This window comes from Rhodanobacter sp. sgz306013, from assembly GCF_057031145.1.
In genome coordinates this window covers 449,560-563,749 of the sequence record NZ_JBXCIJ010000001.1, presented here as the reverse complement: position 1 = coordinate 563,749, position 114,190 = coordinate 449,560, and the positions used below count along the sequence as shown (strand labels likewise).

97 protein-coding genes and 1 pseudogene (2 of these 98 running past the window's edge) are annotated in these 114,190 nt (G+C 68.4%); 47 read left to right on the top strand and 51 right to left on the bottom strand.

What is annotated here, in order from left to right:
- The 13 genes from AC2EWF_RS02625 to AC2EWF_RS02565 all read left to right on the top strand — a co-directional run.
- Window positions 1-494: the 3' end of a beta-ketoacyl-[acyl-carrier-protein] synthase family protein gene (locus AC2EWF_RS02625; protein ID WP_483637799.1), read on the top strand. The gene continues 754 nt to the left of window position 1, outside the view; 494 of the gene's 1,248 nt are visible here — the last part of the coding sequence; its start codon lies beyond the left edge, outside the window; it ends in the stop codon at window positions 492-494.
- The gene (locus AC2EWF_RS02620; RefSeq protein WP_483637798.1) at window positions 491-1,237 is read left to right on the top strand and encodes a beta-ketoacyl synthase chain length factor; all 747 of its coding nucleotides are present in this window, start codon (window positions 491-493) and stop codon (window positions 1,235-1,237) included. Before AC2EWF_RS02625 ends, AC2EWF_RS02620 begins: the two co-directional genes overlap by 4 nt.
- On the top strand, window positions 1,213-2,004 hold the full coding sequence (locus AC2EWF_RS02615; RefSeq protein ID WP_483637797.1) for a lysophospholipid acyltransferase family protein: 792 nt from the start codon (window positions 1,213-1,215) through the stop codon (window positions 2,002-2,004). The genes AC2EWF_RS02620 and AC2EWF_RS02615 overlap by 25 nt, the downstream gene beginning before the upstream one ends.
- On the top strand, window positions 2,001-2,300 hold the full coding sequence (locus AC2EWF_RS02610; protein WP_483637796.1) for a phosphopantetheine-binding protein: 300 nt from the start codon (window positions 2,001-2,003) through the stop codon (window positions 2,298-2,300). Before AC2EWF_RS02615 ends, AC2EWF_RS02610 begins: the two co-directional genes overlap by 4 nt.
- Window positions 2,301-2,496: 196 nt before the next feature.
- Complete coding sequence (locus AC2EWF_RS02605; RefSeq protein ID WP_483637795.1) at window positions 2,497-3,039, top strand: COG4648 family protein; 543 nt, start codon at window positions 2,497-2,499, stop codon at window positions 3,037-3,039.
- The gene (locus AC2EWF_RS02600; RefSeq protein WP_483637794.1) at window positions 3,036-3,395 is read left to right on the top strand and encodes an ApeI family dehydratase; all 360 of its coding nucleotides are present in this window, start codon (window positions 3,036-3,038) and stop codon (window positions 3,393-3,395) included. The genes AC2EWF_RS02605 and AC2EWF_RS02600 overlap by 4 nt, the downstream gene beginning before the upstream one ends.
- Window positions 3,392-4,345, top strand: coding sequence for an LpxL/LpxP family acyltransferase (locus tag AC2EWF_RS02595; RefSeq protein WP_483637793.1), 954 nt, complete (start codon window positions 3,392-3,394; stop codon window positions 4,343-4,345). The genes AC2EWF_RS02600 and AC2EWF_RS02595 overlap by 4 nt, the downstream gene beginning before the upstream one ends.
- A complete protein-coding gene (locus tag AC2EWF_RS02590) occupies window positions 4,338-4,775 on the top strand; it encodes an acyl-CoA thioesterase (protein ID WP_483637792.1) in 438 nt (145 codons plus the stop codon). Before AC2EWF_RS02595 ends, AC2EWF_RS02590 begins: the two co-directional genes overlap by 8 nt.
- A 53-nt stretch (window positions 4,776-4,828) precedes the next feature.
- Window positions 4,829-5,542, top strand: a complete 714-nt coding sequence (locus AC2EWF_RS02585; protein WP_483637791.1) for a class I SAM-dependent methyltransferase — start codon at window positions 4,829-4,831, stop codon at window positions 5,540-5,542.
- The gene (locus AC2EWF_RS02580) at window positions 5,539-6,720 is read left to right on the top strand and encodes a beta-ketoacyl-ACP synthase (RefSeq protein ID WP_483637790.1); all 1,182 of its coding nucleotides are present in this window, start codon (window positions 5,539-5,541) and stop codon (window positions 6,718-6,720) included. The genes AC2EWF_RS02585 and AC2EWF_RS02580 overlap by 4 nt, the downstream gene beginning before the upstream one ends.
- The gene (locus AC2EWF_RS02575) at window positions 6,717-7,184 is read left to right on the top strand and encodes a hotdog family protein (RefSeq protein ID WP_483637789.1); all 468 of its coding nucleotides are present in this window, start codon (window positions 6,717-6,719) and stop codon (window positions 7,182-7,184) included. Before AC2EWF_RS02580 ends, AC2EWF_RS02575 begins: the two co-directional genes overlap by 4 nt.
- Window positions 7,177-7,905: a 3-oxoacyl-ACP reductase FabG gene (fabG, locus tag AC2EWF_RS02570; RefSeq protein ID WP_483637788.1), complete on the top strand. Its 729-nt coding sequence runs from the start codon at window positions 7,177-7,179 to the stop codon at window positions 7,903-7,905. Before AC2EWF_RS02575 ends, fabG begins: the two co-directional genes overlap by 8 nt.
- Before the next feature lie 58 nt (window positions 7,906-7,963).
- Window positions 7,964-8,404 carry an excinuclease gene (locus AC2EWF_RS02565; protein WP_483637787.1) on the top strand — a complete coding sequence of 147 codons (441 nt, stop codon included), beginning with the start codon at window positions 7,964-7,966 and terminating at the stop codon, window positions 8,402-8,404.
- 141 nt (window positions 8,405-8,545) lie between these two features.
- Here AC2EWF_RS02565 and panE read toward each other — a convergent pair whose 3' ends face one another.
- Entirely contained in the window at window positions 8,546-9,508 is a 963-nt protein-coding gene (gene panE, locus AC2EWF_RS02560; RefSeq protein WP_483637786.1) for a 2-dehydropantoate 2-reductase, read from the bottom strand.
- A 286-nt stretch (window positions 9,509-9,794) separates the two neighbouring features.
- Here panE and AC2EWF_RS02555 point away from each other — a divergent pair, with 286 nt between their 5' ends.
- Together AC2EWF_RS02555 and AC2EWF_RS02550 are read left to right on the top strand one after the other, a co-directional pair.
- Window positions 9,795-12,152 (top strand): catecholate siderophore receptor Fiu, encoded by a 2,358-nt coding sequence (locus tag AC2EWF_RS02555; RefSeq protein WP_483637785.1) that lies wholly within the window; start codon window positions 9,795-9,797, stop codon window positions 12,150-12,152.
- A 119-nt stretch (window positions 12,153-12,271) separates the two neighbouring features.
- The gene (locus AC2EWF_RS02550; protein ID WP_483637784.1) at window positions 12,272-12,949 is read left to right on the top strand and encodes a Fe2+-dependent dioxygenase; all 678 of its coding nucleotides are present in this window, start codon (window positions 12,272-12,274) and stop codon (window positions 12,947-12,949) included.
- A 3-nt stretch (window positions 12,950-12,952) separates the two neighbouring features.
- Here AC2EWF_RS02550 and AC2EWF_RS02545 read toward each other — a convergent pair whose 3' ends face one another.
- From AC2EWF_RS02545 to AC2EWF_RS02520, 6 genes are all read right to left on the bottom strand, one after another.
- Entirely contained in the window at window positions 12,953-13,465 is a 513-nt protein-coding gene (locus tag AC2EWF_RS02545) for a type IV pilin protein (RefSeq protein WP_483637783.1), read from the bottom strand.
- Window positions 13,462-17,511, bottom strand: coding sequence for a pilus assembly protein (locus tag AC2EWF_RS02540; protein ID WP_483637782.1), 4,050 nt, complete (start codon window positions 17,509-17,511; stop codon window positions 13,462-13,464). The genes AC2EWF_RS02545 and AC2EWF_RS02540 overlap by 4 nt, the downstream gene beginning before the upstream one ends.
- A gap of 73 nt (window positions 17,512-17,584) precedes the next feature.
- Window positions 17,585-18,148 carry a pilus assembly PilX family protein gene (locus tag AC2EWF_RS02535; protein ID WP_483637781.1) on the bottom strand — a complete coding sequence of 188 codons (564 nt, stop codon included), beginning with the start codon at window positions 18,146-18,148 and terminating at the stop codon, window positions 17,585-17,587.
- 43 nt (window positions 18,149-18,191) lie between these two features.
- Window positions 18,192-19,265: a PilW family protein gene (locus tag AC2EWF_RS02530; RefSeq protein ID WP_483637780.1), complete on the bottom strand. Its 1,074-nt coding sequence runs from the start codon at window positions 19,263-19,265 to the stop codon at window positions 18,192-18,194.
- Window positions 19,262-19,786, bottom strand: coding sequence for a type IV pilus modification protein PilV (gene pilV, locus AC2EWF_RS02525; RefSeq protein ID WP_483637779.1), 525 nt, complete (start codon window positions 19,784-19,786; stop codon window positions 19,262-19,264). Before pilV ends, AC2EWF_RS02530 begins: the two co-directional genes overlap by 4 nt.
- The gene (locus AC2EWF_RS02520) at window positions 19,783-20,376 is read right to left on the bottom strand and encodes a GspH/FimT family pseudopilin (protein ID WP_483637778.1); all 594 of its coding nucleotides are present in this window, start codon (window positions 20,374-20,376) and stop codon (window positions 19,783-19,785) included. Before AC2EWF_RS02520 ends, pilV begins: the two co-directional genes overlap by 4 nt.
- Window positions 20,377-20,607: 231 nt before the next feature.
- Between AC2EWF_RS02520 and rapA the strand changes: the two genes are divergently transcribed.
- On the top strand, window positions 20,608-23,463 hold the full coding sequence (rapA, locus tag AC2EWF_RS02515; protein WP_483637777.1) for an RNA polymerase-associated protein RapA: 2,856 nt from the start codon (window positions 20,608-20,610) through the stop codon (window positions 23,461-23,463).
- A gap of 123 nt (window positions 23,464-23,586) precedes the next feature.
- Window positions 23,587-24,288, top strand: a complete 702-nt coding sequence (locus AC2EWF_RS02510) for an aspartate/glutamate racemase family protein (protein ID WP_483637776.1) — start codon at window positions 23,587-23,589, stop codon at window positions 24,286-24,288.
- A 75-nt stretch (window positions 24,289-24,363) separates the two neighbouring features.
- On the opposite strand, the gene fghA is transcribed toward AC2EWF_RS02510, so the two are convergent.
- The 7 genes from fghA to AC2EWF_RS02475 all read right to left on the bottom strand — a co-directional run bounded on the left by fghA (window position 24,364) and on the right by AC2EWF_RS02475 (window position 32,082).
- Window positions 24,364-25,200: an S-formylglutathione hydrolase gene (gene fghA, locus AC2EWF_RS02505; protein WP_483637775.1), complete on the bottom strand. Its 837-nt coding sequence runs from the start codon at window positions 25,198-25,200 to the stop codon at window positions 24,364-24,366.
- An 8-nt stretch (window positions 25,201-25,208) separates the two neighbouring features.
- The gene (locus AC2EWF_RS02500) at window positions 25,209-26,318 is read right to left on the bottom strand and encodes an S-(hydroxymethyl)glutathione dehydrogenase/class III alcohol dehydrogenase (RefSeq protein ID WP_483637774.1); all 1,110 of its coding nucleotides are present in this window, start codon (window positions 26,316-26,318) and stop codon (window positions 25,209-25,211) included.
- Between the two features lie 94 nt (window positions 26,319-26,412).
- Window positions 26,413-27,777 (bottom strand): amino acid permease, encoded by a 1,365-nt coding sequence (locus AC2EWF_RS02495; protein WP_483637773.1) that lies wholly within the window; start codon window positions 27,775-27,777, stop codon window positions 26,413-26,415.
- A gap of 24 nt (window positions 27,778-27,801) precedes the next feature.
- On the bottom strand, window positions 27,802-28,443 hold the full coding sequence (locus AC2EWF_RS02490) for a rhomboid family intramembrane serine protease (RefSeq protein ID WP_483637772.1): 642 nt from the start codon (window positions 28,441-28,443) through the stop codon (window positions 27,802-27,804).
- Window positions 28,444-28,640: 197 nt separating this feature from the next.
- On the bottom strand, window positions 28,641-29,507 hold the full coding sequence (locus AC2EWF_RS02485) for a C40 family peptidase (RefSeq protein WP_483637771.1): 867 nt from the start codon (window positions 29,505-29,507) through the stop codon (window positions 28,641-28,643).
- A 186-nt stretch (window positions 29,508-29,693) separates the two neighbouring features.
- The gene (locus AC2EWF_RS02480; RefSeq protein WP_483637770.1) at window positions 29,694-30,440 is read right to left on the bottom strand and encodes a YggS family pyridoxal phosphate-dependent enzyme; all 747 of its coding nucleotides are present in this window, start codon (window positions 30,438-30,440) and stop codon (window positions 29,694-29,696) included.
- A gap of 211 nt (window positions 30,441-30,651) precedes the next feature.
- Complete coding sequence (locus AC2EWF_RS02475) at window positions 30,652-32,082, bottom strand: M20 family metallopeptidase (protein ID WP_483637769.1); 1,431 nt, start codon at window positions 32,080-32,082, stop codon at window positions 30,652-30,654.
- A 112-nt stretch (window positions 32,083-32,194) separates the two neighbouring features.
- Here AC2EWF_RS02475 and AC2EWF_RS02470 point away from each other — a divergent pair.
- Window positions 32,195-32,512, top strand: a pseudogene (locus tag AC2EWF_RS02470) (SET domain-containing protein); the annotation flags it as partial.
- Window positions 32,513-32,520: 8 nt separating this feature from the next.
- Here the strand turns inward: AC2EWF_RS02470 and AC2EWF_RS02465 are convergent.
- Complete coding sequence (locus tag AC2EWF_RS02465; protein WP_483638247.1) at window positions 32,521-32,625, bottom strand: hypothetical protein; 105 nt, start codon at window positions 32,623-32,625, stop codon at window positions 32,521-32,523.
- Between the two features lie 52 nt (window positions 32,626-32,677).
- Here AC2EWF_RS02465 and AC2EWF_RS02460 point away from each other — a divergent pair, with 52 nt between their 5' ends.
- Both AC2EWF_RS02460 and AC2EWF_RS02455 read left to right on the top strand, forming a co-directional pair.
- The gene (locus tag AC2EWF_RS02460) at window positions 32,678-33,220 is read left to right on the top strand and encodes a GNAT family N-acetyltransferase (RefSeq protein WP_483637768.1); all 543 of its coding nucleotides are present in this window, start codon (window positions 32,678-32,680) and stop codon (window positions 33,218-33,220) included.
- 206 nt (window positions 33,221-33,426) lie between these two features.
- A complete protein-coding gene (locus AC2EWF_RS02455; protein WP_483637767.1) occupies window positions 33,427-34,584 on the top strand; it encodes an isovaleryl-CoA dehydrogenase in 1,158 nt (385 codons plus the stop codon).
- 113 nt (window positions 34,585-34,697) lie between these two features.
- On the opposite strand, the gene AC2EWF_RS02450 is transcribed toward AC2EWF_RS02455, so the two are convergent.
- Window positions 34,698-36,560 (bottom strand): beta-galactosidase, encoded by a 1,863-nt coding sequence (locus AC2EWF_RS02450; RefSeq protein WP_483637766.1) that lies wholly within the window; start codon window positions 36,558-36,560, stop codon window positions 34,698-34,700.
- Window positions 36,561-36,796: 236 nt separating this feature from the next.
- On the opposite strand from AC2EWF_RS02450, the gene AC2EWF_RS02445 reads away from it, so the two are divergent.
- Window positions 36,797-39,181, top strand: a complete 2,385-nt coding sequence (locus AC2EWF_RS02445) for a glycosyl hydrolase family 95 catalytic domain-containing protein (RefSeq protein WP_483637765.1) — start codon at window positions 36,797-36,799, stop codon at window positions 39,179-39,181.
- A gap of 77 nt (window positions 39,182-39,258) precedes the next feature.
- Here the strand turns inward: AC2EWF_RS02445 and AC2EWF_RS02440 are convergent, their stop codons facing one another.
- The 12 genes from AC2EWF_RS02440 to AC2EWF_RS02385 form a co-directional block, all read right to left on the bottom strand.
- Window positions 39,259-39,576 carry a DUF3175 domain-containing protein gene (locus AC2EWF_RS02440; protein WP_483637764.1) on the bottom strand — a complete coding sequence of 106 codons (318 nt, stop codon included), beginning with the start codon at window positions 39,574-39,576 and terminating at the stop codon, window positions 39,259-39,261.
- Window positions 39,577-39,667: 91 nt separating this feature from the next.
- On the bottom strand, window positions 39,668-41,500 hold the full coding sequence (locus AC2EWF_RS02435; RefSeq protein WP_483637763.1) for a right-handed parallel beta-helix repeat-containing protein: 1,833 nt from the start codon (window positions 41,498-41,500) through the stop codon (window positions 39,668-39,670).
- Between the two features lie 199 nt (window positions 41,501-41,699).
- On the bottom strand, window positions 41,700-43,883 hold the full coding sequence (locus AC2EWF_RS02430; protein ID WP_483637762.1) for an alpha-N-acetylglucosaminidase: 2,184 nt from the start codon (window positions 43,881-43,883) through the stop codon (window positions 41,700-41,702).
- An 8-nt stretch (window positions 43,884-43,891) separates the two neighbouring features.
- Window positions 43,892-44,140: a hypothetical protein gene (locus AC2EWF_RS02425; protein WP_483637761.1), complete on the bottom strand. Its 249-nt coding sequence runs from the start codon at window positions 44,138-44,140 to the stop codon at window positions 43,892-43,894.
- Entirely contained in the window at window positions 44,137-45,870 is a 1,734-nt protein-coding gene (locus tag AC2EWF_RS02420; RefSeq protein WP_483637760.1) for an alpha-L-fucosidase, read from the bottom strand. The genes AC2EWF_RS02425 and AC2EWF_RS02420 overlap by 4 nt, the downstream gene beginning before the upstream one ends.
- Window positions 45,871-45,973: 103 nt before the next feature.
- Window positions 45,974-47,422: a hypothetical protein gene (locus AC2EWF_RS02415; protein WP_483637759.1), complete on the bottom strand. Its 1,449-nt coding sequence runs from the start codon at window positions 47,420-47,422 to the stop codon at window positions 45,974-45,976.
- Between the two features lie 2 nt (window positions 47,423-47,424).
- Window positions 47,425-49,488, bottom strand: coding sequence for an alpha-galactosidase (locus AC2EWF_RS02410; protein ID WP_483637758.1), 2,064 nt, complete (start codon window positions 49,486-49,488; stop codon window positions 47,425-47,427).
- 298 nt (window positions 49,489-49,786) lie between these two features.
- Window positions 49,787-51,076 (bottom strand): DUF3472 domain-containing protein, encoded by a 1,290-nt coding sequence (locus tag AC2EWF_RS02405; RefSeq protein WP_483637757.1) that lies wholly within the window; start codon window positions 51,074-51,076, stop codon window positions 49,787-49,789.
- Between the two features lie 238 nt (window positions 51,077-51,314).
- Window positions 51,315-54,341 carry a TonB-dependent receptor gene (locus AC2EWF_RS02400; RefSeq protein ID WP_483637756.1) on the bottom strand — a complete coding sequence of 1,009 codons (3,027 nt, stop codon included), beginning with the start codon at window positions 54,339-54,341 and terminating at the stop codon, window positions 51,315-51,317.
- 123 nt (window positions 54,342-54,464) lie between these two features.
- Window positions 54,465-55,397: a 1-phosphofructokinase family hexose kinase gene (locus AC2EWF_RS02395; RefSeq protein ID WP_483637755.1), complete on the bottom strand. Its 933-nt coding sequence runs from the start codon at window positions 55,395-55,397 to the stop codon at window positions 54,465-54,467.
- Window positions 55,394-56,320: a carbohydrate kinase family protein gene (locus AC2EWF_RS02390; RefSeq protein ID WP_483637754.1), complete on the bottom strand. Its 927-nt coding sequence runs from the start codon at window positions 56,318-56,320 to the stop codon at window positions 55,394-55,396. Before AC2EWF_RS02390 ends, AC2EWF_RS02395 begins: the two co-directional genes overlap by 4 nt.
- Window positions 56,317-57,558: an SIS domain-containing protein gene (locus tag AC2EWF_RS02385; RefSeq protein WP_483637753.1), complete on the bottom strand. Its 1,242-nt coding sequence runs from the start codon at window positions 57,556-57,558 to the stop codon at window positions 56,317-56,319. Before AC2EWF_RS02385 ends, AC2EWF_RS02390 begins: the two co-directional genes overlap by 4 nt.
- Before the next feature lie 56 nt (window positions 57,559-57,614).
- Here AC2EWF_RS02385 and AC2EWF_RS02380 point away from each other — a divergent pair, with 56 nt between their 5' ends.
- The 4 genes from AC2EWF_RS02380 (at window position 57,615) to AC2EWF_RS02365 (ending at window position 61,691) form a co-directional block, all read left to right on the top strand.
- Window positions 57,615-58,532, top strand: coding sequence for a class I fructose-bisphosphate aldolase (locus tag AC2EWF_RS02380; RefSeq protein ID WP_483637752.1), 918 nt, complete (start codon window positions 57,615-57,617; stop codon window positions 58,530-58,532).
- A gap of 160 nt (window positions 58,533-58,692) precedes the next feature.
- Window positions 58,693-59,919, top strand: coding sequence for an amidohydrolase family protein (locus AC2EWF_RS02375; RefSeq protein WP_483637751.1), 1,227 nt, complete (start codon window positions 58,693-58,695; stop codon window positions 59,917-59,919).
- Window positions 59,916-60,731 (top strand): DeoR/GlpR family DNA-binding transcription regulator, encoded by an 816-nt coding sequence (locus tag AC2EWF_RS02370; protein ID WP_483637750.1) that lies wholly within the window; start codon window positions 59,916-59,918, stop codon window positions 60,729-60,731. The genes AC2EWF_RS02375 and AC2EWF_RS02370 overlap by 4 nt, the downstream gene beginning before the upstream one ends.
- A gap of 90 nt (window positions 60,732-60,821) precedes the next feature.
- The gene (locus tag AC2EWF_RS02365) at window positions 60,822-61,691 is read left to right on the top strand and encodes a hypothetical protein (RefSeq protein WP_483637749.1); all 870 of its coding nucleotides are present in this window, start codon (window positions 60,822-60,824) and stop codon (window positions 61,689-61,691) included.
- Window positions 61,692-61,752: 61 nt separating this feature from the next.
- Here the strand turns inward: AC2EWF_RS02365 and AC2EWF_RS02360 are convergent, their stop codons facing one another.
- Window positions 61,753-64,530 (bottom strand): S8 family serine peptidase, encoded by a 2,778-nt coding sequence (locus AC2EWF_RS02360; protein WP_483637748.1) that lies wholly within the window; start codon window positions 64,528-64,530, stop codon window positions 61,753-61,755.
- A gap of 237 nt (window positions 64,531-64,767) precedes the next feature.
- On the opposite strand from AC2EWF_RS02360, the gene AC2EWF_RS02355 reads away from it, so the two are divergent.
- The 3 genes from AC2EWF_RS02355 to AC2EWF_RS02345 all read left to right on the top strand — a co-directional run bounded on the left by AC2EWF_RS02355 (window position 64,768) and on the right by AC2EWF_RS02345 (window position 68,254).
- Window positions 64,768-65,952 (top strand): thiolase family protein, encoded by a 1,185-nt coding sequence (locus tag AC2EWF_RS02355; RefSeq protein ID WP_483637747.1) that lies wholly within the window; start codon window positions 64,768-64,770, stop codon window positions 65,950-65,952.
- Between the two features lie 164 nt (window positions 65,953-66,116).
- Window positions 66,117-66,494, top strand: coding sequence for a hypothetical protein (locus tag AC2EWF_RS02350; protein WP_483637746.1), 378 nt, complete (start codon window positions 66,117-66,119; stop codon window positions 66,492-66,494).
- Window positions 66,495-66,646: 152 nt separating this feature from the next.
- A complete protein-coding gene (locus tag AC2EWF_RS02345; protein ID WP_483637745.1) occupies window positions 66,647-68,254 on the top strand; it encodes a carboxyl transferase domain-containing protein in 1,608 nt (535 codons plus the stop codon).
- A gap of 63 nt (window positions 68,255-68,317) precedes the next feature.
- Here AC2EWF_RS02345 and AC2EWF_RS02340 read toward each other — a convergent pair whose 3' ends face one another.
- From AC2EWF_RS02340 to AC2EWF_RS02330, 3 genes are read right to left on the bottom strand one after another with little or no spacing between them, the layout of a single operon-like run.
- Window positions 68,318-68,671: a DUF6587 family protein gene (locus AC2EWF_RS02340; RefSeq protein ID WP_483637744.1), complete on the bottom strand. Its 354-nt coding sequence runs from the start codon at window positions 68,669-68,671 to the stop codon at window positions 68,318-68,320.
- Complete coding sequence (feoB, locus tag AC2EWF_RS02335) at window positions 68,668-70,509, bottom strand: ferrous iron transporter B (protein WP_483637743.1); 1,842 nt, start codon at window positions 70,507-70,509, stop codon at window positions 68,668-68,670. The genes AC2EWF_RS02340 and feoB overlap by 4 nt, the downstream gene beginning before the upstream one ends.
- Window positions 70,506-70,751, bottom strand: coding sequence for a FeoA family protein (locus tag AC2EWF_RS02330; protein WP_483637742.1), 246 nt, complete (start codon window positions 70,749-70,751; stop codon window positions 70,506-70,508). The genes feoB and AC2EWF_RS02330 overlap by 4 nt, the downstream gene beginning before the upstream one ends.
- Before the next feature lie 124 nt (window positions 70,752-70,875).
- Between AC2EWF_RS02330 and AC2EWF_RS02325 the strand changes: the two genes are divergently transcribed.
- The 4 genes from AC2EWF_RS02325 (at window position 70,876) to AC2EWF_RS02310 (ending at window position 75,397) form a co-directional block, all read left to right on the top strand.
- Window positions 70,876-71,667: an enoyl-CoA hydratase-related protein gene (locus AC2EWF_RS02325; protein ID WP_483637741.1), complete on the top strand. Its 792-nt coding sequence runs from the start codon at window positions 70,876-70,878 to the stop codon at window positions 71,665-71,667.
- Between the two features lie 99 nt (window positions 71,668-71,766).
- Window positions 71,767-73,755: an acetyl/propionyl/methylcrotonyl-CoA carboxylase subunit alpha gene (locus AC2EWF_RS02320; protein WP_483637740.1), complete on the top strand. Its 1,989-nt coding sequence runs from the start codon at window positions 71,767-71,769 to the stop codon at window positions 73,753-73,755.
- Between the two features lie 20 nt (window positions 73,756-73,775).
- On the top strand, window positions 73,776-74,489 hold the full coding sequence (locus AC2EWF_RS02315; protein ID WP_483637739.1) for an alanyl-tRNA editing protein: 714 nt from the start codon (window positions 73,776-73,778) through the stop codon (window positions 74,487-74,489).
- Between the two features lie 8 nt (window positions 74,490-74,497).
- Window positions 74,498-75,397, top strand: coding sequence for a hydroxymethylglutaryl-CoA lyase (locus AC2EWF_RS02310; protein WP_483637738.1), 900 nt, complete (start codon window positions 74,498-74,500; stop codon window positions 75,395-75,397).
- 15 nt (window positions 75,398-75,412) lie between these two features.
- On the opposite strand, the gene AC2EWF_RS02305 is transcribed toward AC2EWF_RS02310, so the two are convergent.
- From AC2EWF_RS02305 to AC2EWF_RS02290, 4 genes are all read right to left on the bottom strand, one after another.
- A complete protein-coding gene (locus AC2EWF_RS02305) occupies window positions 75,413-75,736 on the bottom strand; it encodes a hypothetical protein (RefSeq protein WP_483637737.1) in 324 nt (107 codons plus the stop codon).
- The gene (locus AC2EWF_RS02300) at window positions 75,733-76,260 is read right to left on the bottom strand and encodes an RNA polymerase sigma factor (RefSeq protein ID WP_483637736.1); all 528 of its coding nucleotides are present in this window, start codon (window positions 76,258-76,260) and stop codon (window positions 75,733-75,735) included. The genes AC2EWF_RS02305 and AC2EWF_RS02300 overlap by 4 nt, the downstream gene beginning before the upstream one ends.
- Window positions 76,261-76,297: 37 nt before the next feature.
- Window positions 76,298-76,666, bottom strand: a complete 369-nt coding sequence (locus AC2EWF_RS02295; RefSeq protein ID WP_483637735.1) for a DUF6249 domain-containing protein — start codon at window positions 76,664-76,666, stop codon at window positions 76,298-76,300.
- Between the two features lie 73 nt (window positions 76,667-76,739).
- Window positions 76,740-78,263, bottom strand: a complete 1,524-nt coding sequence (locus AC2EWF_RS02290; RefSeq protein WP_483637734.1) for a serine hydrolase domain-containing protein — start codon at window positions 78,261-78,263, stop codon at window positions 76,740-76,742.
- A gap of 142 nt (window positions 78,264-78,405) precedes the next feature.
- Here AC2EWF_RS02290 and AC2EWF_RS02285 point away from each other — a divergent pair, with 142 nt between their 5' ends.
- From AC2EWF_RS02285 to AC2EWF_RS02275, 3 genes are read left to right on the top strand one after another with little or no spacing between them, the layout of a single operon-like run.
- Window positions 78,406-78,891 (top strand): GNAT family N-acetyltransferase, encoded by a 486-nt coding sequence (locus tag AC2EWF_RS02285; RefSeq protein ID WP_483637733.1) that lies wholly within the window; start codon window positions 78,406-78,408, stop codon window positions 78,889-78,891.
- Window positions 78,892-78,899: 8 nt separating this feature from the next.
- Window positions 78,900-79,502: a YdeI/OmpD-associated family protein gene (locus tag AC2EWF_RS02280; RefSeq protein WP_483637732.1), complete on the top strand. Its 603-nt coding sequence runs from the start codon at window positions 78,900-78,902 to the stop codon at window positions 79,500-79,502.
- Between the two features lie 13 nt (window positions 79,503-79,515).
- Window positions 79,516-80,088, top strand: a complete 573-nt coding sequence (locus tag AC2EWF_RS02275) for an N-acetyltransferase family protein (RefSeq protein WP_483637731.1) — start codon at window positions 79,516-79,518, stop codon at window positions 80,086-80,088.
- Window positions 80,089-80,134: 46 nt separating this feature from the next.
- On the opposite strand, the gene AC2EWF_RS02270 is transcribed toward AC2EWF_RS02275, so the two are convergent.
- Complete coding sequence (locus tag AC2EWF_RS02270) at window positions 80,135-80,611, bottom strand: RcnB family protein (RefSeq protein ID WP_483637730.1); 477 nt, start codon at window positions 80,609-80,611, stop codon at window positions 80,135-80,137.
- A gap of 183 nt (window positions 80,612-80,794) precedes the next feature.
- On the opposite strand from AC2EWF_RS02270, the gene AC2EWF_RS02265 reads away from it, so the two are divergent.
- The 3 genes from AC2EWF_RS02265 to AC2EWF_RS02255 all read left to right on the top strand — a co-directional run bounded on the left by AC2EWF_RS02265 (window position 80,795) and on the right by AC2EWF_RS02255 (window position 84,328).
- Window positions 80,795-81,562: an SDR family NAD(P)-dependent oxidoreductase gene (locus AC2EWF_RS02265; RefSeq protein ID WP_483637729.1), complete on the top strand. Its 768-nt coding sequence runs from the start codon at window positions 80,795-80,797 to the stop codon at window positions 81,560-81,562.
- An 85-nt stretch (window positions 81,563-81,647) separates the two neighbouring features.
- Window positions 81,648-82,211 (top strand): elongation factor P-like protein EfpL, encoded by a 564-nt coding sequence (efpL, locus tag AC2EWF_RS02260; protein WP_483637728.1) that lies wholly within the window; start codon window positions 81,648-81,650, stop codon window positions 82,209-82,211.
- 68 nt (window positions 82,212-82,279) lie between these two features.
- Window positions 82,280-84,328 (top strand): FUSC family protein, encoded by a 2,049-nt coding sequence (locus tag AC2EWF_RS02255; RefSeq protein WP_483637727.1) that lies wholly within the window; start codon window positions 82,280-82,282, stop codon window positions 84,326-84,328.
- Here the strand turns inward: AC2EWF_RS02255 and AC2EWF_RS02250 are convergent, their stop codons facing one another.
- Together AC2EWF_RS02250 and AC2EWF_RS02245 are read right to left on the bottom strand one after the other, a co-directional pair.
- Window positions 84,329-84,889, bottom strand: coding sequence for an ECF-type sigma factor (locus AC2EWF_RS02250; RefSeq protein ID WP_077482102.1), 561 nt, complete (start codon window positions 84,887-84,889; stop codon window positions 84,329-84,331). It abuts the gene before it with no gap.
- Window positions 84,886-87,672 carry a serine/threonine-protein kinase gene (locus AC2EWF_RS02245; protein WP_483637726.1) on the bottom strand — a complete coding sequence of 929 codons (2,787 nt, stop codon included), beginning with the start codon at window positions 87,670-87,672 and terminating at the stop codon, window positions 84,886-84,888. The genes AC2EWF_RS02250 and AC2EWF_RS02245 overlap by 4 nt, the downstream gene beginning before the upstream one ends.
- A gap of 203 nt (window positions 87,673-87,875) precedes the next feature.
- On the opposite strand from AC2EWF_RS02245, the gene AC2EWF_RS02240 reads away from it, so the two are divergent.
- From AC2EWF_RS02240 to kynU, 3 genes are all read left to right on the top strand, one after another.
- Window positions 87,876-88,898 (top strand): amidohydrolase family protein, encoded by a 1,023-nt coding sequence (locus AC2EWF_RS02240; RefSeq protein ID WP_483637725.1) that lies wholly within the window; start codon window positions 87,876-87,878, stop codon window positions 88,896-88,898.
- A 9-nt stretch (window positions 88,899-88,907) separates the two neighbouring features.
- Complete coding sequence (locus AC2EWF_RS02235; RefSeq protein WP_483637724.1) at window positions 88,908-89,429, top strand: hypothetical protein; 522 nt, start codon at window positions 88,908-88,910, stop codon at window positions 89,427-89,429.
- A gap of 113 nt (window positions 89,430-89,542) precedes the next feature.
- The gene (kynU, locus tag AC2EWF_RS02230) at window positions 89,543-90,820 is read left to right on the top strand and encodes a kynureninase (RefSeq protein ID WP_483637723.1); all 1,278 of its coding nucleotides are present in this window, start codon (window positions 89,543-89,545) and stop codon (window positions 90,818-90,820) included.
- Here the strand turns inward: kynU and AC2EWF_RS02225 are convergent, their stop codons facing one another.
- A complete protein-coding gene (locus tag AC2EWF_RS02225) occupies window positions 90,821-91,291 on the bottom strand; it encodes an Lrp/AsnC family transcriptional regulator (protein ID WP_483637722.1) in 471 nt (156 codons plus the stop codon). It abuts the gene before it with no gap.
- Between the two features lie 161 nt (window positions 91,292-91,452).
- Between AC2EWF_RS02225 and AC2EWF_RS02220 the strand changes: the two genes are divergently transcribed.
- A complete protein-coding gene (locus tag AC2EWF_RS02220) occupies window positions 91,453-91,812 on the top strand; it encodes a VOC family protein (RefSeq protein ID WP_483637721.1) in 360 nt (119 codons plus the stop codon).
- Between the two features lie 44 nt (window positions 91,813-91,856).
- Here the strand turns inward: AC2EWF_RS02220 and AC2EWF_RS02215 are convergent, their stop codons facing one another.
- Window positions 91,857-91,982, bottom strand: coding sequence for a hypothetical protein (locus tag AC2EWF_RS02215; protein ID WP_483637720.1), 126 nt, complete (start codon window positions 91,980-91,982; stop codon window positions 91,857-91,859).
- A 118-nt stretch (window positions 91,983-92,100) separates the two neighbouring features.
- The gene (locus tag AC2EWF_RS02210) at window positions 92,101-93,006 is read right to left on the bottom strand and encodes a LysR family transcriptional regulator (RefSeq protein ID WP_483637719.1); all 906 of its coding nucleotides are present in this window, start codon (window positions 93,004-93,006) and stop codon (window positions 92,101-92,103) included.
- A 205-nt stretch (window positions 93,007-93,211) separates the two neighbouring features.
- Between AC2EWF_RS02210 and dgcN the strand changes: the two genes are divergently transcribed.
- Complete coding sequence (dgcN, locus tag AC2EWF_RS02205; RefSeq protein WP_483637718.1) at window positions 93,212-94,261, top strand: N-acetyltransferase DgcN; 1,050 nt, start codon at window positions 93,212-93,214, stop codon at window positions 94,259-94,261.
- A gap of 333 nt (window positions 94,262-94,594) precedes the next feature.
- Window positions 94,595-95,794: a sodium/glutamate symporter gene (gene gltS / locus AC2EWF_RS02200; RefSeq protein ID WP_483637717.1), complete on the top strand. Its 1,200-nt coding sequence runs from the start codon at window positions 94,595-94,597 to the stop codon at window positions 95,792-95,794.
- A gap of 630 nt (window positions 95,795-96,424) precedes the next feature.
- On the opposite strand, the gene AC2EWF_RS02195 is transcribed toward gltS, so the two are convergent.
- Entirely contained in the window at window positions 96,425-98,314 is a 1,890-nt protein-coding gene (locus AC2EWF_RS02195; RefSeq protein ID WP_483637716.1) for a M61 family metallopeptidase, read from the bottom strand.
- Between the two features lie 488 nt (window positions 98,315-98,802).
- Between AC2EWF_RS02195 and AC2EWF_RS02190 the strand changes: the two genes are divergently transcribed.
- From AC2EWF_RS02190 to ggt, 3 genes are all read left to right on the top strand, one after another.
- The gene (locus AC2EWF_RS02190) at window positions 98,803-101,922 is read left to right on the top strand and encodes a TonB-dependent receptor (protein WP_483637715.1); all 3,120 of its coding nucleotides are present in this window, start codon (window positions 98,803-98,805) and stop codon (window positions 101,920-101,922) included.
- A gap of 136 nt (window positions 101,923-102,058) precedes the next feature.
- Complete coding sequence (locus tag AC2EWF_RS02185; RefSeq protein WP_483637714.1) at window positions 102,059-103,654, top strand: tetratricopeptide repeat-containing sulfotransferase family protein; 1,596 nt, start codon at window positions 102,059-102,061, stop codon at window positions 103,652-103,654.
- A 241-nt stretch (window positions 103,655-103,895) separates the two neighbouring features.
- The gene (gene ggt / locus AC2EWF_RS02180) at window positions 103,896-105,719 is read left to right on the top strand and encodes a gamma-glutamyltransferase (protein ID WP_483637713.1); all 1,824 of its coding nucleotides are present in this window, start codon (window positions 103,896-103,898) and stop codon (window positions 105,717-105,719) included.
- 60 nt (window positions 105,720-105,779) lie between these two features.
- Here ggt and AC2EWF_RS02175 read toward each other — a convergent pair whose 3' ends face one another.
- From AC2EWF_RS02175 to AC2EWF_RS02140, 8 genes are all read right to left on the bottom strand, one after another.
- Entirely contained in the window at window positions 105,780-107,045 is a 1,266-nt protein-coding gene (locus tag AC2EWF_RS02175) for a glutamate-5-semialdehyde dehydrogenase (protein WP_483637712.1), read from the bottom strand.
- Window positions 107,042-108,223 (bottom strand): glutamate 5-kinase, encoded by a 1,182-nt coding sequence (proB, locus tag AC2EWF_RS02170; protein WP_483638246.1) that lies wholly within the window; start codon window positions 108,221-108,223, stop codon window positions 107,042-107,044. The genes AC2EWF_RS02175 and proB overlap by 4 nt, the downstream gene beginning before the upstream one ends.
- A gap of 17 nt (window positions 108,224-108,240) precedes the next feature.
- Entirely contained in the window at window positions 108,241-109,536 is a 1,296-nt protein-coding gene (locus tag AC2EWF_RS02165; protein WP_483637711.1) for an argininosuccinate lyase, read from the bottom strand.
- An 84-nt stretch (window positions 109,537-109,620) separates the two neighbouring features.
- Window positions 109,621-110,580, bottom strand: coding sequence for an N-acetyl-gamma-glutamyl-phosphate reductase (gene argC / locus AC2EWF_RS02160; protein ID WP_483637710.1), 960 nt, complete (start codon window positions 110,578-110,580; stop codon window positions 109,621-109,623).
- Window positions 110,581-110,585: 5 nt separating this feature from the next.
- A complete protein-coding gene (locus AC2EWF_RS02155) occupies window positions 110,586-111,854 on the bottom strand; it encodes an acetylglutamate kinase (protein ID WP_483638245.1) in 1,269 nt (422 codons plus the stop codon).
- Window positions 111,855-111,911: 57 nt separating this feature from the next.
- Entirely contained in the window at window positions 111,912-113,027 is a 1,116-nt protein-coding gene (locus AC2EWF_RS02150) for an acetylornithine deacetylase (RefSeq protein ID WP_483637709.1), read from the bottom strand.
- A complete protein-coding gene (locus tag AC2EWF_RS02145; RefSeq protein WP_483637708.1) occupies window positions 113,024-113,464 on the bottom strand; it encodes a GNAT family N-acetyltransferase in 441 nt (146 codons plus the stop codon). Before AC2EWF_RS02145 ends, AC2EWF_RS02150 begins: the two co-directional genes overlap by 4 nt.
- A gap of 9 nt (window positions 113,465-113,473) precedes the next feature.
- Window positions 113,474-114,190: the 3' portion of an argininosuccinate synthase gene (locus AC2EWF_RS02140; protein WP_483637707.1), read on the bottom strand. 489 nt of this gene lie beyond the right edge of the window; only the last 717 of its 1,206 coding nucleotides appear in the window; its start codon lies off the right edge, out of view — the gene reads right to left on this strand; its stop codon occupies window positions 113,474-113,476.

Genomic DNA, 114,190 nt, shown 5'->3' with positions numbered 1-114,190 from the left:
CGCGCGGCGCGCGCGTACTCGCGGAACTGGCCGGCTACGGCAGCGCCACCGATGCGGCCAGCATCGCCGGCCCCGGCACCGCTGGCATCGCCCGCGCGCTGCGGCAGGCGCTGGATCGTTCCGGCGTGCGCCCCGACTACGTCAATGCGCATGCCTGCGGCACTCCGGGCGACCTCGCCGAATGGCAGGCCATCGCCACCGTGTTCGCCGAATGCGGCATGCCGTTGCCGCCGATCTCCTCGATCAAGGGCCTGCTCGGCCATGCGCCCGGGGCCGCGGGCGCACTGGACGCGATCGCCTGCCTGCTGATGCTGGAACACGGCTTCCTTGCCGCCGGCGCGCCGCTGGACGATCCCGACCCGGCCTTCGCCGGCGCGCCCCTGCTGGCCGCGAACCGTGCGCAGCGCGTGGACGCCGCGCTCAGCAGCAGCTTCGGTTTCGGCGGCAGCTGCGCCGCCCTGCTGTTCAAGCGTCATGCCGGGGCCGGGGCATGATCGAGCTGCGCATCGAAGCGTGGCGCGCCTGGGCACCGGGCCTGGCAGGCGGCGCGGATTGGCAGGCCTGGGCCGAATCGCCACAAGCGGTGGCGGACGACGGCCTCGCGCAACCGGCCTGCACGTTCCTGCCCGTGCTGCAGCGCCGCCGGCTGAGCCGGCTGGCGCGGATGACAATGGAAACCGCATGGCCCCTGTGCGGCGACACCGAGCAGCTGCCTTTCGTGTTCGGCTCGCGCCACGGCGAAACGCCGCGCACCTGGCAACTGCTCGGCGAGGTGGCCGATGGTCAGCCGCTGTCGCCCACCGCCTTCGGGCTGTCGGTGCACAACGCGATCGCGGGCCAGTGGTCGATCCTGCGCGGCCAGCGCGGCGAATCGGTGGCGGTCGCGGGCGAGGCCGACACCTTCGAGCACGCCATGCTGGAAGGCGCGCTGCAACTGGCGGCCGGCGCACGCGCCGCCCTGGTGGTGGTGGCCGAGGAGCTGCCGCCACCCGTCTATGCCCAGTGGATCGCCGACGTGCCGTTCTCCTATGCTGTCGCGCTGCGGCTGGGGAAGATCGATACGGGCTCGGTGACGCCCGCCGGGGGTGACTGGCGGCTGGTGCAGTCCCGTGGCGACGGCGTGGCGGCCTGCGCCTGGCCGCACGCATTGGATTTCCTGCGCGCCCTGCATGCCGGCGAAACTTCGATCCGACACGACTGGAAGACACGCCGATGGAGCTGGCAACGTATCCGCTGAGCCAACGTCGCGACGCCTGGGCCTGGCGCCTGGTAGCCACCGGCGCGAGTTTCGCGCTGTTCGGCCTGGGCGGCCTGCTGCTGCGCGTGCTGGTGCTGCCGCTGCTGGCCTGCCTGCCCGGCGACGCGCTGGCGCGGCGCCGGCGCGCGCGCGCCGCGATTAGCCACGCCTTCCACCTGCATGTGCAGTTCATGTACCGCACCCGCGTGCTGGACTTCGCCATCGAGGGCGCGGAACGGCTGGGGCGGCCCGGCCAGCTGGTGGTGGCGAACCATCCCTCGCTGATCGACGTGGTCTTCCTTGCCTCGCAGATCCGCGACGCGAACTGCGTGGTGAAGCAGGGGCTGTTCGACAATCCGTGCACCCGCGGCCCGGTGCGCACCGCGCAGTACATCGGCAACGACGGCAGCATGGACATGCTCGAACGCGCCGCCGACGTGCTGCGCGAAGGTCAGTGCCTGATCGTGTTTCCCGAGGGCACGCGCACGGTGCCCGGCCAGCCGCCGCGCTTCCACCGCGGCGCGGCGGCCATCGCGTTGCGCGGTGCGCGCACGGTGACGCCCGTGTTCATCACCGTCGACCCGCCTACGCTGACCAAGGGCCGGCCGTGGCACCACATTCCGCCTTGCCGCTTCCGCGTGCGGCTGCGCGTGGGCGCGGACATCGACCTGGCTCCGTTCCGCGCCGACGCGGCACTGCCGATCGCCTCGCGCCGCCTCAACGACCACCTGCACCACCTCTTCCTCAGGGAGCTCGCCGCCACGTGAACGCATCAACCCATACCGCGCTGGCCCATACTGCGCTGGAGCAGGAGATCGCCCGGCTCATCATCGACACGCTGAACCTCGAAGACCTGCTGCCCGCCGACATACCGCCGCAACAGCCGCTGTTCGGCGAGGGGCTGGGGCTGGACTCGGTGGATGCGCTGGAACTGGCGCTTGCGCTGCAGAAGCGCTACGACATCCGCATCGCTTCGGACGACAAGGATGCGCGCCGTCATTTTGCGAGCGTGGCCAGTCTCGCCGCCTTCGTCGCCAGCCAGCGGACCGCATGCACAAACTGATTCCGGAGCCTGTCCATGGCCTCTCCCCTGCCCGCGCCGGGATCGGCTGGCGCCTGCCAACCGATCCGGCCCACAGGGTTGAGCCGCTGTGCCCACGCAGCGACCGCCCATGGCTTGGCCTGACCACCAGTCAGGCGCTGCGCCATGGACAGCCACTGCACGGGCACAACGACTCAACGCGAACCAGGGCGAAACCATGAACAGGCTCTCAATCCTGTTGCCGCTGATCGGGATCCTCTATCCGTTCCTGGTCTATTTCGGCATGGAAACCGTGGCGCCGCCGGTGTTCGCGCTGGCGCTGGCCGCGGCGTGGCTGCTGCGCGCGCCGTTCCTGTGGGGCGAGCCGGGCGGCCGCTGGATGCTGGGCGTGGCGCTCGCCTATTGCGCCTTGCTGGCGGTCAGCGGCGAATCCTCGCTGCTGCGCTGGTACCCCACCCTGATCAGCCTGTTCCTGCTGCTCACGTTCGGGCTGAGCCTGGTGTACGGGCCGCCGGTGGTGGAGCGCATCGCCCGCGTGCGCGAGCCGGACTTGCCCGCCGCGGCGATTCCCTACACGCGCAAGGTCACCTGGGTGTGGGTAAGCTTCTTCGTGTTCAATGCCGCCATGTCGGCCGCACTCACGCTGTGGGCGCCGCTGGCATGGTGGACGCTGTACAACGGCCTGATCGTGTACTTCATCATGGGGACGCTGTTCGTCGGCGAATGGCTGCTGCGCAAGCGGCTGCGGGCGAGCGCATGAGCACGCGACGCACCGGCCCCGTGGTCCTCGACGAACGATGCGGCGGCGACGAATGCACGCTGCAACTGCAGGTACCCGCGGACCTTGCCTATTTTCCCGGCCACTTTCCGCGGGCGGCCGTGCTGCCCGGCGCGGTCCAGGTCGCCTGGGCGCTGCAGCTGGCGGCCGCACGCCTGGGCACTTCGCCGCAGTGCCGCGAGATGGAGGCGCTGAAGTTCCAGCGCCTGCTGCGGCCGGACGACCGCGTGACGCTCACGCTGCGCATCGACCGCGCGCGCGGCAAGCTGCACTTCGCCTATCGCGAGGGCGAGGCCGCCTATTCCTCCGGCCGTCTCGTGCTGGAGCCGATCGCATGAACGAGGCGCAGCCAGCCGCTCCGTGGCACTGGTCCGAGCAGCGCGAGCGCGGCAACTTGCTGCTGATGCGCTTCACCGCCTTCGTGGCGCGGCGTTGCGGGCGCCGCCTGCTGTCGCCGCTGCTGCACCTGATCGTGCTGTATTTCTTCATCACCGGACGCCGCGCGCGACGCAGCATCCGCGGGTACCTGCAGCGCCTCGCCGACTGGAGCGGGCGCGACGAACTGCGCCCGACGCCGCGCCGCGTGTTCGCGCAGTTCATGGCCTTCGCCGACTGCCTGCTGGACCGCCTCGACGTGTGGCGCGGCAGGCTGCGACTGGAACAGGTGCAGCTGATCGATCCCGACGGCATCCGCGCGCAACTGCTGGCCAGCCGCGACAACCGCCGCGGCCAACTGCTGGTGGGTACCCACCTCGGCAACCTCGACGTCTGCCGCGCACTGGCCGAACTGGGCGAGCAGGTGCCGCTGAACGTGCTGGTGCACACGCACCACGTCGCGCATCTCAACCGGCTGCTCGGCGAGGCGGGCGAGCAGCGCATGCGGCTGATCCAGGTCAGCGAGCTGGACGCCGCGCTGATGCTCGACCTTTCGCAGCGGCTGGAGCGCGGCGAATGGCTGGCGATGGCTGGCGACCGCGTGCCGCTGCACGAGGGCCGCCGCGTGACGGTGGATTTCCTCGGCCATGCCGCTCCGTTCGCGCAGGGGCCGTGGCTGCTGGCCGGGCTGCTCGGTTGTCCGGTCAACCTGATGTGCTGCGTCAAGCGCGGGGACCGTTACGAGATCCGGCTGGAACGCTTCCTCGATGCGCCCGCGTGGGCGCGCGGCCAACGCGGCACCGCCATCGCCGAATGGGCGCAGCGCTACGCCGACCGTCTCGCCGAGTGGTGCCTGCTGGCGCCGCAGCAGTGGTTCAATTTCTATCCGTATTGGGGTGGCGCCGATGCGTAGCCGTGGCGTACTGCACGCGGAGGTCGAGGTCGTGGTGCCGTTCTTCGACGTCGACTCGATGGACGTGGTATGGCATGGCCACTACGTGAAGTACCTGGAAATCGCCCGCTGCGCCCTGCTCGATCGCATCGGCCACAACTACGCGCAGATGAAGGCCGCCGGCTATGCGTGGCCGGTGATCGACCTGCAGCTTCGCTATGCCCGCGCCGCGCGTTTCGGCCAACGCCTGCGGGTGCGCGCCGACCTGGTGGAATGGGAGAATCGCCTGAAGATCCATTACCTGATCACCGACGCCGCCAGCGGCGAACGCGTCACCCGCGCCAGTACCGTGCAGGTGGCGGTGCGACTGGCCGACGGCGCGATGCAGCTGGTCTCGCCGGCTGCGATGATCGAGGCTGTCGAACGTTGTATTTCCAGCGATCATCCATGATCGCGAAGATCAAACGGGCGGCCATCCGTGGCCGCACTCTTCAATGCGAGCCCATGACCTACGCCAGCCCTACCTACGTTGAGGAAACCCGTATCGGTTTCCGCTTCCTCGCCACGCGCACCTGGCAGCACCATGTGCTGCGGGTGGCGATCAACGATCTGAAACGCCTCGTCGGCGGGCCGCTGCCGCGCGGCGGCGTGCTGCTAGACGCCGGCTGTGGCCAGGGCAAGTCGTTCCGCCTGCTGCGCGATGCCTTCGCGCCGGACCGGCTGATCGGGCTGGACGCCGATCCGCACAGCCTGGCGCTGTCGCGCGCTGAGGCGCTGCGCGAAGGCATCGCGGTGGAACTGATCGCCGCCGACTGTGCGCACATCGACCTGGCCGACGCCAGCGTGGACGTGCTGTTCTGCCACCAGACTTTCCACCACCTGGTCGAGCAGGAACGCGCGCTGGCCGAATTCTGGCGCGTGCTGAAGCCCGGCGGCCGGCTGCTGTTCGCCGAGTCCACCAAGGCCTACATCGACAGCTGGGTGATCCGCTGGTTCTTCCGCCACCCGATGCACGTGCAGAAGAGCGCCGACGGCTACCTCGCGATGCTGCGCGCACAAGGCTTCCAGTTCGGCGACGCCAACGTCTCGCTGCCGTATCTCTGGTGGAGCCGCGCGAAAGACTTCGGGCTGCTCGAACGCTGGGGCCTGCGCGCGCCACCGCCGCCGGGCAGCCGCGAGGAAACCCTGGTGAACGTGGCCGCGTGCAAGCCCGCATGAGTGCCGCCTACCTCAATGCGCTGGGCGTGGTCTGCGCGCTGGGTGCGGGCAAGGCCGCGGTGGCCGAGGCGCTGTTCGCCGGCGGCACGCACGGGCTGCGCGCGGAACCCGGCTGGATCCCGGAGCGTGCGCCGCCGCTGGGCGCGGTACGCGCGCCGCTGCCTGCCATCACGGGAGCGCTCGCCTCCACGCGCGACAACCGCTGCAATCGCCTGCTGCTCGCCGCGGCGCAGGAAATCGAAGCGGACATCCGCGCGGCCATCGCGAGCCACGGCACCGCGCGGGTCGGTGTGGTGCTGGGCACCAGCACCGGCGGCATCGAGGACGCCACCCACGGCCTCGCCGCACAGCGCCGCGACAACGTGTGGCCCATGGAATACCGCTACTCGCACCAGGAGCTGGCCGGCCCCGCCGAGTTCCTTGCCGACTGGCTGGACCTCGCCGGCCCCTGCTACGCGATTTCCACCGCCTGCACCGCGGGTGCGCGCGCGATGGCGAGCGCGCAACGCCTGCTGGACAACGGCCTCTGCGATGCCGTGCTGTGCGGCGGCGTGGACACGCTGGCGCGATTGCCGCTGAACGGCTTCCATGCGCTGGGCGCGATGGATCCCGCGCGCTGCAACCCGTTCTCGCGCCAACGGCGCGGCATCAACATCGGCGAGGCAGCCGCGCTGTTCCTGATGACGCGCGAGCGTGGGCCCGTGCGGTTGCTCGGCACCGGCTCCAGCTCGGACGCGTACCACATGTCCTCGCCCGACCCGGCCGGCCTGGGTGCGCAGCAGGCCATGCGCGCCGCGCTCGCGCAGGCCGGGCTGGAACCCGTGCAGATCGACTACCTCAACCTGCACGGCACGGCCACCACGCACAACGATGCGATGGAGGCGCAGGCGGTGGCCGCGGTGTTCCCGCACGGCGTGCCGTGTTCCTCGACCAAGCCGCTCACCGGCCACACGCTGGCCGCCGCCGGTGCACTGGAAGCCGCGTTCTGCTGGCTCAGCCTGCGCGATGGCCGGTTGCCGCCGCAGCATTGGGATGGCGTGGCCGATCCTGAGCTTCCCGCGTTGCGCTTCGTCGAAGCGGGAGCGCGCCTGTCCGACGGCGAACCGCACCGGCTGATGAGCAGCTCCTTCGCCTTCGGCGGCAACAATGCCTGCCTGATCCTCGGGGACGCCGCATGACGCCGTGGCCGGTCGCCGAACTGTTGCCGCACGCAGGCGAGATGATCCTGCTCGATGCCGTGCTGGAACATGGCCCCGAGCACGCCGTTTGCAGCCGCCGCGTGCCCGCTGGCGGCCTGTTCCACGATGCCGATGGCTGCCTGCCCGCATGGATGGGCATGGAACTGATGGCCCAGGCCATCGCCGTCTGGGCCGGTTGCCGGGCGAAGCAGGCGGGCGAACCCGTGCGGCTGGGCTTCCTGCTCGGCACCCGCCACTACACCTGCAACGTGGCCGCGTTTGCACCCGGCAGCGAATTGCGCGTCGAGGCGCGGCGCGACTTCCACGATGACAGCGGCATGGGCGTGTTCGCCTGCCGCATCGAGGCGCCCGGCGTGCTGGCCGAGGCACGGCTCACCGTGTTCAGCCCGCCCGACGCCAGCGCCCTGTTCCAAGCTTCCGCCAAGGAGTCCCCGCATGGCTGACACCATCCTCGTCACCGGCTCCAGCCGCGGCATCGGCCGCGCGATCGCGCTGCGGCTGGCGCAGGCCGGCCACGACCTCATCCTGCATTGCCGCACGAAGCGCGACGAAGCCGAGGCGGTGCGCGCGGAGATCGAGCGCATGGGCTGCGCCGCGCGCGTGCTGCAGTTCGACATCGCCGACCGCGACGCCTGTCGCGCCGCACTGCAGGCCGACGTCGAGCAGCACGGCGCGCCCTACGGCGTGGTGTGCAACGCCGGGCTCACCCGCGATGGCGCGTTTCCCGCGCTCAGCGACGAGGACTGGGACCGCGTGCTGCGCACCAACCTCGATGGCTTCTACAACGTGCTGCATCCGCTGGTGATGCCGATGATCCGCCGCCGCACGCCGGGGCGCATCGTGTGCATCACCTCGGTGTCCGGCCTGGTCGGCAACCGTGGCCAGGTCAACTACAGCGCCTCGAAGGCCGGCGTGATCGGCGCGGCGAAGGCGCTGGCGGTGGAGCTGGCGAAACGGAAGATCACCGTGAACTGCGTCGCGCCAGGCCTGATCGACACCGACATGCTCGGTGCCGACGTGCCCGTGGAGGAAATCCTGAAAGCCATCCCCGCCCAGCGTGCCGGTACGCCGGAGGAAGTCGCCGCCGCGGTGGCCTTCCTGATGAGCCCGGAGGCGGGCTACATCACCCGCCAGGTGCTCGCCGTCAACGGCGGCCTGTGCTGACGCAGCCGCTCGATCCACCCCACCCGCAAGTCATCACGCAGCCAAGGAGTAGCACCGCATGCATGCCAAGACCCTCGTTTTCGCCGCCCTGTTCGCCACCGCACCGATGGCCAGCCACGCCGCCGACAAGGTGGTGCATCTTCCCTTCGACAACGCGGTGAAGGCCGCCACCGCCAGCGGCAAGCTGGACGGCAGCGTGAAGTTCTACCTGGCCGGCACCGCGCCCGTTGGCCAGGTCACCGTGGTGAACGAGAACGTGGACCTCACCCGCAAGACCAACGCGTTCGGCAAGAAGGACCAGGCGACCTGCGACTGGGCCCTGCAGTCTGTCCTGATCGCCTTGCAGGACGATGCCAAGAAGGTCGGCGCCAACGCGGTCACCGACATCGTCAGCAACTACAACGGCAGCGAATACCGCGACAGCCGGAACTACGAATGCCACGTGGGCTTCCTGATGTCGGGCGTGGAACTCAAGGCGAAGTTCGCCAAGGTGCAGTGAGGCTGCGCCGTGGCTGACGGGTTTTGACGTAGCCCCCGAGGCCGACGGCAAGGCAGCAGCAACTTTGCCTGATGCCCAAAAAGGCTGTCCTGCCTTTTTTGGCTCGATGAGTCCGAAACCGGGCGGACCCGGCTCCGCGGATCAAGCACGAGGTGCCTGATCCGCGGGCGATCCATCCGTGGATCGCGCCCGGCGCGCCTCGTAGGCTTTCAGATGTGCATAGGCCAGGCGCAACAGCGGCGTCTCCACGCCCAGCGCCGCACCGCGCGCCAGCAGGTCGCCGATCACGTGGTCGGCCTCGACCCGGTGGCCTTGTTCCAGGTCGCGCATCATCGAGGCCGTGAAGCCGGACCCGGCCTCGGTGAGCATCTGGCGCGCGCGCGCGATCACCGCCTCGCGCGGCTCGTGGTCGCAGGCCGCCGCGACGCGACGGCAGTCGTCGAGCAGGGCCAGTGCCGCATCGCGGCCGCCGGGCGCAGCCACGATGTCGCCCACCGGCGCGCGCATCAGGCAGGTGATGCCGGCGAGGCTGGCGAGGAACACCCATTTGTCCCACATGTCCTGCACGACATGGCTGCTCGCGCGGGATTCGAAGTTCGCGCCGGCCAGCGCCTGTGCGATGCGCTGTACGCGCTCCGACTCGCTGCCGTCGCGCTCGCCGTAGCCGAGGCTGTGCGAACGGTTGAGGTGGCGTACGGCGCCGTCGGCATCCAGCGTGGCGGCGATCACGCATTGCCCGCCCAGCACCCGGTCGGCGCCAAAGCGCGCATCGAGCAGGTCGAGCTGGCGCATGCCGTTGAGGATCGGCAGCACCGCGCTGCGCCCGCCCACGGCCGGCCCGATGTCCGCGATCGCCTGCGGCAGGTCCCAGGCCTTGCAGCTCAGCAGCACCAAGTCGAAGGGTTCGCGCAGCATGGCCGCGGTGACCGTGGGCGGCGCGGCGATGTCGGCATCGCCCAGCGGGCTGCGGATGCGCAATCCATGCTGCGCGAGCAGCCGTGCGCGTTCCTCGCGCACCAGGAAGGTCACATCCTGCCCCGCCTGCAGCAGGCGCCCGCCGAAATAGCCGCCGGTGGCGCCGGCTCCCACGACCAGAATACGCATTGCCCCGTTCTCCTCGCGACGACAAGTCTCCGAGGGTAACGCCGCGAAGCGCCGCTGCCGAGCCGACCATGGTCGGCGCCCGCGACATCGTGCCACCATTTTAATATTGCGAATCATTCGCGTTTGCTTTATCTTGCCGCCAGCTCGCCAAGGGCCCGCCGCGCCCTGCCATGCGCAAGGTTCGCCGACTGCCGCGACAACGCCGACGCCCGCCCGGGGCATCCGGCCGGTCGCCGCGCACAGGCTCCCAGCCCTCCCCTTCCCGACATGCCGTGGAGTTTTCCTGATGGACTTCGTCAAGAGCCGCAAGCACCCGGTGGTGCGGCGCGCATCCGCCCCCGCGCTCACTGCCGCCACGCTGGCGACCAGCCTCATGCTGGGGCTGCCGGCGATGGCGGCAACCGCCGATGCCACGACGCCCGCCACCGATGCCCAGGTCGCTGCGGCCAGGCGGCTGCCGGCCGTTACCGTGGAAGGCACGGCGGTGCCGTACAAGGTCGATCAGCTCTCCTCGCCGAAGTTCACCCAGCCGCTGGTCGACACGCCGCAGACCATCGTCGTGATCAGCAAGGAGCTGATCCACGAACAGGGCGCCACCACGCTCACCGAGGCAATGCGCAACACCCCCGGCGTAGGCACGTTCTACGTGGGCGAGAACGGCTCCACCAGCACCGGCGACGCCATCTACATGCGCGGCTTCGACACCTCCGGCAGCATCTTCGTGGACGGCGTGCGCGACCTCGGTTCGATCTCGCGCGACGTGTTCAACATCGAGCAGGTCGAGGTGACCAAAGGCCCGGACAGCACGGAATACGGCCGCACCGCACCCTCCGGCGCGGTCAACATGGTGAGCAAGCAGCCGCAATCCGGCAGCCGGGTTTCCGGCTCGGTGTCCTGGGGCAGCGACGACCAGAAGCGCGCCACCGCCGACTGGAACCGGCAGATCGCCGAGCACGCCGCCTTCCGCCTCAACGTGCTCGGCCAGGACAGTGGCGTGCCCGGCCGCGACGAGGTGAAGAACAAGCGCTGGGGCGTGGCGCCCTCGCTCGCCTTCGGGCTGGGCACGCCGACCCGCGTCTATCTCGACTACCTGCACGTGAGGCAGGACAACGTGCCCGACGGCGGCGTGCCCACGCTCGGCCTGCCCGGCTACTCGTCGCCCGATCCGACGCGCCCCTTCATCGGCCATGCGGCTATGGTCGATCCGGGCAACTTCTACGGCACCGACCAGGACCACGACCGCGTCGTCGAGGACATGTTCACCGCGATCCTGCAGCACGACTTGACGCCCGACCTGGCGCTGCACGACACCGTGCGCTGGGGCCGCACGCACGAGGATTACCTGCTCACTTCGTTCATGGGCAACGCCGCCAACCTGCTGACGCCGGACCCGGCCGATCCGCGCACCTGGACCCTGGCGCGCAGCAATCCGAACTTCAAGGACCAGACCAACCGCATCCTCACCAACCAGCTCAACCTCACCGCCAGCTTCCAGACCGGCCCGCTCACGCACAACCTGAGCACCGGCATCGAGCTGAGCCGGGAGAAGCTGGATACCGTCACGCTGGCCGCACTGCACGGCAGCACCTGGCCCGCGGCCGCGCTGTACGACCCGGATCCCGCCGTCTCCACCCCGCTGGCCTACGGCCCCAACGGCGGCTGGACGCACGGCAAGACCGACACGGCTGGCGCCTATGTGTTCGACACGCTGAAGTTCAACGCACAGTGGCAGGTCAATGCTGGCGCGCGTATCGACCACTACAGCACCGACTTCGGCAGCGCCGTCGCCTGCGGCGGCAGGAACGCGCCGGCCTGCGGCAACCTGGCAACCGGCGCCATCGTGCCCGGTCTTGACGCCGGCAAGTCCGGCAACCTGCCCAGCTGGCAGCTCGCCGTGATCTACAAACCGGCAGAGAACGGCAGCATCTACGCCAACCTCGCCACCGCTGCGCAGCCCCCGGGCGGCGCCACCTTGTCGTTCAGCCCGTCCGCAAACAGCGTGGACAACCCGGCGCTGGCCCCGCAGAAATCCCGCACCGCCGAAATGGGCACCAAGTGGAACCTGCTCGACGAACACCTGCTGCTGACCGCCGCGCTCTACCGCACCACGGTCAGCAACGAGCTGGAACAGGATCCCACCACGCTGCAGTGGTACCAGGTCGGCAACAAGCGCGTGCAGGGCGTGGAGCTCACCGCCATCGGCCAGATCAGCAGGAACTGGGCGATCAATGCCGGCTTCACCAGCATGCACACCAGCACCAGCCACGGCGCCCTCAGCGGCGCCACCAGCGGATCGGCGCCCGCCGCCGACGGCAGCAATGTGCTGGCCTACACGCCCAAGCGCGCGTTCACCAGCTGGACCACCTACCGCCTGCCGTTCGGCCTCGTCGTCGGTGGCGGCGCACGCTACTCCGGCGAAATGCAGCGCGGCGCCGACGGTGCCGTCGGCACGCCGCAATACGTCGAGGCCTACTGGGTGGTCGACGCCATGGCGACCTACCCGGTCAGCAAGCATTTCGACCTGCAGCTCAACCTCTACAACCTGTTCGACAAGCGCTACGCCGCGGCGATCAACAAGAGCGGCTACCGCTACATCCCGGGCACGCCGCGTTCGGGCATGCTGACGGCGAACTTCCGCTTCTGACGATGCCAAGCGGCAGGGCCTCCGTAGGAGCGCACCCTGTGCACGATTGCCCTTGGCATCGAACAGTCATCGAAGCATTCGCGCACAAGCTGCGCCTCCACCGCGGTACAAGGCCAACCATGCTGCTGCACATCCCCGACATCCTCGACCGCGAGCAACTGCGGCAACTGCGTGCCGCGCTCGACGCCGCCGACTGGACCGACGGCCGCGAGACCGTGGGCGCGCAGGGCGCGCAGGTGAAGCGCAACCGGCAGCTGCCCGACGCCTCGCCGCTACGCCGGCAACTCGGCGACGTGGTGCTGGCCGCGCTGGCGAAAAACCCGCTCTATCACGCCGCCACGCTGCCGCTGCGCACGCTGCCGCCGCGCTTCAACCGCTACGAGGGCGGCGGTGAATACGGCATGCACGTCGACGGTTCGGTGATGGCCCTGCCGAACGGCGAGCAGCTGCGCAGCGACATCTCCTGCACCCTCTTCCTCAGCGAGTCGGGCGATTACGACGGCGGCGAACTGATCGTCAGCGACACCTACGGCGAACACGAGGTGAAGCTGCCCGCCGGCGACGCCATCATCTATCCGTCCAGCAGCCTGCACCGCGTGCAGCCGGTGACCCGCGGCGCACGCGTGGCCGCGTTCTTCTGGGTGCAGAGCCTGGTGCGCGACGACGGCCGCCGCCGCCTGCTGTACGAACTCGACGCCTCGATCCAGCGCCTCGTTGCCACCGGCGCCGACCGCGACGCCGTGCTGCAGCTCACCGGCACCTACCACAACCTGCTGCGGCAATGGGCGGAGAGCTGAGGCTCAGCCGCCCCAGCACTGGGCTACGGTGCCCGTGCCACTGATGTTGCGGCTGCCTGTCTGGTCCAGTGTCAAGTTGGCGCATTGCGTGTCGCGCGTTGCCTGTGCGCTGCCAGCCACTGGCGCTGCTTGCACGGTATAGGCAGTCGCCGAAACCGCCGGCACGGTGTACTGATAGTTGCTGCCGGTCTGCGCCGTCGTGGCACAGTCTAGTGTAAGGGTCGGCGGACTGGTGGTGATCGGATTCGGCGTATTCGCCGCAGTTCCTGAACTGGCAGGAGCCGAGTCGTAGCGCAGATTGGTGGTGTAGTAGCGCTCCATGTAATTCGAGTATTCGGAAAGGCAGCCCTCGGCTGCCGCCCGATTGGTCTTGACCACGTAACGCGAATAGGACGGTATGGCGATCGCCGCGAGGATCGCGATGATCGCCACCACGACCGTCAGTTCCAGCAGCGTGAAGCCTGCCAGCGAATCACCACCGATCCGGTCGGCTCTGTTCAAAGGGATGTTGTTCATGGATTCACCAGTTCCTGCCAGGACACGCGGGTCAAGGCGCCGGTCGAGCCCGTGGTCTGCAGAGAGGCCGTGGTGCCGGGAGCGAAGCTCATCAGCATATCTCCGCCCACAAAGATCGGGTTGTTGGGCATCGAACTGTAGCCCACGCCTGCCGCCGGTACGACCTTGCCGTTCGGCAGCGTCACCGTGCCGCCACCGTTGCCCGCGAAGAAACTGCCGCTTGGGTTGGTGCCGGTGAACGGGTTGACTGCCATCACCCAGCCGCTGCCCGAGGGATTGCAGACATCGGTGACCACCGGGATGCGTGTGGTGGCCAGCAGCAAGTTGCCCTGGAACTGGTTGGGCGTGACCATCCGCTCTCCCTGTGCGTTATAGCCGGTCACATTGCCGTTGCTGCCCAGGGTGGGCTGCTCCAAGTTCATGTACCAGCCGAGCTTGCTACCGATGGCGGCATAACCAGAGTCGGTCGGTGTTGTCACCGTGCGCACGCCCAGGGTCGGAGGCGTGACATTGGGGCTGCCGTCCTGTTCGTAGGTGATATAGCGCTGCACCAGATTGCTCACCGTCGCATTGCTCGTCGTGGCGGACGGGCTGCCGGACTGCGCAATCACGCCGTACCAGCTTTCCACCTGCTTGTTGGCCAGATCGTTGCTGCTCAGGTATTGGCCGGTGCCGAAGAACAGCCACACGTTGCCGGTCGTGGGGTCGCGCCCGGCCAGCATGCCGGCCGTGATTGGCTGCGGATTGCCGCTGGAATCGACCGGCGTCGAGAAGATAAGGGTGCCGGTCGTGCTCACGCCACCCAAGGGGTTCGGATCAGGCACATAGCTGGTCGTGGAGCTCGAGCCGTGTCCGCTGGTCTGGGTCTGTCCCAACGGGAAGCTCCACACCTGCCCTTGCAGGTCGCCGGCATAGGCCTCGGTGCTGGTGCCGGTGGAGGCATCGTCCATCCAAGCAACCGGCGCGGCGAGGCCGTTACCGGTCGTGCTGATGCGGCTGGTCGTGGTGTGCACCGACAGTGCACCGGTGGCGAGGTTGAACTCCAGCAGCGCCGCCGTTCCGCTGGCACTGTTGTAACCGTTGCCGATCAACACCTGCCAGTCGGAGTTGGTAGTGCCATCCTGCACCTTGGCGATCACCGGCTTGCCCACCATCTGGCCGATGTAGTTGCTGTTGGTCTGACCGTCGCCAGCAGAACGCTCCCACAGCGGCGTGATGTTGGTAGGGTCGGTGATATCCAGCGCGTACACGGCCTCGGCTGGACCACGGCCGGTGGTACCCACGAGCACGGTATGCCAGGCCGAATTGAAGAAGGCATCTGCGATGGTCAGCTCACCGTCGTTGTAGTACTGATGCGGTACGGTGTCCGAACCGTAGGCAGTGTTCGCCAGATTGGCCAGGCCAGCCGTGATCACCGCACCGGGCAAGTAAGCGTATTTTTCCGCGCCGGTACCTGCATCGAATGCATGCAGCATGCCATCGTTGGCGGCCACGAACACCAGCGCCGCGCGCTGGGATACGGTACTCGTGTGGAACGTACCGCTGCTGTCGGTGTAGCCCACAGCCCATGTCTGGAACGAGTTGTCGGGGATCGTGCCCGCCGACGTCGTCGCGGTGATGCCAGTGAAGGTCTGGCCCTCGAACTCGTTGGGATTGGGTGCGCCGGAATAGACCGGCTGCGAATCCACGATGTCGCCAAGTGGGGTATTGCGGTTGCGGAAACTGCCTTTGTTCTTCTGTTCCTGCGAATTGTCGCCGCGCAGGTAGTTCACCATCGTTGCCTGGGCCGCGGCCGTACTGCCCAGCGCATTGAGCTCGGCAGTTGACAAGACCGGCGGCGTGGTGCTGTCACTGTCCTTGAAAGCCACGAAAGTTCCGGTGCCGCTGTTGGATGCGGGTGGCACATAGGTCACGATATTGCGGCTGCTGGCCGTGCTGGCCGTCAGGTAGGTTGTCGCCGCCCAGTTAAGCGTCGTACCGATGGCGCCCGTGCTGGAATCGATGGGCAGCGACAGCAGTTCGCCGTACCACTCGGCGGTATGATATTTCGCTTGGTAAGCCACTGTGCCATTGGTGAGCTGGGTGGAATTAGCCGCCAGGCTCGCACCGGTGCCCTGACGCTCGTCGGCGCGCTTCAAGGCATCACTAAGGCCACTGGCAAAGCTTTGCGGACTGCTCGCCGAATAGAAACCGCCGTGGCCATTCACGCCCGCATGCGCCAGATCGGAAATGTTGTAGATCGAGTTCGATGCCGGCGTGGGCCAGCCGAAATCGCTGCTGAGCGTTTCATTGCCGATGGCCGCGTTGAAGATGTCGTTGATGGTGGGCGGCGTATCGGTGATGGCCGGCGTACCGGTGCTCGTTGCCGACCCGGATATCCCCGTCGGCGTGAACCCCAGGCCCATGGTGAAGGTGGTCATGTGCTGCCAAAATGCAGGGTCTGCCGTGCTGGTCGGCACTTCGTTGGCAATGTTGTTGTTGCCTGCGGCCTGCAGGTCGGTTTTCCAGTAGTACATCGCCACGTCGGCCAGGGACGGACTGCCATCGGCAGTATCCCCTCCCGAATAAGGGGCCGCCGCGTTGTAGGTGTAACTTTCCCCGTTCGGCCCTGACACCGAAGGTCCAGAGGTATCGCTGGCACCTGTCGTGGTTGTCGAGGTGTAATTGCCGTTCCAGAAACCGTCCGTGGTCAGAATGGTGTAGGACTGCCGGCAAGCTATATACGTGCTCGAAGACACCGAGGATGGGTCGGAGGACATCGTCGTCCAGGGCTGGGACGTTTCATAGTATTGGCCGATGGCATCCAGTGCCGCACGTAACGGCGTACCACCACTCGGTGACAAGGCCGCCGCCCACGTCCAGAATCGATTCTTTTGGTCAGTGCTGACAGAACCGTCACCAAAGGGCTGCACGTTGGCGACGGTATTGGTCACGCCGTTGTAGGTGTCGTTATACGTGTACACGGACGAGGCAGATGCCGGCAGATTGTTGGCATCCGAGTTGGCACCGCCATCGATCGAGCCGAAACCGACGCGAAATGTCTTCTTGACCGTGGAGAACGCCGTCATCAGGCCGCTCTTGGCCATCTGGATACGTGTATGGTAATAGGCAAACCAGTTGGCGATGTTCTGCCCCGCGGCGATACCCGTGGGCGCAGCCGCGCCGCTCGTGTCCGTATCCAGCACGCAATTGCCCTGCGTGCCGCAGCCCTGGCTCGCCGGCGCCACGTAATGGACCGTATACGACCCGGCGGCCGGCCCGGTCGCGTACTGGAAATAGTAGTAAGTTACGGCATTCGTGTAAGTGAATACGCAAGTTCCGGTAAGCCAGTCACCCTGATTGTCATGCGTCTTTCCGGTAAATTGCGGACCGGTCCCGATGCCGTTGTATTGATTGAAATCGTTCTGGCAAACCGCATCGGCGTAGGTTGTCCAGTACCCGCTCCCCTGGCTGGTCACGGCCTGATTGAAGGTTGCCGTTACATTCTGCTGGTTGTTGGTCGAATAATTGATCCGGTAGGACTGGTTGTATGCCTCACCCCTGACATCGCTGCTCGAATACGTCGTCAGATTCCTTATTGCACTGGATGCAATGAACCCACTCTGCGGAACATTGGTGATGTCGCTGTAGCTTTGATACGTTCCACCATTGGCTGTCGGCGGTGGCGAATATGTCACTGCCGGGTTGTAATACAGGCCGTTGTTGCTGGCATCGATCATGGCGCTGTTGACGACCGCAGTTACCTTGTCGGTGCCATTGCCGCTGGACGTGGTTCCGTTGCTGGTGCCCGTGCACGTCACGCCATTCAGATAGCACGCGTCCGGCATGTAGTCCCAGGCCATTGATCCCGAGTCGTCCAGCATCAGCATGACGTTCGGCGGAATCGGTGGTTGCAGGGTCAGCGGTTGCTGGTCCACTGTCACGGCGCCGATGGCCGCCACGGCTGGCGTGTAGACAGCGCCCAGCAGCCAGACGCCGAACATAGCGCCCAGCAGCCGGCCGAAGGTGCTGGCATGACAGTGACGCGGTGGCGGTGTCGTTTTCATGGCGTTCCCACTTTGGAGGATTGCAACAGGCCGCACCGTGCGTCTGGCCTGCCTATGGCGATTTGGCTGCAGGTCAGCCTTGCTTGATGACGGCCTGCACGGTCACCACCGCGCGATCGCCTACAGAGGCGGGGTTGCCGCTGCGCGCAGTGATGCGGTAGTACACCGCAGTACCCGAACCGCCCTGCACACCGTAGTTGCGCACGTTGGCGGTACTGCCGAAACCGGTATTGGTGTTCTGATCCACCCAGTTGCCCATGTTCTCCACCACGTACTGCGGCGATCCGGAAGCCGCTGCGCTAGGGTTGTAGGCGCCCGCTGCGGTACCGGTGGCCACGGTATGGATGGCGGTGGCGGGCAGAGTCGGGTCGTTAAAGGGATTGGGCAGGCAGGTGACGCCACCCGCCTGGCAGTTGTGCCAGATATCCGATGGCGTGGTTGCCAAGCGCGCAGTGGCCGCGCGTATCGCCGCTTCGGCACTCTGGAACGCAACCTCGCGGTCATACAGGTTGGACGACATTTTCTGCTGGATGATGGTGCCGCGCATCGCTGCCAGTCCCACCAAGGTGATCAGCACCAGCAGGATCAGCGCCACCACCAGCGCGATGCCGCGCTGTGCGTGGGTGCCACGCGGCAAGGAACTAATCCGGAGGCGGGGGGTAACAGTCGACGCGTTCATCTCATTGCACCCGATTGCGCACAGTGGTGGTGGACGTAAAGATCCGCTTGAGTGCAGCACCGTTGTTGACGCTGGCACGCGGATTGGAACTCAGCACGGTGAGCTGGATCTGTGCGGCATCGACGGTGGCCCAGTTGGTCACACTGGCAGCGTTGCCGAAAGCGGTGCCGGGGCCGCTTGCCGTTGGTTGCAGATAACTGATCTGCATGTTGGTGACGTTGCGCACCATCTCTTGCGGCGTGCCGGGCGCTGCCCCATTGGCACTGTAGGCCACGCTCAGACGGTACAGCGACTTGGTTCCGACTGGATTGGTGCCGATGTACCAGTCGACGGCTGTAAGCACGGCTATGCGCCCATTGTTGGCAAAACTGTATGTAGTGCCGTTCTGCGTGCAGAGGGGTGGATAACCCACACCCTTCGTGCAGTTGCCGGGAGAAGGATTAGTGCCGCTGCTATTGGCGTTGTGCACGACCACCTGGTTGCCGGAATACCCGGTGATCTGCATGATCGTGGCGTGGTCGTAATCGCACACCATGATGATCTGGCCGGTGGACAGTTGCGTGGTCGGCGCACTGATCTTGAGGTTGGCGGGAGAGCCGCCTCCGCTGCTTGCGCTCCATGTCACAGCCACGTCGGTGGAGGCCGTGCTGAGCACGTGGACCGAACTGGTGCCTGGCACTGGCACGCCAGTGGTGAGACCGGTCAACGCAGGATCCGTGCTGGCGTCGTCGTAGCCGACCAGCGCATCATTCCAGTCGGTATACCAGAGGGTGGTGGTGTTGAGTACATTGGCGATGCGACCGCTACTGTTGTCGCAACCAGCCAAGCCAGCGTCGCGGATATCGCGTGCCAGCAGCTCGAACGCGATGCGCGAACCGCTGCCCACGTCGCCTAGTGCCTCGTTGGTGCGGTAGGTCTGCTGTCCGGCAAGGAATACGCTGGTAACGCCGCCGATCACAATCAGGCCCAGCAGCATCGCCACCATCAGCTCAATCAGGGTGAAGCCGTGCGCGTGACGTACACCGTACTCGGCGCGACGGCGGTATCGGCCACGGATCATCGGTTGCTCGCTCATAACATGGCCTGGGTGGCGATGGTCTGCGTCGTGCTGCCGCCCGAGCCGGCGCGGCTGTCGTCGAACTGGATGGTGACCGTGCAGTAGGCCGTGGTGGTGCCGGCGGCGGCGGTGCAAGTGATATTGCCGGTGGTGCTGGCGCTGGCCCCCAATAGCGAGAGGTCCGTGCTGCACCACTGATTGATCTGGGCGGCGGCCAGAGTGGCTCCCGTCGCTGGGCAGGCATTCGCGGCAATCGGAGCTGCGGTGTTGTAGGCGCCGCTAACGGCGTTGGCACGATCGGCGCGCATCGCGTCCAGGATCGAATAGCTCGCCACCGTGGCCATGCTGCGCGCGTAAGCGCTGTTGTTGGTGGACAGCGAGCGCGCCTGCATCGCAGCAATGCCGATGAAGCCGATGGACAGTACCAGCACGGCCACCAGCACCTCGATCAAGCCCACGCCAGCCTCGTTGGCCAGGACCGCTCTTCGGCGCTGGCTGCAGGGCCACACGAGCCCGCCAAGTCGTCGATGCTGGGTCATGGGCAGCTCCCTGCACTGGGTGTGGTGGTGATAATGGTGCCGGTAGTCATGCTGATGGTGAGACGGTTGTTGCCGCTCATGCCGGCAATGCACAGCGTCGCGACCGTGCTGTTGTAGGGCGCGCCAGTGAAGCTGGTGGTGCCAGCCTGATAGCCCATACCCTGCGCGTTGAAACGGATTGCAGTGATGCCTCCACTCAACTGGACCGGCATTGCGAGGCCCTGCGTGGCAGCGAGCACCGGTGTGGTGGTGGTGGCGCTGGTCTGCACGACTACCGCGCCGCTGCCCTGTGCACTGCAGGCCGAGCCCAGCGTGTCGCTGGTGTCGCTGCCGGTCGAGCCGCTGCAGAACTGGGTAGAGGCATTGCGCTTGATTGCCTCCATCCGGGCGGTGTTGAGCGCGCCCACCATGGTGTTCGCCGCCGTGGTAAGCCGGTTGGAGTTCATGATGTTGCGGAAGCTCGGCACGGCGATCATCAGCAGGACCGCCGCCACGGCGACCGTGACCATCAGCTCGACCAGGGTAAAGCCGCGTGCACGATGCGGCGCACCGGCAGCCGGAACACTTCGCGGTGGCAAGGAAACGCGCATGGACCTCCCCCTTTGCATGCATCGCGCAATCTACTCGTCGCCATCGCCATCGCCACCGGCCAGTCGATCAACGGAAGGATTTGGCCGACAAGCGGGGAACGGGTGCGGGGCGCCGGTGACGCGGATCACATGCCACGGGGCCCCTGGCCCCGGGCGCACAAGCATCCTTCGCTGTGCATTGACGCCCGCAACGCGGATAATTGGCGGCCCTTGAACCCAAGCGGCTGCGCAATGTTCGTACCTGGTCAACGCTGGATCTCCACCGCCGAGCCCGAGCTCGGCCTCGGCACCGTGCTGCGCGTCGAAGGACGCGGCGTGCAGGTACTGTTCGCCAAGGCCGGCGTGCTGCGGCCCTACGCGGCCGATTCCGCGCCGCTGGTGCGCGCCGAGTTCCGCGCCGGCCAGCGCGTGGCGGGCAAGGGCATCGCGTTCCTGGTCGAACGGGTGGAGATCAAGGAAGACCTGCTGATCTACCGCGGCGAGGGCCGCGAGCTGCACGAGGGCCAGCTCGACGACGAGCAGAGCGTGAGCCAGGCCGACGACCGCCTGATCGGTGGGCGTACCGACCCGGTGAGCCAGTTCGAGCTGCGCCTCGAAGGCCTGCGCCGCCGCGCCGAGGCGCGCCGCTCGCCCACCTGGGGCCTGGGCGCCGCACGCGTGGGCCTGGTGCCGCACCAGTTGCGCGTGGCCGGCATCGCCGCCGCGCGCCGGCCGCCGCGGGTGCTGCTGGCCGACGAGGTGGGCCTGGGCAAGACCATCGAGGCGGGCATGATCGTGGCGCGCCAGCTCGCCACCGGCCGCGCCTCGCGCGTGCTGCTGCTGTTGCCCGACACCCTGGTCTACCAGTGGTTCGTGGAATTGCTGCGCCGCTTCAATCTCAGCTTCGCGATCTACGACGAAGAGCGCTGCGAGGCGCTGACACCGCCAGACGAAGGCGCCGGCGCCAACGCGGGCAACCCGTTCGAGGACGAACAGCTGGTGATCGCCGACTTCGCCTTCCTCGAGGCGAATCCGAAGCGCGCGCAGCAGTTGCTGGACGCACCCTGGGACCTGCTGGTGGTGGACGAGGCGCACCACCTCGCCTGGACGCCGCAGGACGCCAGCCCGCGCTACACGCTGGTGGAGCAGCTGGCCGCGAAGACGCCCGGCGTGATCCTGCTCACCGCCACGCCCGAACAGCTGGGCCGCAGCGGCCACTTCGCCCGCCTGCGCCTGCTCGACCCGCAGCGCTACCACGACCTCGACATCTACCTCGCCGAGGCGGAGCGGTTCCAGCCGCTGTCGCGGATCGCCGACAAGCTGCTGGATGGCGAGGCGCTGGACCCCGCTGAACTCGCCATGCTGCGCACGGCCCTCGCCGGCGACGCGGCACTGGAGGCGCGCCTCGGCGACACCACCCGGCCCGAGCACGCGCGCGAGATCCTCGCCGCGCTGATCGACCGCCACGGCACCGGCCGCGCGATGTTCCGCAACCGTCGTGCCGGCATCGGCGGCTTCCCGCAGCGCATGCCGCAGTGGCATGTGCTGGATGCCGCCGGCCTCGATGACGCCACGCGCCAGGCTCTGCTCGCCGAATTCCACGCCGACATCCAGCAACCGTCGCCGGTGCTGGAACACGACTATGCGAACGATCCGCGCCTGGCCGCGCTGGTGGCCTTGCTCGACGCCCATCCGCAGGACAAGTTCCTGCTGATCTGCCGCAGCCAGGCCAAGGTACTGGCGCTGGAGGAAGCACTGCGCACACGCACCGGCGCCGGCATCGCACGCTTCCACGAGGGGCTGGGCATCGTGCAGCGCGACCGCAATGCGGCCTACTTCGCCCAGCCGGACGGGGCGCGCCTCTTGCTGTGCTCGGAAATCGGTTCGGAAGGCCGCAACTTCCAGTTCGCGCACCGGCTGGTGCTGTGGGACCTGCCGCTGGACCCTGACCTGCTGGAGCAGCGCATCGGCCGCCTCGACCGCATCGGCCAGGCCCACGACATCAGCATCCACATCCTGGCCGTGGCCGACAGCGCCCAGCATGTGCTGGCGCGCTGGTACGACGAGGGCGTGGATGCCTTCCGCCGCAGCCCGGCCGACGGCCGCGAGCTGCTGCGCCGCTACGGCGAAGCGCTGGCGCAACTGGCCGACCAGCACGCGCGCGGCGACGACGGCCGTGACCAGGAGCTGGATGTGCTGCTCGCCGAGACGCGCGCCGCCCACGAGCAGATGGCCGAACTGATCCGCGAGGGCCGCGACCATTTGCTGGAACTGGCCGCCAGCCGCGACCCGCACGCCGAGGCGCTGGGCCAGGCCTTCCGGCGCGAGGACGAGGACCCGGCCCGCGACGCCTTCGTGCAACGCCTGCTGGAAGCCTACGGCATCCACGCCGAGGAACTGGGCGGCAAGGTACTGCTGCTCGACCCGCAATACCTCTCCACCGACGCCCTGCCCGGCTTCGCCGAGGGGCCGCAGTCGGCCACCTTCAGCCGCGCGGTGGCGCTGGCGCGCGAGGAACTGCCGCTGCTCAGGCTCGACCACCCGATGATCGCCGGCGCGCTCGACCTCGCGCTCTCCGGCGAACAGGGCAATGCCGCCTTCATGGTGGACGACGCGCTGCCGCCGCGCAGCGCGCTGCTGCAGGCGGTGTTCGTGCTGGAGTGCGTGGCTGACCGCCGGCTGGATGCCGAGCGCTTCCTGCCCGCGCTGCCGATCACCGTCACCATCGACACCCGGCTCGCCGAGCGCGCCGACTTCGAGCCCAGCGAGGCCGCATTGCGCAAGGCCGCCGACCGCAACATCGAGGTGCCGCGCTATCGCAAGTTCCTCGCCAAGCTGGTGCCGCCGATGCTGGAGAAAGCCGAGCTGGCGGCGCGCACCCGCGGGCAGGCGATGATCGACACCGCCATGGCCGAGGCGGGCGCCGCGCTGGACGCCGAGCTGTCGCGCCTGGCGGCGCTGCGCGCGGTGAACCCGTCGATCAGCGCCGCGGAAATCGCCACCGTGACCGCCGAGCGCGACGCCCTGCTCGCCGCCCTGCCGCAGTCGCGGCTGCGCCTGGACGCGGTGCGCTTCGTGGTCAGCGCGGATTTTCTGGCGCTGCGCTGACGCTTGGCTTTACTCCCCTCTCCGCAAGCGGGCGAGGGCTAGGAGTCTGGGCGGCTTCTGCCGCCCAGACTCCTGGATAGCGGCATACTGGCCGCCGTCGAACGTGAAACGGGGTGAGGTGCCATGCACACGATAGGTGTGATCGGCGGCATGAGCTGGGAGTCGACGCTCATCTACTATCGTCTGATCAATCAGGGTGTGCGCGACAGGTTGGGGCCGCTGCATTCGGCCCGGCTGCTGCTGGACAGCCTGGACTTCGCCGTGGTCGAGGACTTGCAGCGTCGCGGCGACTGGGCTGGCGCCGGCGCCTTGCTGGCCGACGCCGCCCGGCGGCTGGAGGCCGGCGGCGCCGAATGCATCGTGCTGGCGACCAACACCATGCACATCGTGGCCGAGACGGTCGCGGACGCCACGTCCCTGCCCTTCCTGCACATCGCCGACGCCACTGGCCACGCCATCCGCAAGGCCGGCCTGGAGCGCGTGCTGCTGCTGGGCACCGCCTTCACCATGGAGCAACCGTTCTACCGCGGCCGGCTGGAGAGCGCCTATGCCGTGCACTGCCTGGTGCCTCCGCCCGCCCAGCGGGCGGAAATCCATCGGGTGATCTATGAGGAACTCTGCGCGGGCGTGATCGATCCGGTTTCGCGCCGCCGCCTCAAGCGCTTCATCGCCGAGGGTGTGCGCGGCGGAGCTCAGGGCGTGATCTTCGGTTGCACCGAGATCGGCCTGCTGCTCACCCAGGCCGACTGCCCGATACCGGTGTTCGACACCGCCGCGCTGCACGCCGCAGCCGCGGTGGACTTCGCGCTGGCGACGCCGGCCTGAAGCCGCGCCAATCACTCCGAGCTTGCGAGAGAAGACCCCGAATCACTCTCCTCTCCCACTTTGGGAGAGATGGGCTCAATGTCGCGCCTTCATCGCCCGCGCATGCCAGGCGATGTGCTCGCCGATGAAGCTGGCCACGAAGTAGTAGCTGTGGTCGTAACCCGGGTGCAGGCGCAGGGTCAGCGGATGGTTCGCCTTCGCGCAGGCTTCGCGCAGCAGCTCGGGCTTGAGCTGGGTGGTGAGGAATTCGTCGGCCTCGCCCTGGTCCACCAGCAGCGGCAGTCGCCCGGTCGCCGTCTTCAGCAGCTCGGTGGCGTCGTAGCGCGCCCAGGCCGCGCGGTCCGGCCCCAGGTAGGCGCTGAACGCCTTTTCGCCCCAGGGCACCCGCGCCGGCGCGGCAATGGGCGCGAACGCCGACACGCTGCGGTAGCGTCCGGGGTTGCGCAGTGCAACGACCAACGCGCCGTGGCCGCCCATCGAGTGCCCGCTGACGCCGCGCACACCATTGGCCGGAAACGAGGCTTCGACCAGCGCGGGCAACTCCGTCGCCACGTAGTCGTGCATGCGGTAGTGCGCGGCCCAGGGCGGTTCGGTGGCGTCGAGGTAGAAGCCCGCGCCCTGGCCCAGGTCGTAGGCCGGATCGTCCGCCACGCCCGCGCCGCGCGGGCTGGTGTCCGGCGCCACCACGATCACGCCGTGCTCGGCCGCATAGCGCTGCGCACCCGCCTTGGCGATGAAGTTCTGCTCGTTGCAGGTGAGGCCGGACAGCCAGTACAGCACCGGCAGCCGTTCCTTCTCCGCCTGTGGTGGCAGGAAGACGGCGAAATTCATCGCACAATCCAGCGCAGCCGAGTCGTGCCGGTACACGTCCTGCCAGCCACCGAAGCAGGCGCGGTGTTCGAGGCGTTCCATCGTGGGCCTCAGTAGTGGATCACCGAACGGATCGACTTGCCCTCGTGCATCAGCTCGAAGGCCTCGTTGATCCGGTCCAGCCCCATGGTGTGGGTGACGAACGGCGCCAGTTCGATCTCGCCGCGCATCGCCTGCTCGACCATGCCGGGCAGCTGGCTGCGGCCCTTCACCCCGCCGAACGCGGTGCCCATCCACTTGCGGCCGGTGACCAGCTGGAATGGCCGGGTGGAGATTTCCTGGCCCGCGCCGGCCACGCCGATGATCACCGACTGGCCCCAGCCGCGGTGCGCGCATTCCAGCGCCGCGCGCATCACGTGGACATTGCCGATGCACTCGAAGCTGTGGTCCACGCCCCAGCCGGTCATCTCCACGATCACCTGCTGGATCGGCTTGTCGTGGTCCTGCGGATTCACGCATTCGGTGGCGCCCATCGAGCGCGCCAGCTCGAACTTGGCCGGGTTGGTGTCGACCGCGATGATGCGGCCCGCCTTCGCCTGGCGCGCGCCCTGCACTACCGCCAGGCCGATGCCGCCCAGGCCGAACACCGCCACGCTGTCGCCTTGCTGCACCCTCGCCGTGTTGTGCACCGCGCCGATGCCGGTGGTGACGCCGCAGCCCAGCAGGCAGACCTGCTCGTGGTGCGCTTGCGGGTTGATCTTCGCCAGCGACACTTCCGCGACCACGGTGTATTCGCTGAAGGTGGAACAGCCCATGTAGTGGTAGAGCGGCTGGCCGTTGTATGAGAAGCGGCTGGTGCCGTCCGGCATCACGCCCTTGCCCTGGGTGGCGCGCACGGCCACGCACAGGTTGGTCTTGCCGCTCTTGCAGAACAGGCACTCACCGCACTCGGCGGTGTACAGCGGAATCACGTGGTCGCCCGGCTTCACCGACACGACGCCCTCGCCCACCTCGACCACCACGCCCGCGCCCTCGTGACCCAGCACGCAGGGAAACAGGCCCTCCGGATCGTCGCCGGACAGCGTAAACGCATCGGTGTGGCAGACACCGGTGTGGCTGATCTTCACCAGCACTTCGCCCCGCTTCGGCGGAGCCACGTCGATCTCGACGACCTGCAGCGGCTGGCCTGGGGCGAAGGCGACGGCGGCACGGGATTTCATGGCGGACCTCCTGCAAGAAAACATCGGACGCACGGCCAAGACGCAGGCCCGCGCCCAGGCGCGTCATGGGGAAGGCGACGGCGAGCCGCGGGACTCAGGCCTGCTGCGCGACCGCCTGCCGCATGCGCCGCTCGATACCGAACGCGTAGTAGGCCACGGTGAGCAGCGCGATCCACGCCACGCCCACGTACAGCGCCACACGGGTATCGGGACTGTAGCCCAGCATCACCCACACGAAGGCGAGGAAGCCCAGGCAGAGCACGCTGGACAGCGGCCACGCGCGCAGGCGGAACTTGAGCAGCTGTGCCTGCCGGCGGCGGAAGCTCCAGTGCGCCACCAGCACCATGCCCCAGGTCCACACCGTGTTGAACGCGAGGATGGACATGATCTTGCGGAAGATGCTTTCCGGAATCAGGTAGTTCAGCAACACGCCGAGCAGCAGGAAAGCCATGGTCACCAGCACGCCGCGCACCGGCACGCCGTGCGCGCTGGTGCGGCCCATCGCCACCGGCGCCTGGCCCTTGGCGGCGAGGCTGTGCAACATGCGGCTGCCGCTGAAAGTGGTGGAATTGAAGCTGGACAGCGCCGCGGTGATCACCACGAAGTTGATCAGCCCCGCCGCGCTGGGAATGCCCAGCCGCGCGAAAGTAGTGACGAACGGGCTGCTATTGGCGTCCATCGCGTCCCACGGATAGATCGCCATGATCACGAACAGCGACCCGATGTAGAAGATCAGGATGCGCCAGATCACCGAGTTCACCGCGCGCGGGATGGTGCGCTCCGGCTGCGCGGCCTCGGCCGCCGCCATGCCGATGGTCTCGATGCCGCCAAAGGAGAACACCAGCACCGGCAGCGCCAGCACCATGCCGGTGACGCCGTGCGGGAACCAGCCGCCGTGCGTCCACAGGTTGGACAGGCCCACCGGCGTGCCGCCATTGCCCCAGCCCAGCCAGATCATCGCGAAGCCGCCGGCGATCATCAGGATTACGGTGAGCACCTTGATCAGCGAGAACCAGAACTCCAGCTCGCCGTACACCTTCACCGCAAGCAGATTCAGGCCGCCGATCATCGCCACGCTGGCGAAGGCCCATATCCACTGCGGCGAACCGGGGAACCACGCCTTCATGTAGATGCCCACCGCCGTGCTCTCGGCGATGCCCACGCCCATCATCAGGATCCAGTAGTTCCAGCCGGTAAGGTAGCCGGCGAACGGTCCGAGGTACTTATGCGCATAGGCGCCGAACGAGCCGGCGATCGGCTCGTGCGCGGCCATCTCGCCCAGCGCACGCATGATGATGAAGATCATCGCGCCGCCAAACACGTAGGCGAACAGTACCGAGGGGCCGGCCAGCCTGATCGTGCTGGCCGAGCCGAGGAACAGCCCGGCGCCGATGCACATGCCCAGCGCCATGAAGGTGATGTGGCGCGGCGTGAGGCGGCGCTGCAGGTCGTGGCTCATGGAGTTACCGAGTGAGAGGAGAGGTCAGCGCAGCAGGCGGTACTTCGGTTTCAGCGGCAGCCGCCCGCGCCAGTACTGGATCATGACATAGCCGCCGACCATGCCCCCGAGATGCGCGAAATGCGCCACGCCGGCCTCGGTGCCGGTGACGCCCAGCACAAGCTCCACCGCCGCGTAGCCGATCACGAACAGCCACGCCGGCATCGGGATCGGCAGGAAGATCAGGAACATCTTCTCGTGCGGGTAGAACATGCCGAACGCCAGCAGCAGGCCGAAGATCGCGCCCGAGGCGCCGATGGTGGGATAGAAGCCGTGGGTGAAATACTTCACCACGAACAGCTGCGCCACCGCCGCCACGATCGCGCAGACGAAGTAGTAGATCGTGTAGTTGCGTGCGCCGAAGGTGCGCTCGATCACCCCGCCGAACATGTACAGCGCAAACATGTTGAACAGGATGTGGGTATAGCCGCCGTGCATGAACGCATAGGTGACCACCTGCCACGGCTCGAAGCCGGCGACGTTGGAGTACGGCGAGGGTCCCAGCGGCCACAGGGCGAAATGGGCGACGAGGGCCAGCGAACTCGCATCCGGCAACAGCTGCTGCAAGGCGAACACCAGCACGTTGGCGATCAGCAGGTAGCGGGTGACCGGCGGCAGATTCGGCATGAAGGATTCCGGTGGTGCCCGCGTGGCAAGGGCAATGCACTAGCGTAGCGGCTGCAGCGCCCTGCGGCCATGTACGTAAAGACACATTCGAGGAGTGCAGGCAGGCATGGCGGCCCGTATGCCTCTCGCGATCGGGGGTGGCCGCAAGAAGAAGGCCGCCCCAGGGGCGGCCTTCGGCATGCGCACTGATCTCCGGATCAGCCGTTGTGCGCCAGCGCCAGCATGCCCTCGGGGCGCTTGGCACCGACGAAGCGTTTCGCCCAGTAGGCCTCGTCGAGGCTGGAGATCTGCACCCGCTTGCCGTAGGTCGGTGCGTGGATGAACTGGCCGTTGGAGATGTAGATGCCTACGTGGGTGATGCGACGGTAGCGGCCGCTGGTGTGGAAGAACACCAGGTCGCCCGGCTTCATGTCGGCGCGCTTCACCTTCAGGCCGGCGAGGAACTGCGAGGCGGAGTTGGTGGGCAGCTGCACGCCGATCGCATGTGCGAACACATAGCGCACGAAGCCGCTGCAATCGAAACCGGTGGACGGGCTGTGGCCGCCGCGCACGTAGCGCACATCGCGCAGGTTCATCGCCAGCGCGATCAGTGCCTTGCGCAGGTCGGTGATCGTGTCGACGTCGGCGTCGGCCTGCGCGGCTGCCGGACTGGCGGCCCCGGCGGAGGCGATGGCGACCGGGGCAAGCAGGCTGTGCTGGATGCCGAAGACCGGGGGCGTGCTGCTGGCGAAACCCGTCACGCCGGACGAAGCCAGCGTCGGCATCGGGCTGAGCGCAGGCCGCGGGTTCAGCGACAACGGGGAGGAGAGGATGCCGCCCGTGACCAGGGAGTAATGGCTGTCGTCGGCAGCGCGGGCGACGGCACGGGATTGCGGATGGCTGGACCGGGCGTGATGCGAGGGGGTGTGACGCGAAGGAACGTGATGTGCCTGGGCGTGGTGTACCGGGGCGTGGCGGTGCTGGACGTGCTTCTTCGGGGTCTGTTGGGTCGCGGCATGCGAGGGTGCGGCCAGCAGCAACATCGAAACGAGTGCGGCAACACCGGTCAATCGCTGGATTGGCATGAGGCGGTGACCCCTGACGACGGTTCACGGAAGTGTCGCCTGGCGTGCAGGCGACGTGACGAAGGTTTGACCTTAGCAAGACAGTCCCGCCGGTTTGTTGGATCGGGGTTAACTGAACCCTGCCGTTCGCAAACGCCGATACGCCGATCACACTCTGGAAAACATCAGGCTTTTCCGAAACTTGTGTCAGCGGCTGGAATCGGCCTGCGCCATGCCCGGCCCGGAGCCGGCAACCCCGCCCGCGGCGGGGCGCCGCCCGAAGATCGCGGTGCCGATACGCACCTCGGTGGCGCCCTCGGCGATCGCCAGCGGGAAATCGCCGCTCATGCCCATCGACAAGCGGGGGATGTCGTGGCCGCGGGCGATGGAGGCGTCGCGCAACTCGCGCAGCTGACGGAAACACGCGCGCACCTCGGCCGGGTCGGCGGCGTGGACCGCCAGGGTCATCAGGCCGCGCACGCGCAAGGTGTCGTACCGGCGCAGGCGGTCGAGGAAGGGCGGCAGCTCGGCCGGCGGGAGGCCGTACTTGCTCTCCTCGCTGGACGTCTTCACCTGCACCAGCACGTCGAGACTGCGTCCCTCCAGTTGCAGGCGATGGTGCAGCGCCTCGGCCAGCTCCAGGCGGTCCAGCGACTGCACCTCGCTGGCCAGCCGCGCCACGTCCTTCGCCTTGTTGGTCTGCAGGTGGCCGATCACCACCCAGGCGATGCCGCAATCGGCCAGCGCGCCGGCCTTGTCGCGGATCTCCTGAACCTTGTTCTCGCCGAAGCGATGCAGGCCCAGCGCCACCGCCGCGCGCACCACATCGGGGCCGAAGGTCTTGCTGACCGGCAGGACGGAAACCTCGGCCGGATCGCGCCCGGCGGCACGGCAGGCCTCGTCCACCCGGTGGCGGACATCGGCCCAGTTGGCGGCGAGATGGGAATGATTCATGAGTACGGCTCTTTGCGTTCGCCTCCTCTCCCCTTGGGGAGAGGATTGAGGTGAGGGGTGGGTGCTTGCGGCGGACCAGCATCGAAGTGCCTAGGCTCTGCCAGGACCTTCCCAAGATCGGCCCCTCACCCCGCCCCTCTTCCTCGCTCCTCAAAGCAGGGCCATCCATGGCCCTGCTCCGCGTCCCAGCGGGGTGAGGGAGAAAATCGCGTCAGCCCCTGGCGCCCCGCGCGTAATGCTGCGCCACCACCTCGGCCACCACGCCCGTCACCTTCTTGCCGGTGGGGATGTGCAGGAACTCGTTGGGGCCGTGGGCGTTGGAGTGCGGGCCGAGCACGCCGGTGATGAGGAACTGCGCCTGGGGGAATTTCTCGCCCAGCATGCCCATGAACGGGATCGAGCCGCCCTCGCCCATATAAGTAGCCGGTGCGCCGAACTGGTGCTGCGAGGCCTCGGTCACCGCCTGCTCCAGCCAGGGCGACAACGCGGGCGCGTTCCAGCCGCTGCCGTCTTTCTCCAGGTCGAACGTGACGGTGGCGCCGTAGGGCGGATCCTTTTCCAGTAGCTGCTTGAGGAACTGGCCGGCCTGTTTCGCGTCCAGCGTGGGCGGCACGCGCAGGCTCAGCTTCACCGCGGTGAACGGGCGCAGCACGTTGCCGGCGCTGTCCAGCGGCGGGATGCCGCCGACACCGGTCACCGCCAGCTGGGGGCGCCAGGTGCGGTTGAGCACCAGCTCGGGGAGGTCCTTGGTCACCGGCTGCATGCCCCCGGCCCAGGGGAACTTGGTGTAGATGTCGTTGCCCAGCACGGTGGCCGCGTGCCTCGCCTGTTCCACGCGCTGGGCGGGAATGTCGACGTAGAGCTCCTTCGGCTTGATCCTGCCGGTTTCGGGGTCCTCCAACCGCGACAGGACATCGCGCAGGATGCGGAAGCTGGACGGCACCACGCCGGAAGCATCGCCCGAATGCACGCCCTCCTCCAGCACCTGCACGGTGAGGTTGCCGCCGGTCATGCCGCGCAGCGAGGTGGTGAGCCAGAGCTGGTCGTAATTGCCGCAGCCCGAATCCAGGCACACCACCAGCGAGGGATTGCCGATGCGCGAGGCGAGGTGGTCGACGTAATGCGGCAGGTCGTAGCTGCCCGACTCCTCGCAGGCCTCGATCAGCACCACGCAGCGCGCATGCGGCACGCCCTGCTCGCGCAGCGCCAGCAACGCGGCCAGCGAACCGAAGATGGCGTAGCCGTCGTCGGCGCCGCCGCGGCCGTAGAGCTTGTCGCCCTTCAGCACCGGCGTCCACGGCCCCAGGCCATCGGCCCAGCCGGTCATCTCCGGCTGCTTGTCCAGGTGGCCGTACAGCATCACGGTGTCGTCGCCGGCGCCGCTGGCCGGTACCTCGATATAGATGAGCGGCGTGCGGCCTTCGAGCTGGACCACCTCCAGCGTGGCGCCCGGCAGCGCGGCGAGCTTGGACTGCGCCCAGTTGCTCATCAGCTTCACCGCCGCGTCCATGTGACCGTGCGCCTTCCAGTCCTTGTCGAACATCGGCGACTTGTTGGGGATGCGGATGTACTCCACCAGCTTCGGCACGATCTCTTCGTCCCATAGGCCGCTGACAAAACGGGAAAGGCGGGCAGTATCCATGGGGGAAACTCCAAAGCGGGGAAATGGGCCATTCTAGCAAGCCGCCCCCGCGCCCTGGCCGCAGGCCGCGCGGCAGGCACTACACTGTCGCGCCCTTTCGCCGATCCTCGCCATGATCCTGCCGCGCTACCACATCGCCGCCTCGCGCATACCCGGCGCCGGCAAGGGCCTGTTCCTCGACGAAGCCGTGGCCGCGGGGCGCATCGTCAGCGCGCCCGATGCGATCGACCGCACCTTCCGCCACGACGAATTCGCCGCGCCGGAACTGGCCAAACTCAAATACGCCAGCGCGCGCTGGTTCGAGGACCGCTACACGGTGTCGCCGGACTGGCCCGACGAGTGCTACATCAACCACAGCTTCGCGCCGAACGGCCTGTGGCACCTGGGCTTCGTGTTCGCGCTGGCCGACCTGCCCGCCGGCACCGAGATCACGGTGGACTACCGCCACCTGCTCCCACCCGGCGAAACCGAGGATTTTGCGGATGCGGCCACTGGTGAGACAATCACCGGATTGTCCTGGACCGAAAGCCTTGCTTCGAGCACCCGCGCACTGGCGGCCTTGCTCGGTGGCACATGACTTGCTTGCTAATTTGGCATGATCGACATCCCTGTAATCGAGACGGCGCGCCTGCGCCTGACCGCGCTCACCGAGCGCCATTTCGACGACTACGCCGCGATGCTGGCCGATCCCGCCAGCACCCGCTGGATCGGTGACGGCCAGCCGCTGGACCGCACCAACGCCTGGCGCTCGCTGGCGATGCTGCTCGGCCACTGGCAGTTGCGCGGTTACGGCATGTGGGCGCTGGAGCTGAAGGGCAGCGGCGAGTTCGTGGGCCGTGCCGGGCTGTTCTGCCCCGAGGGCTGGCCCGACCTGGAGCTGGGCTGGATGCTCAAGCCCGAGCACCGCCATCACGGCTACGCCACCGAGGCGGGCATGGCGGTGCTGGACTTCGCCTGGCGCCAGCTGCATGCGCCGCGGGTGATCAGCCTCGTGCGCGTGGGCAACGAGGCCTCCGACCGCGTGGCCGAACGCCTCGGCGGCGAGCACATCGACGACATGGACTTCTACGGCAGCGACACCCACGTGTTCGCCTACTATCCGCCGCACCGCGAGAGCCGCCGCGCCGCCTGCGGCTGACGGCGTCGCCGGCCTGCCGGACGTGCAGGCACCGGAGCGGCAGCGGAAAATGCTCCGGCCGCGCAAGGCGGTCCTTTCCTCCGAGAGCGGGTGGAAGCCTGCAGGCCAGGTGGCGGCAAGGCCCGCCGCTGGTGCGCCGCGTCAGGGCGGATCCGCTCCGCTGCGCTACCATCCGCCGGCTGAATCCCCACGATCAGGAGTCCGTGATGCGCCCCTTCCCGCTAGGCGAGGAAATCGACCTGCTGCGCGACACCGTGCACGCCTTCGCCGAGAAGGAGATCGCACCGCGCGCCACCCAGATCGACCATGACAACCTGTTCCCAGCCGACCTTTGGCGCAAGTTCGGCGAGCTGGGCCTGCTCGGCATGACCATCCCCACCGAGTACGGCGGCACCGGCATGGGCTATCTCGCGCACATGGTGGCGATGGAGGAGATCTCGCGCGCATCGGGCTCGGTGGGCCTGTCCTACGGCGCGCACTCCAACCTGTGCGTCAACAACATCTTCCACAACGGCAACGAGGCGCAGCGCAAGAAGTACATTCCCAAGCTGTGCTCGGGCGAGTACGTCGGCGCGCTGGCGATGAGCGAGCCGGGCGCCGGTTCCGACGTGGTCGGCTCGATGAGCTGCAAGGCCGAGCTGAAGGGCGGCGTGTGGGTCGCCAACGGCTCGAAGATGTGGATCACCAACGGCCCCGACGCCGACGTGCTGCTGGTCTACATGCGCACCGCGCCACGCGCCGCCGGCAGCCGCTGCATGACCGCCTTCATCGTCGAGAAGGGCATGAAGGGCTTCTCCACCGCGCAGAAGCTGGACAAGCTCGGCATGCGCGGCTCCAACACCTGCGAGCTGGTGTTCGAGGACTGCGAGATCCCCGCCGAAAACATCGTTGGCGAGGTGAACGAGGGCGTGCGCGTGCTGATGAGCGGCCTCGACACCGAGCGGCTGGTGCTCTCGGGCGGCCCGATCGGCCTGATGCAGGCGGCGATGGACCTCACCCTGCCCTACGTGCGCGAGCGCAAGCAGTTCAACGCGCCGATCGGCACCTTCGGCATGATGCAGGCGAAGGTAGCCGACATGTACACCGCGCTGCAGTCCTCGCGCGGCTTCGCCTACATGGTGGCGCAGCATTTCGACGCCGGCGTGAAGTCGCGCGTCGATCCCGCCGCCTGCCTGCTCAACGCCTCGACCAATGCGGTACAGGTGGCGCTGGAGGCGATCCAGTCGCTGGGCGGCAACGGCTACATCAACGAGTTTCCCGCCGGCCGCCTGCTGCGCGACGCCAAGCTGTACGAGATCGGCGCCGGCACCAACGAGATCCGCCGCATGCTGATCGGCCGGGAGCTGTTCCACGGCAAGGCATGACGACACGCTTTCCGTAGCAGCGCACCCTGTCCGCGAAAGCGCTTGCCCTGATCAGGCATCAGGGCATTCGCGCACAGGGTGCGCTTCTACATAAAGACGCCCCGCGCAGCTCGTCAGCCACTCAACGATGCCGCACTGCGGATCGCCGCGGGCCCGGTGCGGTGCATGTCGAACACCAGCACCTCGTTGTCGCCCACGTGCAGCCACGGTGCGGGGCAATACAGCCGCTGCTGCGGCCCCAGGTTCCAGTAGCGCCCGAGCAGGTGGCCGTTGACCCACAGGTAGCCCTTGGCCCAGTCCGCCATGTCGAGGTAGCAGTCGCCCACCCGTGACAGCGACAGCCTGCCCCTGAAGAACACGCCTGGCCGCGCAGGCTTGCCGTGCAGCGGCTTCAACGACGCCAGCCACTTGCCGTCCAGCGGCAGGCTCACCGCCTCCCATCCCTCCAGCGGCCGGCCGTCCAGCTGCACCGTGCCGACGAGGCCCTTGCGGTCCGCCATGGCCTGGCCGAAACCAACGTGGCCGAAGCTGTCGACGAGGATTTCCAGCGGCGCCTCGTCGTGGCCCGCCGGCAACTGCACGCGGTCGCCCGCGCGCAGTTTCGGATGCTGCACGCGCGACAGGTAGTCGATGTAGCGGCCGCCGTGGAACACCGTGGCGTAGTCGCGCACGCCGTCGACCGTCAGTTCGCCGCCGCCCTGCACCCGGCGGCGATACAGCACCATGCCGTGGTCCTGGCCGAACAGCAGCTCGTTGGATTGTGGCTGCGGCACGGGCTTCGCGGCCGGCAGGTTGTCCCACAGCGAAGCATGCGGCTGCGGCGTGAAGGAGGCGAAGCCCGCCATCGGCGGCGTGGGCGGCACCGGGGACAAGGGCTGCTCCGCGTGTGCCGCGAGCAGCTTGCGGAAGCGGTGGTAGTCCGTCGTGGGCGCGCCATGCTCGTCGATGGGCGCACCGTAGTCGTAGCTGGTGATCACCGGCTGGAAATGCGAATAGTCGTTGCTGGCGTTGGCGCCCGCGCCGAAGCCGAAGTTGGTGCCGCCGTGCACCACGTACAGGTTGAACGAGCGGCCTTCGGCCAGCAGCTTGCCCAGCGTGCCGGCGAAATCGCCGCGCGCGAAGTCCTTGTCGCCCCAGTGGGTGATCCAGCCAGGATAGCCCTCGCCCATCCACACCGGCATTTCGCCCGCGATGGCCTGGGCGCCCGCGAAGTCGGTGTCGCCGTCCAGGCCCAGCGCGGTGCCCGCCAGGTAGGTCTTCGCCTCGCGCACCTGGCCCAGCCCGTCGGAGATCGAGAACGGCCCATGCAGGCCGTGTTCCTGCCACAGCGCGCGGATCGCTTCGAGATAGCCGAGATCCTTGCCGAACGAGGCGTACTCGTTCTCCACCTGCATCATCAGGATCGGGCCGCCGTTCGCCGCCAGCAGCGGCCGCAGCACCGGCGCCATGGTGGCGATGTAGCGACGCACCGCGGCCATGTAGTCCGCATCGTCCTTGTCGCGGACGCGGATGTGCGGGTGGCGCAGCAGGTACGGCGGCAGGCCGCCGAAGTCCCACTCGGCGCAGACGTAGGGGCCGGGGCGCAGGTACACCCACATGCCCTCTTCCTGGCACAGCCTGATAAAGCGGACGAAGTCGCGGTTGCCGCCCGTGAGGTCGAACACGCCCGGCTCCGATTCCAGCGCATTCCACATCAGGTAGACCGCGATGGTGTTGAGCCCCATCGCCTTGGCCATGCGGATGCGCTGGCGCCAGTACCCGGCGGGGATGCGGATCGGGTGCATCTCGCCGCTCATGATCCGGAACGGTTCGCCGTCCAGCAGGAACTGCTGCCTGGACAATTCGAAGCGGTGCGGGCGGCCGTCCGGCCTGGCGGTGTTCGCGGCCGCGGCGGCGAGGACGCCGCCCGCGCGCCAGCCCGCGCCCAGGGCCAGCGGGGTCAGCACGCTCAGGCGCAGGAAGGTTCGTCGTTGCATGCGGGCTCCTCGGTGGGCTGCGTCAGTGCCGCGCTGCCGGCCAGCGCGCCTGCTGGGGGTGACCAGCGCGTCGAATAATCGTACAAATAGTGCCCCGGTTGCGAAAGCCGGCATTGTCGCCCCGCGACCCGGCGGCATCGTCGAGCACGCACTGCATACAAGGCCTGCGCCTGCCGAGCGGCTGCCGGAGTACCGACCATGCTGCACGCCTGCGCCCCTATTCCAGCGAGCAAACCATGAGCAGCACCGCCATCGTCCGCCAGGGCGCGATCGCCACCCGCTTCCGGACGATGCTGCCCACCACGCTCATGCTCGCCGCCTGCCTCGGCGTACCGGCGCTGCATGCTGCCGACGCCACCACCGCGTGGCACGACCAGCACTTCAATGCCGACGTCGCTGGCGTGGTGGGCCGCTCCGATATCGTGCTGAAACGCCCGAACCGGCAACCCGACGAAGCCATGCCGCTGGGCAACGGTCGTCTCGGTCTCGCGGTGTGGTCGACGGACGGCCTGACCGTGCAGCTCAACCGCGCGGACACCTGGCCCGGCCGCCTGTCGCCGGGCCAGCTGGTGCTGCCCGGACTCAGGCGGCTGGTCGAAGCGCCCGACTACGCGGGCCGCCTCGATCTCTACCGCGGCGAATTCAGCGAACGCGGCGGCGGCATGCACGCGACGGTCTACGTGCAGCCCGATACGGACGCCGCCGTGATCGAAGTGCAGGGCGCCGACCCGGACAAGCAACAGTCGGTGCTGCTCAAGCTGTGGCAGCCACGCCGGCCAGCCGCCGCCGCGAGCGGCGGCACGGCCGTGCTCGCCGAAACCTGGCAGGACAAAGGCGAAGCCGGCGCCTCCGGCCAGACCTTCGGCTCGTTGGCCGCGGTCACCGCGCAGGCGAGGGACGTGCGTGCCGAGACGCAAGGGCCGCTGGCGGTGAAGCTGTCGTTCCGGCCGAGGGCAGACGGCTCGTTCCGCGTGCTGGTCGCCGCCCCGGAATGGAAAGGCGGCGACGCCATGCAGCGCGCGAAGCAACGGTTCGCTGTCGCCGGCACGATTTCCGGTGCCGCGCATCGCGCGTGGTGGAACGCGTTCTGGCACCGCGCAGGCCTGATGAAGCTGAGCTCCGCCGACGGCAGCGCCGACTACATGGAAAACCTGCGGGCCATCGACCTGTACGCCACCGCGGCGGAAAGCCGCGGCCCGCTGCCCGGTTCACAGGCCGGCATCGCGGACCTGTTCTCCTCCGCGCGCGACCGGCACCAGTGGGCGCCTTCCGCTTACTGGCACTGGAACCTGCGCATGCAGGTCGCCGCCAACCTGGGCGCCGGCCTGTACGAACTGAACGCACCGTACTTCAACCTCTATCGCAGCAACCTCGCCAACATCGAGGCATGGACGCGCGCGCAGATGGACGGCCGCCCCGGCGCCTGCGTGCCGGAAACCATGCGCTTCAACGGCCAGGGCTACGAGGACGAAGGCTGGCTGAAGCAGCCCGGCCTCAACTGCAGCGCGGAGTCCGGGCCGTATTACAACGCGCGCACGCTGACGACCGGCGCCGAAGTGTCGCTGTGGATCTGGCGGCAATACCTCGCCACGCAGGACCGCTCTTTCCTCGCCGCGAACTACCCGGTAATGGCGGCCTCGGCGGGCTTCCTGCTCGCGTACGCCAAACCTGGCGCGGACGGCCTGCTGCACACCTTCCCTTCCAACGCGCACGAAACCCAGTGGGACGTGCACGATCCCACCACCGACATCGCGGCGATGAGGACGCTGTTTCCTGCAGTCATCGCCGCCGCGCGCGAACTGCACACCGATGCGGCACTGGTCGCCCGGCTGCAGCGGGCGCTGCCGAAACTTCCGCCGTTCCCGCTGGAAAAATCAGGCGACCGCATGGTGATCGGCTTGTCGTCCGACCCGGGCGCGCAGATCAACAACAGCGAAAACATCGGCCTCGAACCCGTCTGGCCCTATGACCTGGTCGGCGACAGCGGCGCCTTGCATGCGACCGCAGTGCGCACTTACCTGCAGCGGCCGAACACCGTCGAGAACGACTGGAGTCTCGATCCCATCGATGCCGCCCGACTGGGGCTTGCCGACGACATGAAGACGGCGCTCGTCAAGCTCACCGAGAAATACCAGCAATACCCGTCCGGCTTCGCTCATTTCGTGGGTCCGGAGTTCTACGTGGAGCAGATCGGCGTGGTCGCGGCCGCGCTGCAGGATGCACTGGTGCAGGACCATGACGGCCTGATCCGCATCGCGCCCGCCTGGCCCGGGGACTGGAACGCCGACGCCACGGTCTATGTCAGCCGCCGCGGCAAGGTCGATCTGCAGGTGCGCGACGGCGTGCCGACCACGGTAGTGATCGAGGCCGGCGCCGACGGTGCCATGGCAGTGCGCAATCCCTGGCCCGGCGCCGCCGCGGAGGTGGTCGTATCCGGCCACGGCCGGCGTGTGGTCGAGGCAAGCGGCGACGCCGTGCTGCATTTCCGGGCCCATGCCGGCAAGGACTACGTAGTCCAGCGTGTCGGCAAACCCATGGCGAAGCTGCCGTTCGCCGCCGTCGCGGGAGTCGCGGCAAGCGGGCCGAAAACGCTGGGGACGCGGCATATCGGGTTGCCTTGAGGCCTCTTGCCGCATCACCGTCCGGGCCTGCACGCAAACCCGGGCGGGAAAAGAGCCGGAGACCGCATGCGGCGACGCTAGATGCCGCGGCGGGGCCGCCCGTACAGCGCGCGCAGTTCGTCCTTGGCGGCTTCCAGGCAAGCGCGCCGCTCTTCCGGCAGCGCGTCGCCGGCACGATTGAGATAGAAACTGAGCATGGACATCGCCGAGCGGAACGGCGTCGTCCTGCGCCGCCGGCTGGCCTCGGCGGAGGCCTTCAGCGAGGCCGCGATGCGGCGCGGATCGCCCCAGGTGAACACGCCCTCGTCCAGCTCCAGCGCGTGACTTTCCCGCGTCACCCGCTGCGACCAGTGTCCAGGCGCCTTCTCCGGCTGATGCGGTTTGCGTGGATCCATGTCCGTCGCCGCCCTGTGCGCCCGGCGGCTCACCCTGCGCCGAGGACACCGATGGCGGGGAATGGCCGGACTGCCGCCCATTCTTCTACCGTCAGACTGGACAGATCAAGGCATAAAGCCATCGCCCGGCGGTGCGAGGCCGTGGTGACCAGGTGCGCATCGCTTCGGAGTGGCCGGAAGAAAAGACGCGACGACCCGCATTTGGCCACCGAGGGTCGGCGAACCGGCGGCAGCGCACTGGCATCAAGGCGCCGGGCACGCCGCCGCCACCCGTATCGGCAAGGCCGGCGCAGCCCTTCCGTTCCGCACGCCTGCCGCGCGCTGCACGGCCAGCGCGGCGGCGGGCAGCGTCTTCAAATGGTTGAAGTTGGGCGACCAGACCTTGGTCGGGCCGGCGTTGTGCGGCCCCCCCCGCGCTGTCGGTCCAGTTGTCCACGATGCGCAGGTTTCCGCTCCACGACGCCCACGCGCTCACCCACGACCCCAGCACCACGTTGCGCTCCACGTCGAAATACGAGCTGTGTTCGTCGAGGTAGATGCCGTTGCCCACGCCGCTGTGGCGCATGTCGGTGACGTTGCGCACCACGCAGGAGGTGCCCGGGGTGGATTGCCCCTGCGTGTAGATCGCGCCACCGTCGGCCAGCTGCAGCATCACCCGCTCGATGCGGTTGCCGACGATGTGGATGGACGACTCCACCGCCGCCGTGCCTTCGTAGTTCCAGCCCCAGCCCACCGAGATGCCGCTGTACGGCAGGTCGCTGATGGTGTTGTGCACAATGTCGATGCCATTCACGAAGCCGGCCATGATCGCCACGTTGTCGCGCCAGGCCAGCGCCACGTGGTCGATGCGGTTGTCGGCGACCACGATGTCGGAGGTCTTGCCGGCCGGATCGGCGGGATGTCCTTCCGTATCGCCCGCAAACACGGCACCACCGCCGAGGTCGGTGAAACGCGAATTGGTCACTGCCGCGCCATGCGTGCCGCCCGCCAGCGCGATGCCGGCCGCGGCGAGGTGCTCGAAGCGGTCGCGGTCGAACACGATGTCGCGGGCCGCCTGCACGTCCACGGCGCTGACCATCCGCGTCATGCCTTCGCCGTTGTCCGGCAATCCGCCCTGGCGCGGTCCATCCACCAGATAGCCTGCCTGCAGGCTTACGTAGCCGTCATCCGAGGCCGGCTTGCGCCATTCGGTGCCGGCAAAGCCGATGCCGCTGAACAGCAGGTCGTGCACGGGCGCGCGGCGCGAGCCCTGCAGCACCAGCAGTTGCTCCAGCAGCGGCAGTTCGATGGAAGGCGTGCGCGACGCCTCGTCCGGCAATGGCCGGTAGCGCAGCGCCTGATGTGCCGCATCGACCGTGTAGCTGCCGGGCATGGCCGGATCGCCGGCGAGGTTCTCGAACCAGTCCACGCCGCCGTAGTACTTGCCCACCGGACTGGCCACCGCCCAGCCGTTGCCGGGCGAATCCAGCGTGGCGTTGCGCCAGCACGGCTGGGCGAGATCGACGCGGCCGGGGCCGAGTCTGACGACGCGGCAGCGGAAATCGCGCCAGCGTGCGTGCAGCACCGCCAGCGAGCCGGTCTGCAGCTGCTGCAGGATCGTGGACGGCACCTTCGACAGCCCTTTCGCATCGACCACGCAATGCGGGCAGGCGCCGGTGCGCGCCGGCCAGCGCCGCTGGCCACCGACGTAGATGCTGGACGGCACATCGCCCGGCGGCAACGCGAAACGCCACAGCGCACCGTCGCGCGCTCCCTGCACGCGTCGGCTTCCGGACAGCACCGGACGTGCGCCCGGTGCCGCCTGCCAGCGCACGGGATGGCCGCCGGCGCCGCTGTCCGACGCATCGAACTGCAGCGGCCCTAGCAATCGGTAGGTACCATCCTGCAACTGCACGGTGATGTCGTCATGCCCACGGCTGCGCAACGCGCGAACCTCCGCCTTTGCGGCCTGCAGCGTGCAAGGCGACGACGTGCCGCATGCGCCTCCGGTCGACCCCCCGGGTGCGACATGCAGGGTTTGCGCAAGGGATGCGCACGGCAGCAGCGACAGCGCCGCAAGCGTCCACGCCAGACGGGTGGATAGCGAAGGCGCGCTCATTGCCCGTCCCGCTTCGATAGCCGGCTCACGGCTTGCAGATCGCGAGCCGCCGCGCCACTTCGGTTGCCCGTTGCCAAGGATCGCCCTGCGGCAGGGTCTGCTCCAGCGCGCGCGAGGCCGCCCACGCGTGTTCCATCGCGTACCAGTCGATCCGTCCGGGTGGCTTGCCCGTCGCCAGCGACTGTTCCAGCGACGCGAAGAAGCGCCGCCAGCGCGGCGCGTACAGGCCGCCCACCAGGCCGGAGAGCTCGCGGTTCGCATAGTCGTGCAGGCCGCCTTCGTCGGCGCCCTGGCGTCCGCCCCAGACGGTGACGAGCGTGCGCTGGTCGTATTCGAACCGCGCCGCCTCGGCGTCGTCGGCCGCCGCGGTCCGTGCCGGTGCGAGCCAGTTGCCGAGCAGGAAATGGGGATCGCTGGCGAGCAGGCGGTCGAGCAGCGTCATGTCGTCCAGCCACGTGGCAGCCAGTGCGCGCAGGCGCGCAGCGTCTTTCGCATCGTAGGCCGCCTTGATCTGCGGCATCAGCACGCGGGCATGGTTGGCCAGCGTTTGCCGAGCCACGTCCACTACGTCGTAGCGGTAGGCGCTGCTGCCGCGCAGTGCCGGTGCCACCTGCAGCAATTCGCAGATGGCCTGTGAGAAATGCCCCGCGTCGTAGCGCATCGCCTTGGGTGACCAGCTCGCCGCCGTGGCCACGTCCTGCGAAGGGCGCGCGTCGAACAGGCTGTCCTGCGGCTCCGAATCGCCGTTCGAGGGCATGGCATAGGCGGTTTCGCCGAGGATGCGCCACGCCGCCTCGGCATGCGCGTCCGCGCCGCCGTAGCGGCCGTCGGCATAGGCCTTGAACCACGCAGCCTCGTCGTGCGGCACCGGCTCCCATGCCAGCGCGGTAAACAGCGCGAACGCTGCCGGGTCGAGGCCGCTGGCTTCGGGCATCCAGGCAATGCCGCGCAGCTTGCTGCCGGGCTTGTCGCGCCACGCGGCGAAACGCTTGAGCCACACGCCGGCGTTCGCGCCCAGCGTGCTGTGGCCGCCAAAGTTTGGGATGCTGCCGAAGGCATACGGCGCGCCGTGCCAGTCCTGCTCGCGGTCCAGCCCGTCGTAGCGGTCCGACAGGCCGTCGACGATCACCAGGCGCCGCTTGTCCACCGCATCGAGCACCGCCGGCAGCGGGTTGTGCTGCCATCCCAGCAGCACCCAGCGCGCGCCCGGGTGCGCGGTCTGCAATGCAGCCATCACGCCGCGCGCCGCTGCTCCTACCGGCACGTCGCCGGCGCGGCCGCCTTCGTGCAGCAGGTCCATCTTGTACATCGTGCCGTCGCCGAACAGCGTTCGCTGCTGGCGATAGAAATCCGCCGCGACCTTGGCGTAGAGCGGATCGCGCGGGTCGAGCCAGTCCGGTCGCTTGAAGCCCGCCCACTCGCCCTGCGGCACCACGTTCGCACCGGGGTGCCTCGCCGCGAAACCCGATGGCACCGTGCCGAAATAGCCCGGAAACACCGGTGCCATGCCCAGCGCACGCAGGCGCGCCACGATCTTCTGCGCCAGCGCCACGCGTCGCGCGTACTGCCGCGGCGGCGCCGGCGCGTCGAAACCGGACATGTTCTGCAGCAGCCACCACGGCTGGTGCGCTGTGGCGGGAATCCATGCGCGGATCTCCGCGTCGCTGTAGCCGAAATCCCGGAAGGTGCGGCGATACACCTCTTCCGTGCCGACCGGCACGAATACCTCGTTGATGCCGTGCAGGGCCAGCAGGTCGATCTTGTGCTCCCATGCCGGCCAGTCGAGGTAGGCGTTCGAGTAGCCGTCGTCGGTGTCGTTCAGCGCGTAGCGGTCGGTCACTACGGCGCGGCTGGCGATCGGCGCGGCGGGCGCCGGCAGCGTGGCAGGCAGGCGCGAGAGGCTGTCGCCCGGCCAGCCGATGTCGACGTGCGCCACTTCGTGCAGGTAGGTTTCCACCCCGACCAGCAGCACCGCCGGCGTGGTGCCCGCAATGACGATGTGCCCGGGTGTGCCGCGGATCACGAAGCGGTCCGGCCCTTTCCGGGGATCGAGCGTCTCCAGGGTGAACTGCGCCTGCCAGCGCGGCAGCAGTCGCTGCAACGCCGCGCGTACCGGCGCGGTATCGAACGCGGCCTTCGGCGGCGCGGCGGCGAATGCCGGGAGCATGCCGATGCATGCCAGCAGGCCGCAGGCCAACAGTCGTTGCATTCGTGACTTCACAAGGCGTTCCTCCCGGCCGCGTCGCGGCGGAGCTGCGAACCGGGCGTGGGCGTGCGCCGTTGCGAGGCGGGATCCACCCCGGTGACGCCGAAACCCCCGGTGTAGCCACGGCTCCGTTCGACGTTGCCCGGCAGGCTGCGCGGGAAGCCGCCCGGTACCGGTGCGCCATCCGCGATTTCGCGCCGCAGCGCGCCGAGGCCATCGACGGCCCTGGTGAATTGCCGGCGCGTCAGCAAGGAGTTCATCGGGAAGACCCCGCAATGGGGGTGAGCTGCACTGACTCGATGCCGGCCGGCAGGTGATCGCCCTTGTGGAATGGCGCCACCGGCGTCAGCTCCACCTGCATCGCCCAGGGTTCGGCGCCCGCGTCGCGACTCACGCGCAGTTGTGCCGCACCACCGGCCGCCGGAAGGCTCAGCGTGTGCGGATGCCCATCCACCCATACGTCCAGCTGCGAACCCAGCCTGGCGCCGTGGCAACGCAGGCTCAGCCGGTAATCTCCCGGCCCGGCCTGCACCTGCCAGCGCAGCTTGTAGACGGTAGGGGGATCGTCGTAGCCGTAGCCGTTGTAGTTGAGGAAATGCTCGGCCTGCGCTGCCGCGAGGTGCACGCGGCCGTCTGCGCTAGGCGCCACGGCATCGGGCCGCACGTGCAAGGCGCCATCGAGCGGGATCGCCACCACCGGCATGTAGCCAGCATCGGCCAGCCCTTCCACTTTCACGCGGACGCCCGACGCATCGGCCACGACGCGGCCGACCCGCGCCCGCGCGTCGCCCAGCACGCGGCCCTGCCCGAAGCGGCTGTCGACCACGCCGGGCAGATACAGCACGCCGTCCGCCGGCGGCTTCGCCACGAACAGGTATAAGGCCCGCGTACCCAGGGTGGCGTAGCCGAAATCCAGCTTCTGGAACGGCGCGGCACGCGTGCCGTAGACCGCCTCGCCACGCGGCCTCAGCCATGCGCCGATGCCGCGCAGCACGTCGGCCTCGTAGGGCACCACCGAGCCGTCGCCTTCCGGGCCGATGTTGAGGATGTAGTTGCCGCCGGCGCTCACCACGCGCACCAGCCGCGCGATGTTCTCGCGCACCTTGCCAGGCAGGTCGCCGCGCTTCTCCCAGGAGCGATAACCCCAGGTATCCGCGAACATCGATGCCGGCGACTGCCAGGGCTGCTCCATGCCCTCGTCCGGTTCGCGGTTGTCGCCCATCACGGTGAAATCGCCCTGGTGGTTCCACACCCGGCCGGACACCATCGCCTGCGGCTGCAGCTGGTGCACGGTGTGGGCGAAGCGCGCGCTCTGCGCCGGCGTGGGCTTGCCCATGTCGAACCAGACCTCGCTGATAGTGCCGTAGTGGCTCATCAGCTCGCGGATCTGTGCCACGTTGAAATCGGCTTGCGCCGGCGTGATCGGATTGTCGTTGTCGGGCCGGTACTGGCCGTGCATCCAGTGCCAGTCGATGGTGGAGTAATACACGCCGAAGGGCATGTGCGCCGTCGCGCAGGCGTCGGCCAGTGCCTTCACCACGTCGCGCTTGTACGGGGTGGCGTCGACGACGTCGTAACGGTTCTGCGCGGTGTGGAACATCGCGAAGCCGTCGTGGTGCTTGGCGGTGAGCACGATGAACTTCATGCCCGCGGCCTTGGCCAGGGCCACGATGGCATCAGGGTCGAACTTTTCCGGGTCGAAGTGCTTCGCCAGCGCCTCGTACTGGTCGATCGGCACCGGCGCGAAGGACTGGATCTGCTCGCTGTAGCCCTGCGTGATGCGCTTGCCGTCCCACACACCACCCAGCATCGAATACAGGCCGAAGTGGATGAACAGCCCGAACTTGCGCGCCTGCCAGGCCTGTACGGTGGCGGCGCTGGGGCGTGGGCCGCCCTGCGGCACCGGCAACTGCTGATCCGTGACCGCGCCGGTGGCGAACGAACCCGTGGACAGCAGGCACGCCAGCGCCAGGGTCAAGGCTGCTCTCATGAAGGTGTTCATCCGTCACTCCTCTTCTATGCCCACGTTCTACTGCGAGCAAGAGCCCTTCCCTCCCTCTCTGCCCGGGCTTTCGCCCCGGCCCGGGGAATCATCACGCCCAGCGTACCCAGACTGCACTGGCTTTCGGCACCGCGACGCGATATGTGCCACCGGCATCGGCGGCGGCATACCCGTCCGCCGCGAAGCTGACGTCACGGCGACTGTCCAACGCGGACGCACGCAAACGCATCAGCTCGCCTTTCGCGCCGTGCGGCAAACCGCTCACGACGACCGCGGCATCGCGCGCCTCCTCTTTGTTGATGAGCGCGACCAGCACTGCGTGGCCCTGCTTCGCCGCGTAGGCGGTGAGATTGACGCCGCTGGCATCGAGTCGCCCAGGCAGCATCCGCGCGCCGGCGAAGCGCTGCGCCAGCGCGATGCCATGGAACAGCGGGCGCGGCTGGAAGCCCAGCACTCGGCTGCCGGCGATAGCGGAATAGCGGGAGGCCAGCGCGTTGCGTTGCGCCACGATGTCGCCTCCCGTGGAGGTTTTCACCGTGCGTCCCAGCGAGCTCTCCACCGAGTGCAGCGTGCCGCCGTGGAAGTGCATGCCGCCCACGCCCCGCTGTGCCAGCGCCAGCATGAAGTCCGCGCCCCACAGCGCGGAGGCGAACACGTTGCTGGTGCCGTCGCGGCCGCCGTTGTAATAGGAATTGCCCTCGGTGATGCGAAACGGCAGCCCGTGCTGGTCCGCCACCCGCATGATCTCCTCGACCTCGCCGAGAAAGCCGGGGTCGCCGGCGAGCATGTCCGCGATCGAGCCGTTCTCCGCCGCCTCGCGGTAATAGTGCCGGCTGAGGAACACGTTCTCCTTCGCATGGCGCCGTGCGTACTCGATCACCCAGTCGGTGTTCGCGCCGGTATCCGGCCCGGCCAGCGGCATGCCGGCGGCATGCAGCGCCTCGGCATACGGTACCCAGGCCGCGTCGAACGTGGCGTAATCGTGGAAGTAGTTGTTCGCCTCGTTGCCGATCTGGATCGCCAGCAACTGCTCGCCCACCAGGCGTTGCACGGCCTGCGCCAGGTCCAGCGCCATCGCGGGCGAGCCGATGCGCAGGTTCACGCCGAACACCAGTTTCCAGCCGGTGGCGCGCAGGAAGCCGGCCAGCGCCTGCAGGCCCTCGGGCTGCAGCACGTAGGGTTGCGCGGGCCCGCGCTTCCGCGGGACGAGGGCCGGCGGCTGGCCGCGGTAGCCACCCCACACGGTGTCGTCGCTGGTGTTGCCGCCGATGCGCAGCACGCCGTGCGGATTCATCTCGCGAAACAGGTGCACCAGGCCGTGGTTGTCCGAGGCGAAGAACGTGGGATCGGACAGCTCCAGCGTTTCGTAGCTGAGGCTGGCGAGGCCGAGATCGGCGCGCCTCCCGGGGCGGCCCATGTCCAGTGTGAAGCTGGCCTGCGCTGCAGACGCATTCGCGCTCCATGCGCGTGCGCCGCAGGCGGTGGCCAGCGGCAGGAGTGCGGCGGCCTGCAGCAGGCGGCGGCGGGCCAGGTCGGTCATGCTCAGCCTCCGTTGGTCGGGGTCAGTTCCAGCGTCAGCACCTCGAACGGCGCCAGCTTGATCGTGCCCGCGTGCTCCGCATCCAGCGTCTTCGGCACATCGGCGCCGCCGTTCTTCCATACGTCGTGCACGCTGAAGCGGCGCGCTACGCCCGGCGGCAGCTGCAGCTGGCGCTGCAGGTCGATCACCGCGAGCTGCGGCTTGTCGTCCGGATTGCGGAAGGTGACGATGGCTTTCTTCGGCGACCACGCGGCCCAGCCGTAGACATCCAGCCGGCCGGGATCGCCGCCGATCCAGTGCGAGTCGCGCAGCACGTCGGCGTTCGCGCGCGACCACTTCGCCGTGTCGGCCAGCGTGTCCCAGTCCTGCGGCGTGAGCAGCGAAGGCGTGATGTACATCTCCTGAAGCTCGGTGCCGGTGGCGAAATAGGAGTGCACCTCGTTGGCGAAGTCATGGCCCGGATCGGTGTTGAGGCGCGGGTTCTTCTGCGCGTAGATGATGCCGTGGAGCATCAGCGAATCGATCGGAAACAGCGGCCCCTTCAGCACGATGTTCTGGTAGGTCTGCTGGTCGCGGTAGGTGATCCACCGCTCGCGCATCGTGCCTACCCCGGCATACCAGTCGTCCTCGCCGTCGCGCCAGATGGTGTCGGCGTAGCGCAGCCAGAACGGCGAGGCCCAGGTGCCGGTGGTGAGGTTGATGAAGGTGTCGGGCTTGTCCTTGCGGATGTCGCTGATCAGCTGGATCGCCGCGGCGAAATCGCTGTCGAAACGGCTGCCCGGGAACACGCTGCTGACGTTGCCGGTGCCGTCGAACTTGAACTGGTTGACGCCGTCCTTGTCGAGCAGATCCATCACCACCTGGTGGAAGCGCTGGTAGTACTTCGGCCCGGACAGCGCAAAGCCGCCGTCGTTGGTCTCGTAGCCGGCTGCCTTGCCGTTCTTCACGCGCTGCTGCCAAGGCTTGCCGTAGCCGCCCCACGGCGACAGCCAGATGCCCGGCGCGGCGCCGTACTTCGCGGCCGCCTCCCGCAGCGGCACGAAGCCGTGCGGAAAGTCCTTGCTGAAGTTCCAGCTGCCGCTGCGGTCGTCCCAGCCATCGTCGAACAGGAACGAATCCAGTTTCACGCCGCGCTTGACGGCGAGCTCCCGGCCGAAGGTGTTGATACGGTCCAGCGCCTCCGCCTCGGTGTACGGGGTGAAGTAGCCGATGTCGTACCAGGAGTTGTAATGCAGGAAGGTGCGGTAAGGATGCGCGCGTTCGCGCTCGACGTAGCTATTGAAGTCGCGGCGCAGCTGGCCGTCGCGCACCACGCCGATCACCGCCGAGTAGGCCACCGTCTTACCCTGCTCCAGCGGTAGCGTGCGGGCCATGGCGAGTTTCACCGTGTCGTGGTACGCGGTGCTCTCGGACAGCGGGTTCTCGAAGCCGAGATAGACGTCGCTGGCCACCACCGGCGAGCCGTTCACCGTGCCTTCCACTTCGGCACCGGCCACCTTCGTCTCCAGCAGCAAGACCTTGGCGATCTTCTCGGCCTGCCCGAGCGCGGTGATGCCCACCTCCTCGCGCAGGTAAGGCGAGCCGTCGCGCTGCACCAGCTTCCAGTCCACCCGGAAGCGGCCATTCGCGTCGCCGAAGCTGGCCTCGACCGCCTTGCCGGGAATCCGCCCGGCCAGTCGCGAGGACCTGGCATCCACCGGCAGCGCCGCCACGCGCGGCAGCGACAGCAGGTTCATGTCGGCGGCCCTGAGCGTGCTGCCGTCGGCCATGACCAGCGCGAACGGCGCGGGTACCTGCAGGGTGCGGCCGTGCACGCGGTCGGTCACCGTCAGATCGACGAGGTGCTTGCCGTCCAGCGTCCAGCGCGCCTCGACCGCGGCGTTGCCGAAGCGCTCCGCCCCCTGCCGGTCCGCGAACGCCGCGGCACCCGGCGCCAGCACCAGCTTGCCGGTGACGACGCTGTCCTCGGCGTGCGCCGGGCCGAGGCCCGCCAGCACGATCAGCAGCCAGGAGGCCAGCGCGCCCGCACGTGGCGAACGAAGGGAGTGCGGATGCGATGCTGCCATGGTGACCTCTTGTATTGACTGGTGGCACCGACCGGCCCTGCGTGTGGAGCCCTTGTCGATGCCTGTGTTGGAAGCGCCGTACGGCACAGCGGGACAGCGCGAGCTGGAGTGGCGCAGGCCAATCCGCAGGCAAGTGAGCACGCTCATCCCATCGTGAGTGAGAAAGGCGCCGACGGGCCCCTGCTCTGCAGCGCTGCCCCGGGATGCTGGAAAGCCATCGTGAACATGAAATCGCTTGTCCTATCACTGAGCCGAAAACAGCCGGCGCCCCTCCCTGCGCCGGCTGCATGCGTCGGGTCTACTGTTCCGGCAGTTTGCCTAGATCCACATCGGGCCGAATGCCATTCGGCTGGCGATAGAACCACTGGTGCGACGCGACCGAAGGCGTGAAGAAGCCGTCGTTGCGCAGATAGAACTGATTGCCGACGGCCCCGCCGGCGAAATCCGCGCGCTGGTTGTTGTAGCCCGTGGGGTCGACGTCGTACCAGGCCGAAGTCATCTCGGTCCATGCGCCGGTCGAGCTGACCGCCCACTCGTTGCCGAAACTCGCGCGGCGGCCAAGGTAGCCGGTGTCGGGATTGAACCCCTCGAGGAAGGAATACACGCCCTGCTGATACGTCGACGTACCGGGGTATTTCCACGTGGCAAGGAAATGCCATTTGACGCCCGCCTGTGCCTGGTTGCCGCCCTGGCCGTTGTCACCGCAGGCATTGTCGCCCTGGGGCGTGCCGAACCAGGCCGAGAACAAGGTGTTGCCCTGGCCGTCGGGCTGGGCGCGGGTGATGAAGCGGTAGGTGCTGCCCGCCCGCCAGTTGCAGATCATGTGACTTTGGCCGCCGGTCCCTTCGCCACCGAAACTGTCGACGATGGTCTGGTTGCCCTTGGCGACGAGCGTGGTGCTGCCGCCCGGCGGATCCCACACCGAGAACAGGATCCAGCGTTTGTTCGGAGCGTTCACCTGCATGCCGAAGTAGCCGACGTTGAACCCGTTCGCCATGTAGTACGTACCGACCGGATCCTGCCCGACCGGCACGGTGACTTCGCTGTAGAAATACTCGGTCGCGGCCGGAACACTGAAGCCCAGATGCACCGACGGACCGCGCCGCGACCAGTAGAAATTGCTCGGATCATTGGCGAAGAGCAAACCGCCAGCGGTCGCCGTGCCATCCAGTTGCAGCCCGGAGATGTCACCGAAGTAGCCGCCGTTGTTCGAGACGCCCTGCAGGTCGATCTTCACGTAACCCGGCTGGTTGATCCTGAACGTACCCACCGGGAACACGGTGTTCGCCACGCCCGCTGGCGCCAGCGCGATGGTCTGCGACTGGTCGCCAATGGATACCTTGACCGTGCTCTGGGTAGAGCCGGACAGGCTGCCGACCAGCGACACCTGCAGGTCACCCGGCTGCATCACGTCGACATACGTGCTGATCGTGGTGTACGGCGAATCCCAGTTGTGCAGTCCGGTGTCGTCGATCGTCTCGTCCGGCTTGTTCCTAGACTGTGTGATGTACGCGTTGCCGCCCAGCGGAACCGTCGCAGGCAACGCTTCGGCCGCAGGCGCCACGAACAGGCTGGAACCAAGCAACAAACCGCAAGCAAGCCATAGCCCGCCAATTCGATATCCGAGTTTCCGCACAAAGCCTCCGTAATCCCGAGTGAGAAAGAGAGCATGCGAGATCCGCGCCCGCGTCGCTCGTCCGTGGCTTGCTGCCGCGGACGAAACCGCAAGACCAGCCGGTGCGCGTGGCGAATCGGTTCGAAGCCGCCGCCCGGCAAGGCCGGGCGGTGGTTTGTTGCAAGGCGGCGCGGAACGCCACCGCCCACGATCAGTAGTCGTAGGTGACGCCGAGCCGCACGTAGCGCGGCGGCTGCAGCACCAGCGGAGTGCCGTAGAGCGGGTTCGGCGTGCCGCCGCTGTTGCCGTTGTAGTGGGGGTTCAGGTTCAGCGGCGCCTGCCCGTTGAACACGTTGAACACGTCCACGCTGAAGGCGAGCCTGTGGTCGGCGAAGGCCGGGCGGTAATGGACGCCCACGTCAAGCTGCCTCATCCACGGCAGCCGTCCCGTCGCCCCCGGCGGCGATGGCTGGCCGTTGCACCAGTGGTAGTTGGAACCGTAGCCGTCCGGGTCGCTCTGGCCCGGCCCGTAGTAGCCGAGGCAGTACTTCGGGCCGCCCGAAGTCAGGTTGAGGTTGGCCGACAGCATCCACTCGGGCGTGACCGCGTAGTAGCCGTACGCCTTGATCACGTTGGTATGGTCGTTGCCCTGCGGGCCGTTGGCGTAGACCATCAGCTCCGGGAAATCCCAGTCCTCGTTCTGCGTGCCGCCAGTAGCCTGGATGTTGGACTGGCCCTGGCCTTCGCTGTTGCCGTAGCTGCGCGAGAAGGTGTAGCTGATCTTGCCGTACCACTTGCCGTCGAACGGGTGCTCCAGGAAGCCTTCCAGTCCGTAGTAGCGGCGCACCGCATGCGGGAAATGCATCTCGGCATTGGACAAGGTCACGCTGTGGAACGCGCCGCTGGGATCCTGCACCGCGAAGGTGTTGGCCTGGCCCGGATTGATGTAGTAGCAGGTGGCGTCGTTGACGTCGGTGATGCCTTCCGCAGCCGCCTTGTCCACCACCGCCTGCGCATCGCAGTAATCGTCGATCACGTGCCGCAGGATGCGCCGGGTGACCTTGGCGCCGTAGACCCAGTGCGGGCCGGCGGTCTTGCTGAAGCCGAGCATGAACTCGTCCTGGTCCATCGCCTTGAGGCTGGTCACCGTCATGGTGCGCGGGTCGGGCGTCTGGCCATAGGCGCCGTTCGGCGACACCGGCGGCGACATCTGGGTCAGGCCGGTCGGCGTGCCGTCGGCCGCGATGCCGCTGTACGTGTAGTACTGGTTGGTGGCCACGTAGCCGTTGGCGGGGTCGCCCGGGGCGATCGGCGAGCCCAGGTAGTAGCGGCCCGCGTTGCCGAACACCTTGAACGTGCTGTCGCCGAACACGTCCCAGCTGAAGCCCAGCCGCGGCGCCCACTGCGGCTTGGTCTGGCGCATGTAGGCGCTGGCGCTGGCATTGGTGTTGACGAAGCTGTCGTCGCGCAGGCCAATGGAAAGCAGCAGGCGGTCGTTGACCTGCCACTGGTCCTCGATGTACTGGGCCTTCTCGCTGGAGAACAGATTGCCGCCCTGGCTGAAGATGTACTTGGAGGCGTAGTAGCCGGTCGCCCCGTTCGGATAACTGGCTGGCGCGCCTACGCCGAGCCCTGGGAACAACGCATCGCCCGGCGTGCTCGTGTGGCCGTATTGCCACAGGTAGCCCGGCCCGGAGGTCAGGTCGGCCTGGTCGCGCGCCGCGGTGCGCAGGTTGTCGATGCCCGCGGTGATCGTGTGGTCGCCCAGGGCATAGGACAGCGCAACCCGCAGGTTGGTGGTGACGAAGTTCTGGCCCGGGTTGCTGATCCTGCTGACGGTCTGGTTGTTGGTGATCGGCGTGCCGCCGTTCAGCGCCGGATTCTGGTTCGTGTAGCCGCTGAGATAGGTCAGGCTCGGGTCGTAGGCCGGGTTCTCGCTGTAGCTGCGCGTCTTCATGCTGCCGTACATGGCAGTCAGGGTCAGCTTGTCCGTGAGGTAGCCGGTGTACTTCGCCAGCCACAGGTCGCCGCCGTGCTTGGTGTTGTTGGCGTAGGACTTGAAGCCCGCGTCGGCGAGGTTGTTGTAGTCGTAGTTGTAGACGGTGCCGCTGGACAGGCTCTTCTCGGATGCGCCGGTCAGCTCCAGCAGGTTGTTGCTGGTGATGTTCCAGTTGACCTTGGCGTACCACTTGGGCAGCGTGTTCCGGTAGTGCGAATCGGTGCCGCTATCGACGCTGTTGACCGTGTTGCCCTGCGTGTGGGTCATTTCCGCCGAGGCGAAGAAGAACAGCTTGTCCTTGATGATCGGGCCTCCGACGTAAAGGTCGTAGACCGAGGACCAGCTGCTGTTCCGGTTGCGCGGGTCGTACAACCGGCCCGCCACCGGCGACGGGGGCAGGCCGTTCGCGTAATAGGTGCTGTCCTGGTTCGCACGCAGGGCCGACGGCTCGTAGAGGAACTGCCCGCCGAAATGCCACTCGTTGGTGCCGCTCTTGCCGATCATGTTCAGCACGCCGCCGTCGCTGCGTCCGTACTGCGCGCTGTAGCCGCCGGTGTAGACCTCTTCCTGCTCGATCGAGCCGTACGGCAAGGTGATGCCGCCTGCGGAGAGGTTCGGATCGGTGGTGTTGAAGCCGTTGAGGTAGTACGCGTTCTCGGTGGACGACGAACCGCCGAAGCTGACCAGCGACTCGCCGGTGGTGCTCCTCGCGCCGCCGGCGCCGATGTTCGCCGCCGGCGCCAGCAACGCAACCGCTTCCGCGGTATGGCCCAGCGGCAGCTTGGCCAGCTGGTCGGCGGTAAGCACCGTGCGCGAGTCCACCGAGCTGACGTCGATCGGCGGGATCGCGCTGGCGGTCACGCTCACGCCGGAAAGCTGCTGCGCATTCGCCGCGCTGGCCGGGGCGGCTTCCGCGTTGAACGAGACGTCCGCGCCCACGCCCACCTTGAGCACCACGTTGTCGCGCCGCTGCACTTCCCTGCCATCGCGCATCAGGCTCACCGAATAGGTGCCGATCGGCAGCTGGGTAGCGTTGTAGCGGCCCTGGCTGTCGACGCCGACGGTGCGGGTCAGGCCCGCGCCGTTGCTGACGGTGACGCTTTCGCCCGACTGCGCCGGCACGCGGCCGAAGATGCTGCTGGTGGTGGACTGGCCATGCGCGGCCGTGGACGCCAGCAACAGACCCAGAGCCGTGGCCAGGCCGGTCTGTCGCAGCGGGATGTTTCTGCTGGATTTCATGAATGCCCCTCGGAATGTAATGAACTGCTTCTGGATATCCGCAAGCCAAGCACCCCCGCAGCCCACGGATTGTTCGTACGCCGATGGCTCATCCTCATCGGCAGTGGCGGACTCCGCCGCCGCTCAGTGCTTCCATTCCCGCACCCGCACCCGGCCGAGCAAGGCCTCGACCTGGTCCGGACGCACGTAACCGGTTTCCACATCCATCGCGTTCGCTGCGCCGCAGGCCACCGCCAGTCGCAAGGCCTCGCGCAACGGCTCGCCGCGCTTGATGGCCACGGCCATGCCGGCGAGGAAGCAGTCGCCCGAGCCGACGGTGTTGCGCACCTGCTCCAGCTCGACCGCGGCGTGCCAGGTGCCGCTTTCGTCCATCGCCACCGCACCCAGCGCGCCCAGGCTCAGCACCGGCGTCGCCACGCCCTGGGCATGCAGCTCGCGCAACGCGGCGATGGCGGCATCGAGATCGCCGACAGCACGACCGAACAGTGCCTCGGCCTCGTCGCGGTTCGGCTTCAGCAGGAACGGCTGTGCTGCCACCGCCCTGCGCAGCACCTCGCCGCTGGCGTCGACCAGGCAGCGCTTGCCGGCGGCGCTCACCTGCTGCGCCAGTCCGGCATAGGTGTCGGCGGCCATTCCGCGCGGCAGGCTGCCGGACAGGATGGCCAGCCCGCTATCCGCCAGCGCGAGACGGAATGCGCGATGCAGCGCCGCGCCATCGCGTTCGCCCAGCTGCGGCCCCTGCCCCAGTATTTCGGTGATCTGGCCGGCCGCGTCCTGCAGCGCGATGCAGTGGCGCAGTGGCGCATCGATCTCCACGCCGTGGAACAGCACGCCGCGTTCGCTCATGCGCCGCGCGATGAGGTTGCGGTGTGCGGCGTCGACCAGGCCGATCAGCTGCACCGGCTCGCCCAGCGCGGCGATGGTCTGCGCCACATGCAGGCCCTTGCCGCCCGGCAGCACCTGCTCATGTACCGTGCGGTTGACCTCGCCGAGCTGCAGCGTGTCCACCCGTATCAGGTGATCGATCGCGGTGTTGAAGCCGGCTACGGTGATCATGGGGTGTGCCCCAGCAGCGCCTGCGCCTCGGCCGCGTCGGCCTGCCGTGCGGTGCCGCCCACGCCGCGCGTGGAGAGCGCGCCGCAGGCGTTGCCCCAGCGCATCGCCTCGGCGAGCGGCAGGCCGCGCAGCCACGCGTGCAGGAAGCCGGCGTCGAAAGAATCGCCGGCGCCGGTGCTGTCCACCGCGTCCACCGCGAACGCGGGCGCTTCGAGCAATTGGCCGGCGCCGTCCAGCGTGGCGCAGCCGTGTCGGCCGCGCTTCACCACGATGCGGGTATGGCCGTTGTCCAGCGCACGCAGGCCGTCACGCACGTCCTCGCAGCCGCTGATGCCGGCGAGCTCCACGTCGTTCGGCAGGAACAGGTCGACCCCGGCGAGCAGGTCGCGCCACTCGTCGCCCCAGCTTTCCGCAGGATCGAAGCCCGGGTCGAGCGAGGTACCGAGGCCCAGCGCAGTGGCGCGCGCGAACAGCGCCTTGAGCTCCGGGCGGAGCGCGTCCTGCAGGTAATACGAGGACACGTGCAGGTGGTCGGCCCCGGCCAGCACCCCGTCGTCGATGTCCGCGGCACGCAGCGCGCCGCTGGCGCCGGCGAAGGTGACCAGGGCGCGATCGGCACTGGTGGAAAACGAGGCGGTGATGCCCGTGCGCAGCGCGGGATCGCGCTGCACCGCGGCCACGTCGATGCCCGCACCCTGCAGCGCCGATACGCAGAAGCCGCCCCAGCCGTCCACGCCCACCTTGCCGGCGAAGACCACCGGATTGCCCAGCCGCGCCAAGCCCATCGCACAGATCATCGAGGAGCTGCCGGGCACGACCAGCGCATCCCCGGCGAGTACCTCGCGACCCGGCGCGGGAAACGCCTGGCAATCCCGGAACACCAGGTCGACGTTGAGTTCGCCGGCGACGAGGATGCGCTTCACGCCTTGCGCTCCCCATGCTGTGCGGGCTGCCCGGATGGGCCGCCCGCGGTGTGCAGCGCGAAGGACTCGACCACCCGGGTCAGCACGCCTTGCGCGGGCGCATCCGGCCTGCCGCCCTGCGCGAGGCAGCGGAAGAACGCCAGCACCTGGCCCACCGCCACGTCGGCCAGCAACGGCAACGCGTCGTCGCCGGCCGACAGGCCGGCGAGGTCCACCGCCAGGTCCTGCGTGCCGATCACGTCGGCGGCGATGCCCTCGCCCACCAGTACGCGCGCCAGGCCCAGCCGCTTGCGGCCGAGCTCGCGCAGCAGATCGTATTCGTAGGCGCGCACCGCCGGATCGGGCGAGAGATAGGCCACCACCAAAGTGTTTTCGTCGAGGCTGGACATCGGGCCATGGCGCAGGCCGAGGAAGGTCTCGGCCATCGTGTGCACGCGCCCGCCGGTCATCTCCAGCATCTTCAGCGCCGCCTCGCGCGCGGCGCCCAGGGCGCCGCCGCTTCCGAGGTAGACCGCCTGGTCGAAGTCGCGACAGGCGATCGTGGCCAGTGCATCGGACTGCTGCTCGAACACGCGCTGCACGCAACCGGCGAGGCGTTGCACGCCGTCCTGCCAGCCATCGGCATCGGCACGGCCGCCGAGACCGCTGCCGGCCAGCACCAGGCTGGTGAAGCTCGACGTCATCACCAGGCTGCGGTCGTTGGTGCGCCCGTCCAGCACCAGGGAGGCATAGCGCGGTTCGTCGCGGTATTGCGAGGCCAGCTTGCCGCTCGCGTTGCAGGTGATCGCGAGGTGGCGCCAGTCCGGTGCATGCGCCAGCAGCTGATCCACCACGCCGGCGCTTTCCGGGCTGTCGCCCGAGCGCGCGATCGAGATCAGCAAACCGCCGCCCGGTGGCAGCGCGCTGCGCCAGTGCGTGAGCAGGGTGCCCGCGGCGATCGCTTGCACCGGCACGCCCAGCGCCTGCTGCAGGTCGGGCGCGATGCATTCGCCCGCATAGATCGAGCTGCCCGAGCCGGTCAGTACGATCTGCGCCGGGCGTGGCGTCAGCACAGTCTGCAGGCGGGCCTGCACCGACGGCTCGCGCAGCAGGGCCGCGGTGGCCTGCCAGGTCGCCGGCTGCTGCAGGATCTCGCGCAAGGTGTCGGCGTAGCCGAGTTCACGCTGCTCGGCCGGCGCGGCCGCAGCCAGCGCGGGGAAACTGTCGAATTCTTTCGTTTTATTTCCAAGTATTGACATTTTTCTTGTTTCGTTCGAATGTGAAGCCATCCGCCCACCACTGCAGCGTATTCGAAATGAATCAGAACTTACAAGTCCCTTCGCAAGCTTCCGAAAAGTTTTCGAAGCTGTCGCTGTCGCAGGGCAAGCGCGCCCGCCTGTGGCGCCTGCTGTATGGCTCGGGTCCGAAGAACGGCAGCCTGCTCGTGCTGCCGCTGGACCAGGGCCTGGAGCACGGCCCCACCGACTTCTTTCCCCATCCGCCGGCCGTCGATCCGGGCTACCAGTTCGAACTCGCCGCGGCCGGCGGCTTTTCCGCCATCGCGCTGGGCATCGGCCTGGCCGAGAAGTACATGCGCGAGTACGCCGGCCGCGTGCCGCTGATCCTCAAGCTCAACGGCAAGACCAACATCCCCAGCGATGCCGAGGCCACCTCGCCGCTGTTCGCCTCGGTGGAGGACGCCGTGCGCCTCGGCGCCGACGCGGTGGGCTACACCATGTACGTGGGCTCGCCGCGCCAGCACGACGAGTTCCGCCAGTTCGAGCAGGTGCGCCGCGACTGCGAGCGCTACGGCATGCCGCTGGTACTGTGGTCCTACCCGCGTGGCAGCGCGGTCAATGCGAAGGGCGGCACCAATACGCTGTATGCACAGGACTACGCCGCCCGCGTGGCGCTGGAACTGGGTGCCGACATCGTCAAGCTGCACGAGCCGAACGACAGCGTGGCGAACGTGCCGGCGCCGTACGACAAGCTCGCGGAAGACTCCGCCGCCCGCTGCGCCCGCGTGGTTCGCTCGGCCGGCCGTACCATGGTGCTGTTCTCCGGCGGCGAGAAGAACGACGACGACGCGGCGGTGCTGCGCAAGGTCGAGCACTACATGCAGTCGGGAGCGAACGGCGTGATGTTCGGCCGCAACATGTGGCTGCGCCCGTTCGACCAGGCGGTGAACCTGGTGCGCCAGGTGCACGACATCATGGCCAAGCACCCGCGCTGAGCCGGCTACGGAGCGTAGCCTTGCTCCCCCTCCCTTCCGGGGAGAGGGTTGGGGTGAGGGGCCGATCTTGCGGCATGCTTCAACGAAGCAAGTTGCACTGGCCTCACCATCGCAAGCACCCGCCCCTCACCTCGCTCCTCTCCCTGGAGGGGAGAGGAAGATGAAAAGCATGACCCACCAGAAATCCTGCCTCTGCTGCGCCCCGCCGACCGGCGCCGGTACGGTACGCATCGAGGCCAGCAACAAGAACCCGCTGCAGACCGCCCCAGACACCAGCAAGGGCGAACTCAAGCTGAAGGATTTCAAGCCGCGCAGCATGCTGCGGGTGCCGCAGACGCATATCGAGCGGCCACGTTTCCCGGTGATCGACGTGCATGCCCACCTCACCTGGTCGAAGAGCGTGCGCAACGGCGTGTCGGTCGGCGAGGAGATCACCGTGTTCACCACGCCGGAAGCGCTGCTGCCGGTGATGGACCGCAAAGGCGTGCGCACCCTGGTGAACCTCACCGGCGGCGTCGGCAAGGGGCTCGAAGAAAGCATCCGGCTGTTCGACCAGGCTGCGCCGGGGCGCTTCCTCACCCTCACCGAGCCCTCGTTCGCGCTGTTCCCCGAGCCGGACTACCCGCAACGCCAGGCCGACGCGATCGAACACGCCAAACGCGCCGGCGCACGCGGGCTGAAGCTGCTGAAGACGCTGGGGCTGTACCTGCGGGAACGCATCGACGATGGCCCCCTGGTGGGTGTGGACGACCGCCGCTTCGATCCGATGTGGGAGGCCTGCGCCGCGCACGACATGCCGGTGTTCCTGCACGTGTCCGACCCGGAGGCGTTCTTCCTGCCCACCGATGGCGGGAACGAGCGCTATGAGGAACTGGCCAACCACCCGGACTGGTCGTTCTACGGCCCGGAATTCCCCAGCCACCAGGAACTCATCGAGGCGCGCAACCGCATGATCGCGCGCCACCCCAACACCACCTTCGTGCTGCTGCACGTGGGCAACAACGCCGAAAACCTGGCCGCAGTGGAGGATTGCCTGGCGCGCTTCCCGAACACCCTGGTGGACATCAGCGCGCGCATCGGCGAGCTGGGCCGCCAGCCGCGCATTGCCCAGCGCTTCTTCGACCGCCACCAGGACCGCATCCTGTTCGGCACCGACGCGGTGCCCTCGCCCTGGGGCGACGACGTGCCCCAGCAGCTGTTCGGCGACGAACTGTACGAGATCTACTACCGCTTCCTAGAAACCGAGGACGAATACTTCGACTATGCCCCCGCCCCGGTACCGCCGCAGGGGCGCTGGTCGATCTACGGGCTGAATCTGCCGGACGCCGTGCTGCGCAAGGTCTATCATGACAACGCCGCCCGACTCCTGCATATTCCGTCCGCATGAGCAAACCCCAGACCGCCAAGCCCGCCGCCCGCCCCCGTCATCGCCTGCTGCTCGGCGAACGCCGTCGCCTGATCGTGGAGCACGTGGAGGAACACGGCCGCGCCACGGTGGAGGAGCTGGCGAACAAGTTCGCCACCTCGGCAGTGACCATCCGCGCCGACCTCGAAGCCCTGGCGAACGCCTCGGCGATCGTGCGTTCGCACGGTGGCGCGTTGCCGGTGATCCCGGTCAGCAGCGACATCCCGCTCAACATCAAGGAAACCCGCCACCAGGCACAGAAGCTGCGCATCGGCCAGGCGGCGGCGGCGATGATCCGCGACGGTGAGACGATCATCCTCGACTCCGGTTCCACCACCGTGGAAATCGCCCGGCAGATCCGCCAGCGCAAGTTCGAGTCGCTGACGGTGATCACCAACGCGCTGAACATCGCGCTGGAGCTGTCCGGCCTGCCCCACGTGCGGGTGATGATGCTGGGCGGCCTGCTGCGCCAGACCTCCTATTCGCTGGTCGGTCCCGACGCGGAACACGCGCTGGCCAAGCTGTCGGCCGACCGGCTGTTCCTCGGCGTGGACGGCCTCGACCCCGAGGTGGGCGTGACCACGCCCGATCCGCTGGAGTCCGCGCTCAACGCGCTGATGATCCGCGTGTCGCGGCAGACCGTGGCCGTGCTGGACTCCAGCAAGCTGGGCCAGCGCAGCCTGTCGGTGATCGCGCCCGTGCGCCAGCTGCACAAGGTGATCAGCGACGGCAGCGCCCCGGCCGAGACCGTCGAGGCGCTGCGCAATGCCGGCGTGCAGGTCGAATTGGTCTGAAATTTCCACCCAAAGTGGTCGTTGTCCGGATGAACCGGCCCGACTACGCTCGACGCCCTGTGCTCGCGCAGCTCCGCAAGAGGGTGGGTGATGGACGCAGCATCCGTGGTGAACGACCGGCGCACAGGCGCGCCCGCATGGCTGGCGGCATGCCTCGCCGTCGGCACGAACGACCCGATCGCGCGCGGCATCGGACCCGGCCGGGTCCTGCTGGCGCTGGTGATGGTCGCGCTGGGCCTGCGCGGGCTGGCGTTCGGCGATTTCGCCGGCACCTGGCAGCGCATCCCGATCGCACACCTGCCGGCGCAAGGTTTGTTCATCCATCTCACGGCGCTGGTCGAACTGGCCACCGGCATCGGCATCCTGATCCCGCGCGTGGCGAAGACCGCGGCAGGGACGATGGCCGTGTTCGCGCTGCTGTGGATGGTGCTGCTGAAATTCCCGGCTATCGCCTACGCGCCATCGATGGAGGCGGTGTGGCTGGGCGCGGGCGAGATCGCGGTGATCCTTGCCGGCGCCTGGGTGGTGTTCGCCGCGCTGGCGAAGCCGGGTGGCCGTTTCCTCGCGGGCCGCAACGGCATCCGCAACGCCCGCCTGCTGTTCGTGCTGGCGCTGCCGACGATCGGCCTCTCGCACTTTGTCTATGCGGACATCACCGCCGGCTTCGTGCCGGCGTGGCTACCCTGGCGGCACGGCTGGGCCTACCTGACCGGCGCGGGCGACCTGGCGGCAGCCCTCGCCATCCTGTTCGGGTTTTGGCCGCGGCTGGCCGCCACGCTGGAAGCGGCGATGCTGGGCGTCATCACCGTGCTGGTCTGGCTGCCGCCGCTGCTCGCGCAGCCGCACGACAGCGGTGCCTGGTCGGCCTTCCTGATGTCCAGCGCAATCACCGCGGGTGCCGCGGCAGTGGCGGATTCGTACCGCGGCATCGGCTGGACGACGCGGGGCGCCGGCGGCTGAGGTCGCCTCCCCGCACAGCTCCGGCGACGATGCCGTGCGGCACCGTCGCCGGGCCGGTTCTTCAGAACGACCAGCGGTAGTTCAACGTGGCCATCGTCGCCTCGTTGTACTGGCCGAAGTAGTGGTCGTAGCCGAGCGTCAGGTCGCTGCGCGGGCTCATGCTCCAGTCCAGCGTGGCGCCGGCCACGCCGCCGTAGCGCGAGAGCCCGATGCCACCCAGCGGCGCCCACTGGTTCACGCCGCTGAAGCTGGCGTCGAACACGGCGCCGCGCAGGCCGAAGGACTGCTGCCACGCCAGCCGTCCCTGCAGGTCGAGGTTGCCGCCGTGCGGCAGCTGCCAGCCGCGGTCGGCACGCAGGCCCAGCCCCGCCTGCCAGCGCGCGGTGGTGAGTGCGCCGGACTTCAGGCCGAAGCCGTCGCCGCCCAGCTCGTCGAAGCCGTCGCGGTTGATCTGCGCATATTCCAGGTTCGCGTAAGGCGTGACGCGGGTATCGCCCAGCCACAACCGGTAGCCGCTCTCGCCGTAGACCACGCCATAGCGACCGCGGCTGTCGCTGCTCACGCCGCCGAACCGGTTGCCCAGCTGCAGCTGGCGGCGCATGGTTTCCTGGTAGCTGCCCACGCCGAGGCGCCCCATCGCGTACCAGGCGCCGCGCACCGTGCCGCCGTAGAGCATGCCTTCGATCGCATGGCTGTAGCCCTGGTCGGCGCTCTCGGTCAGGCGGCCCAGGCCCTGGCTGCGACTCAATGCGAAACCGGCCACGCCGCTGCCGTCCAGGCGGAAGTCCTGCCCCACCAGCCAGCCGCTGAGGTCGTAGCCCACGTTGCCGTAGCCGCTGCGCGACATGTCGCCGTGGTAGCCGAGCCCCTGCGTCCACGCGCCGGGTTGCGGGGTGTCGAGCAATTGCTCGAAACGGCTGGACAGCGCCCGCGTGCCGGCATCGATCGCCTCGAAAGTCATCGCCGCGCTGGCCGCGTGCAGCTGGCCGGAGAGGCTTTCCAGCGAGCTTTGCAGCTGGGCCAGCGTGGCCGTCTGCTGCAGGCTGGCCGCACCGGCGATGAAGCCGCTGGACGCCGGACTGCCCGATGCCGCTGCCGTGCCCACCTGTGTGTTGATTTGCCCGAAAGCCGCATCCACGCGCTGTGCCGCACCATACGAGGCGGCGGTGTAACTGGCGCCCTGCACAGCGGTCACGGTCACCTGGCTGACATTAAGCCAGGCACTGGTTGCGTCGTAACCAGGCGTGTCCATGAGCAGCACGTTCGAGGCCGGGTTCACCGCGGCAAACGTGCCGGTAAGCCCCTGCTGGGCGGTGAGCACGACGGTATGCGAATTCACCGTGTAGCCGGTGTTGGTACCGGTCACCAGCAGGTTGCCGGCGATGTTCGCCGTACCGGCCACGTTCAACGCCGAGCCCAGTGAAACCGCCAAAGTGCCGCCGGCAGCCTGCACATAGTTGCCGCCCACGGAGAGGTTGCTGTCTGCGGGGATCCCCAACGTGCCGCCACTGGCCACCGTGACCGCGCCGGCCAATGCCTTGGCGGTCAACGTGCCGGCCTGCACCTGGGTGAGGCCGGTATAAGTCGATGGCTGGGTAAGGTTGAGTGTGCCCGTGCCCTGCTTGATCAGGCCGCCCGCGCCGGAGATCGGGTTGTTCCAGTTCGAGGTGCCGCTGAAGCTGACGGTGACGTCGCCCCAGTTGAACTGCATCGGCCCGTTCACCGCCCGGCCCACATCCAGCTCGCCGTAGCCGAAGGTGGCGTTGGGCTGCGAACCGCCCAGCGGATCGGCGGTGCCGAGCAGGGTCTGCCGCACCAGGTCGTTGCTGAAGTACGGATAGGCCTGCCACACCAGCGCCGCCGCGCCCGACACCTGCGGCGCGGCGAACGAGGTGCCGCTGACCTGCCAGTACTTCTGGGTAGTGCTGGAAGCCGTGGTGTCCTTGTCCAGCACGATCACGTCGCCGGGTGCGGCCAGGCAGTAGCTCATCGCGCGGCCGCAGGCGTTGGAATAGCTCGCCAGCTGGGTGGGGCTGTTGCTGTTCACCGCCACCGCCACCAGCCAGCCCTTGTCCAGGCCCAGGCCCGGCGCCAGCGTGGGCAGGCTGGCAATGTCGCTGGGGTCGCTCTTCGAATCATTGCCTGCCGCGAACACAACCAGGCCGCCGTGCTGCTGCACGAACGGCTGGTAGGCCTGGCCGAAGGCCTGGTTGATCGAGGCGTTGGTGGTATCCCAGTAGATGCCGCCCCAGGAATTGTTCATCACGTTCACCCCGGCATTGATCAGCGCCGGATTGAGCGTTTGTGCAAAGAAAGCGGCGTCGGTCGCGGTCACCTGGTTGCCGTTGCCCGAGCCGTCGTCCTTCGGCGCCGTGTCGGCGATGATGCGCGCCGAGACCAGGCTGGCGCCCGGCGCGATGCCGCCGGGGAACTTGCCGAACGCCGTGCCGGCGGCGATCTCCGACACCCAGGTGCCGTGGCCGACCACGTCGTCGATGCTGGTGTTGTTGGCCGAGGGATCGACGTAGACCAGCTCCTGCGTGACCCGGCTGCCCACGGTCGGGTTGCTGCGCATGATGCCGCTGTCCACCACGCCTATGGTCACGCCGGCGCCGGTGTAGCCGGCGTTGTGGGCGTTGTAGGTGTTGGTGATCGACAACTGGGCGTCCAGCGGCGGCGGCGGCGGCGCGGTCGAGGCGGGTGGCGGTGCTGCGGGGGTCGGCTTGACGCCGCCGCCGCCGCCACCGCCGCAGGCCGCCAGGCCCAGTGCCATGCCGACGGCAACCGCCAGCCGGCGACAACGCAGGCCGCGCGCGGCCCATTCCCCTTGCGATTTCATGACCTCTCCCCTGCTCCCTGGACGACGCCCGCCACCTCGAAGAGTCACGGCCTCGGCTACGCCTGTCGGCACGGCTCCGGTGGAAGCGCAGTGTGGCACAACGCCGATCCGGGCAGAGGCGGTGACCAGCCCTGCGGGCGTGCCGCCAACCGGTTTGCCGCACTGCGCCATCGGCTGCGATAATCCACGGGCTGCTTCCCCGGCGCCATGCGCCATTCGTGTTCGCGGAGACCCCCCATGTCCGACGTCAGTGTTGTCATCGCCGGTGCCAAGCGCACCGCCATCGGCTCCTTCCTCGGCCAGTTCACCGGCGTGCCCACGCCGAAGCTGGGCGCCACGGCGATCAAGGCCGCGCTGGAACAGTCCGGCGTGGGCGCCGCCGACGTCGGCGAGGTCATCATGGGCTGCGTGCTGCCGGCCAACCTCGGCCAGGCGCCGGCGCGCCAGGCGTCGCTGGAAGCCGGCCTGCCGCCGGCTGCCGGCTGCACCACCATCAACAAGGTCTGCGGCTCGGGCATGAAGGCGATCATGCTGGGCCATGACCTGATCAAGGCCGGCTCGGCGGCCGTCGTGGTGGCCGGCGGCATGGAGTCGATGACCAACGCGCCGCACATGGTGCAGGCCCGCACCGGCATCCGCTACGGCGACGGCAAGCTGGTCGACCACATGGCCTGGGACGGCTTGACCAACCCCTACGACGGCAAGGCGATGGGGGTGTTCGGCGAGCTGTGCGCCGACAAGTACCACTTCAGCCGGGAAGAGCAGGATGCGTTCGCGACCGAATCGGTGAAGCGCGCCCTGGCCGCGCAGCAGTCCGGTGCGTTCGCCGGCGAGATCGTCCCGGTCACCGTGGCTGGCCGCAAGGGCGACGTGGTGGTGGACACCGACGAGCAGCCCGGCCGTTCCGACATCGCCAAGATCCCCTCGCTCAAGCCCGCCTTCCGCAAGGAGAACGGCACGATCACGGCGGCGAGCTCGTCCAGCATCTCCGACGGTGCCGCGGCGGTGGTACTGCTGTCGGCCGACGACGCCAAGGCGCGCGGCCTGAAGCCGCTGGCCCGCATCGTGGCCCACGCCACCCACTCGCAGGAGCCGGAATGGTTCACCACGGCGCCGGTGGGCGCGATCCAGCAGCTGCTGGAGAAAACCGGCTGGAAAATCAGCGATGTCGACCTGTTCGAGGTCAACGAGGCGTTCGCGGTGGTGGCGATGGCGCCGATCAGGGAACTCGGCATCCCGCACGACAAGCTCAACGTCAACGGCGGCGCCTGCGCCCTCGGCCACCCGATCGGCGCCAGCGGCGCCCGCCTGGTGGTGACCCTGCTCAATGCCCTGAAAACCCGCGGCCTCAGGCGCGGCATCGCCAGCCTGTGCATCGGCGGCGGGGAGGCCACGGCGATCGCGGTGGAGTGCCTGGCCTGAATCACGCAGCCATAACGACCGCGTTTCGATACTGTCCCGCTGAAAGCGCGTTGAATCCGCTTTCAACGGAGTCTGAAGCGACTCTGCGAAAGTTATGGCGCAGGACGCGGGAAAGCGCTATTAATAAACGGCCATTCGGCATTCCACGGCAAAGGAGATCCACCATGAAGTTTACGCGTACCCTACTCGCCTCCGCGCTCGTCGCGCTGCTGGCGGCTTGCAGCAACGGCGCGCAGGATTCCGCGCAGAACGCCCAGCAGTCTGCTGACCAGGCTCAGCAGTCCGCCGACCAGGCGCAGAAGGCTGCCGAGCAGGCTGCTCCGGCCGCCACCGCCGCCGCTCCGGCCTCCACCGCCGCCGCCCCGGCTTCCACCGCTGCTGCCCCGGCTGCTGCCGGTACCGCCGCCAACGCGATGGACAAGATGAAGAGCGCCGCCGACAACGCCTCCGATGCCGCCAGCAAGGCTGCCGACGCTGCGAAGGACGCCGCCGGTGCCGCGAAGGACGCCGCCGGCAAGGCCAAGGATGCGATGAAGCACTGATCCGCAGCTTTGAGGTTCGAAAGAACGGCCGCCTCGCGCGGCCGTTTTTTTGGATGCCCCTCTGCATTCGTCCGCCGGATTTTCTGGCGTGGCGATTTCGCCGCACGATGCAGCCGGTATCATCCACGGTTTCATCTCGACGGCCGCCGCGCATGAGTGTCATCGTCTCGCAGGTAGATCCCCGCTCTCCCGAGTTCCAGGCCAGCAGTGCGCGTCTGCGCGCGCTCACCGAGGAGCTGCGCCGGGAACTGGCGCGCAGCGCCGAAGGCGGCGGCGCCAAGGCCCGCGAAAAGCACGTCGCGCGCGGCAAGTTGCTGCCGCGCGAGCGCATCCGCGCCCTGCTCGACCCCGGCTCTCCCTTCCTCGAACTCTCGCCGCTCGCCGCGCATGGCATGTACGACGATGCCGCGCCCGCAGCCGGCCTCATCACCGGCATCGGCCGCGTCAACGGCATCGAGGTGGTGGTGGTGGCCAACGACGCCACGGTGAAGGGCGGCACCTACTTCCCGATGACAGTGAAAAAGCACCTGCGCGCGCAGGAAGTGGCGCTGGAGAACCGGCTGCCCTGCATCTACCTGGTCGACTCCGGCGGCGCCTTCCTGCCCATGCAGGACGAGGTGTTCCCGGACAAGGAGCACTTTGGCCGGATCTTCTACAACCAGGCGCGCATGAGCGGACTGGGCATCCCCCAGATCGCCGTGGTGATGGGCTCATGCACCGCCGGCGGTGCGTACGTTCCCGCGATGAGCGACGAAACCATCATCGTGCGCGAACAAGGCACGATCTTCCTCGGTGGCCCGCCGCTGGTGAAGGCCGCCACCGGCGAGGTGGTCGATGCCGAGACACTGGGCGGCGCGGACGTCCATACCTCCATTTCGGGCGTCGCCGACCACTACGCCGAGAACGACGCGCACGCGCTGGCGATCGCCCGCGACATCGTGGCCAGCCTCAACCGCGGCAAGGCGATGCCGCTGGCGCTGCGCGAGCCGGCGGAGCCGAAATACCCGGCCGACGAACTGTACGGCGTGATACCGGAAGACACCCGGCGCCCGTTCGACATCCGCGAGGTGATCGCGCGCATCGTCGACGGCTCGGCGTTCCACGAGTTCAAGGCGCGCTACGGCAAGACCCTGGTGTGCGGCTTCGCGCACATCCACGGCTACCCGGTAGGCATCGTCGCCAACAACGGCATCCTGTTCGCCGAGAGCGCACTCAAGGGCGCGCACTTCATCGAACTGTGCAACCAGCGCAACGTGCCGCTGGTGTTCCTGCAGAACATCACCGGCTTCATGGTGGGCAAGAAGTACGAACAGGCCGGCATCGCCAAGGATGGCGCCAAGATGGTCACCGCGGTGGCCTGCTCGCACGTGCCGAAGTTCACCGTGGTGATCGGCGGCAGCTTCGGCGCCGGCAACTACGCGATGTGCGGCCGCGCCTACGGCGCCCGCTTCCTGTGGATGTGGCCCAACGCCCGGATCAGCGTGATGGGCGGCGAACAGGCCGCCAGCGTGCTGGCCACGGTCAAGCGCGACGGTATCGAAGCAGCCGGCAAGAGCTGGAGCGCGGAGGAAGAGGACGCCTTCAAGGCGCCGATCCGCGAGCAGTACGAGCGCCAAGGCCATCCGTACTACGCCAGCGCCCGGCTGTGGGACGACGGCATCATCGACCCGGCGGATACTCGCCGCGTGCTGGGGCTGGCGATCTCGGCATCGATGAATGCGCCGATCGAGCCGCAGCGCTACGGTGTGTTCCGCATGTAGGCGGCTGTCGCTGCCGCACCTGCTCACTGGAAGGGACGCCATCGCCCCGTCGATCGCCTGCGTCTACTGGGCGCGGGTTCGAAAGTGCAGCGGCATCGGCTCCACTACCATGCGTGCCTGGCCGGAAGCACCGGGACCCTGCGATGCATCCGGCACCGGCGACACGGCAGCCGGTTTCTTCGGGCCGCACGCCCCACAGGTGGAACAGCCATCGGCGCAGTTGCCGGTGGCCTGCTTCGGCTGCAGGCGGCGGCCGAGCGCCTTCGCGAAGCGCGAGTCGCGGCGCGACAGGCGGATGGAAACCGCTGCCTGCCAGCGATTGCCGAGCTGCGGCGCGAGCTTGCGGATCAGCACCAGCACGCTGGCCGCCACGATCAGGCCGAGCACGATGTACTGGACCAGCAGGCCGGTGCTCATGTCAGCGCACTCGCGATCCGGTAGGTGAGCAAGGAGGCCGCATAGGCCATCGCGAACATGTAGCCGAACGAGATCGCCACGTTGCGCCATGATGCCGTTTCGCGCTTGATGATCGCCAGCGTGGACATGCATTGCGGTGCGTAGGCGAACCACACCAGCAGCGACAGCGCGCTGGGCAGCGAGACCTGGCTTGCCAGGGCGTGCGCCAGCCCGTTGCCGGCCACGTCGCCGCCCACCATGTAGACGGTCGCCAGCGCCGCCACCGCGGTTTCGCGCGCGGCGAACGCCGGGATCAGGGCCAGGCTCATCTCCCAGTTGAAGCCGATCGGCGAGAAGATCCGCGCGAGTCCGCGGCCGATGTAGCCGGCGAAGCTGTAGTCGATCGCCGGCAGCGTGGCGCCTGCGGGCGGTGCCGGGAAGCTGGAGATGAACCACATCAGCACGGTCAGGGCAAGGATCACGCCGGTGAGGCGTTTCAGGAAGATCGCGCCACGCTCGTACAGGCCGATCGCCACGTCGCGCAGCTTGGGCAGCCGGTACGCGGGCAGTTCCATCAGCAGTGCGTGCTCGCTGCGGTCGCGATGTAGGTGTTTCATCACCCATGCCACCGCCATCGCGCCGAGGATGCCCGCGAGATAGAGCGCGAACAGCACCAGCCCCTGCAGGTTGAACACGTCGAGCACGCGGTGCGCGGGGATGAAGGCGGCAATCAGCAGCGCGTATACCGGCAGCCGCGCCGAGCAGGTCATCAGCGGCGCCACCAGGATGGTGGCGAGACGGTCGCGCGGGTCCTGGATGCTGCGCGTGCCCATGATGCCCGGGATCGCGCACGCGAAGCTGGACAAGAGCGGGATGAAGGAACGCCCGGTCAGCCCCACCGACAGCATCAGCCGGTCCAGCAGGAACGCCGCCCGCGGCAGGTAGCCGGATTCCTCCAGCATCAGGATGAAGAAGAACAGCACAAGGATCACCGGCAGGAATCCGAGCACCGTGCCCAGGCCGCCGAAGATGCCGTCGACCACCAGGCTCTGCAGCGGCCCCGCCGGCATCAGCGCGGCAATGTGCCCGCCCAGCCAGCCGAAACCGTCGCCGATCAGGTCACTCATCGGCTTGCCGGCGGCATACACCGCCTGGAACACCAGGAACATCACCACCGAGAGGATGGCGAGGCCGAACACCGGGTGCAACGCCCAGCGGTCCAGCGCGTCGTCCAGCGCCGCGGTCGCGCGCGGCATGCTCACCGTGGCGGCGAGCAGTTCGCGCACCTGCGCATGCAGGTCGGCGCGACTGGCCGCGTCGTCGGCCTGCGCCGGCGCGGGCATGGGCAGCTCGCCGTCCACGCGCTCCACCAGCGCCTGCGCGCCGCCGCGCCGGACCGCCACGGTTTCCACCACCGGCAGCCCCAGCCGGCGCGACAGCTCCGGCACGTCGATCGCGATGCCGCGCCGGCGCGCCGCATCCATCATGTTCAGCGCCAGCACCACCGGCCGGCCCAGCCGCCGCACCTCCAGCAGGAAGCGCAGGTGCAGGCGCAGGTTGGTGGCGTCGGCCACGCAGACGATCAGGTCCGGCGGCGTCTCGCCCGGGTAGTTGCCCTGCAGCACGTCGCGGGTGATCTGCTCGTCGGGGCTGACCGCGTCGAAGCTGTAGGCGCCGGGCAGGTCGAGGATCTGCAGCATGCGGCCGGACGGTGCCACGAAGCGCCCTTCCTTGCGCTCGATGGTGACGCCGGCGTAGTTGGCAACTTTCTGCCGGCCGCCGGTGAGCAGGTTGAACAGGGCGGTCTTGCCGCAGTTCGGGTTGCCCACCAGGGCGATGCGCAGCGCGTCGGCGCTCATGCCGCCACCTCGCTGCGCACGCTGACCCTGGCCGCCTCGGCGCGGCGCAGGGCGAAGCGGGTGTAGCCGATCTGGATCAGCAGCGGGTCGCCGCCCATCGGGGCCACCGCCGCCACCCGCACCGGCTCGCCGTCGACGAAACCGAGGTCGCGCAGGCGTTGCGCGATCGGGTCGTCCGCATGGGCATCGTCCACGCGATCCACCACGGCCAGGGCACCCTTCGGCAAGTCGGACAAGCGCACGGTCGATCGGACCTCAAATAAGAATAGTTCGCATTGTAACCACATTTCGCATGTGTTGCAGGTCCGCCCTGGGCGTGTCTCGCGACGATTTAAGATGACGGGATTCCCCTCGCAGGATCCGGCCATGCCCACATCCGTACAGATCACCGACCGTGCCGGCGTGCGTACGCTGGCGATGCACCGTCCCGAGGTACACAACGCCTTCGACGACGCGCTGATCGCCGAACTCACCGCCGCCATCGAGGACGCCGGCCGCGATCGGACGGTACGTGCCATCGTGCTCACCGGCAGCGGCGCCAGCTTCTCCGCCGGCGCCGACCTGAACTGGATGCGCGGCATGGCCAGAGCCAGCGAGCAGGAGAACCGCGACGACTCGCTGCGCCTGGCGCGGCTGATGCGCAGCCTGCAGTTCTGCCCCAAACCCACCCTGGCCCGGGTCAACGGGGCGGCCTACGGTGGTGGCGTCGGCCTTGTCGCCTGCTGCGACATCGCGATCGGCGCGGACGACGCGAAGTTCGGCCTCACCGAGGTGAAGCTGGGTCTGGTGCCTGCCGTGATCTCGCCCTGCGTGGTCGCCGCGATCGGCCTGCGCCAGGCGCGCAGGCTGTTCCTCACCGGCGAGGTGTTCGACGCCGGCGAGGCGCAGCGCATCGGCCTGCTGCACCAGGTGGTTGCGCCCGGGGCGCTGGACGATGCCGTGGCCCTCGCGCTCAAGCTGCTGGCCAAGGCCGGCCCCGAGGCGCAACGCGAGGCCAAGCAACTGGCCTTCCGCATGGGCGGCCTCGACGAACGCGCCGCCGAACGCATCGACCACCACAACGCCGAGTTGATCGCACGCCTGCGGGTGTCGACGGAAGGCCAGGAGGGGCTCACTGCCTTCCTCGACAAGCGTGTGCCGGCGTGGGTCGCCTCCTGACGACTGTCCGGGTTGCACGCGGCTTTGCTGCGCTGCGCATCGGCGCGACGAGGCATATCTGCTAATTTTCCGGGGCTTTGCCCCGGCCAAGGAACCCGCATGTTCGAACGCGTACTGATCGCCAACCGCGGCGAGATCGCCTGCCGCGTGATTCGCACATGCCGCCGGCTCGGCATCCGCAGCATCGCGGTGTACTCGGAAGCGGACCGCGACGCGCAACACGTACGCCTCGCCGACGAGGCCTGGCCGATCGGCGGCCCGCGGCCGGCCGACTCCTACCTGCGGATCGACGCCATCCTGGACGCAGCGAAGCAGAGCGGCGCGCAGGCGATCCATCCCGGCTACGGCTTCCTCTCCGAGAACACCGCGTTCTCGCGCGCCTGCCAGGACGCCGGCATCGTCTTCATCGGGCCCGATCCCGAGAGCATCGAGGCGATGGGCTCCAAGGCCGCCGCCAAGCAACTGATGGCGAAGCACGCCGTGCCGCTGGTGCCCGGCTACGACGGCGACAACCAGGACAACGCGTACCTGGCCGAGCAGGCGCACGGGATCGGCTACCCCCTGATCATCAAGCCTTCGGCGGGCGGCGGCGGCAAGGGCATGCAGATCGTTCGCAGTGACGCGGAATTCCCTGAGGCGCTGGCGACCGCGCAGCGTGTGGCGCAGTCCGCGTTCGGCGACGCCAGCATGCTGCTGGAACGCTACATCGAGCAGCCGCGGCACATCGAGTTCCAGGTGTTCGGCGACCGCCACGGCCACGTCATCCACCTCGGCGAGCGCGAGTGCTCGGCGCAGCGCCGCTACCAGAAGGTGCTGGAGGAAACGCCCTCGCCCTTCCTCACGCCCGAGATGCGCGCCGCGATGGGCGAAGCCGCCGTCGCCGCCGCGCGCGCGGTGAATTACGTGGGCGCGGGCACCGTGGAGTTCATCGTGGGGCCCAGGGGCGATTTCCACTTCATGGAGATGAACACGCGCCTGCAGGTCGAACACCCGGTCACCGAGCTTACCCACGGCCTGGACCTGGTGGAATGGCAGTTGCGTGTGGCGAATGGCGAGCCGCTGCCGTTGACGCAGGAACAAGTGGTCTCCACCGGCCACGCCATCGAGGTGCGCATCTACGCCGAAGACCCCGAGCAGAACTTCCTGCCCGGTTCGGGCAGGCTGCTCAGCCTGCGCCTGCCGGCGCCGTCGCGCCACGTTCGCCTCGACGGCGGCGTGATCGAAGGCGACACCGTGACGATCTTCTACGACCCAATGATCGCCAAGCTGATCGTGTGGGACGCCGATCGCACGCAGGCACTGGAGCGTCTGCGCGAGGCGCTGGCCCGGTGCGAGATCGAGGGCCCGAAATCCAATATCGCCTTCCTCGAACGACTGGCGCGGCATCCCGCCGTCGTCGAAGCCCGCATCGATACCGGCTACCTCGACCGCCACCTCGACGAATTCGTCAGCGGGCACAGCGAACCCGGCGCGCGCACGCTGTTCGCCGCCGCCACCGCAGCCCTGCTGCACGACGAAGCGCATGTCGCGGCGAACCCGGCCGACCCGCATTCGCCCTGGGCCAGCGCCGACGCGTGGCGGGTGGGCCATGCCGGCAGGCGCGTCGTTGCCTTCACCCGCGGCGAGTCGCGTTTCGAGATCGAGGCCTATGGGCATGCCGGCGACTATCGCCTGCGCCACGGCGAGGACGACTGCGAGGTGCGCGGTGCGCGGCTGGACGGCGCCACACTCAGCGCCCGCTTCGACAACGAGGCCGAGCGCTTCGACCTGCGCGCCAATGCGCATCGCGTGCTGCTGCACGATGCCGCCGGCCGTCGCTGGCGCCTCGACCGCGCCGCGGCCTACGCGTGGAAATCCACCGGTAGCGGCGGCGGCAACCAGGTCATCGCGCCGATGCCCGGCCGCATCGTGCTGGTGAAGGCCAAGTCGGGGGACAGCGTCGGGGAGGGCCAGGAGCTGCTGGTGATGGAAGCGATGAAGATGGAACTGGCCTTGAAGGCCCCGCGCGCCGGCACCATCGAGAGCGTGAGCGCGGCGCAAGGCGATTTCGTCGAGGCCGACGCGGTGCTGGTGCGCTTCGCCAGCTGAACCTGCCCAGGAGTTTCGTCGTGGCCGAACTGTTCTACAACGATCCCTACCTGCGCGAATGCACGACGCAGGTACTGCGCCACGACGAGGCCGGCTTGCTGCTGGCCGACACCGTCTGCTACCCGGTCGGCGGCGGCCAGCCGGGCGACACCGGCATGCTGCGCCTGGCGGACGGCAGCGCCTGGCCCGTCCTCGACACCCGCCGCGACCGCGAGACACGCGAGATCCTGCACCAGTTGCCTGCCGACGCACCGCGACTGGCGCCGGGCACCCCGGTCGCGCTGACGCTGGACTGGGAGCGCCGCCATCGCCACATGCGCATGCACACCGGCCTGCACCTGCTCGGCTCGCTGATCAAGGCCGGCGTCACCGGCGGCAACCTCACCGACCATGGCGGCCGGCTGGATTTCGACCTCGACGGCCTCGACCTCGTGCTCGACGCGCACGAGCTCACAGCGGGCCTGCAGCGCCTGGTGGCCGACGACGCACCGCTGCACGTCAGCCACCTCAGCGGCGCCGAGCTGGCCGCGCGGCCGGAGCTGATCCGCACCATGTCGGTCACCCCGCCGCTGCACCTGCCGCAGATCCGGCTGGTGGAAATCGAGGGCGTGGACTTGCAACCCTGCGGCGGCACCCACGTGGCACGCACCGGCGAAGTCGGCGCGCTGCGCGTGAGCAGGATCGAGAACAAGGGCAGCCACAACAAGCGCGTGGCGCTGACTTTCGCGGATTGAACCGGACCATGAACACAGACCAGCACGCCCGCATTGTCGAAGTCGGCGCCCGCGACGGCCTGCAGAACGAGAAGACCCTGCTGCCGGCCGAGGTGAAGATCGCGCTGATCGACCGCCTCTCCTCCACCGGGCTGACGACCATCGAAGCCACCAGCTTCGTAAGCCCGAAGTGGGTGCCACAACTCGCCGACGCCGCCGAGGTGTACGCAGGGATCCGCAAGGTGCCGGGCGTGAGCTACCCGGTACTGGTGCCGAACCTGCAGGGCTACGAGCGTGCCCGCGAAGTCGGCGCCGGCGAGATCGCGGTGTTCACCGCCGCCAGCGAGGCGTTCAACCGCAGGAACATCAACGCGTCGATCGACGAATCCATCGCGCGTTTCGTGCCGGTGCTGGAGCGTGCCAAGGCCGACGGCGTGGCGGTACGCGGCTACGTCTCCACCGTGCTCGGCTGTCCCTACCAGGGCGAGGTGCCGGTGCGCGACGTGGTGCGCGTGGCGCAGCGCCTGCACGAGCTCGGCTGCCGCGAGATCTCACTGGGCGACACCATCGGCGTGGGCACGCCGGCCAAGGCGCGCGCGATGCTGCGCGCGGTGGCGCAGGAGGTGCCGATGGCCGCGCTGGCCGTGCACTTCCACGACACCTACGGCCAGGCGCTGGCCAACATCCTCGCCTGCCTGGAGGAAGGCGTGCGGGTGGTGGACAGCGCGGTCTCCGGTACCGGCGGCTGCCCGTACGCCAAGGGCGCCACCGGCAACGTGGCCAGCGAGGACGTGGTGTACATGCTGCACGGCATGGGCATGCAGACCGGCGTGGACCTCGACCTGCTCGTCGCCACCGGCGCATGGCTGTCGGCGCAGCTGCACAAGGACACCGCCAGCCGCGTCACCCGGGCGCGCACGGCGGCCTGACGCCCCGGATCAGCTTCAACGCTCGTCGGCCTCGAGCGCACACCACCAGCAAGCGAGCAGCGACAGGCCGCCCGCCACCAGCAGCAACGCGACCGCCGGGGTCGACCAGTCGCCGCGCAGCCAGGCGCGCCAACCGGCATGCAGCAATGGCGAACGCAGCAGGCTGAGCCAACTGGCGCCGGTCCCGGCCAGCAGGCCGCCCCCCAGCCACCAGGCGATGCGGCGACGGCGCGGCGGCAAGCGCCGCATCACCTCTTCGCTGAAACCCGCGTCGGATACCGGTCCGTCGAAGCCCCGGCGCAGCAGCGCCTCGATTTCGTCGTCGCGCCAGTCGCTCATGATGCGTGCTCCTCGCTATTCGTTTGCCATGCCGCAAGCCACGTCTTGAGTTTCGCCTTGCCGCGAAGCGCATGGGTCTTGACCGTGCCCAGCGGCATCGCCAGCACGTAAGCCGCCTCTTTATGACTGAGGCCGAGCTGCACGCAATGCAACAGCACCGTCTGTTCGGCAGCGGAAAGGCGCCGCATTGCGCGCTCGACGTCCAATTGCAGGTCGACCGGCGACGGCGGGGCCGGCAACCGGTCGAATTCGCCATCGTCTGCATCACCTGCAGGCCATGGTCGTTTGCGGATTGCCTGCAGGAAGCAGCTGTAGGCGATGCGGTAAAGCCAAGTGGAGAAACGCGCCTCGCCACGGAACTGATCGAGCTTGCGCCATGCCAGCAGGAAAGTTTCCTGCGCAAGGTCGTCGGCTGCGGCCTCGTCGCCGTGCAGCAGCCTGCGTAGCTGCGCGCGCACCATGCCCTGGTGGCGGCGCAGCAACTGCTCGAACGCACTGCGGTCCTGGTCCAGCAGGGCACGCACCACCAGAGCCCGGTCGACGCGCGCCTCGACATCACCGTCAGTCATGCCGGCTTTCGCGCCGGTTCAACCACCAGCTGGCGAGATAGCCCAGGCCGGTCATCAGAGGCAGCAGGCCCAGTCCCCACAGGCTGCCGATGCTGCGGCCGCTGTCGAGCTGGCCCGGCAAGGCGAGCAGCATCCCCATCAGTCCGAGACCGATGCTGATCAACACCAGCGCCCGGCGCCGTTCGCAATAGGCAATCTGCGGCTCCACCAGCAGTTGCGGCGGCAGCTCCACGCCCTTGTCGGCCAGTTGCATCAGGGTGCGGTAGCGCGCCTGCGTCTGCAGATAGCGGTAGCGCAGCAGGATCAGCACGATGAGGACCGGGGCCGACATCACGACGAAGGGAATGAAAAGGAATTCCATGGGTTTGCTCCAGCAGGTGTATCGAGCCGTACGGCTTCGATGACGGGCGATAGAACGACGCGCTTTCCGGAACTCAGTTCTTCGCGCCTTCGGCGGCAAGCAGATCGGCAATCTGTTCGGCCAGCAACCAGTGCTGCGAAGGCCCTTCGTTGCTGGTCAGGGCCACGGCCGCACCAGTTTCCCAGACCATCTCCAGGTCGGCCGTGGTGCCTTCGATGCCGCCCTGGTGGCCGCGAATGTGGCGGCCGTGCGAGAGCCGTTCGTCGATACCGGCGCCAATGGCTCCGGGGCCGCCTTCATTCGGCACCTCGCCGTCGAACATCTTCGCCAGCGTGGCGGGCTTGAGCAGCTTGCCGCCGTGCAGGGCCGCGGCGAACCGCAACAGGTCGGCATTGGTGGAATAACCGCCACCCGCGGGACTGCCCTTGTAGACGCCCAGCACCCAGTTGGCCTTCCACCTCCGGGAGAACGCCCCGTCGTCGTGGTAGTAGCCGACCGCCAACCCGGGAACGATCTCGTCCTCGCTGTCGAAGCCGCTGGACGCCATATGCGCGGGCTCGAAGATGTGATGCTGGATATAGTCGAAATAGTTTTCGCTGGAAGCGTTCTCGATGATGCGGCCGAGCAGGACGTAGCCGGCGTTGCTGTAGCTCAACCCCTTGCCCGGCTCACCCACCTTGGGTTGGCGGGCGATCAGTCGCAGGTAGTCCGCCGGATTGACGTAGCGCTGGGCATGCTCGAAATAGTCCGGCACCATGAAATCGCCAAGGCCCGAGGTGTGGTGCAGCAGCTCCCACACGGTGACCTTCTTCGCTGTCGCCTGGTCGGGGTATTCCGGCACCCACTTCGCCAGGGTGTCGTTCCACGACAGCTTGCCGGCCTCGACCAGCTGCGCGATGGCGACCGCGGTGAACATCTTGCCGACCGAGCCGACATGGAACTTCGTCTGGTGATCGACCGGCACGTTGAAGCTGCGGTCAGCCAGGCCGCGGCACTCGTCGAACACGGTTTCGCCGCCATCGAGAACGGTCACGCAACCTGAAAAGTCGGATGCGCTTGCCAGTTTGTCCAGTACGGCGCGTATCTGCTTTCCCAGCTCCGCATGCGACACCGGCCCCTTGGGCCAGTCGGCAAAAAGCGGATTGTCCATCCCGACCAGGTGCACCTGCGCGAACTGGCCCGGATGCGCCGGGTCGGCGATCAGAAAGAACAGGCCGGCTTGCCCATTGCGTCGTCCCTTGACGGCGACTTCGAGCAGCCCCGGCTGGTGCGGGTCCGTGCGCACGTCGAACACGTCCACGCCGCCTTCGTCACGCACGGCTGAAACCAGGCCGGTAATGAAGTCCGTCTTGTCGTCGGAGGCGACGGACGTCGACAGGATGCCGGGCGCCCACTGGCGGATCTGCGCAGGATTGTCGGCATCGATATGCCGGACCAGCATGCCGGCGAGCTTTCCGACCGAGGTGTCGGGCAGCGCGGGGTTCATTGCCTGGGTCGCCGCCATGGCCGCGGGCATGCCTGCCGCGCAGGCCAGGACGAAAGCCAGCAAACGCAGCCGCGTCCTGGGCGAACGGGCATGGATGGGGTGGTTCCTCATTGCGCTCTCCTGATGGTGTCCTGTCCGCACATGCGCGGATGTCTAAGGCTTGGATGCAGCGAACCGTGCCGTTGGATTCACCGCCACTGGCGTCCCCGCCTGGGAATGGAATAATCGGGTTTCGCCAACCGCCGGAGCCGACATGCCGCCGTTCCTCATCCGCCCCATCGAGCCACGCGACGACGCCGCGGTTGCGGCGATCATCCGCGCGGTGATGCCCGAGTTCGGCGCCGACGGCCCCGGCTTCGCCATCCACGACGCCGAGGTGGACACGATGAGTGCAGCCTACGCGCAGCCGCGCAGCAGCTACTTCGTGGTGGAGCGCGACGGCAAGGTGATCGGCGGCGGTGGCATCGCACCGCTGGCGAACGGCGAACCGGACGTGTGCGAACTGCGCAAGATGTATTTCCTGCCGGAGGCGCGCGGCATCGGCGCCGGCGCGGCGATGATGCAGCGTTGCCTGGCCGCGGCACGCGCGCACGGCTTCCGCCGCTGTTACCTGGAAACGCTCACCGGCATGGACGCGGCGCAGGCGCTGTATGCGAAGTCGGGCTTCACCCCGTTGTGCGCACCGATGGGCGGCACCGGGCATTTCAGTTGCGACCGCTTCTTCATCCGCGAGCTGTGAGGCCGGCCATGGCGAACCACGATCCTCGCATCGACGCCTATATCGCCAGGTCCGCCGAGTTCGCCCGGCCGATCCTCGAACACCTGCGCGCCATCGTGCATGCGGCCTGCCCCGGGGTGGAGGAAGGCATCAAGTGGGGCATGCCGTTCTTCAGCCACAAGGGCGCGCCGATGTGCCACATGGCCGCGTTCAAGCAGCACTGCAGCTTCGGCTTCTGGCTGTCGAAGGAAGTCACCGGCGGCAGCGGCGAAGAGGGCATGGGCCAGTTCGGCAAGCTTGCCTCGCTGAAGGACCTGCCGCCGAAAAAGGAACTGGTCGCCCTGCTCCGCAAGGCGATGGCGCTGAACGAGGCTGGCGTGAAGCACCTGCGCCCCAAGATAGGCAGCAAACCGCCGCCGACCCTGCCCGACGACCTCGCCGCACTGCTCGCGAAACGGCAGCACGCCGCCGCGCGCAAGGCCTGGGCAGGTTTCCCGCCCGGCGCACAACGCGAGTACATCGACTGGGTCACCGCGGCCAGGACCGATGCCACCCGCCAGAAGCGCCTCGCCACCACGCTGGAGTGGCTGGCCGAGGGCAAGCGGCGCAACTGGAAATACGAAGCATGCTGAGAGCTGCCCAGCCATGATCCGGATTGCCCGCGCCGCCGATGCCACCGCCATCCACGCGATCTACGCGCCGCACGTCGAAAGCGGCGTCGCCACCTTCGAGAACGTCGTACCCGGTGTCGACGCCATGCGCGACCGTGTCCTGGCCCGCCTGCCGCACTACCCGTGGCTGGTGTGGGAGGAAGCCGGCGAAGTGCTGGCCTATGCCTATGCCGGCCGCTTTCGCGAGCGCGCTGCCTACGACTGGATCGCCGAAACCTCGATCTATGTGCACCCCGGCGCGCAACGCCGCGGCATCGCGCGCCGGCTCTACGGGACCCTGCTCGACACGATGTGCCTGCAAGGCCTTACCCAGGCGGTGGGCGTGATCACCCTCCCCGGCACCACCAGTGTGGCCTTCCACGAGTCGCTGGGCTTCGCGCCCGCCGGCGTGTGGCGGCAATGCGGCTGGAAACTGGGGCGGTGGTGGGATGTGGGTGTGTGGCAGAAGGAGCTGCAACCTGCGTCGCCCCAGCCACCGGCAGTGACGCCGTTCGGGGCGCTCGCCACAACGCCGGCGCTGCAGGCCCTGCTTGGCCGAAGCCCATGAAAAAGGCGCGCCCGCATCGCTGGCGCGCCGTCCGTTCCGATTTGCCCTAGTGATTGAGCAGCAGGTCGACGATCACGCCCGTGGTGATCGCCACCAGCAGGAAGTCGCCGTTGTCGCTGCGCACCCAGCGGTAGCCGCGCGGCGGCTCGCGCAGGTGGGCATCGCGCCAGTCGTACACCACGTAGCGGGTACTGCGGTATTCCACCGGCAGGTAGCCGCCGCGCCGGTACCAACCCTCGTGCTCGCCGCGATCGTGCCAGTTCCTGTAGTGGCCGTAGGCGTGGCCGCGACCGTGGTCGTGGCCGCGATCATCGCCATCGTCGTGGCCCACGTAACGAGCGCCCCCGTCGTCGTAGCCACGGCCGCGATCGCCGTCGTCCCGGTGTTGGCGGTCATGCCCCCGGCCGTGCCCGTGGTCGTAGTCCTGCGCCAGCGCATTGCCGCCGGCCAGCATCAGCATCACGCCACACACGACAGACAGACTCTGCAGCTTCTTCATGTCGATCTCCACTCGCTGGATCATGGAACCCGCCTGCATCGTACTGGCGGTCGCCCGGTTCCCCCGTGCGACCCGGCACAAAACTCGTCTCCGCCGCCCCAACCCGGCATGAACCGCCGGGGGTCGGCCGGTTTCGCGTTCAGCCAGCAGCAACGGCCGCCGCTCGGCTAACATTGCCGACTTTCGGCATCCGTTTCGGGGACACCCATGCAGCTCGATCAGGTCAAGGCAATCATTACCGGGGGCGCCTCCGGTCTCGGCCACGCGGTGGCGCAGCACCTCGTCGCCCACGGCGCCAGGGTGACGCTGTTCGACGTCAACGAGGAAAAGGGCCAGGCCGCCGCCAGGGCGCTGGGCGACGTCGCCCGCTTCTACAAGACCGACGTCACCAGCGAGGACGGCGTGGCCGCCAACGTGGCCGCGGCCCGCGAGGCGATGGGCGGGCTCAACGTGGTGATGAACTGCGCCGGCATCCTCGGCGCCGGCCGCGTACTGGGCAAGGAGGGCCCGATGCCCCTCTCCACTTTCGCCAGTACCGTGATGGTGAACCTGGTCGGCAGCTTCAACGTGGCCAAGGCCGCGGCGGCGCTGATGCAGGGCAACGAGGCGGGCGAGGACGGCGAGCGCGGAGTGATCGTCAACACCGCTTCGGTGGCCGCCTACGAAGGCCAGATCGGCCAGGCCGCCTACTCCGCGTCCAAGGGTGGCGTGGTGGGCATGACCCTGCCGATGGCGCGCGAACTGGCGCGCTTCGGCATCCGCGTGGCGACGATCGCGCCCGGCATCTTCTGGACGCCGATGGTGGACGGCATGCCGCCCCAGGTGCAGGAATCGCTGTCCGCGTCGATCCCGTTCCCCTCGCGCCTCGGCCAGCCGGAGGAGTTCGCACGGACCGTGGCCTTCATCCTCGGCAACCGCTACATCAACGGCGAGACCATCCGCCTCGACGGCGCGGTGCGCCTGGCGGCTAAGTAGGTACGCTCGTCCATGAGCGCGACAGCCAAAGAGCGGCCATCCATGGCCGCACTCTTCAAATAGATCACTACTCCCCCGGGCACCCATGAAAGCTTCCGACGTCAAGAAAGGCAACGTGGTCGAACACGAAGACACCGTGTACCAGGTGCGCGACATCGAGCGCAGCTCGCCCACCGCGCGCGGCGGCAACGTCACCTTCCGCTTCACCCTGTATTCCATCCCGGGCGGGCGCAAGTACGACCTCAGCCTGCGCGCCGACGACGACCTGAAGGAGATGGACCTGGTGCGCCGCGCCGCGAACTTTTCCTACAAGGACGGCGACGCCTTCGTGTTCATGGACGCGGAGGACTACACCCAGTACCTGCTCGGCCCGGAACTGGTGGGCGACAATGCCGGCTACATCGTCGAGGATGTGGAAGGCTTCTACGTGCAGCTGATCGACGACGCCCCGGTGGGCCTGCAGGTGCCCACCAGCGTGGTGCTCACCGTGGTCGACACCGCGCCGGAACTGAAGGGCGCCAGTGCCACCAAGCGCACCAAGCCCGCCAAGCTCAACACCGGCGTGGAGATCCAGGTGCCCGAGTACATCACCAACGACGAGAAGGTGTGGGTGAACACGCTGACGGGCGAGTTCGCCGGCAGGGCCTGATTCCCGCGGCTGGGTAGCGCGAACGGTCTTTGCCATACTCGCCACTCTCCTGCCATCCAGCGTCGCCCATGCCTTCCAGCGGCTACTCACTGCGCGCCCAGCTCGTCGAGAGCCTGATCCACGTCAAGCGGCCGGACGTGCCGCTATGGGTGGTGCTGCGCAATACCCTCGCGGTGGTGCTGCCGCTGGGCGTGGGGCTCGCCGTGGGCTATCCGGAAGTGGGCCTTGGCGTGGGCGCCGGCGCGCTGGACACGATGTTCTCCGACCAGCCCGGCCCCTATCGCCAGCGCATGCGCCGGCTGTTGCTGACGGCGCTGGTGGCGGGGCTGGCCGCACTGGTCGGCTTCACCATCGGCGGCCGGCTGCTGCCGATGCTGCTGGCCACCGCCGCGTTCGGTTTCTGCGGCGGCATGCTGGTGGTGTTCGGCGTCGACGCCGCGCGCGTGGGCATGACCAGCATGATCCTGCTGGTGATCGCCGCCGCCACGCCGATCTCGTCCACGAACGCCCTGCTCGCTTCCGCCCTGATCACCTGCGGCGGTCTGCTGCTCACCCTGCTGGCGGTGGCCGCCTGGCCGCTGCAGCGCTACCGCCCGGAGCGCCAGGCCCTGGCCGGGGTGTACGCGGGACTGGCCGCGCTGGCGCGGCAGCCCGGCCAGGACAACGACACTAACCCCGCACTCACCGACGCGATGACCGGGCTGCAGCACACCCTGCTGGGCCGCTACCGCGCGCACGGACGCGCGATGGAGGCATTCGCGGTGCTGCTGGAACTGGCCGAACGCATCCGCCTGGAACTGATGGCGATGCCGGAACTGCACGCCGACTCCGCGGCGCTCGCGCACTGGCGCGACAGTGCTGCGCGCGTACTGGACGCGGTCGCGCACGCGCTGGAGACCGCCGAAGCTCCGCTGCAGGCGGAACGTGCCCTGGAAACCCTGCGCACCGACACCCCGGCCGTGCCCGACTCCCTGGCCGCGCATCTGCGCGCAATGGACGGCCAGCTTGCCGCCGCGGTGCGCAATGCGAACTGGGCGGGCAGTCGCGGCGAACTCCGTGCGGCCGCCGCGGAAACGCAACTGCCGCGCACGCTGCAAAGTGGCTCGGCGCGCGCCATGCTGCGCGCCAACCTCACGCCACGCTCGGTGGCTTTCCGCCACGCCGTGCGCATGGCGGCATGCCTCAGCGCGGCGCTGCTGGTCTCGAGGTTGCTCCATCTGCCGCACGGCTATTGGCTGCCGATGACCACCGCCATCGTGTTGCGCGCGGACTTTTCGGCCACCTTCAACTTCGGCCTGCTGCGCGTGGTCGGCACGGTGCTTGGCCTGCTGCTGACCACCGCCCTGCTGTACCTCACGCCGGAATCGCCCTGGGCGCACCTGGCGCTGATGGCGCTGCTGTGCATGGCGTTCCGCTGGCTGGCCAACGCGCACTACGGCATCGCGGTCGCCGCGCTCACCGGCACCGTGGTGATCCTGCTGGCCTTCGAGGGCGTCGACTCCGGCGTGGCGGTGACCGATCGCGTGATCAATACCGCGCTGGGCTGCGGCATGGCAATGCTGGCCTACCTCGCCTGGCCCACCTGGGAGCGCGGGCGCGCGCACGGCGCGCTGGCCGAGATGCTGGATGCCTACGCGGGCTACCTGCGTGCACTGGCCCAGCCGGAACAGCGCGAGCTGCAGCGCGAGACGCGCAGCCTGGCGCGCACCGCGCGCAGCAACGCGCTGGCCTCGCTGGAACGCATGCGGGCGGAGCCGGGCACGCCGCATGCGCTGCTGGAGCTGGCACGCGCGCTGTTCGCCAACGGCAACCGGCTGGCGCGTACCGCGATGGCGCTGGAAGCGCTGGGCGACGCGGCGCCCTCGCGGCCGGTCGCCGTGAACGCCTTCGTCGCCACCTGCGCCGACGCGGTGCAGGTTGTCGCCACCGCCCTGCGCGAGCAGCGCGCGCCCGACGCCCTGCCCGGGTTGCGCGCCCTGCAGCAGACGCTGCAGGCCACGCTGCAAGCCGAAGGCCACGCGGAGGCCGAATCGCTGATCCGGCTCAGCGACCGCCTGACCGACAACATCGACACCCTGGCCCACGTGCTGCGGCGCGCGCGCCGGGCGGCCGCGTGATCAACCGGCCAGCTCGCGCTGCAGCCAGGCCCGCGCCAGCCGCCATTCGCGCTGCACGGTGCTGGTGGAGATTTCCAGCGCCATCGCGATCTGCTCCGCGCTCATGCCCATGAAGAAGCGCATCGCCACGATGTCCGCCTGGCGGCGGTCCAGCGTCGCCAGCATGTCCAGGCACTCGACCAGGGCGCTGTAGTCGACGCCATCGGACAGTTCCATGGAGATTTCGGTGATCTGCAGGCGGTCCGCCTCGCGCGGCCGCTTGGCGGCGTTGCGGCGGCGCGCCGAATCCACCAGTACCTCGCGCATCGCGCGCGCGGCCACGCCCAGCAGGTGCCGGCGGTTCGCCCAGTCCGGCGCCTGCGTGCCGCCGAAGACCTTGAGGTATGCCTCGTTGACCAGCGCCGTGGCGCTCAGCGTGCGCTCCATCTGCTCGTTGCCGAGCTGGGCGCGGGCGATGCCGTGCAGCGCGTCGTACATCTGGCGCAGCGCCTCGTTCAAGGCCACCGGATCGCCCGCCTGGGCGTCGCGCAACAGCCGGGTCACCTCGACCGTGTCGTTCAATGCTTGACTCCTGTTCCACCGGTCGCCTGCTCGGCGACCATCAGCGGCGCATCGTGACACGGCGACGACGACGAATCGACTGCCCCGGCATCCGGAAGCGGGCCGCGGCACGATTCCCGGGACGCCGCCGCGGGCACCTGCCCGGCCGCAGTGGCCGCCCGGCTGGTGCCGCGCGCCTGGCGCAGCCGGGCATCCAGCAACGCCGCGTCGGCCATGCCGCGCGACGCAGGCGCGGCCTTGCTCGAGCGGTTGAAGTCGGTCAGTTGCGCCAGCCACTGGGCCGCCTGCGCGGGATGCCCGTCGAGCAGGGCCGCCTCGCCCAGGCCGGCCAGCGTGCGGCCCCAGGCATCGGGCAGCTCCTGTGGCCCCGACGTGCCCATCTGGGCCAGCGCGGCGCCGAAGTTGCGCATGGCAGACGCCGCATCGCCGTGCACGAGCGCCGCCTCGCCCAGCACGACCAGCGCATTGGCCCGGTTTTCCCGCGCCCACGGCGGACCCTCGCGCGCGCGCCGCGCCAGTCGCGCCATCTGCGGTTGCAGCAGGGCCGAGGCGTCGGCGCTGCGCCCCATGTCCATGTATACCTTGGCCAGCTCGGTCAGCGTGTAGAGCTGGAAATCGGGCGATTCATGCGCGAAGGACTGCACCAGCTTCGCGGAGCGTTCCAGCGCATCGCGTGCATCCGGCAGGCTGCCGAGCTGCTCCAGCGCCACGCCGAAATAGGTCAGCAGCCCGGACATGCCGGGGCCGACCGAGCCCACTTGCCGGTCGTAGTCGGCAATGGCGCGCCGGAAAAGCTGAACCGAACCGGCGGGGTCCCGGCGCATCGACACCAGCGCCAGCACGAAGCGGTAATAGACCAGCGTGGGGTCGTCCGGAACGTACAGGCGTTGCGCTTCATGCAAGGCCTGCCGCGCAATAACGACCGCGCCGGCGTCGTCGCCCGTCGCCCCCTGCGCCATCGCCAGCACGGCCTGGGCCTGCAGGTGCAGTTCGCGATCAGGCTGCCTGCGCGCATCGAGCTGGGCGAGCACCTGGCGCGTCTCGCGGGCCACCGATTCGGCCGCCCCGTTCGAACCGCCCAGTTCGTTGTACAGCAGGTTGATGCGTACCCGCAGGATTTCGTCGGCATGGTCGCCGGGCGCCTGTGCCAGCAGCTTCATCGCCTCCTGGTCCAGCGGGATCGCCGCGGACAGGTTGATCACCGTGGAATAGGCGCGTCCCAGCGCCGCCAGCACCTGCCCGCGCTCCAGCACGTCGGCGGCGTAGGATGCCTGCAGCTTGCGCGCCTCCTGCAACGGCGGGATCGCCTTGCCGCCCAGGCCGAGCTGGTTGTACGACCGCCCTATCGACAGCAGCAGGCTGACCCGCACGGGTGCCGCGATGTCGCGGCGCGCCATCAGCGTCCCCGCACCGCGGTCCAGCACCTCGCGCACGGTGACGTTGCTGCCGCGCGCATGGGTGGGGTCGGCGTTCTCGAACAGGTTCTGCAGGAAGCCAGCGATCGCCGTGGTCTTGTCGCGCTCCAGCTCCAGCCGCCGCATCTGCTGCATTTGCTGCACCGTGAAAGAAGCCAGCAACGCCAGCACCAGCGCCGCCGCGCCGGCCCCCACCGCGTGCCGGCGCACGAACAACCGCAGGTGATACCAGGCCGCGCCCTGCCGGGCGCGCACCGGCCGCGCAGCGAGGTAGCGCTGCAGGTCGTCGGCCAAAGCGTCCACGCCCGCGTAGCGTTCGCAGGGGTCGCGACGCAGCGCCTTCATCACGATCGCGTCGATGTCCGCCGGCACCTCGCGCCACAGCGGCGTCGCCCCGGACTTGCGCAGGCGCTTGCTCGGCGGCAGCAGCTTGCCGGTGTCGATGGCCTGCGACAGGCTCATCGGCGAAGCCTCCTCGCCGTCGCCGAACGGACGCACCCCGCAAACCAGCTGGTACAGCACCACGCCCAGCGACCACACGTCGGCGCCGGTCCCCAGCGGCCGGCCGCGCAACTGCTCGGGGCTGGCGTAGGCCAGGGTCAGGGTGCGCATGTCGGTCTGCGTCTGCGTGGCCGCCACGCCACCGACATGGTCGAGCAACCGGGCGATGCCGAAGTCCAGCAGTTTCGGCTCGCCCTCGTCGGTCACCAGGATGTTGCCCGGCTTCAGGTCGCGATGGATGACCAGGCGCTGGTGTGCGTAATGCACCGCCGCGCACGCCTTGAGGAACAGCATCACCCGCTCGCGCAGCGGCAGTTCGTGGCGCTCGCACCAGCGGTCGATGCGCTCGCCCTGCACGTACTCCAGCGCCAGGAACGAACGGCCGTCGCTGGTGGTGCCGCCGTCGATGAGGTGCGCGATGTTGGGGTGGTTCAGCGTGGCGAGGATGCGCCGCTCTTCCGTGAAGCGCCGCAGCGGCTCGCACCCGGAGATGCCGCCGGTGTGCAGGAACTTGATCGCCACCCGTTGGCGCAATTCGTCCGGCGTGCCCTCGCCCAGCGTCCGCTCCGCCAGGTAGACCACGCCGCCGCCACCCTCGCCCAGGCGACGCAGGATGTGGTATCCGCTGCTGCCCGCCGCGCTGATCAGGCTGCCGACGACGTCCGTCGCCGCCGCCAGGCGGGGCAGGCTGGCGCAACCCACGGTCGCCTCGGCGGCCTCCAGCATCCAGCGCACTTCGTCCCGCATCTCCTCGTCGCCGCGGCAACACGCGACCACGTAGGGCTCACGCTCCGCCTCGGCCAGGTCCAGCGCCGCCAGTGCGATCGGTTTCGCGCGGAGGTAACGTAATCGACGCTCCTCGTTCACGGCTTTTCCCCCTGTGCGCGTCGCTCCCTGACACGCGTTCAGGCCGCGGAGTATAGGCCTCCGCCATGCCGGTGGGCAGTGCCCCGAGGCGGCGGCCCGGCTGGTGGCGAGGCGTTTCCGGCCCGGCCGGACCGGCGTCGGCGCCGCCCCGCGATGTGCGCTCGCGGCACGACGCATATGCCGCGAGGTTCTAGACTGCGCGGATGCTCAAGATCGACACCCATGCGCACATCCTTCCCCGCGACTGGCCCAACCTCGCCGCCAGGTACGGCGACGAGCGTTTCCCGGTGATGACCCACACCGACGGCCGCCACCGCATCTACAAGGACGGCAAGTTCTTTCGCGAGGTATGGGATTCCGCCTTCGATCCACAGACCCGCATCGACGACTACGCCCGCTTTGGCGTCGACGTGCAGGTGATCTCCACCGTGCCGGTGCTGTTCTCGTACTGGGCACCGGGACACCAGGCGCTGGAACTGCACCGGCACTTGAACGACCACATGGCCGGCATGTGCCGCGACTTCCCTCGCCACTACGCCGGCATCGGCACCGTGCCGCTGCAGGCGCCGAACCTCGCCGTGCGCGAACTGGAGCGCTGCATCGACGAGCTGGGCCTGCAGGGCGTGCAGATCGGCTCGCACTGCAACGACTGGAACCTCGACGCGCCGGAGCTGTTTCCGTTCTTCGAGGCCGCCGCCGATCTCGGCGCCGCGGTGCTGGTGCACCCCTGGGACATGATGGGCATGGCCAGCATGCCGAAGTACTGGATGCCGTGGCTGGTGGGCATGCCCGCCGAGCAGTCGCGTGCAGCCTGCTGCCTCGTCTTCGGCGGCGTGCTGGAACGCCTGCCTCGGCTGCGCGTGATGCTGGCCCACGGCGGCGGCAGCTTCCCGTGGACGATCGGCCGCATCGAGCACGGCTTCAAGATGCGCCCCGACCTGGTGGCCACCGACAACCCTCGCAATCCGCGCGAATACCTCAAGCGGTTCTACTTCGACTCCTGCGTGCATGACGACCAGGCGCTGCGCTGGTTGCTGGATGTGACGGGCGTCGAGCAGGTCATGCTGGGCACCGACTATCCTTTCCCGCTGGGCGAGCAGGAGCCCGGAAGCGGCATCGAGGCCCTCGGGCTGGACGACGATGCCCGCGCCCGCCTGTTCCACGGCACCGCGCTGGAATGGCTGGGCCTGCCCAGGCACCGTTTCGCACCCGACACCAACGCCTGAGGACTCCGCATGGGTTACCTGCGCACCACCGTCACCGCCGCCGCGCTCGCCCTCGGCCTGCTGGCCGCCACATCTGCCCCCGCCGCTGACGTCAGCATGGCCGGCGGCAGCGTGAACTTCAGCACGCCGGACGGCTGGCTGGACATCATGCGGACCCACGGCGACCCGGAAGTGCGCGCGTTCCAGGTGCCCGACCCCTCGCCCACCGGCCACCTCGTGCTGGCCCGCGTGACGGTGACGGTGAAGCAGGTGCCCGACATCAACGGCTTCCGCGCCTGGATGGACCAGGCCACCGCCACGGCGACGGCGCTGCCCGATTACCAGGCCGCGGCGAAGGCACCCGAACCCAACAGCTACAGCTACACCGCGCGCGAAGCCGGCGTGGCGTCCAGCTACCGGGAGCGCTACTGGTTCAAGGACGGCCACGCAATCCAGCTGCGTTGCGTGCGCCCCCGGCAGAGCCAGGCCGGCACCGCCTGGATCGCCGCGTTCGACCGCGGCTGCGATGCGGTCGCCGCGCGGCTGCAATAAGCGCCCGTAGGAGCGCACCCTGTGCGCGAATGCTTTTGGCTTCGATCAAGCACCAGGGCACTCGCGCACAGGGTGCGCTCCTACAGCCAGCACACGACCACGCAGGAACGCCGATGTCCGACTACCAAGCCACCGCCGCCTGGGCCCAGGCGGCCGATGCGGCCGACCCGCTGCGCGCGTTTCGCGACGAGTTCCTGATCCCGCCCCACGAAGGACAGGACAGCGCGTACTTCTGCGGCAACTCGCTGGGCCTGCAGCCGCGCGCGGTGCGCGCCGCGCTTGCCGCCGAACTGGACGCCTGGGCGCAGCTCGGCGTGGAGGGCCACTTCAAGAGCCGCCTGCCGTGGATGGACTACCACGAGTTTGTGCGCGACCACCTCGCGGAAGTGGTCGGCGCGCTGCCCTCCGAAGTCGTCGCGATGAACACCCTGGGCGTGAACCTGCACCTGATGATGGTGAGCTTCTACCGGCCCACGCCCGAGCGTCCCGCGATCCTGATGGAAGCCGGAGCGTTCCCCACCGACCGCTATGCGCTGGAATCGCAGATCCGCTTCCACGGCTTCGACCCGGCCACCGCGCTGATCGAGCTGGAGGCCGACGAGCCGAACGGCACGCTGTCGATGGCGGCGATCGAACGCGCGCTGGCCGAACACGGCTCGCGCATCGCGCTGGTGATGTTGCCCGGCGTGCAGTACCGCACCGGCCAGGCCTTCGACCTCGCGCCGATCACTGCACTGGGCCACCGGCACGGCTGCACCGTGGGCTTCGACCTTGCCCATGCGGTAGGCAACCTGCCGCTCCGGTTGCACGACAGCGACGCCGACTTCGCGATCTGGTGCAGCTACAAGTACCTGAACTCCGGCCCCGGCGCGGTGGGCGGCGCCTTCGTGCACGAACGCCACGCACGCGCCGCGCTGCCGCGCTTCGCAGGCTGGTGGGGCCACGACAAGACCACCCGCTTCCGCATGGGCCCGGAATTCGTGCCCACGCCCGGCGCGGACGGCTGGCAGCTCAGCAACCCGCCCATCCTCGCCCTGGCGCCGCTGCGCGTGTCGCTGGAAATCTTCCACCGCGCCGGCATGGCAAGGCTGCGCGAGAAATCGCTGCGGCTCACCGGCTACCTTGAATGGCTGGTGCAGACCCAGCTCGCCGACGTGCTCGAAGTGGTGACGCCAGCCGATCCCGCGCACCGCGGTGCGCAACTCTCCATCCGCATGCGCGGCGGACGCGAACGCGGGCGTTCCCTGTTCGAATACCTGATGGGGCGCGGCGTTATCGGCGACTGGCGCGAACCCGACGTGATCCGCATCTCGCCGGCGCCGCTGTACAACCGCTTTGCCGATTGCCTGGTGTTCGCCGAGGCGGTGCGGGCCTGGGAACGGGGCGCCTGATTACACGGGCACGGCCAGCCCGACTTTGTCGCGCGCCATCACCACGCGGGTGGTGTAGCGGCGGATGTGCTCGTTGTCGAGCAGGAGGCGCCGGGTGAAGGCGTCAAAGTCAGCCATGTCGCGCGCCACCACGACCAGCACGAAGTCTGTCCCGCCGGTGACGTAGTAGCACTGCTGCACGTTGGGATCGGCGCGGGCCTGCCGCCGGAACGCGTCGAGCACGTCGGCGCGCTCGCGCTCCATCTCCACGTCGACGATGAAGCCCATCGCCTGCCCCACCGTCGCCGGATCGACGACCGCAACCTCCGCGGCGATCACGCCGAGCCGGCGCAGACGCTTCAGCCGCCGCTGGACGGCCGCGGCGGAGAGGCCGATGGCGGCGCCGATGTCCTCGCCGGTGGCGCGGACGTCCACCTGCACGCGGCGCAGGATCATGCGGTCGAAATCGTCGAGCAGAGGTTCTTCAGCCATGCCGCAACATATCGGTTCCAATCGCGGCCAGGCAACTGCGAACGGCCGGATTGCGCGGCCCGGCCGCAGCACGAACCGCGATGATGCCTGCGACCCCGGAAACGGGATTCCCCGCTGCCGGCGACGCCGTTCGCCGCACGGTCCCCCACAGGCAGGAACCCATGATCGACCATCTCGAACTGCAAACCCGCGACCTCGACGCCAACCTGCGTTTCTACGACGACGTGCTCGCCCCGCTCGGTTACGAACGGAAAGTCGACGGCGCGGCCAAGGGCTACGGCAATGGCCGCGAACTGGACCTTTTCATCGTGGCGGGCGAACCATCGGCACACGTCCACTTCGCGTTCGGCGTCGCCAGCCGCGCACTGGTCGACCGGGTTTGCGCGGCGGCAAAGGATGCCGGCCACCGGCTCGACCGCGCCCCGGCCCTCGCGCCGCACATCCACCCGGACTACTACGCCGGCTACTTGCGGGATCCCGACGGACGCCTGATCGAATTCGTGTGCCATCGGCCGGGATGAGGTCGCCCTCCGCGAGCGTCCGGCGCGGAGCTTGATCGCGGAATTCAACGCCGGCAGCTGCCGATGGGCGGCTCGGCCTTCCCGCCCGCCCTGCGCTGCATCGGTTCGCGCAGTGAGGCGGCGGTCGCCAGCAGGTCCACGTGCTCCTTCTTGAGTCTGGCGACGTGCATGTTGCATCTCCCCTCCCGGCCGGCACCGCCCTCGACGTCGCATCGGCGAAGCCGCGCCGGCGCCTGAGAGGCTGCGCGATGGTTCGCCGCGGCAGACGGACGGGGGCCCGAACAGAGACTACGCCGCCCCTCCCGCCAGCACGCCTTGCGCGTACTCTCGCACGTAGTCGAGGAAGCGCCGCTGTACCGGGTTCAGCGGGCTGTCCGGGCGGAAGGCGGCATGCAGGGTGACGTCGAGCTGCAGCTTCAGCGGGCGCATCTGCAAGGGCTCCTTGCTGCAGTGCGCGGTGAAGGGATCGACCAGGGCCAGGCCGCCGCCACGCGCAACCAGTGCGCAGGCCAGCTGGTAGGTTTGCACCCAGACGTTGGTGCGCGGCGCGGGATCGACCTTGGCCAGGTGCCCCTGCAGCATGTTGCCCAGCGCGTCCTGCACCGTGATGCCGATCATCGGCTGGTCGGCCAGCGCACCGATCGGCAGCGGCCGCGCGAGTTCGCGGGCCGACCACCAGCCCGGCGGCGCGACCACCATGATGTTGCCTTGGCACAGCGCCTGCTGGAGCAGGCCGTGGTGGCTCAGGTCCTGCAGGGTGAGGCCGATGTCGGTTTCGCGCAGCATCAGCGACTCGCACATCACCGCCGAGTGCTGGGTGTACAGCTCGACGATGGTGCCCGGATAGACCTTGCCCAGCCGCGCGATCGCGTCGGGCACCACCGCCTGCGCCAGCGTGGGCGTGCAGGTCACGCGCAGCGGATGGCTCTCGGGCCGGGTGATGTTCGCCGAGAGGCGCTGCAGGTCGTACATCTCCCGCATGATGCGGTCGATGTGATGGCGCATCAGCAACGCCTGCTGGGTCGGCTGCAGACGGCCGCGCACGCGACTGAACAGCGCGAAGCCCAGGTGGTTCTCGGCCTGCTGCAAGGCCTTGCTCGCGGCCGGCTGGGAGATGTTCAGCAGGCTGGCCGCCCCGGTCAGGCTGCCAGTGCTCAGCACGGCATGGAACAGCTCGATGTAGCGCAGGCGCATACCCTTCCCGTCCGGTTCCCAGCGTGACCGTTCGAGTGCAGCACATAACGTTTTTTCAGGCAAACTCGAGCTTGCGGCGGATGGCGGGCCCTGCATCGTCCACAACCGTCGGTTATGCCTACTTGCCGTCTTTTCATTGGCGAGGCGCGGCCGCCGCTGGCTATGCTCGTCGCGCCGCGCAGCGCGGCCCGCAACCGATGGAGTCATGGCCCAGATGTCGAACGAAGGCGCAGAAACCGCAGTCCGATGGGGGCCTCCGTACCTGCTGTACCTGGGCAGCGCAACCGACGATCTCTCGATCAAGACGGCGCGAGGACTGGCGTACTGGCGGCCGGGGCAATGCCTCGGCCAGCACCGTCGCGCCGACTGCGCGGTGACGCTGGGCCTGCCCGACCTCGATTTCGCCCAGGCGAAGGACCGGGGTGCCGACACCATGGTGATCGGCGCGGCGAATGCCGGCGGCGTGATGGGCCCGGAGATCGTCGCCGACGCCGTCGCCGCGCTGGACGCCGGGCTCAACGTGGTCTCCGGCCTGCACCACAAGCTGCGCGACAACGCCGAGATCGTGGACGCCGCGCGTCGCAACGGCCGCGCGCTGTTCGATGCGCGTGCGCCGGGGCCGGGCATCCCGGTCGGCAACGGCAAGCCGCGCGCCGGCCGGCGCCTGCTCACGGTGGGCACGGACTGCTCGGTCGGCAAGATGTACACCACCCTGGCACTGGAGCGCTCGCTGCGCGCGCGCGGCCGCGCGGCGGATTTCCGCGCGACCGGGCAGACCGGCATCCTGATCGCCGGCGCGGGCATTCCGGTGGATGCGGTGGTGGCGGATTTCATCTCCGGTGCCGCCGAGGCCATCTCGCCGGCACGGAACGACGGCGGCTGGGACCTGATCGAAGGCCAGGGCTCGCTGTTCCATCCCTCCTACGCTGGCGTGTCGCTCGGCCTGCTGCACGGCTCGCAGCCCGACGCCTTGGTGCTCTGCCACGAACCGACGCGGCAGCACATGCGCGGACTGCCCCATTACCCGATCCCCGAGCTGGTGGCGTGCATGGAGGCCAACCTCGCCGCCGCGCGCCTGACCAATCCGGCGGTGCGCCCCGTCGGCATCGCGCTGAACACCTCGAAGATGCCGGCAGGCGAAGCACAGGGGGCCTGTGCACGCATCGGCGCACTGTTCGGGCTGCCCTGCCAGGATCCGGTCACCACCGGCGTCGAGGCGATCGTGGACAACCTCCTTGCATGCTTCCCGGGGTGAAACTGGAGCCTGTTCAATGTCTCCGCGCAGCTCGCGTTGCCCTCGAATGGCCATCAGGTGGTGTAGCGTGGCGCAGCGCCTGCCTGGCTGGCAGGCCACGCGGTGCGTTGCCCCATGGCGGCCGTTCGAGGGCAACCCCGGCACCCGTAGATTCCGGGGCCGGGTCTGTTTGCCCGCATCCCTGCGTCATCACCCGGCCGTGGACGGACGTCCACTTCCTCCTTCTCTCTTGGTCTGCGCGCAAACAGTTCCCGGCGCGGGCCACGCGGAGACATTGAAGAGGCTCTTACGGCATAGTGCCGGGATCCCCGCCGTCGCCCGGGACCGCTGCGCGTGCTGACACTCGACTCGATCCAGACCCTGGCCTGCGGCGGCCTGTTCCTGCTGGCCGGCTATGCGATCCGGCGTCGCGTGCCGCTGCTGATGCGCTTCAGCATCCCCGCGCCGGTGATCGGCGGCCTGCTGGTGGCGCTGTTCATGCTCGCATGCCGGCACTGGAACATCACACCAGTGCGCTTCGACACCGCGTGGCAGCAGCCGCTGATGATCGCGTTCTTCACCGGCATCGGCTTCAACGCCAGCGCGACCCTGCTCAAGGCCGGCGGTCGCCAGATCCTGCTCTTCCTCGCCCTGGCCAGCGCACTGGCGGTGGTGCAGAACCTGCTGGGCATCGGCATGGCCAAGGCCTTCGGCCTGCCGCCGCTGTTCGGCGTGGTCACCGGCTCAGTCACGCTCGCCGGGGGCCCCGCCACCGGGATGGCCTTCGCACCGCTGTTCGAAAAGGTCGGCGTGCACGGCGCGCAGAGCGTGGCGCTGGCCAACGCGATGGCCGGCATCGTGCTCGGTTCCGTTTTCGGTTCGCCGATCGCGGCGATGCTGATCGAGCGCCACCGCCTGCGCCCGGCTTCCGCATCCGCAAGCGCGGACACTCCCGCACCGGTGGAGGCAACGACACCTAGGCGCATCGCCGACCCTGCCTACGCGGGGCTCAAGAGCCTGGTGTACATGCTGCTAGCGATGGGCATCGGCGCGTGGATCGGCGACGGCCTGGGCCGGCTCGGCGTGACCCTGCCGAGCTACATCGGTGCGATGCTGGTCGGCGCGATCATCCGCAACATCGACGATCGCCTGGGCTGGTTCGGGCTGTCGACGCAAGCGATGGAACGGATCGGCAACACCGCGCTCTCGCTGTTCCTCGTCGTGGCGCTGATGAACCTGCACCTGTGGGACCTGGCCGGCCTGGCGCTGCCGCTGCTGGCGAACCTGGCAGTGCAGTCGATCCTGGTGCTGGCGTTCTGCTGCTGGCCGCTGCTGCAATTGATGGGGCGCGACTACGACGCCGCGGTGATGGCCAGCGGCTTCACCGGCTTCATGCTGGGCATCACGGCGAACGCCGTGGCCTGCATGAGTTCGCTGACCGAACGCTACGGGCCCGCGCCGCGTGCCTTCCTGGTGGCACCGGTGGTAGGTGCGTTCCTGATCGATTTCACCAACGCCATCATCATCACGGGGTTCGTCAACGTCTGGCATTGACGGCAGTCTTGGGGCGTACCTTCTGGCTGGCTGCTTGCCGCAAGGGAAAAGGCGATTTCGGACGCTTGCCGGCGCCCGAGTTACCTCCCTTTGCTGGCCCAAATAGAAGTAACCAGAGAAATGACCTCATTCAATCCGCCGGAACTACAAGTCGGACGTGCTTAGGGTTCGGGAATAGCTCCCGCCTACGCGATAAACGACGCGGCCACACCGCGCCGTATCTGGGAACTGATGGACACAAAGCCTCGCGGCGCTGCGCACCGCTTTGGCTTTGTTCGGGCTGTTGCCGTTGTTTCTGCGCGCTGGGAGCGCGCTGCTTTTCCGGGCCCCCTGGGCGGGCGGGAGGTGGGGACGAGCGGGCCGCGCAGCGGGCATCGCCATGGAAGGCGATGCCTTTTCGCGCGGACAGGAGTCCGCTCGAAAAGCCCGGCCCCGCATCACGGACTCGGAGGGCAGGATGCCCGGAGAGCGCCAACCGGGGTGGCCTTCTCTTTGGGTTACTTTTCTCTTGGCCACGCAAGAGAAAAGTGACTCGGGCGCCGACAGGCGCTCGAAACCGCTTTGTTGCTTGCGTCAGCACACAAGCAAAAGCCCCTCTCCGCAAGCGGGCGAGGAGCGCAAACCGCTGGCTCACCGCTTCGGCGCGAGGATCTCGCCCAGATAATCCGGCGTGCCCGGTATGCGTACCAGATGCGGATACTTCAGCCCGCCGTTGTAATGCACCGCATACGTGCTGCTGACGCCGTCGATCTTCGCCCGGACCTGTATCGGCTGCCTGTCCTTCTGCGCACGCGCGATGGCGTCGCGCAGGATGCGAGGGGTGTAGGCGTGCCCGTCGACCGCCTGCAGCTTCATGCCCGGCGCGAGCCCGGCCTTGAAGGAAGGGCCCTGCCACAGCACGTCCATGATGCTGCCGCCATGGTCGATGAACAGGCCCACCGAGAACGTCTCGTCGACACCGGACACGCTGAACTCGCTCTTGCCCACGTTTTCCACGGCAGCCTGGTAACGCGAGGGCGTGTCGGTGTACACCAGCTTCCAGCCGCTCTGCGCGATGCCCGACAGCAGCGGCACCTGGTCACCCACGCCGTCCATCCAGCCATGCAGGAATTTCGCCCAGTCCCAGGGCTGCACCGCATTCAGGCCGGCAACGACGTCGTCGAAGGTGTAGGTCCGGGTGACGTAGCTGCCGTCGTCCTTGCCGAAAAAGCGTTGCGCGAAATCGTCCAGGGTGCGCTTGTCGTGGCTGAGTGCGCGGATCTTCGTGTCCACCGCCAGCCACAGCAACTGGCCTTCGCGGTAGAAATCGGTGGCGCGACGCCAGTTCACCCAGGCGATGTCCCCGCCGTACAGCAGCTGCGCGGCCCGGGTGGTGTCCGACAGCGGCCGCCAATCGCGGCCGGGGCGATGCGTGAACGTCGCCGCGCGGTAAGCCACCGCGTCGCGCCAGTCCTGCGCCGACCACAAGCCGCTGCGCGCGGTCAGCGCATCGCCGAGGTAGACCGTCAGGCCTTCGTACACCCACAGGCCGTCGGCAATCTCGGGCTGCTCGAAGTCAGGCTGCCAGAGAGCTTCCGGACGCATGAATTTCCCGTTCCACGAATGCGTGTATTCGTGCGGCAGCAGGGAGCCGTCGAGCATGAAATGCTCCGGGTCGGCGAACATGCGCGAGCCGCCGCGTGCGCGGTCGTCGCTGGACTGGTGGTGCTCCAGGCCGCCAACCGAGGTATGGTCGCTCAGCGTCAGCAGGAAGTGATAGTTCTTGTAGTGATACGAGCGGAAAAGTGCCTGCGCCTGCACGACCAGGTTGCGGTATCCCTGGAGCTGTTCGGGCTTGATCTGCAGCGCGGCCTCGCTGTCGCCCACCATGTCGAGCCAGCGGTGCACGCTGGAGCCTGCGGGAGTGACGTCGATCTGCCGGAAATGCTTGCCGGCGATTACCGGCGAGTCGACCAGCGCGTTGAACGGCACGGGCTTGAAGCGGATGCGCCCACCGTCGCGCGCGGCGGTTTCCAGAGTCGTTCCATAGCCCCAGTCCGCCGGCATTTCCAGCGTGGGCTGGAATATCTGCGTCCTGGTCGGCTCGCCCGCGCGGTACAGCGCCACGTGGTCCCAGGTGAGATCCATCAGCTTCGGCGTGATCCGGTCCGTGTCCGGGAACTGGAAGCGGATCTCGATGCGGTCCACGCCAGCCGGCACATCCAGGTGGAAGGTGAACATGTCCACGGGATCGCGCTGCCAGGCGATGCGCCTGCCGTCCGCGCTGATCTCGAGCCCCATCATCGTACCGATCGGGCCGTCCGGCGCGTGGTCGCCCGGAATGTACTTGGGGTAATACAGCGTGAGCTTGCCGGGCGCGACCGGCATCGTCTCGTGCACGTAGAGCACTTTCTGCGCCGGATCGGGCAGTCGCACCGTCAATTCAACGCTCCCCGAGGAGACGCCTGCATACGCATGCGCGACGCAGGTTGCGGACGCGGCGAGGGCAAGCGTGCCCAGCAGCAATGGCCATCGTTTCATGCGTTTCCCCGGTGCGCGAATGGAATGCGTGAGCAACGAATGGAACGCTTCGCGAAAAAAATTTCAAGCGCCGAATGGCACGCATAACCCTCAGTTATGGCGCGAGCAAGATTTTTCATTGGCGACTCCTGTTTGTCACAGACTACGCTCGACGGCGCACTGTGGGCATGGAGGATGTCCGCTCGATGTGCGTCGCTGCCGGATACGAGCTTCGTCAACAGGACGTCGCCGCGTCGCTCCGCATGCCGCGATGCCGCCGTGTTCCGGCCACGCCACGCCCACGTTCGATCTGCCCGCCCCGCTGTTGCCGGGGCCGGTACGCAAACCATCCATGGCAAGGGGTCATCGATTGGCTGACAAGGGCATGGCGACGGCTGCGATCGACAGGGTCGTGCAAGCCCTCACCCTGCACGCGATGCGATGAAACAACAGGCCCTGACGGGCCGGAACCTGCCGCACCTGGCGTTTCACCACAGTGGAGTGCATACATGAAGGGCAAATCCCGCAGCGCGCTGCATCGCAACGATGTTCTCAGGCGCAAGGCGCTGCCGCTTGCCATCGGCCTGCTCGCCTGCGGTGCCGCAGGCACAGCCTGGGCACAAGCGACCAACGGCACCATCTACGGCTCGGTGCCGGTGGCGCCGGGCGAAACCATCCAGATCACCGGCGGCGCGGGTTTCAACCGCAGCATCCCGGTGAACGAGTCCGGCAGATACTCGATCACCCTGCCGGTAGGCACCTACACGGTATCGCTGCTGCAGGACGGCAAGGTCGTGCAGAGCCGCACCGACGTCACGCCGGCGGCGGCGGGCGCGGTGGCCGTCGATTTCTCGTCTGCCGCAGGTAGCCCCGCGAACGCGGTGAACCTCAATGCGATCAAGGTCACCGCCAGCGCCATCCCGCCGATCGACGTGACCACCACCAACCAGGTCACCACGATCACCTCCAAGCAGCTGCAGCAGCTGCCGCTGGCGCGCACCGCCGAGGACATCGCCCTACTGGCGCCGGGCGTCAACATGGGTTCGCCCGAACTCGGCACCGGCCCGCTGGGCACGCCGATCAATGTGTTCGGAGGCGCCTCCGCGGCGGAGAACGCGTACTACGTCGACGGCATGAACGTCACCGAGGCGCTCAACAGCATGGGCGGCGTCACCCTGCCCTATGGCGCCATCGACCAACAGCAGACTTTCATCAGCGGTTACGACGCCCGGTATGGCCGCTCCATCGGTGGCGTGATCAACCAGATCGGCAAGAGCGGCAGCAACGACTGGCACTTCGGTGCGCGCGTGCTCTGGCAGCCGGCTAGCCTGCGTGCCAATCCCGACAATCTCCACTATGCCAACCCGCTGCTGGTGGGCGATCCGGTCTACTCGCCCGGCGACCTGGCCGTGTACCGCAATGCCGACCGCGCCTGGGAGGCGATCTACGACGCCTACGTCAGTGGCCCGCTGATCAAGGACAAGCTGTTCTTCTTCCTGAGCGCGGAAAAGGACGACAGCCGGTACCGCAACACCCCGGAGTTCGGCAACGGCGTCACCAGCCTGTTCAGCGTGCATGACCCGAAATTGTTCGGCAAGTTGAACTGGAACATCAACGACAGCAACGTGCTGACGCTGAGCTACCTGCAGAACGCGCACCAGACACAGGGCACCTACTACAACTTCGACTACGACACGCTGCAGAAAGGCGATTTCGCCTACCTCGGTCAGTACAACAAGACCGTGTTCAAGATGGGGGTGCTGAACTACACCTCCTACCTCACCGACGACATCACGCTGAACGCGACCTACGGCAAGATGCACGGGCAGTACTACTCGGTACAGCCCGCCTACCCGGGCTACGACCCGGAACTGCCGCACATCGCCAGCGCGTCCCTGCAGGATCCGCGCTTCGCCCCGCCGGGCGGCATCGTCAATTCGCAGGCCAACTCGCAGCTCTCCGATCCCAACCATCGCGAGTCGATCACCAACTACCGCCTCAGCCTCGACTGGAAGCTGGGCAGCCACGATCTCCAGGCCGGCATCGACAACATCAACTCGTACGACATCGACGACGGTGCGCAGAACACCGGCCCGGGCTACCAGTGGATGTACGGCGCCACCGGCCCCGGCGTGCCGGTGTTCGGTGCCGATCCGAACATCCCGCCCTACGTCGCGCCGTCCACCCAGTGCTACCAGGGCACCTGCTACTACGTGCAGAAGCACGTCGACCTAAGCGTCGCCAGCGTGCGTGTGACGCAACGCGCCCAGTACATCATGGACAACTGGCAGGTCACCCCGAACCTGCTGCTCAACCTGGGCCTGCGCAACGACCAGTTCGTGAACTACGACGCCTCCGGCGTGCCCTACATCCGCGAGACCACGCCGCAATGGGCGCCGCGCCTGGGCTTCAGCTGGGACGTGCACGGTGATTCAACCCTCAAGGTGTTCGGCAACGCCGGCAGGTACTACCTGGCGCTGCCCACCCAGGTAGCCCTGTCCATCGCTGCTCCGGTGACGAATGCCGGCATCTACGGCACCTACACCGGCATCGACCCGGTGACCGGCGTGCCGACCGGCTTCACCCCGCTGCCGCAGAGTCCGTCGACCGGCGTGTCGATCGACAACGAGTACGGCCAGGCGAAGGACCCCCGCGTCTCCGCCGCGCGCAACGCCAGGGCCGAATTCTCCGACAACTACGTGCTGGGCCTGCAGCAGCAGTTCCACATGCTGGGCACGAACTGGGTGTTCGGCGCCACCGGCACCTATCAGAAGATGAACCGCATCATCGACGATTTCGACGACGAGCAGATCGAGTGCGCGGCCGGTCGTGCGCAGGGCTATGCCTGGATGACGCCGGGGGATTGCTCCGACTACGCGCAGAGCCTGGTGCTGATCAACCCTGGCGTGACCAACTATCTCTGGATGAAGGCGCCGAACGGCGGCCTCGTGCCCGTGACGCTCAGCGGCGCCGCCCAGGGCTTCCCGAAGGGGCCGGAACGCCGCTACTACTCGCTGGACCTGTCGCTGGAGCACGCCTGGGACGGCAAGTGGTTCGCCAAGTTCGACTACGTGTTCGCGCGCACCTGGGGCAATACCGAAGGCCCGGTAAGCACGTATTCGCAGCAGGGTGGCTCCTACGAATCCCTCACCACCGCCTGGGACTTCCCGGAGCGCATGGACTGGTCGGGCGGCGTGCTGCCGAACAGCCGAAAGCACCAGTTCAAGATTTTCGGCGCCTATGCGCTCACTCCGGAATGGACGGTCGGCGCCAACCTGTACATCACCTCGGGCACGCCGGTGATGTGCCGCGGCGGCTATGGCCCCACCCAGCTCGCCCTGCACGGCTCGCACACCTACTACTGGTGCGGCGGCGTCCCCGTGCCGCCCGGCTCGCTCGGCAATACGCCGTGGGTGCACAACGTGGACCTCAGCCTCGACTACAAGCCGAAGTGGGCGCAGCAGAAGCTCGACTTCAACCTCTCCGTGTTCAACGTGCTCAACGACCAGACGACGATCTTCTACAACGACTTCTTCGGAACCACCAGCAGTCCCAACCCCGACTACGGCCGCATCCAGGACACCCATCCGCCGCGCAGCGTGCGCTTCTCCGTTTCCTACGATTTCTGAGCGATGCCGAACTCCCCCCCTGCGCCGGGCCCTGCCCGGCGTTTTTTTGCAGCCGCCATCCATGGCAGCCGCCCTTCGGGCCATCGCTACTCGATGTCAAAAATCGCTCCCGGCGATTTTTTGATAGCGTGACGACATGAGCAGCGAAACCGCGCATCCCACGCCCCTGCCACCTGCAGCCGCCCAGTGGCTGGCAAGGGCACGCGCGGAATGGCGGCAACGGCAGCCCGATGCCGCCGAACGCTCGATCCGGCAGGCGCTGGCGCTGGCGCCGAACGACGCGGATGCGCTGCGCATGCTCGGCGTGATGGCCCAGCACCGCGGCGACCACGCCTTGGCCGCTGACTGCTTCCGGCGGGTGCTGCCGGTCTGGCCCGAGGACGCCGAGCTGCGCGTGGGCCTGGGCATTGCCTTGCACGAGCGCGGCGAGGTCGAAGCCGCCATGGCGCAATTGCAGCGCGCCTGCGAATTGGCACCCGCCTCCGCATCGGCCTGGTTCAACTTCGGCGAGGCCTGCTGGCGGCAGGCCCGCACCGACGACGCCATCGCCGCGCTGCAGCGCGCGCTGGAACTCGCCCCCGGGCACCTGCAGGCGCGGCTGTCGCTGGCCAAGGCGCTGGCCAGCCAGGGTCGGATCGGCGATGCCGTGGCCGGCTTCCGCGCAGTGTTGCGCCTCGACCCCAGCCATGCCGAGGGCTGGTTCGGGCTGTCCAACCTCAACACCGTGCGCTTCGACGCGGCGGATGCGGCCAGCCTGCGCCAGGCGTTGGCGCGCGGCGGCCAGTCGCCCCGCGACCGCGAGCTGCTCGCTTTCTCGATGGCCAAGGCGCTGGAAGACCAAGGCGACTATGCGCAAGCCTTCGAGATGTTCCGCCAGGCCAACGCCTCGCGACGCCGGCGCGTGCACTGGAACGCCGCGGGCGAGCGGCAGCGGGTGGAAGCGATCCGGCGCATCTTCTCGCACGACCTGCCGCCCCCGCAGGATCCCGCGCTGGGCCGCGAAGCCATCTTCATCGTCAGCGTGCCGCGCTCCGGCTCCACCCTGGTCGAGCAGATCCTCGCCTCGCATCCGGAAGTCGAGGGCGCGAACGAGATCAAGGACCTGTCGCAGGTGATCGATGCGGAAACGCGCCGCCGCCACTCCGCGTTCCCGTTGTGGACACCGCATGCCAGTGCGGGAGACTGGCACCGCCTCGGCACGGAATACCTCGCGCGCACCGCGCCGTGGCGCAAGGCCAGGCCGCGTTTCACCGACAAGAGCCTGGTGACCTGGTACCTGGTGGGCGCCGCACTGGCGATGCTGCCGGCGGCCCGCGTGGTGGTGGTGCGGCGCGACCCGGTGGAAACCTGCCTGGCGTGCTTTCGCCAGCTCTTCACCGAGCAGAGCGGTTTCACCTGCGACCTGGACGAGATGGCCGACTACTGCATCGACTTCATTCGCCTGACCCGCTTCTGGCTGGAACGGTATCCGGGACAGGTATTCGATCTCGAATACGAGACACTGACTGCCGAACCGGAACCGACCATCCGCCGCCTGCTGGACTTCTGCGGACTGTCGTTCGACCCTGCCTGCCTGGAGTTCCACAAGACCCCGCGCGCGGTGCTGAGCACGCCCAGTGCGGCGCAGGTGCGGCAACCGATGCGCCGCGACACCGCGCGCAGCACGCGCTACGGCGACAAGCTCGACCGCCTGCGCCAGCGCCTGCGCGACGCCGGCATCGCGGTGGAGTAGCAGCGCACCCTGTACGCGAAAGCTCCCGGCTTCGACCAGGCACCAGAGCATTTGCGCACAGGGTGCGCTCCTGCCGATGGATACCGCGCGGCCTTTCGAGGGTCGAGGATCTCGCCTGCCCCGCCCGTTCATGGCAGCGCTGCTCCTACAACTGCCGGTTATGCGATATGCCCCTCTTTTCATTGGAGCGGCTTTCGCGCATGTGACTATCCTTCTTCGTCCCGATGTCGAGGTTGAACAGATGTCCGACAGCAGCACGCTGCAGGCACAAGCCGGAGCGAATCGCACGAGGAACCGGCATCGCATCCTTGCAGGACGGCAACGCCACCTGCTGGCGGCGGCCATCGCCGCATGCTGCCTGCCGCTGCATGCCCTTGACGCCGTTCCGAAGGCGCCCGCGATCGCCAGCGCGCCCGCCGCCACCCAGGCGGCGCTGGCGGAGGCCCGGCCGGTCACCGCGAAGCACGGCATGGTGGTCACCGCGCAGCACCTGGCCACCCTGGTCGGCCTGGACATCCTCAAGCAGGGCGGCAACGCCATCGACGCCGCGGTGGCGGTCGGCTATGCCGAGGCCGTCGTGCATCCCTGCTGCGGCAACATCGGCGGCGGCGGCTTCATGACCATCCACTTCAAGGACGGCCGCAACGTCTTCCTCGACTTCCGCGAGAAGGCCCCGTTGAAGGCCACGCCGACCATGTTCCAGGACGCCGGGGGCAACCTGGTCCCGGGGCGCAGCACCGACGCCTACCTCGGCGTGGGCGTGCCCGGCACGGTGATGGGCCTGGACGAGGCGCTGAAGAAATACGGCACGATGCCGCTGAAAAAAGTCATCGCCCCGGCGATCCGGCTGGCGAAGGAAGGCTACGTGCTCGAACAGGGCGACGTGAACATCCTCGACGACAGCGCGAAGGACTTCGCCAGGCATCCCAACGTGGCGGCGATCTTCCTCGATCACGGCAAGCCGTGGGTGGCTGGCCAGCGCCTGGTGCAGACGCAGCTGGCGCACACGCTGGAAGAGATCGCCGACGGCGGCACCGACGCGTTCTACAAGGGACCGGTCGCACGCAAGCTGGTCGCGGCAAGCCAGGCCAACCACGGCATCCTCTCGATGCAGGATTTCGCCGACTACACCGTGCAGTGGGACCAGCCGGTGCAGTGCGACTACCGCGGCTACACCATCGTCTCCGCGCCCCCGCCCAGCTCCGGTGGCGTCACCGTGTGCATGATCCTCAAGCTGGTCGAGCCCTACGCGCTCGGCCGGTGGGGCTACGGCTCGCCCAGGAGCGTGCACTACCTGGTCGAGGCGGAACGCCGCGCCTTCGCCGACCGCAACACCTACCTGGGCGACCCCGCCTTCGTGCACAACCCGATCGAGCGGCTGCTCTCGGGCGGCCACCTGGCCAAGCTGCGCGCCACCATCCTGCCCGAAAAGGCCACGCCCTCGTCCGGGATCCAGGGCAGCCTGGGCCAGCCCGAGGGCAACCACACCACGCACTACTCGGTGATGGACAAGGACGGCACTGCCGTCGCGGTGACCTACACGATCAACTACCTGTTCGGCATCCGGCAGATCGCCGGCGACACCGGCTTCTTCCTCAACGACGAAATGGACGATTTCACCGGCAAGCCCGGCGAGGCGAACGGCGCCGGGCTGGTGCAGGGCGTGATCAACCAGGTCGAGCCGGGCAAGCGCCCGCTCAGCTCGATGACGCCCACCATCGTGCTGCGCGACGGCAAGCCGTTCCTGATCACCGGCAGCCCCGGCAGCGCCACCATCATCTCGACCACGACGGAAAGCATCGTCAACGTGGTCGACTACGGCATGAACCTGCAGCAGGCGATCGACGCACCGCGCATGCACCACCAGTGGTATCCCGACGTGGTGTACGTCGAGCCCGGCCTGCTCACGCCGCAGGCCCGGAAAGCGCTGGAATCGCAGGGCTATATGTTCAAGACGCGCCGGTCGATCGGCGCCGACGAGGCGATCATGGTCGATCCCGAAACCGGTCTGCTGGAAGGCGCCAACGACCCCAGGCGACCCGCCGGGCTCGCCGCGGGTTACTGATTCCCGCTGCGCGGGACATGCGGGAGCAGCGGGCCGTCCGCTGCGTCCGCGTGCCCCGGGTCACCTTGCGCGGCTTTCCGCATGCCGCACCTGGCCGTCGCCGCGCACCACGAAACGCTCCACCGTGAGCGATTCGGCCCCCATGGGGCCGTAGGCGTGCAGGCGGGTGGTGGAGATGCCGATCTCGGCGCCCAGGCCCAGCTCGCCGCCGTCGCTGAAGCGCGAAGAGGCGTTGACCATCACCACCGCCGAGCGGATCGCCTGCACGAAGCGCCGCGCCGCAGCCTCGTCGCGGGTGGCGATCACTTCGGTGTGGTCGGAACCGTGGCGGCGGATATGGGCGATGGCGGCGTCGAGGTCGTCCACCACGCGCACGGCGAGAATCAGGTCGAGGAACTCGGCGGCGTAGTCGTCGTCGGTGGCCGCATGCATGCCGGGCACCAGCACGCGGCTGGCGTCGTCGCCGCGCCATTCCACACCGCGTTCGCGCAGCGCCTGCACGGCGCGCGGCAGGAAGGCTGCGGCAATGTCGCGATGCACCAGCAGGGTTTCCAGCGCGTTGCACACGCCGGGACGCGAGGTCTTGCCGTCGACCAGCAGGTCCAGCGCGAGGTCGAGGTCGGCGGCGCGATCCACATAGAGATGGCATACCCCCTTGTAGTGCTTGATCACCGGCACGCGCGCATGCTCGGCCACGAAGCGGATCAGGCCCTCGCCGCCACGCGGGATCGCGAGATCGACGATATCGGCGAGCTGCAGCAGCTCGACCATGGCTTCGCGGCCGGGATCCCCGACCAGGGTCACCGCCGCTTCCGGCAGGCCGTGCGCGCGCAGCGCTGCGTGCAGCGCCGCGGCGATGGCCGTATTGGAGTGGATCGCTTCGGAGCCGCCGCGCAGGATCACCGCGTTGCCGGCCTTGAGGCACAGCGCGGCGGCGTCTGCGGTGACGTTGGGGCGCGCCTCGTAAATCATCGCGATCACGCCCAGCGGGATGCGTACGCGTTCCACCACGAGGCCATTGGGCCGCGTCTCGCGGCGCGTCACCTGGCCGACCGGATCGGGCAGCCCGGCCACGTCGCGCAGGGCGGCGGCGATGCCCGCCACGCGCGCCGCGTCCAGCCGCAGGCGATCCAGCATCGCACCCTGCACGCCCTTGGCAGCAGCCGCCGCCATGTCGCGCGCATTGGCGGCCAGCACGTCGGCGCGGTGCGCTTCCAGCGAAGCCGCCATGTCGCGCAACAGCGCCGCCTTGGCGGCGCTGTCCAGCGCGGCGATGGCCGGCACCGCATCGCGGCAGGCCAGCCCCAGGGATCGGATGTCGTTCATGCCTCGATGCCTCCAGCGGTTTCGGCGGGAACCACGGTGACCAGGTCGTCGCGGTGCACGATCTCGTGCCCGTGGGTGTAGCCCAGCACGGCCTCGATGTCGCGGCTGTGCCGGCCAGCGAGCCGGCGCACCTCGGCGGCGGCGTACTGGCAGAGGCCGCGCGCCACGGCCCTGCCGCCCGCGTCCATGATCTCCACCAGGTCGCCGCGCAGGAATTCGCCCTGCGCCCCGGCGATGCCGCCGGGCAGCAGCGAGGCCCGGCCACTGGCCAGCGCGCGCGCCGCGCCGGCATCCACGCGGATGCAACCCGGCGCGGCCGGTGCGTGGCGCAGCCAGTACTTGCGCGCCTGCATGCGGGTGGCCGCGGCATCGACCAGGGTGCCGTGCAGATGGCCGTGCGACAGCGCGCCGACGGTGGCCTCGTCGCGGCCGCCGAACAGCGCGGTGGGAATGCCCGCCGCCGCGGCCTTGGCCGCGGCTTCCAGCTTGGTGCGCATGCCTCCGGTGCCGACCGCGCTGCCGCTGCCGCCGGCCATGGCGAGGATTTCCGGCGTGAGCGCGGCGACGCGTGGCAGTGGCACGGCAGCGGGATCGCGCCGCGGATCGGCGCTGTACAGCGCGTCGATGTCCGAGGCGATCAGCAGCAGGTCGGCATCGACCAGCGCCGCGACGATGGCGGCGAGTTTGTCGTTGTCGCCCAGCTTCAGCTCGTCCACCGCCACGGTGTCATTCTCGTTCACCACCGGCAAAACGTGCAGCGCCAGCAGGCCGCGCAGCGTGGCGCGCGCATTGAGGTAGCGGCGACGGTTGCGCAGGTCGTCGTGGGTCAACAGCACCTGCGCCACCGGCCGTTCGGACAGCGACTGCCACAGCGCGATCATCGGCGCCTGGCCCAGCGCCGCCAGCGCCTGACGCGCCGCGAGGTCGCCGGAGGCCGGCGCGTGCTCGCGCAGCAGCGCGCGGCCTGCGGCCACCGCACCGGACGATACCAGCACCACCTCGCGTCCCTGTGCCTGGCTGGCGGCGATGAACGCAGCCAGCCCTGCCGCGTGTCTTGCGGTGAGTCCGCCACCGTCGGCGGCGAGCAAATTGCTGCCCACCTTCAGCACGGCGCGGCGCCAGGGCGGCAGCGGCTGGCCTGGCAATCCGGTTCGCGCGCCCGTCGTGTCGGTCACCATCATGCGCTTGCCCCCGTTCAGTCGCCGAGCGCGCGCAATCGCGCGGAAAGTTCGTCCAGCCGCAGGTCGCCGCCGGACCCCGGCGACACGCGCTGCGCGAGGCTGCCCTCGGGCGTGCGCCCCTGCCCCGCCGACGCCGACGCTTCCGCGGCGGCCCGATAGGCGTCGCGGAAGGGTACGCCGGCGGCGGCCTGCTCGATCGCCACGTCGGTGGCGTACATCGCCGGCTCGATCGCGGCACGCATCGCCGGCTCGTTCCACTGCAGGCGCGCCAGCAGGTCGGGTACCAGCTCCAGCGCCATCAGGCCGCGGCGCACACCGTGGAAGATCGAGCCCTTGGAGAACTGCAGGTCGCGCTGGTAGCCGGACGGCAGCGACAGCAGCTGCTCGATCTCGGTGCGCGCCGCCGCCACGCTGGCGTAGCTGGCGCGCAGCAGTTCCACCACGTCGGGATTGCGCTTGTTCGGCATGATCGAGCTGCCGGTGGTGTACTCGGCCGGCAGTTTCACGAAATCGAACTCGGTGGTGGTGAACAGCGACAGGTCCCAGGCCATGCGGCGCACGTCCAGCATGGCCGCACCGATCGCCTCCAGCACCGCCATCTCGTACTTGCCGCGCGAGAGCTGGGCATAGATCGGCGATACCTGCATGCGCATGAAGCCGAGCGCGGCGGTGGTGTGCGCGCGGTCCAGCCTGAGGTTCACGCCGTAACCGGCCGCCGTTCCTAACGGGTTGGCGTCGATCAGTTCGCGCGTGCCGCGGGCCCGATAAGCGTTGTCGATGAAGCCCTCGGCGAAGCCGGCGAACCACATCGCGGTGGAGGACACCACCGCACGCTGCAGGTGGGTATAGCCCGGCAGTGGAACGGCCGGCTGCGCGGCCCGCTCGAGGCACACCGTGGCGATGGCGCGGCAGTGCGCTTCCAGCGTCTCGAGCTGCTCTTTCAGCCACAGGCGCGTGGCGACCAGGATCTGGTCGTTGCGGCTGCGCCCGGTATGTACGCGGCGACCGGCATCGCCCAGCCGTTCCGTGAGGCGTGCCTCGATGGCGGAGTGGCCGTCCTCGTAGCGCTCGTCCAGCACGAAGGCGCCGCTCTTGAAGTCCGCGGCCAGCGCGTCCAGTTCGCGCTTCAGCGCAGCGGCCTCGTCGGCGCTCACCACGCCGATGTTCGCCAGGCCTTCCACGTGCGCCTTGCTGGCGGCGATGTCGTGCAGGAAGAATTCGCGGTCGAGCACCACGTCGTCGCCGGCGAGGAAATGCATGATCCTGGCGTCGATCTGGATGCCGGATTTTTGCCAGAGGGGTTGGGACATCGTGGATATCCTGTAGGAGCGCACCCTGTGCGCGATGGCTTTGATATCGATTCCGGGAACAGGTGTCGCGCACAGGGTGCGCTCCTACGGCTCCAGCGGTATCGCGGTGTATTCGTCCAGGCCAAGCGCGCGGTTGATGTTCTGCATCGCCTGGGTGGCCGCGCCCTTCAGCAGGTTGTCCAGCGTGGCCACCACCACCACGCGCTTGCCGTCGGCCGACAGCGCAAAGCCGCCGACTTCGGCATGGTGCTGGTGCGCGATGCGGCTGACCCACGGCGCCTCGTCCAGCACCGACACCAGCTTCTCGCCGTCGTAGTCATGGTGGAAACGCGCCAGCAGGTCCTCGCGCTTCATTGGCCGGGCAAGGTAGAGGTTGGTGGTGACGGTGAGGCCGCGGAAGTGCGGCGCCACGTGCGGCATGAACTCCACCGGCAGGCCGAGCTGGAAGCTGACTTCCTTCTCGTGCGTGTGGCCGGTCAGCGCATACGGCATCAGGTTGTCGCGCAGCTTCTCGGGATCGTTCTTGTCCGAGGGCGTAGTGCCCGCGCCGGAGTAACCGGACACGCCGAAGCACACGGGCGGCGCGGCGAGCAGATCCTTCAGCGGGGCGATGGAGAGTTCCATCGCGGTGGCGTAGCAGCCGGGATTGCTGATGCGCCTTTCGCCCCGCCACCTGCCGCGGGTGAGCTCGGGCAGGCCGTAGTACCACGCCTTGTCGAAGCGGTAGTCGGCGGAAAGGTCGACGACCAGCGTATCGGGCACTGCCTTGTCGATGGCTTCCACGTAGGGCGCCGCCTTGCCGTTGGGCAACGCCAGGATCACCACGTCGGCGCGCCTGGCGGCAACGGCGGCGGGATCGAGGTTCTCGTAGCGCAGCTCGCCCGTGTAGGCGTCGCCGTGCTCGCTGACGCGCTGGCCGTCCAGCTCGCGCGAGGAGACGAAGGCCAGTTCCAGCGCGGGGTGCGCCGCGATCAGACGGATCAATTCCGCGCCGGTGTGGCCGCGCGCGCCGACGATGCCGATGGTCTTTTTCGCTTGCGTCATGTCACTCACCCGATCAACGTCGGTTGCCGCTGCGCGCAATGCGCCACGCAGCGCGCGATGGTGTCGAAGTTGCCGTCCAGGCCATACCAGAACACCTTCCACTTCGGCTGCTTGAGGCAGCCCTCGGACTCGGCGTAGTAAAACGGGTTCACCGCGTTGCCGTGGCGCGAACGCCAGAACAGCCGCGGGTTCTCCTCGCGCATCACCTGCCACACGGCGCGCCCCAGGCCCTCGCCCTGCGCATCGTCGAGCACGGCGAACTTGTCGAGATAGGGAAGCCCATCCTCCATGGTGAGGATCATCGCGGCGCGGTAGTTCTCGCTCACGTAGATGCGGTATGGCGTGGTGCGCTCGAAATAATCCGGCACCAGGTCGCGGCCGAAACTGGATTCGATCAGGTCCCGCATGCGCGTCCGGTCGATGCCTTCCCAGGACTCGAAACGCCGCACCTTCTCGCCACGCCGCACCAGGGTGCCGGAGCCCTTGTGGGTAAACAGCTCCTTGGCCAGCTCGGCGGGACGCGTGATCGACACCGACGAGGTGAGCGGCAAGCTGTTCAGCAGGTCGGCAATCTGCTCGATCTTCAGGCGCATGCCGCCGTTGATCCACGGCTGCGCCATCAGGTGCTCGTATTCGGTGCTGAGATTGATCGAATCGATCACCTTGCCCTCGCCGTCGAGCAGCCCACCGGTGCCGGTAAGGAACACGATCTTGTACGGCTGCAGCACGCGCACCAGTTCGTTGGCGGCGACGTCGGCGTTGATGTTCAGGATCTGCCCCTCGTCGGTCTCGCCCAGGCTGGCGATCACCGGGATCGAGTTGGCGCGCAGGCCCGCCTCGATCGGCGCGAGGTTGATGCTCTCCACCTTGCCGACCATGCCCAGCGCGTCGCGGTCGAGGTAATTGGCCATGAACACCCCGGAGGCCACCGAGGTGGCACGCGTATCCATGGCCTGCAGCGCCTCGACCAGCTTGAGGTTCTGCTGCTGGAATACGCGGCGCACGATGCCGAGCGCCTTGGGCGAGGTGACGCGCAGGCCGTTCACCGTCTGCTTCTCGATGCCGGCGGCGGACAGCTCTTCGTCGAGCTGCGGGCCGGCACCGTGCAGCACGATGGGCGTGAGGCCCACCTGCTGCAGGAAGGTGAGCGAGGAGGCGAGGTCCTGCAGTTCGTCGCGCAATACCGCGCCGCCGACCTTCACCACGGCGAAGCGCTTGGCGTCGAGCTCGGAGAAGCGCTTGAGGTACTGCTGGATTTCCTTGGCGCTGCCCATCGCCGACAGCAGGCGCACGATGGTCTTGCGGGTGTGCTTGTGCGTTTCCACGGTGGATCAGCTCTTGTCGATGATTTGATGGATGGTCTCGGCGTAACGCTGCAGCTGGTCCAGCGCCACCCACTCGTCGGCGGTGTGCGCCTGGGCGATGTCGCCAGGGCCGTAGACGAAGGCGGTGTAGCCGGCGGCGGAGAACAGCGAGGCTTCGGTCCAGAAGTCCACCGCGTTGCCCACCGGAATCTCCAACTCGTCGGCAAGGTCGCGCGCGGCCAGCCGGCGCGCCTCGGCGGCGGCGGTGTCGCCTGCCGGCAACGAGGGACCGCGGAAGGTCTCCTCGAAATGGGCGGGTGTCGGCTCGGCCAGCGCACGGAATCGTTCGAGCAGGCCGTCGGGACTCATTGTCGGCAGGGGCCGCATGCCGAAGCGCACTTCGGCGCTGGGCGCGATCATGTTCGCCTTGATGCCACCCTCGATGCGGCCGATGTTGAAGCGCAGCCCGGTCAGCCCGCCGAAGCGCTCGTGCGCCTGCGCCGCCACGAAATCCAGCGCTGCATCGCCCCAGCGCACCGCCTGGTGCAGCGCACTGTCGCTGGGCTTCTGCTCGCCCGAGGCGTGCCCGGCGTGCCCGGCGAAACGCATCAGTACCGACTGGATACCGCGGTGCGCCAGCACCGCTTCACCATGGGTGGGCTCGGCCACGATCACCGCCTGGTACCCCCCCTCTCTCAGCGGGAGGGAGGGAAAGTCGCGCAGGAACGCGGCGATGCAGCGCGGGTCGTTGGCCTCCTCGTCCGTGGTGAAGAGCAGCGCCATGTCGCCGCCGCTGGCGTTAGCCACCGCCAGCAGCGCCGCAGCGGCGCCCTTGATGTCGCAGGCGCCGAGGCCGATGGCACGGTCCGCCGTGACGCGCAGCCCGTGCGGGCTGGCCGTCCATGCCGGCGAGTCCGGCACGGTGTCCAGGTGCACGTTGAAAAGCAGCTTCGGTCGGCCGCGCACCGCATGCAGGCTCACCGCGCCGGCGCCGTGGTCGGTCACCGCGACGTCGAAGCCGGGCAGCTGCGCGCGAACGTAGTCGAAGATGCCGCCTGTACCGATGGTGCGCGGCGGGTTGCGCGTGTCGAACCCAACCAGCGCCCGCAGGTGTTCCAGTGTGGATTGAAGTAGTGGATTCATGTCCTGCCTGGCGTCCTCGTGTAGACGTCCGGATCGAGTTTTTCCATCAGGGTCTGCGGCCGCGCGGGCGCGGTGAAACCAAAGCCGGCATACAACCCATGTGCGTCGCTGGTGGCCAGGCTGAATCGGCGCAGCCCCTGCAGCCGAGGATGCGCCATCACCGCCGCCATCAACGCCTTGGAGTGGCCTTGCCCGCGGTGCTGCGGCAACACGAACACGTCCGCCAGGTAGCCGAAGGTGGCGCCGTCGGTGACCACCCGCGCAAACGCCACCTGGCACCCATCCAGGTAACCGCCGAAGCACAGCGAGCCGGCAATCGCCTGCTCCACCGTCGCGCGCGGAATGCCGCGGCTCCAGTACGCCTCGGTGGAGAGGAAACGGTGGATCAGCCCGATGTCGAGCCGATCCTTGTCGGTGCTTACCTGCAAGGCGACCATGCGCTCGTCTCAGCCCTTGCCTGCCGGGCGGTTGACCTCGGCCCACAGCGTGCTGCTCATGCCGAACAGCTTGATGAAGCCCTCGGCCTCGGCCACGCCCCAATCGGCCGACTGTGCGTAGGTGGCGCCCTTGGCGTTGAGGATGTGTTTCGACTCCACCGCCACGGCGTTGACCGTGCCGCCATTCGTCTCCAGCGTGACCTCGCCGTTGACGGTGGACTGGCTGGATGCAAGGAACGCTTCCAGGTCGGCCTTCAGCGGATCGTGGAAGAAACCTTCGTACACCACCTCCACCCACTTGCGCGCCACCTCGGGCTTGAAGCGGTTCTGCTGCTTGCTGAGCACCGCTTCCTCCAGCGCGCGATGCGCGGTGAGCAGCGAGACAAGGCCCGGCGCCTCGAAGATGATGCGGCCCTTGAGGCCGATGGTGGTGTCGCCGGTGTAGAGGCCACGGCCCACGCCGTAGGGTGCGAACAGCGCGTTGAGCTTGGCCAGGATCGTGTGGCCGGCCAGTTTCTCGCCGTCCAGCGACACGGCCTCCCCATTCTGGAAACCGATCTTCACGCGCAACGGGCCCGACGGCCACTCCGCCCGCGGCTTGCACCACGCGCGGGCGCCCTCGCCCGGCGCCTGCCACTTGTCGATCTCGCCGCCGGACATGGTGACGCCGAGCAGGTTCTCGTTGATGGTGTAGGCCTGCTGCTTCGCACGCACGCCGAAGCCGCG

Excerpts from the sequence above, each read along its gene's own strand:
- AC2EWF_RS02345 (WP_483637745.1), top strand. The coding sequence starts at position 66,647 with ATGAGTGTCATCGTCTCGCAGGTAGATCCCCGCTCTCCCGAGTTCCAG.
- AC2EWF_RS02620 (WP_483637798.1), top strand. The coding sequence starts at position 491 with ATGATCGAGCTGCGCATCGAAGCGTGGCGCGCCTGGGCACCGGGCCTG.
- AC2EWF_RS02280 (WP_483637732.1), top strand. The coding sequence starts at position 78,900 with ATGGCGAACCACGATCCTCGCATCGACGCCTATATCGCCAGGTCCGCC.
- AC2EWF_RS02240 (WP_483637725.1), top strand. The coding sequence starts at position 87,876 with ATGCTCAAGATCGACACCCATGCGCACATCCTTCCCCGCGACTGGCCC.
- AC2EWF_RS02270 (WP_483637730.1), bottom strand. The coding sequence starts at position 80,611 with ATGATCCAGCGAGTGGAGATCGACATGAAGAAGCTGCAGAGTCTGTCT.
- AC2EWF_RS02220 (WP_483637721.1), top strand. The coding sequence starts at position 91,453 with ATGATCGACCATCTCGAACTGCAAACCCGCGACCTCGACGCCAACCTG.
- AC2EWF_RS02175 (WP_483637712.1), bottom strand. The coding sequence starts at position 107,045 with ATGAACGACATCCGATCCCTGGGGCTGGCCTGCCGCGATGCGGTGCCG.
- AC2EWF_RS02490 (WP_483637772.1), bottom strand. The coding sequence starts at position 28,443 with ATGCCGAATCTGCCGCCGGTCACCCGCTACCTGCTGATCGCCAACGTG.
- AC2EWF_RS02325 (WP_483637741.1), top strand. The coding sequence starts at position 70,876 with ATGCCCACATCCGTACAGATCACCGACCGTGCCGGCGTGCGTACGCTG.
- AC2EWF_RS02320 (WP_483637740.1), top strand. The coding sequence starts at position 71,767 with ATGTTCGAACGCGTACTGATCGCCAACCGCGGCGAGATCGCCTGCCGC.
- AC2EWF_RS02165 (WP_483637711.1), bottom strand. The coding sequence starts at position 109,536 with ATGTCCCAACCCCTCTGGCAAAAATCCGGCATCCAGATCGACGCCAGG.
- AC2EWF_RS02530 (WP_483637780.1), bottom strand. The coding sequence starts at position 19,265 with ATGAGCGAGCAACCGATGATCCGTGGCCGATACCGCCGTCGCGCCGAG.
- AC2EWF_RS02385 (WP_483637753.1), bottom strand. The coding sequence starts at position 57,558 with ATGTCAATACTTGGAAATAAAACGAAAGAATTCGACAGTTTCCCCGCG.
- AC2EWF_RS02480 (WP_483637770.1), bottom strand. The coding sequence starts at position 30,440 with ATGAATCATTCCCATCTCGCCGCCAACTGGGCCGATGTCCGCCACCGG.
- AC2EWF_RS02545 (WP_483637783.1), bottom strand. The coding sequence starts at position 13,465 with ATGAACAACATCCCTTTGAACAGAGCCGACCGGATCGGTGGTGATTCG.
- AC2EWF_RS02275 (WP_483637731.1), top strand. The coding sequence starts at position 79,516 with ATGATCCGGATTGCCCGCGCCGCCGATGCCACCGCCATCCACGCGATC.
- AC2EWF_RS02370 (WP_483637750.1), top strand. The coding sequence starts at position 59,916 with ATGAGCAAACCCCAGACCGCCAAGCCCGCCGCCCGCCCCCGTCATCGC.
- AC2EWF_RS02360 (WP_483637748.1), bottom strand. The coding sequence starts at position 64,530 with ATGAAATCGCAAGGGGAATGGGCCGCGCGCGGCCTGCGTTGTCGCCGG.
- AC2EWF_RS02290 (WP_483637734.1), bottom strand. The coding sequence starts at position 78,263 with ATGAGGAACCACCCCATCCATGCCCGTTCGCCCAGGACGCGGCTGCGT.
- AC2EWF_RS02145 (WP_483637708.1), bottom strand. The coding sequence starts at position 113,464 with ATGGTCGCCTTGCAGGTAAGCACCGACAAGGATCGGCTCGACATCGGG.
- AC2EWF_RS02555 (WP_483637785.1), top strand. The coding sequence starts at position 9,795 with ATGGACTTCGTCAAGAGCCGCAAGCACCCGGTGGTGCGGCGCGCATCC.
- AC2EWF_RS02395 (WP_483637755.1), bottom strand. The coding sequence starts at position 55,397 with ATGATCACCGTAGCCGGCTTCAACACCGCGATCGATCACCTGATACGG.
- fabG (WP_483637788.1), top strand. The coding sequence starts at position 7,177 with ATGGCTGACACCATCCTCGTCACCGGCTCCAGCCGCGGCATCGGCCGC.
- AC2EWF_RS02510 (WP_483637776.1), top strand. The coding sequence starts at position 23,587 with ATGCACACGATAGGTGTGATCGGCGGCATGAGCTGGGAGTCGACGCTC.
- AC2EWF_RS02605 (WP_483637795.1), top strand. The coding sequence starts at position 2,497 with ATGAACAGGCTCTCAATCCTGTTGCCGCTGATCGGGATCCTCTATCCG.
- AC2EWF_RS02155 (WP_483638245.1), bottom strand. The coding sequence starts at position 111,854 with ATGGGCAGCGCCAAGGAAATCCAGCAGTACCTCAAGCGCTTCTCCGAG.
- efpL (WP_483637728.1), top strand. The coding sequence starts at position 81,648 with ATGAAAGCTTCCGACGTCAAGAAAGGCAACGTGGTCGAACACGAAGAC.
- AC2EWF_RS02400 (WP_483637756.1), bottom strand. The coding sequence starts at position 54,341 with ATGAAATCCAGCAGAAACATCCCGCTGCGACAGACCGGCCTGGCCACG.
- AC2EWF_RS02210 (WP_483637719.1), bottom strand. The coding sequence starts at position 93,006 with ATGCGCCTGCGCTACATCGAGCTGTTCCATGCCGTGCTGAGCACTGGC.
- AC2EWF_RS02265 (WP_483637729.1), top strand. The coding sequence starts at position 80,795 with ATGCAGCTCGATCAGGTCAAGGCAATCATTACCGGGGGCGCCTCCGGT.
- AC2EWF_RS02565 (WP_483637787.1), top strand. The coding sequence starts at position 7,964 with ATGCATGCCAAGACCCTCGTTTTCGCCGCCCTGTTCGCCACCGCACCG.
- AC2EWF_RS02305 (WP_483637737.1), bottom strand. The coding sequence starts at position 75,736 with ATGAGCGACTGGCGCGACGACGAAATCGAGGCGCTGCTGCGCCGGGGC.
- AC2EWF_RS02575 (WP_483637789.1), top strand. The coding sequence starts at position 6,717 with ATGACGCCGTGGCCGGTCGCCGAACTGTTGCCGCACGCAGGCGAGATG.
- proB (WP_483638246.1), bottom strand. The coding sequence starts at position 108,223 with ATGGTGACCGACACGACGGGCGCGCGAACCGGATTGCCAGGCCAGCCG.
- AC2EWF_RS02365 (WP_483637749.1), top strand. The coding sequence starts at position 60,822 with ATGGACGCAGCATCCGTGGTGAACGACCGGCGCACAGGCGCGCCCGCA.
- AC2EWF_RS02225 (WP_483637722.1), bottom strand. The coding sequence starts at position 91,291 with ATGGCTGAAGAACCTCTGCTCGACGATTTCGACCGCATGATCCTGCGC.
- kynU (WP_483637723.1), top strand. The coding sequence starts at position 89,543 with ATGTCCGACTACCAAGCCACCGCCGCCTGGGCCCAGGCGGCCGATGCG.
- AC2EWF_RS02585 (WP_483637791.1), top strand. The coding sequence starts at position 4,829 with ATGACCTACGCCAGCCCTACCTACGTTGAGGAAACCCGTATCGGTTTC.
- AC2EWF_RS02425 (WP_483637761.1), bottom strand. The coding sequence starts at position 44,140 with ATGAACTCCTTGCTGACGCGCCGGCAATTCACCAGGGCCGTCGATGGC.
- AC2EWF_RS02450 (WP_483637766.1), bottom strand. The coding sequence starts at position 36,560 with ATGCAACGACGAACCTTCCTGCGCCTGAGCGTGCTGACCCCGCTGGCC.
- pilV (WP_483637779.1), bottom strand. The coding sequence starts at position 19,786 with ATGACCCAGCATCGACGACTTGGCGGGCTCGTGTGGCCCTGCAGCCAG.
- AC2EWF_RS02340 (WP_483637744.1), bottom strand. The coding sequence starts at position 68,671 with ATGAGCACCGGCCTGCTGGTCCAGTACATCGTGCTCGGCCTGATCGTG.
- AC2EWF_RS02195 (WP_483637716.1), bottom strand. The coding sequence starts at position 98,314 with ATGAAACGATGGCCATTGCTGCTGGGCACGCTTGCCCTCGCCGCGTCC.
- AC2EWF_RS02590 (WP_483637792.1), top strand. The coding sequence starts at position 4,338 with ATGCGTAGCCGTGGCGTACTGCACGCGGAGGTCGAGGTCGTGGTGCCG.
- AC2EWF_RS02595 (WP_483637793.1), top strand. The coding sequence starts at position 3,392 with ATGAACGAGGCGCAGCCAGCCGCTCCGTGGCACTGGTCCGAGCAGCGC.
- AC2EWF_RS02355 (WP_483637747.1), top strand. The coding sequence starts at position 64,768 with ATGTCCGACGTCAGTGTTGTCATCGCCGGTGCCAAGCGCACCGCCATC.
- AC2EWF_RS02600 (WP_483637794.1), top strand. The coding sequence starts at position 3,036 with ATGAGCACGCGACGCACCGGCCCCGTGGTCCTCGACGAACGATGCGGC.
- AC2EWF_RS02150 (WP_483637709.1), bottom strand. The coding sequence starts at position 113,027 with ATGAATCCACTACTTCAATCCACACTGGAACACCTGCGGGCGCTGGTT.
- AC2EWF_RS02455 (WP_483637767.1), top strand. The coding sequence starts at position 33,427 with ATGCGCCCCTTCCCGCTAGGCGAGGAAATCGACCTGCTGCGCGACACC.
- AC2EWF_RS02550 (WP_483637784.1), top strand. The coding sequence starts at position 12,272 with ATGCTGCTGCACATCCCCGACATCCTCGACCGCGAGCAACTGCGGCAA.
- AC2EWF_RS02215 (WP_483637720.1), bottom strand. The coding sequence starts at position 91,982 with ATGCACGTCGCCAGACTCAAGAAGGAGCACGTGGACCTGCTGGCGACC.
- AC2EWF_RS02495 (WP_483637773.1), bottom strand. The coding sequence starts at position 27,777 with ATGAGCCACGACCTGCAGCGCCGCCTCACGCCGCGCCACATCACCTTC.
- argC (WP_483637710.1), bottom strand. The coding sequence starts at position 110,580 with ATGACGCAAGCGAAAAAGACCATCGGCATCGTCGGCGCGCGCGGCCAC.
- AC2EWF_RS02415 (WP_483637759.1), bottom strand. The coding sequence starts at position 47,422 with ATGACCGACCTGGCCCGCCGCCGCCTGCTGCAGGCCGCCGCACTCCTG.
- AC2EWF_RS02285 (WP_483637733.1), top strand. The coding sequence starts at position 78,406 with ATGCCGCCGTTCCTCATCCGCCCCATCGAGCCACGCGACGACGCCGCG.
- panE (WP_483637786.1), bottom strand. The coding sequence starts at position 9,508 with ATGCGTATTCTGGTCGTGGGAGCCGGCGCCACCGGCGGCTATTTCGGC.
- AC2EWF_RS02255 (WP_483637727.1), top strand. The coding sequence starts at position 82,280 with ATGCCTTCCAGCGGCTACTCACTGCGCGCCCAGCTCGTCGAGAGCCTG.
- AC2EWF_RS02475 (WP_483637769.1), bottom strand. The coding sequence starts at position 32,082 with ATGGATACTGCCCGCCTTTCCCGTTTTGTCAGCGGCCTATGGGACGAA.
- AC2EWF_RS02295 (WP_483637735.1), bottom strand. The coding sequence starts at position 76,666 with ATGGAATTCCTTTTCATTCCCTTCGTCGTGATGTCGGCCCCGGTCCTC.
- AC2EWF_RS02520 (WP_483637778.1), bottom strand. The coding sequence starts at position 20,376 with ATGCGCGTTTCCTTGCCACCGCGAAGTGTTCCGGCTGCCGGTGCGCCG.
- AC2EWF_RS02615 (WP_483637797.1), top strand. The coding sequence starts at position 1,213 with ATGGAGCTGGCAACGTATCCGCTGAGCCAACGTCGCGACGCCTGGGCC.
- ggt (WP_483637713.1), top strand. The coding sequence starts at position 103,896 with ATGTCCGACAGCAGCACGCTGCAGGCACAAGCCGGAGCGAATCGCACG.
- AC2EWF_RS02380 (WP_483637752.1), top strand. The coding sequence starts at position 57,615 with ATGAATCAGAACTTACAAGTCCCTTCGCAAGCTTCCGAAAAGTTTTCG.
- AC2EWF_RS02485 (WP_483637771.1), bottom strand. The coding sequence starts at position 29,507 with ATGCCAATCCAGCGATTGACCGGTGTTGCCGCACTCGTTTCGATGTTG.
- AC2EWF_RS02420 (WP_483637760.1), bottom strand. The coding sequence starts at position 45,870 with ATGAGAGCAGCCTTGACCCTGGCGCTGGCGTGCCTGCTGTCCACGGGT.
- AC2EWF_RS02190 (WP_483637715.1), top strand. The coding sequence starts at position 98,803 with ATGAAGGGCAAATCCCGCAGCGCGCTGCATCGCAACGATGTTCTCAGG.
- AC2EWF_RS02375 (WP_483637751.1), top strand. The coding sequence starts at position 58,693 with ATGAAAAGCATGACCCACCAGAAATCCTGCCTCTGCTGCGCCCCGCCG.
- AC2EWF_RS02445 (WP_483637765.1), top strand. The coding sequence starts at position 36,797 with ATGAGCAGCACCGCCATCGTCCGCCAGGGCGCGATCGCCACCCGCTTC.
- AC2EWF_RS02310 (WP_483637738.1), top strand. The coding sequence starts at position 74,498 with ATGAACACAGACCAGCACGCCCGCATTGTCGAAGTCGGCGCCCGCGAC.
- dgcN (WP_483637718.1), top strand. The coding sequence starts at position 93,212 with ATGGCCCAGATGTCGAACGAAGGCGCAGAAACCGCAGTCCGATGGGGG.
- fghA (WP_483637775.1), bottom strand. The coding sequence starts at position 25,200 with ATGGAACGCCTCGAACACCGCGCCTGCTTCGGTGGCTGGCAGGACGTG.
- AC2EWF_RS02460 (WP_483637768.1), top strand. The coding sequence starts at position 32,678 with ATGATCGACATCCCTGTAATCGAGACGGCGCGCCTGCGCCTGACCGCG.
- AC2EWF_RS02540 (WP_483637782.1), bottom strand. The coding sequence starts at position 17,511 with ATGAAAACGACACCGCCACCGCGTCACTGTCATGCCAGCACCTTCGGC.
- AC2EWF_RS02580 (WP_483637790.1), top strand. The coding sequence starts at position 5,539 with ATGAGTGCCGCCTACCTCAATGCGCTGGGCGTGGTCTGCGCGCTGGGT.
- AC2EWF_RS02410 (WP_483637758.1), bottom strand. The coding sequence starts at position 49,488 with ATGGCAGCATCGCATCCGCACTCCCTTCGTTCGCCACGTGCGGGCGCG.
- AC2EWF_RS02500 (WP_483637774.1), bottom strand. The coding sequence starts at position 26,318 with ATGAAATCCCGTGCCGCCGTCGCCTTCGCCCCAGGCCAGCCGCTGCAG.
- AC2EWF_RS02235 (WP_483637724.1), top strand. The coding sequence starts at position 88,908 with ATGGGTTACCTGCGCACCACCGTCACCGCCGCCGCGCTCGCCCTCGGC.
- feoB (WP_483637743.1), bottom strand. The coding sequence starts at position 70,509 with ATGAGCGCCGACGCGCTGCGCATCGCCCTGGTGGGCAACCCGAACTGC.
- rapA (WP_483637777.1), top strand. The coding sequence starts at position 20,608 with ATGTTCGTACCTGGTCAACGCTGGATCTCCACCGCCGAGCCCGAGCTC.
- AC2EWF_RS02185 (WP_483637714.1), top strand. The coding sequence starts at position 102,059 with ATGAGCAGCGAAACCGCGCATCCCACGCCCCTGCCACCTGCAGCCGCC.
- AC2EWF_RS02350 (WP_483637746.1), top strand. The coding sequence starts at position 66,117 with ATGAAGTTTACGCGTACCCTACTCGCCTCCGCGCTCGTCGCGCTGCTG.
- AC2EWF_RS02430 (WP_483637762.1), bottom strand. The coding sequence starts at position 43,883 with ATGCAACGACTGTTGGCCTGCGGCCTGCTGGCATGCATCGGCATGCTC.
- AC2EWF_RS02440 (WP_483637764.1), bottom strand. The coding sequence starts at position 39,576 with ATGGATCCACGCAAACCGCATCAGCCGGAGAAGGCGCCTGGACACTGG.